This window comes from Streptomyces sp. NPDC086147, assembly GCF_040702165.1.
GTDB lineage: Bacteria > Actinomycetota > Actinomycetes > Streptomycetales > Streptomycetaceae > Streptomyces.
The window spans coordinates 399,941-503,481 of sequence record NZ_JBFBJO010000005.1; the positions used below are offsets into that span (position 1 = coordinate 399,941).

The 103,541-nt window shown below is 73.3% G+C and carries 83 protein-coding genes, 1 tRNA gene and 1 other RNA gene (1 of these 85 cut by a window edge); 33 read left to right on the plus strand and 52 right to left on the minus strand.

Annotated elements, in window-relative coordinates:
• Positions 1-181, minus strand: the 5' portion of a protein-coding gene (locus tag AB0398_RS14925) for a DUF2017 domain-containing protein (RefSeq protein ID WP_366375077.1). Its footprint begins 407 nt before the window's first position; only the first 181 of its 588 coding nucleotides appear in the window; the start codon lies at positions 179-181; the stop codon falls past the left edge of the window.
• Positions 181-486 (minus strand): ATP-dependent Clp protease adapter ClpS, encoded by a 306-nt coding sequence (gene clpS, locus AB0398_RS14930; RefSeq protein WP_079131186.1) that lies wholly within the window; start codon positions 484-486, stop codon positions 181-183. Before clpS ends, AB0398_RS14925 begins: the two co-directional genes overlap by 1 nt.
• 112 nt (positions 487-598) lie before the next feature.
• Here clpS and AB0398_RS14935 point away from each other — a divergent pair, with 112 nt between their 5' ends.
• The gene (locus AB0398_RS14935; RefSeq protein ID WP_366375079.1) at positions 599-1,927 is read left to right on the plus strand and encodes a nicotinate phosphoribosyltransferase; all 1,329 of its coding nucleotides are present in this window, start codon (positions 599-601) and stop codon (positions 1,925-1,927) included.
• 168 nt (positions 1,928-2,095) lie between these two features.
• Positions 2,096-2,692 carry an isochorismatase family protein gene (locus AB0398_RS14940; RefSeq protein WP_366375080.1) on the plus strand — a complete coding sequence of 199 codons (597 nt, stop codon included), beginning with the start codon at positions 2,096-2,098 and terminating at the stop codon, positions 2,690-2,692.
• A gap of 26 nt (positions 2,693-2,718) precedes the next feature.
• On the opposite strand, the gene AB0398_RS14945 is transcribed toward AB0398_RS14940, so the two are convergent.
• Entirely contained in the window at positions 2,719-3,072 is a 354-nt protein-coding gene (locus tag AB0398_RS14945) for a hypothetical protein (protein ID WP_366375082.1), read from the minus strand.
• Between the two features lie 120 nt (positions 3,073-3,192).
• A complete protein-coding gene (locus AB0398_RS14950) occupies positions 3,193-5,640 on the minus strand; it encodes an immune inhibitor A domain-containing protein (protein WP_366375083.1) in 2,448 nt (815 codons plus the stop codon).
• 325 nt (positions 5,641-5,965) lie between these two features.
• Here AB0398_RS14950 and AB0398_RS14955 point away from each other — a divergent pair, with 325 nt between their 5' ends.
• Entirely contained in the window at positions 5,966-6,244 is a 279-nt protein-coding gene (locus AB0398_RS14955) for a hypothetical protein (RefSeq protein WP_366375084.1), read from the plus strand.
• A gap of 18 nt (positions 6,245-6,262) precedes the next feature.
• On the opposite strand, the gene AB0398_RS14960 is transcribed toward AB0398_RS14955, so the two are convergent.
• Complete coding sequence (locus AB0398_RS14960) at positions 6,263-7,024, minus strand: RDD family protein (protein ID WP_366375086.1); 762 nt, start codon at positions 7,022-7,024, stop codon at positions 6,263-6,265.
• Positions 7,025-7,106: 82 nt separating this feature from the next.
• Positions 7,107-8,528 carry an RDD family protein gene (locus tag AB0398_RS14965; RefSeq protein WP_366375088.1) on the minus strand — a complete coding sequence of 474 codons (1,422 nt, stop codon included), beginning with the start codon at positions 8,526-8,528 and terminating at the stop codon, positions 7,107-7,109.
• Positions 8,529-8,884: 356 nt separating this feature from the next.
• Here AB0398_RS14965 and AB0398_RS14970 point away from each other — a divergent pair, with 356 nt between their 5' ends.
• Positions 8,885-9,376, plus strand: coding sequence for an SsgA family sporulation/cell division regulator (locus AB0398_RS14970; protein ID WP_366375090.1), 492 nt, complete (start codon positions 8,885-8,887; stop codon positions 9,374-9,376).
• A gap of 28 nt (positions 9,377-9,404) precedes the next feature.
• On the opposite strand, the gene AB0398_RS14975 is transcribed toward AB0398_RS14970, so the two are convergent.
• Positions 9,405-10,808: an FAD-linked oxidase C-terminal domain-containing protein gene (locus AB0398_RS14975; RefSeq protein WP_366375091.1), complete on the minus strand. Its 1,404-nt coding sequence runs from the start codon at positions 10,806-10,808 to the stop codon at positions 9,405-9,407.
• Between the two features lie 98 nt (positions 10,809-10,906).
• On the opposite strand from AB0398_RS14975, the gene AB0398_RS14980 reads away from it, so the two are divergent.
• Positions 10,907-12,352: a hypothetical protein gene (locus AB0398_RS14980; RefSeq protein ID WP_366375092.1), complete on the plus strand. Its 1,446-nt coding sequence runs from the start codon at positions 10,907-10,909 to the stop codon at positions 12,350-12,352.
• 299 nt (positions 12,353-12,651) lie between these two features.
• Here the strand turns inward: AB0398_RS14980 and hppD are convergent, their stop codons facing one another.
• Positions 12,652-13,797 carry a 4-hydroxyphenylpyruvate dioxygenase gene (hppD, locus tag AB0398_RS14985; RefSeq protein ID WP_366375094.1) on the minus strand — a complete coding sequence of 382 codons (1,146 nt, stop codon included), beginning with the start codon at positions 13,795-13,797 and terminating at the stop codon, positions 12,652-12,654.
• 121 nt (positions 13,798-13,918) lie between these two features.
• Between hppD and AB0398_RS14990 the strand changes: the two genes are divergently transcribed.
• From AB0398_RS14990 to AB0398_RS15005, 4 genes are all read left to right on the plus strand, one after another.
• Positions 13,919-14,398 (plus strand): Lrp/AsnC family transcriptional regulator, encoded by a 480-nt coding sequence (locus tag AB0398_RS14990; protein ID WP_366375096.1) that lies wholly within the window; start codon positions 13,919-13,921, stop codon positions 14,396-14,398.
• An 88-nt stretch (positions 14,399-14,486) separates the two neighbouring features.
• Entirely contained in the window at positions 14,487-15,092 is a 606-nt protein-coding gene (locus AB0398_RS14995; protein ID WP_366375098.1) for a winged helix-turn-helix domain-containing protein, read from the plus strand.
• A 48-nt stretch (positions 15,093-15,140) separates the two neighbouring features.
• Positions 15,141-15,323, plus strand: coding sequence for a hypothetical protein (locus AB0398_RS15000; protein ID WP_366375099.1), 183 nt, complete (start codon positions 15,141-15,143; stop codon positions 15,321-15,323).
• Positions 15,320-16,642: an MFS transporter gene (locus AB0398_RS15005; protein WP_366375100.1), complete on the plus strand. Its 1,323-nt coding sequence runs from the start codon at positions 15,320-15,322 to the stop codon at positions 16,640-16,642. Before AB0398_RS15000 ends, AB0398_RS15005 begins: the two co-directional genes overlap by 4 nt.
• On the opposite strand, the gene AB0398_RS15010 is transcribed toward AB0398_RS15005, so the two are convergent.
• The 6 genes from AB0398_RS15010 to AB0398_RS15035 all read right to left on the minus strand — a co-directional run bounded on the left by AB0398_RS15010 (position 16,596) and on the right by AB0398_RS15035 (position 22,539).
• Positions 16,596-17,390: a S16 family serine protease gene (locus tag AB0398_RS15010; RefSeq protein WP_366375102.1), complete on the minus strand. Its 795-nt coding sequence runs from the start codon at positions 17,388-17,390 to the stop codon at positions 16,596-16,598. The two genes, AB0398_RS15005 and AB0398_RS15010, sit on opposite strands and share 47 nt — an antisense overlap.
• A gap of 87 nt (positions 17,391-17,477) precedes the next feature.
• Complete coding sequence (locus AB0398_RS15015; RefSeq protein ID WP_053648453.1) at positions 17,478-18,119, minus strand: helix-turn-helix domain-containing protein; 642 nt, start codon at positions 18,117-18,119, stop codon at positions 17,478-17,480.
• Between the two features lie 382 nt (positions 18,120-18,501).
• On the minus strand, positions 18,502-20,298 hold the full coding sequence (locus AB0398_RS15020; RefSeq protein ID WP_366375256.1) for a DEAD/DEAH box helicase: 1,797 nt from the start codon (positions 20,296-20,298) through the stop codon (positions 18,502-18,504).
• A gap of 119 nt (positions 20,299-20,417) precedes the next feature.
• Positions 20,418-20,789, minus strand: coding sequence for a Fic family protein (locus AB0398_RS15025; protein WP_366375104.1), 372 nt, complete (start codon positions 20,787-20,789; stop codon positions 20,418-20,420).
• Positions 20,786-20,983 (minus strand): Arc family DNA-binding protein, encoded by a 198-nt coding sequence (locus tag AB0398_RS15030; RefSeq protein ID WP_030210013.1) that lies wholly within the window; start codon positions 20,981-20,983, stop codon positions 20,786-20,788. Before AB0398_RS15030 ends, AB0398_RS15025 begins: the two co-directional genes overlap by 4 nt.
• A gap of 32 nt (positions 20,984-21,015) precedes the next feature.
• Positions 21,016-22,539, minus strand: coding sequence for an MFS transporter (locus AB0398_RS15035; protein WP_366375106.1), 1,524 nt, complete (start codon positions 22,537-22,539; stop codon positions 21,016-21,018).
• Between the two features lie 179 nt (positions 22,540-22,718).
• Here AB0398_RS15035 and AB0398_RS15040 point away from each other — a divergent pair.
• Positions 22,719-22,793 (plus strand) — tRNA-Cys (locus AB0398_RS15040).
• Between the two features lie 162 nt (positions 22,794-22,955).
• Positions 22,956-23,261, plus strand: coding sequence for a hypothetical protein (locus AB0398_RS15045; protein WP_366375108.1), 306 nt, complete (start codon positions 22,956-22,958; stop codon positions 23,259-23,261).
• Between the two features lie 131 nt (positions 23,262-23,392).
• On the opposite strand, the gene AB0398_RS15050 is transcribed toward AB0398_RS15045, so the two are convergent.
• A complete protein-coding gene (locus AB0398_RS15050) occupies positions 23,393-24,127 on the minus strand; it encodes a hypothetical protein (RefSeq protein WP_366375110.1) in 735 nt (244 codons plus the stop codon).
• Between the two features lie 332 nt (positions 24,128-24,459).
• Between AB0398_RS15050 and AB0398_RS15055 the strand changes: the two genes are divergently transcribed.
• The 3 genes from AB0398_RS15055 to AB0398_RS15065 all read left to right on the plus strand — a co-directional run bounded on the left by AB0398_RS15055 (position 24,460) and on the right by AB0398_RS15065 (position 29,785).
• Positions 24,460-25,383, plus strand: coding sequence for a serine/threonine protein kinase (locus AB0398_RS15055; protein WP_366375112.1), 924 nt, complete (start codon positions 24,460-24,462; stop codon positions 25,381-25,383).
• A gap of 65 nt (positions 25,384-25,448) precedes the next feature.
• A complete protein-coding gene (locus tag AB0398_RS15060) occupies positions 25,449-27,641 on the plus strand; it encodes a protein kinase (RefSeq protein ID WP_366375114.1) in 2,193 nt (730 codons plus the stop codon).
• Positions 27,642-27,688: 47 nt separating this feature from the next.
• Complete coding sequence (locus AB0398_RS15065) at positions 27,689-29,785, plus strand: serine/threonine-protein kinase (RefSeq protein WP_366375116.1); 2,097 nt, start codon at positions 27,689-27,691, stop codon at positions 29,783-29,785.
• A gap of 67 nt (positions 29,786-29,852) precedes the next feature.
• Here the strand turns inward: AB0398_RS15065 and AB0398_RS15070 are convergent, their stop codons facing one another.
• The 9 genes from AB0398_RS15070 to AB0398_RS15110 all read right to left on the minus strand — a co-directional run bounded on the left by AB0398_RS15070 (position 29,853) and on the right by AB0398_RS15110 (position 40,797).
• Positions 29,853-32,174: a molybdopterin cofactor-binding domain-containing protein gene (locus tag AB0398_RS15070; protein ID WP_366375118.1), complete on the minus strand. Its 2,322-nt coding sequence runs from the start codon at positions 32,172-32,174 to the stop codon at positions 29,853-29,855.
• Complete coding sequence (locus AB0398_RS15075) at positions 32,171-33,700, minus strand: 2Fe-2S iron-sulfur cluster-binding protein (RefSeq protein ID WP_366375119.1); 1,530 nt, start codon at positions 33,698-33,700, stop codon at positions 32,171-32,173. The genes AB0398_RS15070 and AB0398_RS15075 overlap by 4 nt, the downstream gene beginning before the upstream one ends.
• A complete protein-coding gene (locus AB0398_RS15080) occupies positions 33,697-34,572 on the minus strand; it encodes an FAD binding domain-containing protein (protein WP_366375121.1) in 876 nt (291 codons plus the stop codon). The genes AB0398_RS15075 and AB0398_RS15080 overlap by 4 nt, the downstream gene beginning before the upstream one ends.
• A gap of 246 nt (positions 34,573-34,818) precedes the next feature.
• Positions 34,819-36,453, minus strand: coding sequence for a beta-N-acetylhexosaminidase (locus AB0398_RS15085; protein ID WP_366375123.1), 1,635 nt, complete (start codon positions 36,451-36,453; stop codon positions 34,819-34,821).
• A gap of 4 nt (positions 36,454-36,457) precedes the next feature.
• Positions 36,458-37,306: a carbohydrate ABC transporter permease gene (locus tag AB0398_RS15090; RefSeq protein ID WP_366375125.1), complete on the minus strand. Its 849-nt coding sequence runs from the start codon at positions 37,304-37,306 to the stop codon at positions 36,458-36,460.
• On the minus strand, positions 37,303-38,259 hold the full coding sequence (locus AB0398_RS15095) for a sugar ABC transporter permease (protein WP_366375127.1): 957 nt from the start codon (positions 38,257-38,259) through the stop codon (positions 37,303-37,305). Before AB0398_RS15095 ends, AB0398_RS15090 begins: the two co-directional genes overlap by 4 nt.
• A 5-nt stretch (positions 38,260-38,264) precedes the next feature.
• Positions 38,265-39,569 (minus strand): extracellular solute-binding protein, encoded by a 1,305-nt coding sequence (locus AB0398_RS15100; RefSeq protein ID WP_366375128.1) that lies wholly within the window; start codon positions 39,567-39,569, stop codon positions 38,265-38,267.
• Between the two features lie 325 nt (positions 39,570-39,894).
• The gene (locus AB0398_RS15105; protein ID WP_071267549.1) at positions 39,895-40,185 is read right to left on the minus strand and encodes a DUF3039 domain-containing protein; all 291 of its coding nucleotides are present in this window, start codon (positions 40,183-40,185) and stop codon (positions 39,895-39,897) included.
• A gap of 51 nt (positions 40,186-40,236) precedes the next feature.
• Entirely contained in the window at positions 40,237-40,797 is a 561-nt protein-coding gene (locus AB0398_RS15110) for a YqgE/AlgH family protein (RefSeq protein WP_366375130.1), read from the minus strand.
• Between the two features lie 278 nt (positions 40,798-41,075).
• Here AB0398_RS15110 and murA point away from each other — a divergent pair, with 278 nt between their 5' ends.
• Positions 41,076-42,422, plus strand: coding sequence for a UDP-N-acetylglucosamine 1-carboxyvinyltransferase (gene murA, locus AB0398_RS15115; RefSeq protein WP_121830820.1), 1,347 nt, complete (start codon positions 41,076-41,078; stop codon positions 42,420-42,422).
• Positions 42,423-42,587: 165 nt separating this feature from the next.
• On the opposite strand, the gene AB0398_RS15120 is transcribed toward murA, so the two are convergent.
• The 7 genes from AB0398_RS15120 to AB0398_RS15150 form a co-directional block, all read right to left on the minus strand.
• On the minus strand, positions 42,588-42,869 hold the full coding sequence (locus tag AB0398_RS15120; protein ID WP_017237029.1) for an HU family DNA-binding protein: 282 nt from the start codon (positions 42,867-42,869) through the stop codon (positions 42,588-42,590).
• Positions 42,870-43,275: 406 nt separating this feature from the next.
• On the minus strand, positions 43,276-44,706 hold the full coding sequence (locus tag AB0398_RS15125) for an NAD-dependent malic enzyme (protein WP_366375132.1): 1,431 nt from the start codon (positions 44,704-44,706) through the stop codon (positions 43,276-43,278).
• 444 nt (positions 44,707-45,150) lie between these two features.
• Positions 45,151-47,490: a UvrD-helicase domain-containing protein gene (locus tag AB0398_RS15130; RefSeq protein ID WP_366375134.1), complete on the minus strand. Its 2,340-nt coding sequence runs from the start codon at positions 47,488-47,490 to the stop codon at positions 45,151-45,153.
• A gap of 63 nt (positions 47,491-47,553) precedes the next feature.
• Complete coding sequence (locus tag AB0398_RS15135; protein WP_366375135.1) at positions 47,554-48,084, minus strand: GNAT family protein; 531 nt, start codon at positions 48,082-48,084, stop codon at positions 47,554-47,556.
• 32 nt (positions 48,085-48,116) lie between these two features.
• Positions 48,117-49,253, minus strand: coding sequence for a uroporphyrinogen-III synthase (locus AB0398_RS15140; RefSeq protein ID WP_366375137.1), 1,137 nt, complete (start codon positions 49,251-49,253; stop codon positions 48,117-48,119).
• 84 nt (positions 49,254-49,337) lie between these two features.
• Entirely contained in the window at positions 49,338-50,693 is a 1,356-nt protein-coding gene (locus tag AB0398_RS15145) for a nitrate/nitrite transporter (protein WP_366375139.1), read from the minus strand.
• A 119-nt stretch (positions 50,694-50,812) separates the two neighbouring features.
• Entirely contained in the window at positions 50,813-51,829 is a 1,017-nt protein-coding gene (locus AB0398_RS15150; RefSeq protein WP_366375141.1) for a LysR family transcriptional regulator, read from the minus strand.
• Positions 51,830-51,912: 83 nt separating this feature from the next.
• On the opposite strand from AB0398_RS15150, the gene AB0398_RS15155 reads away from it, so the two are divergent.
• Complete coding sequence (locus AB0398_RS15155; protein WP_366375143.1) at positions 51,913-53,250, plus strand: MFS transporter; 1,338 nt, start codon at positions 51,913-51,915, stop codon at positions 53,248-53,250.
• 26 nt (positions 53,251-53,276) lie between these two features.
• Here AB0398_RS15155 and ssrA read toward each other — a convergent pair.
• The 5 genes from ssrA to ftsE form a co-directional block, all read right to left on the minus strand.
• Positions 53,277-53,670: a transfer-messenger RNA gene (gene ssrA, locus AB0398_RS15160) on the minus strand.
• A 125-nt stretch (positions 53,671-53,795) separates the two neighbouring features.
• On the minus strand, positions 53,796-54,335 hold the full coding sequence (smpB, locus tag AB0398_RS15165; RefSeq protein ID WP_366375144.1) for an SsrA-binding protein SmpB: 540 nt from the start codon (positions 54,333-54,335) through the stop codon (positions 53,796-53,798).
• Positions 54,336-54,353: 18 nt separating this feature from the next.
• On the minus strand, positions 54,354-55,541 hold the full coding sequence (locus tag AB0398_RS15170; RefSeq protein ID WP_366375146.1) for a S41 family peptidase: 1,188 nt from the start codon (positions 55,539-55,541) through the stop codon (positions 54,354-54,356).
• A 78-nt stretch (positions 55,542-55,619) separates the two neighbouring features.
• Entirely contained in the window at positions 55,620-56,537 is a 918-nt protein-coding gene (ftsX, locus tag AB0398_RS15175; RefSeq protein ID WP_366375147.1) for a permease-like cell division protein FtsX, read from the minus strand.
• A gap of 29 nt (positions 56,538-56,566) precedes the next feature.
• A complete protein-coding gene (gene ftsE, locus AB0398_RS15180; RefSeq protein WP_053648390.1) occupies positions 56,567-57,256 on the minus strand; it encodes a cell division ATP-binding protein FtsE in 690 nt (229 codons plus the stop codon).
• A 233-nt stretch (positions 57,257-57,489) separates the two neighbouring features.
• Here ftsE and AB0398_RS15185 point away from each other — a divergent pair, with 233 nt between their 5' ends.
• On the plus strand, positions 57,490-57,672 hold the full coding sequence (locus AB0398_RS15185; protein ID WP_053648388.1) for a hypothetical protein: 183 nt from the start codon (positions 57,490-57,492) through the stop codon (positions 57,670-57,672).
• Between the two features lie 117 nt (positions 57,673-57,789).
• Here the strand turns inward: AB0398_RS15185 and AB0398_RS15190 are convergent, their stop codons facing one another.
• The 4 genes from AB0398_RS15190 to AB0398_RS15205 form a co-directional block, all read right to left on the minus strand.
• A complete protein-coding gene (locus AB0398_RS15190; RefSeq protein WP_366375149.1) occupies positions 57,790-58,785 on the minus strand; it encodes a hypothetical protein in 996 nt (331 codons plus the stop codon).
• A 383-nt stretch (positions 58,786-59,168) separates the two neighbouring features.
• The gene (prfB, locus tag AB0398_RS15195; protein WP_366375150.1) at positions 59,169-60,272 is read right to left on the minus strand and encodes a peptide chain release factor 2; all 1,104 of its coding nucleotides are present in this window, start codon (positions 60,270-60,272) and stop codon (positions 59,169-59,171) included.
• Between the two features lie 140 nt (positions 60,273-60,412).
• Positions 60,413-61,651 carry a serine/threonine-protein kinase gene (locus tag AB0398_RS15200; protein WP_366375152.1) on the minus strand — a complete coding sequence of 413 codons (1,239 nt, stop codon included), beginning with the start codon at positions 61,649-61,651 and terminating at the stop codon, positions 60,413-60,415.
• A gap of 107 nt (positions 61,652-61,758) precedes the next feature.
• Positions 61,759-63,552, minus strand: a complete 1,794-nt coding sequence (locus AB0398_RS15205) for a serine/threonine-protein kinase (RefSeq protein ID WP_366375154.1) — start codon at positions 63,550-63,552, stop codon at positions 61,759-61,761.
• A gap of 499 nt (positions 63,553-64,051) precedes the next feature.
• Here AB0398_RS15205 and AB0398_RS15210 point away from each other — a divergent pair, with 499 nt between their 5' ends.
• From AB0398_RS15210 to AB0398_RS15225, 4 genes are all read left to right on the plus strand, one after another.
• Entirely contained in the window at positions 64,052-67,993 is a 3,942-nt protein-coding gene (locus AB0398_RS15210) for an FHA domain-containing protein (RefSeq protein ID WP_366375156.1), read from the plus strand.
• 146 nt (positions 67,994-68,139) lie between these two features.
• Entirely contained in the window at positions 68,140-69,540 is a 1,401-nt protein-coding gene (locus AB0398_RS15215) for an ABC transporter substrate-binding protein (RefSeq protein ID WP_366375158.1), read from the plus strand.
• Positions 69,541-69,550: 10 nt separating this feature from the next.
• Complete coding sequence (locus AB0398_RS15220) at positions 69,551-70,903, plus strand: sugar ABC transporter permease (protein WP_366375160.1); 1,353 nt, start codon at positions 69,551-69,553, stop codon at positions 70,901-70,903.
• On the plus strand, positions 70,900-71,811 hold the full coding sequence (locus AB0398_RS15225) for a carbohydrate ABC transporter permease (RefSeq protein WP_366375162.1): 912 nt from the start codon (positions 70,900-70,902) through the stop codon (positions 71,809-71,811). Before AB0398_RS15220 ends, AB0398_RS15225 begins: the two co-directional genes overlap by 4 nt.
• Positions 71,812-71,856: 45 nt before the next feature.
• Here AB0398_RS15225 and AB0398_RS15230 read toward each other — a convergent pair whose 3' ends face one another.
• Complete coding sequence (locus AB0398_RS15230; protein WP_366375164.1) at positions 71,857-72,456, minus strand: TetR/AcrR family transcriptional regulator; 600 nt, start codon at positions 72,454-72,456, stop codon at positions 71,857-71,859.
• Between the two features lie 228 nt (positions 72,457-72,684).
• Here AB0398_RS15230 and AB0398_RS15235 point away from each other — a divergent pair, with 228 nt between their 5' ends.
• The 3 genes from AB0398_RS15235 to AB0398_RS15245 all read left to right on the plus strand — a co-directional run bounded on the left by AB0398_RS15235 (position 72,685) and on the right by AB0398_RS15245 (position 75,804).
• Complete coding sequence (locus tag AB0398_RS15235) at positions 72,685-73,608, plus strand: ABC transporter permease (protein WP_366375166.1); 924 nt, start codon at positions 72,685-72,687, stop codon at positions 73,606-73,608.
• On the plus strand, positions 73,601-74,413 hold the full coding sequence (locus AB0398_RS15240; protein ID WP_366375168.1) for an ABC transporter ATP-binding protein: 813 nt from the start codon (positions 73,601-73,603) through the stop codon (positions 74,411-74,413). Before AB0398_RS15235 ends, AB0398_RS15240 begins: the two co-directional genes overlap by 8 nt.
• A 257-nt stretch (positions 74,414-74,670) precedes the next feature.
• Positions 74,671-75,804, plus strand: a complete 1,134-nt coding sequence (locus AB0398_RS15245) for a glycosyltransferase 87 family protein (protein ID WP_366375258.1) — start codon at positions 74,671-74,673, stop codon at positions 75,802-75,804.
• Positions 75,805-75,866: 62 nt separating this feature from the next.
• Here the strand turns inward: AB0398_RS15245 and AB0398_RS15250 are convergent, their stop codons facing one another.
• On the minus strand, positions 75,867-80,831 hold the full coding sequence (locus AB0398_RS15250) for an NAD-glutamate dehydrogenase (protein WP_366375170.1): 4,965 nt from the start codon (positions 80,829-80,831) through the stop codon (positions 75,867-75,869).
• A gap of 385 nt (positions 80,832-81,216) precedes the next feature.
• Between AB0398_RS15250 and AB0398_RS15255 the strand changes: the two genes are divergently transcribed.
• Entirely contained in the window at positions 81,217-81,771 is a 555-nt protein-coding gene (locus tag AB0398_RS15255) for a DJ-1/PfpI family protein (protein WP_366375172.1), read from the plus strand.
• A gap of 99 nt (positions 81,772-81,870) precedes the next feature.
• Here the strand turns inward: AB0398_RS15255 and AB0398_RS15260 are convergent, their stop codons facing one another.
• Positions 81,871-82,530 carry an HAD family hydrolase gene (locus AB0398_RS15260; RefSeq protein WP_366375174.1) on the minus strand — a complete coding sequence of 220 codons (660 nt, stop codon included), beginning with the start codon at positions 82,528-82,530 and terminating at the stop codon, positions 81,871-81,873.
• Positions 82,531-82,606: 76 nt separating this feature from the next.
• Positions 82,607-83,113 (minus strand): hypothetical protein, encoded by a 507-nt coding sequence (locus AB0398_RS15265; protein WP_366375176.1) that lies wholly within the window; start codon positions 83,111-83,113, stop codon positions 82,607-82,609.
• Between the two features lie 275 nt (positions 83,114-83,388).
• Here AB0398_RS15265 and AB0398_RS15270 point away from each other — a divergent pair, with 275 nt between their 5' ends.
• Positions 83,389-84,018 (plus strand): Rv3235 family protein, encoded by a 630-nt coding sequence (locus AB0398_RS15270; RefSeq protein WP_366375178.1) that lies wholly within the window; start codon positions 83,389-83,391, stop codon positions 84,016-84,018.
• Between the two features lie 65 nt (positions 84,019-84,083).
• On the opposite strand, the gene secA is transcribed toward AB0398_RS15270, so the two are convergent.
• Entirely contained in the window at positions 84,084-86,897 is a 2,814-nt protein-coding gene (gene secA / locus AB0398_RS15275; RefSeq protein ID WP_366375180.1) for a preprotein translocase subunit SecA, read from the minus strand.
• A 239-nt stretch (positions 86,898-87,136) separates the two neighbouring features.
• Between secA and AB0398_RS15280 the strand changes: the two genes are divergently transcribed.
• Together AB0398_RS15280 and AB0398_RS15285 are read left to right on the plus strand one after the other, a co-directional pair.
• Entirely contained in the window at positions 87,137-87,733 is a 597-nt protein-coding gene (locus AB0398_RS15280; protein WP_366375182.1) for a GNAT family N-acetyltransferase, read from the plus strand.
• Between the two features lie 46 nt (positions 87,734-87,779).
• Positions 87,780-88,949 (plus strand): crosslink repair DNA glycosylase YcaQ family protein, encoded by a 1,170-nt coding sequence (locus tag AB0398_RS15285; protein WP_366375184.1) that lies wholly within the window; start codon positions 87,780-87,782, stop codon positions 88,947-88,949.
• A 112-nt stretch (positions 88,950-89,061) separates the two neighbouring features.
• Here the strand turns inward: AB0398_RS15285 and AB0398_RS15290 are convergent, their stop codons facing one another.
• The 7 genes from AB0398_RS15290 to AB0398_RS15320 form a co-directional block, all read right to left on the minus strand.
• A complete protein-coding gene (locus AB0398_RS15290) occupies positions 89,062-89,814 on the minus strand; it encodes a response regulator transcription factor (protein ID WP_366375186.1) in 753 nt (250 codons plus the stop codon).
• Positions 89,815-90,011: 197 nt separating this feature from the next.
• Entirely contained in the window at positions 90,012-90,707 is a 696-nt protein-coding gene (gene raiA, locus AB0398_RS15295; protein ID WP_366375188.1) for a ribosome-associated translation inhibitor RaiA, read from the minus strand.
• 295 nt (positions 90,708-91,002) lie between these two features.
• Complete coding sequence (locus AB0398_RS15300) at positions 91,003-91,842, minus strand: ComF family protein (RefSeq protein ID WP_366375190.1); 840 nt, start codon at positions 91,840-91,842, stop codon at positions 91,003-91,005.
• 205 nt (positions 91,843-92,047) lie between these two features.
• Positions 92,048-93,910, minus strand: a complete 1,863-nt coding sequence (locus AB0398_RS15305) for an LpqB family beta-propeller domain-containing protein (protein ID WP_366375192.1) — start codon at positions 93,908-93,910, stop codon at positions 92,048-92,050.
• Positions 93,900-95,933, minus strand: coding sequence for an MtrAB system histidine kinase MtrB (gene mtrB / locus AB0398_RS15310; protein WP_366375194.1), 2,034 nt, complete (start codon positions 95,931-95,933; stop codon positions 93,900-93,902). The genes AB0398_RS15305 and mtrB overlap by 11 nt, the downstream gene beginning before the upstream one ends.
• Position 95,934: 1 nt before the next feature.
• Complete coding sequence (gene mtrA / locus AB0398_RS15315) at positions 95,935-96,612, minus strand: two-component system response regulator MtrA (protein WP_010356958.1); 678 nt, start codon at positions 96,610-96,612, stop codon at positions 95,935-95,937.
• A 230-nt stretch (positions 96,613-96,842) separates the two neighbouring features.
• Positions 96,843-97,538 carry an HAD family hydrolase gene (locus AB0398_RS15320; RefSeq protein WP_366375196.1) on the minus strand — a complete coding sequence of 232 codons (696 nt, stop codon included), beginning with the start codon at positions 97,536-97,538 and terminating at the stop codon, positions 96,843-96,845.
• A gap of 395 nt (positions 97,539-97,933) precedes the next feature.
• Between AB0398_RS15320 and AB0398_RS15325 the strand changes: the two genes are divergently transcribed.
• From AB0398_RS15325 to AB0398_RS15345, 5 genes are read left to right on the plus strand one after another with little or no spacing between them, the layout of a single operon-like run.
• A complete protein-coding gene (locus tag AB0398_RS15325; RefSeq protein ID WP_366375198.1) occupies positions 97,934-99,148 on the plus strand; it encodes a hypothetical protein in 1,215 nt (404 codons plus the stop codon).
• Positions 99,149-99,152: 4 nt separating this feature from the next.
• Entirely contained in the window at positions 99,153-99,845 is a 693-nt protein-coding gene (locus tag AB0398_RS15330) for a DUF4129 domain-containing protein (protein ID WP_366375200.1), read from the plus strand.
• The gene (locus AB0398_RS15335; protein WP_366375202.1) at positions 99,842-101,098 is read left to right on the plus strand and encodes a DUF4350 domain-containing protein; all 1,257 of its coding nucleotides are present in this window, start codon (positions 99,842-99,844) and stop codon (positions 101,096-101,098) included. The genes AB0398_RS15330 and AB0398_RS15335 overlap by 4 nt, the downstream gene beginning before the upstream one ends.
• Positions 101,095-102,078: a MoxR family ATPase gene (locus AB0398_RS15340; protein ID WP_366375204.1), complete on the plus strand. Its 984-nt coding sequence runs from the start codon at positions 101,095-101,097 to the stop codon at positions 102,076-102,078. The genes AB0398_RS15335 and AB0398_RS15340 overlap by 4 nt, the downstream gene beginning before the upstream one ends.
• A gap of 12 nt (positions 102,079-102,090) precedes the next feature.
• Positions 102,091-103,401, plus strand: coding sequence for a DUF58 domain-containing protein (locus tag AB0398_RS15345; RefSeq protein ID WP_366375206.1), 1,311 nt, complete (start codon positions 102,091-102,093; stop codon positions 103,399-103,401).
• The last annotated feature ends 140 nt before the right edge of the window (positions 103,402-103,541 follow it).

Here is a 103,541-nt window from a genome sequence, read left to right on the forward strand (position 1 = left end):
GGGGCTCGCTGGGGCCCTCGGCGAAGAGCGCGGCCAGCGGGTCCGCGTCGGCGGCGGGCTCGTCGCCCGGCCCGATCAGCTCCATGAGCTGCACGGAGAGGGAGCGCAGGATGGAGATCTCGACGTCGTCGAGGGCGACGGCCGCGCCGCCGCCGGCCAGGGCCTCGAAGCGGCCGGCCATCAGCCGCGGTCCTGGGTGAGGGTCGCCCAGAGGCCGTAGCCGTGCATCGCCTGCACGTCCCGTTCCATCTCCTCGCGGGTGCCGCTGGAGACCACCGCGCGGCCCTTGTGGTGCACGTCGAGCATCAGCTTGTGCGCCTTGTCCTTGGAGTAACCGAAGTACGACTGGAAGACGTAGGTCACATAGCTCATCAGGTTCACCGGGTCGTTGTGCACGAGGGTCACCCAGGGCACATCCGGTTCGACGACCGCGGAGACCTCCTCGGCCGGTTCCGTACGTTCGATCTCGATAGGCGCGACGCTCACTCACCCCATGCTGCCACCCCCGGGGGCCCATCGCACAAACGGGCCACGCCTCCGGGGCGGGCCCGGAAGCAGAAATCGTCACTCTGACGATTTCTGCGCTAGCATCGCCGGCATGAACGCTGCGGACCTTGGGCTGCCGGTGGACGTGCCGTCGACCGCGCTCTTCACCGACCAGTACGAACTGACCATGCTCCGGGCGGCCCTCGCGGCCGGCACCGCCGACCGGCGCTCCGTCTTCGAGGTCTTTACCCGGAGGCTGCCCGAGGGACGGCGCTACGGCGTCCTCGCGGGCGTCGGGCGGGTCCTGGACGCCGTCGAGAACTTCCGCTTCGACCCGGCCGTCCTGGAGTTCCTGCGCGAGCGCTCCATCGTGGACGGGCCGACCCTGGAGTGGCTGTCCCGCTACCGCTTCTCCGGCGACGTCTGGGGCTACCCCGAGGGCGAGGTGTACTTCCCCGGCTCCCCCGTCCTGCGGGTCGAGGGCTCCTTCGCGGAGTGCGTGCTCCTGGAGACCGTGATCCTCTCGATCCTCAACCACGACTCGGCCATCGCTGCCGCCGCCTCCCGCATGTCGGCGGTGGCCGGCGGACGGGGCCTGATCGAGATGGGCGCCCGGCGCACCCACGAACTGGCGGCCGTCGCCGCCTCCCGCGCCGCCTACGTCGGCGGCTTCGACTCCACCTCGGACCTGGCGGCCGGCTTCCGCTACAACATCCCCACCGTCGGCACCTCCGCCCACGCCTTCACCCTGCTCCACGACAGCGAGAAGGACGCCTTCCGGGCCCAGGTCGAGACCCTGGGACGCGGCACGACCCTGCTGGTCGACACCTACGACGTGGCCGAGGCCGTCCGGACCGCCGTCGAGGTGGCCGGGCCGGAGCTCGGGGCCGTCCGGATCGACTCCGGCGACCTGCTGCTCGTCGCCCACCGGGTGCGGGCGCAGCTCGACGAGCTGGGCGCCCGGGACACCAGGATCGTGGTCACCTCGGACCTGGACGAGTACGCCATCGCCTCCCTCGCGGCGGCCCCGGTCGACGCGTACGGGGTGGGCACGCAGCTGGTCACCGGCAGCGGCCACCCGACCTGCTCCATGGTCTACAAGCTGGTCGCGCGGGCCGCCTCGGCCGACCCGAAGGCGCCGCTCGTGCCGGTGGCCAAGAAGTCCCTGGGCGGCAAGGCCTCGGTCGGCGGGCGCAAGTGGGCGGCCCGCAGGACCGACGCGGCCGGCGTCGCCGAGGCGGAGGTCGTGGGCACCGGGCCCGTCCCGGCGGACCTCGCCGACCGGCAGCTCCTGGTTCGACTGGTCGAGAACGGGCAGGTGGTGGGTCGCGAGCCGCTGGAGGCCGCCAGGGACCGGCACATCGCGGCCCGCGCCGGGCTGCCGATGTCGGCGGTCCAGCTCTCGCGCGGCGAGCCGGTGCTGCCGACCGAGTACGTCTGAGGCGTGCGCCGGCCGGTCGGTACGGCCGACCCGCGGTACGCCCGCGCGGACGGCACGCCTGCGCAGGACGGCGTAGCCGCCGTAGTGGCCCGGGGCGCCCCCTCCCGAAGGGGAGGGGAAGTCTCTAGGCTCGAACCCACCCCCTCCGACGCCCGAAGGACACCCGCCATGCACCGCGCATTGATCGTTGTGGACGTTCAGAACGACTTCTGCGAGGGCGGCAGCCTCGCGGTGAGGGGCGGGGCGGACGTCGCCGCCGCCATCACCGACCTGGTCGGCCAGACGGCGGGCACCTCCTACCGGCACGTCGTCGCCACCCGCGACCACCACGTGGACCCGGGGGCGCACTTCGCCGCGCCCGGCGAGGAGCCGGACTACGTCACCTCCTGGCCCGTGCACTGCGTGGCGGGCACGGAGGGCGTCGGCTTCCACCCCAACTTCGCGCCCGCCGTCGCCAGCGGGGCGATCGACGCCGTCTTCGACAAGGGGGCGTACGACGCCGCGTACAGCGGGTTCGAGGGGCGGGACGAGAACGGTCTGACGCTCGCGCAGTGGCTGCGCGAGCGGGACGTCGCCGAGGTCGACGTGGTGGGCATCGCCACCGACCACTGCGTCCGGGCGACCGCCCTGGACGCGGCCCGGGAGGGCTTCCGGACCCACGTGCTGCTCGACCTGACGGCGGGCGTGGCGGAGGCGACGACGGGCCGGGCCCTGGAGGAGCTGCGGGCGGCGGGCGTGGAGCTGACCGGCAAGCCGGTGGTCTGAGGCCGCCGGGCCCCGGGAGGGGCCTTCTACGCCGCGCGGCCCCGGGGCACGACCGCCGCGGGCGCCTCCCGCACGGCCGGCTCCCTGGGCAGGGAGCGCGCCGGGTGCCAGAGCTCCTGGGCGGCGCCCGGGGTGGACTTCCACAGCAGGCCGTCGGGGTGGTGCAGGACGGCGGTGACCTCGTCCGGCGTGGGCGGCTCGGTGTTCCCCCGGAGGTAGACCGCGCGCAGCCCCAGGTTCCGCAGCCGGGTCAGGGCGCGGGCCCGGTTCGCCGCGTGGACCAGGAAGCGGACCGTGGCGCCGTCGCCGGCCGGACTGGGCAGCCCTATGGCCACGACCACGCTGCCTCCCGGCAGCTTGCAGAACCCTCCGTTGGGCATGCGGAACCACTCCCCCGTGGTCGGTGTCAATAAGAAAAGCGTCAGACGCACCTAAACACGATCGGCCGCCGCCCGCTAGAGGGCGACGGCCGATCATGCTTTGACCTGCGGTTTTACCGATTACTTCGTGGACGGACCCACACGGACCGTGATCGTCTCGCCGGTCTTCGGCTCCTTGACGACCTCGATCTTGGTGTTGGTGTCAGTTACCTGGACACCGGCGCGCTGGGTCTCCTTGTACCAGTAGGTGCCCTTCCGGTCGTCGAAGACCGGGTTGCCCTTGAGCGACGGCACGAAGGTCGCGACGTCCGCCTTGTGGAGCTGGAGGGCGTCGGTCCGGAAGGTCCCGAAGGTGGAGTCGTACGCCTGGACGCGGTTGCGCATCAGGGTGCCGTCCTTCCACTTCAGCGGGGACGGGTGGGCGTCGACCGGAAGGATCAGACCCTGGCCCGGGTGGACCGCGGTGTTGTTGTCCTTCTGGGAGAGGTCCCACTTCCAGATGAGCAGACCGTTCTGGTACGGGTAGTGCTCGACCCAGGTCGACTTCTCGCCGGTGAACCCGAAGTTGTACGGGCCGACCTTCAGGGTCTCGTCGTACGAGACGTACTGGCGGTTCTCGGCGATGTAGTACTGCTCGTACGCCTTGGTGAAGCCCTTTCCGACGCGGGAGAAGCCCTTGGCGGCCCAGCCGTTGTCACCGTTCTCGACGTTGTCGGAGAGGACGGCGGCACCGTCGGCGGTCACGGTGATGGCGTCGGCGGTGAAGCCCTTGCCGCCCGCGCCGCCGTCCGTCTGGTAGCGGAAGCGGAGGTCGAACTTCTTGCCCGCGTGGGCGGACAGGTCGTAGACCAGCTTCTTGTGGGTGCCGGAGACGTCGGTCAGCGCCGGGGCGCCGCTGGCGTCGCGCGGGATCTGCTTGCCGTCGGCGGTGCCGTCCAGGGCGGTCCAGTTGGAGCCGCCGTCGGTCGAGACCTCGGCGTACAGGTAGTCGTAGTCGAGCTCGATGTCGTACCAGCCCTGGAGCTCCAGGGAGGCGGACGTCTTGCCGGTGAGGTCGACCGAGCGGGTCAGGGTGTTCTTGAGGTCGTCACCCATGCCGCTCCACCACTGCGTGTTGCCCTCGGCGGGCGCGACGATCTCGGTGGTGACCTGCTTCTTCGGCAGCTCGACGACGAGCGCCTGCGGGTTCTTGGTGTTGTACTCGGCGACGCCCAGCTTGTGGGTGGAGTTCCACTTGCGGGCCTCGTTGGCGACCTTGGTGTAGTTCAGCCAGCCGAGCTGGAGCTTGTCCCAGGCGTTCATGTCGCCGGGCAGGTCGCCGATGGCGTCCTTGCCGCGGCCGAGCCAGGAGCCGGAGGACATGAGCGACCAGAAGCCGGTCGAGTTCTCGGCGCCGGGCAGGCCGGAGGTGTCGTACAGGTCCGGCAGGCCGAGGTCGTGGCCGTACTCGTGCGCGAAGACGCCGAGGCCGCCGTTCTCCGGCTGCATCGTGTAGTCGCCGACCCAGATGCCGGAGTCGCCGATCTGCGTGCCGCCGGCCTTGTTGTTCGCCGGGCCGGTCTTGCCCGCGTTGGTGCCGTAGGCGTACCAGCGGTGGGCCCACAGGGCGTCGCCGCCCTGGGCGCCGCCGCCCGCCGACTCGTCCTCGCCCGCGTGGACGATCTGGAAGTGGTCGATGTAGCCGTCGGCCTCGTTGAAGTTGCCGTCGCCGTCGAAGTCGTACCGGTCCCACTGGTCGTACTGCGCCAGGTCGGCCTTGATCTGGGCGTCGGTGCGGCCCTTGGCCTTCTGGTCGGCGGTCCACGCGGTGACACCGTCGCGGACGGCGTCCCAGACGTTGGCGCAGTTGCTGTTGCCGCAGTAGTTCGAGCCGTAACGGGCCTCGTTGTACTCGACCTTGACCCAGTCGGAGACGCCGCCCTCGACCGAGTAACGGCCGGACGAGGTCTTCTCGTAGTAGGTCTTCAGCGACTGCTTGGGCTGTCCCTTGGCGTCCTTGCCGGTACCGAAGTACAGGTCCTGGAAGTGCGCCTGGTTGTAGTCCTTCTGCCAGGCCGTGGAGTTGTCGTTCTTCCGGTTCGGCTTGGCTATCTGGTTGTGCAGCGGGCCGGGCGTGCCGCCGAACTTCGGCTTCGGCTCGGTCGTGTCGTCGTCGGCGCGGTCGACGAGGGTGGTGTTGTCCACCTTGTCGCCGAACTCGACGAGGATCGTGAAGATCTTGTCGGTCTTCTCGCGGCCCAGCTCGACGTACTTCTTGCTGTCGAGCTTGACGACCTGGGAACCACCGCGGCGCTCGACCTTCTTCTTGCCGCTCAGCACCTGCTCCAGGGCGGCCTTGCGCTGCTGCTCCTGCTGCTCGCTGAAGGGGCCTTCGAGGTCGTGGTCGACCGCCGTCTTGTCGATGCCGACACCCGGCGCGCCGGGCGCCGGGTCGTGGCGGACGTCGGCCGGCGTCACGTTGCCGCCGTTTCCGGCCCATGCGGTGCTGAACGTCGAGGCGGTGGCGGCGGTGGCCGCGAGCGCCACGACGACTGCGGACGTTCTGATCGCCCGTCGTCTGTTGGTCACTTGATGTAGTCCTCCCCGGCGCCCGCGCTCACGGACCGAAGGTGGGGTGTCCGCCCGGCGGGTCGCGCGTCACAAGTGACGACATTCGACCGGAGTGAGGCAAGAAAAGACAGATCTTGACTTGCACATACCAACTGCACTATGCAGGAGCCGATTTCCGATAATCGAACACCCGGCGGGCGCACCGTGAAGGATTCTTGACGATCCCATGACCCTGTGCGCCCCCCGTGCACCGAGATCGGGCGGGGTCGCGCTTACCCCTCGTTCCCCCCGGGCATCCACCGTCGTAGAGTCGCACCGATGTCTTGAGGGGCGGGTACTCGTCATGCAGCGTCCGAACGCCGCACAGCTCACCTGTGGTTCGGCCACCGTCGTCCTCGCGACCGTCGCCCTGCTGCTGCTCTCCGGCACGACGGCGGTGCCCGGCATCGCCGCGGCCTGTGCCGCCGGACTGCTGCTCGGCGTCCTCGTGGCGGTGACGATGCCGGGACGGACGGGGTCCGTCAAGACCTCCGCACCGGTTCGGTCCGCTCCCGGGAACGAAGAGATCCGGGTGCCGGCCGCGCGCGTGGGCGGAAGGACCGGGACCCGGATCGGTTCGTGACGTCGGTGGTGTGAGTTCCTACCGCGGGACGGAGACCACCACCGTCTTCGCCGCCTTGTCGTGCAGACCCTGCTTGTACGGCTTGTCCACCAGGATCAGGATCAGCAGGAGCAGCGGCCACAGGCAGGCGCAGCAGATCAGCGCGGGCAGCCACAGCACGACGGCGCGCAGCAGCGACTGGCTCATCGGGGGCGTCGAGCCGTCGTTGAGCATCGCGACCCGCAGCTTCATCAGCTTCTTGCCGAGCGTCTGGCCTTTCCTGGCCGTCAGGACCGTGTCGTAGGCGACGTACGCGACGATCGTGATGAGCTGGAAGACGAGCTGGCCCCCGCCGTCGAAGCTGGTGACCGCGTCGCCGAAGTCGTCGTCGGACGACACCCGGTCGTAGACCTTGAACGGGATGCCGATGATCGCGAGCGGCACCGCGACGATGATCCAGTCGATGATCCGGGCGAGGATGCGCCGTCCGGAGTCGGCGAGCGGCGGCATGCCGGCGAGCGGATCGGTCCCGCCGTAACCACCGCCGTAACCGCTTCCGTACGGGGGCGGGGGCGGGGGCGCGTTGTCGTACGGGGAGCCGCCTCCGCCGCCGTACGGGGAGCCGTACGGGTTCCCCGGCTGCGGGCCGCCCGGAGGCGGACCACCGGGAGGCGGGCCCTCCGGGGGCGGGCCGCCGGGAGGCGGTGGCTGGCCGCCGGCGGACGGCGGGGGCTCCTGGGGCCTCTTGCGGAACGGGTCCTCGTCGGGCGGCGGACCGGGCGGCGGCTGGTCGGTGCTCATGGGGGCAGTGCATCCCGGGCGGGACGCCCCCGCAAGGAATCGCCGCCCGTTCGGGGGACCCGGCGCCGCCCGGCCCGCCGGGTCAGCGCGCCACGAAGGTGCGGGCGGCCTTGTCGTGCCAGCACTGGCGCCAGGGGCGGTCGAAGACGCACCACAGGACGTTGAGGACGCCGACGGCCAGGAGGCCCAGGACGCCGTACACGAGCCAGCGCTTCAGGGCCCCGCCGAACGTCGGCGGCTCGTGCGCCTCGATGTCCCGCACCTGGATCCCGCAGAGCTTCTTGCCCAGGGTGCGGCCCCACTTGGCGGTCGGCAGCACCTCGTACAGGAGCCCCACGACGACGAGCGCGGCGAGGGCGACGCCGAACTGGACGGAGGTCGTCGAGTCCACCAGCCAGACCTGGACGGTGGTCCCGGACTGCCGGGCCGCCTCGATCTTGCCCTCGATGTGGTCGAGCGCGGCGGCCAGGAAGGGGAAGGCGGCCGCGCCCACGAGGGCGCCCATGACGAGGGAGTCGACCAGCCGGGCGACCAGGCGCCGGCCGAGCCCGGCGGGGCGCGCGGAGGCCTGCGCGCGGGCCGCCTGGAGGAACGGGTCCTCGACCGGCGGCTTCCAGGGGAGGACCGGCTGCTGTTCCTGGGGCTGGGGGGTCTGGGGCTGTGATGTCTGGGGCTGGGGTTGTGCTTGCGGTTGTGCCTGCGGCTGCGGTTGGGGTTGTGCCTGCGGCTGGGCCCAGGAGGGGGCGGGCTCCGGGGCCGGCCCGGGCGCGGGGGCCGGGGTGGGGATCGGGGTGACCGGCATGCCGCCGAGGCGCGCGGCTCCTCCGGTCGGGCGGGGATCGGCCGGCCGCGCGGGGGCGGGGGCCGGGGCTTGGGCTTGTACCTGCGGTTGTGCCTGGGCCTGGGCCTGCGCCTCGGCCTGTTCGCCCGCGACCGGCCACTCCGCCGGGGTGCGCGGGTCGGCGGCCCGGGGCGCGCCCCAGGAGACCCTCTGGTCGCGGTCGCCGCCGAAACCGGTCTGCCGGGAGGTGTCCGCCTGCCAGGCCGAGGCGGGCTCCGCCGGGGCCGGCTCCTCGTCGAGGAAGACGGGCCCGGTCTCCTCCACGGTCGGTACGGGGGCGGGCTTCCCGGCCGCGGGTGCGGGCGCCGGGGACGCGGCCCGGGGCTGCGCGGCCACGGGCTCCTGGACGGGTGCCTGGGCCTGGGCGGGCACCTGGGCCCGGGGCTGCTCCTGGACCCGGGGCTGTGCCTGGGCCGGTACGGACGCGGCGGGGCGCTCGGGAGCGACGGGCGGAGTGGGGGCGGGGGCGGAGGCCGGGACCGGGTCGGCCGGGTCCGTCACGGCGGGCGAGTGGGGCGGGGCGGCGTCGTCCGAGGGGGCGGGCCGGCTCGTGCCGGGAACCCACGCGCCCCCGTTCCAGTACCGGATGTACCCGGGAATGGACGGGTCCGGGTAGTACCCCGCCTGCGGTACCTCTCCGCCGCCTCCAGGAGGAGTAGCCACTGCCCCGACTCCGTTCAGTCACAACGCCCTTGATCCGCACGGCAGCGCGCCGGGCGTGCCGCGCCCAGGGATGACAGTAACGAAGAACCTCGCCGAGGGAAGAAAGAGCCGACGAGAAAGGCCGCCTTCGGGCGACACGCCCCGGAATCGATCACTCCCCGTGATGTTCGGGCCGATGCATTCGGTTCTCTCGTCCCCAGGAGCATGCCCGGGACTCCCGCGGGCACACGGGCCGGAAAAAACTTCCCGGAAAAACTTCCCGGAAAAACTTCCCGAAGTCGCGTAATGAGTCGCGGGCACCCCGCTCTCTCCTGGTGAAGGCCCGCCCGGGGCCCTCCGCGAGAAGGAGTACGACCATGCAGAACACGGACGACACCACCGTCGAGCGCGAGCTGGAACTGAAGCTGGTGCTCTCCCCCGAGCGTGCCGTGCCGGTGCCCGCGCGGCTCGCCTACCGGACCGACGACCCGTACGCCGTCCACATCACCTTCCACGTCGGCACGGACCACCCGGTCAACTGGACCTTCGCGCGCGAACTGCTCGTCGAGGGCGTCTTCCGGGCCTGCGGCCACGGGGACGTCCGCATCTGGCCCACCAAGGTCGACGGCCGCGGCGTCGTCCTGATGGCGCTCTCCTCCCCGGACGGCGACGCCCTGCTCGAAGCCCCGTCCGCGCAGGTGTCCGCCTGGCTGGAGCGGACCCTGCGCGCCGTGCCGCCGGGCACCGAGTCGGAGCGGCTCGGCATCGACGACGGGCTCGCCGAGCTGCTCGCGGCCACCGTGGCCGCCGACGACCTGTGGCTGCGCGACCCGTGGCCGTCGGACGAGTCGCAGGACGGCGAGCGCTGATCCCGTGGACGGTCCTTTCCGGGGAGGTTCAGAAGAGCTTTCCGGGGTTGAGGAGTCCGAGGGGGTCGAAGGTCGCCTTGATCCCGCGCTGGAGCTCCAGGCCGACCGGTCCCAACTCGCGCGCCAGCCACTCCTTCTTGAGGACGCCGACGCCGTGCTCGCCGGTGATCGTGCCGCCGAGGGCGAGCCCGAGCGCCATGATCTCGTCGAAGGACTCGCGCGCCCGCCGCGACTCGTCCTCGTCGGTGTGGTCGAAGCAGACGACGGGGTGGGTGTTGCCGTCGCCCGCGTGCGCGCAGACGCCGATGGTCAGGCCGTACTTCTCCGCGACGGCCGCCGTGCCGTCGAGCATCTCGGCGAGCCGGGTGCGGGGCACGCACACGTCGTCGATCATCGTGGCCGACTTGATGGTCTCCAGGGCGGTGAGGGAGAGCCGGCGGGCCTGGAGGAGGAGTTCGGACTCGGCGGCGTCGGCGGCCGGGACGACCTCGGTGGCGCCCGCCGACGCGCACAGCTCGCCGACGGCGGCCAGGTCGGCGGCCGGGTCGGGGGTGTCGAAGGCGCACAGGAGGAGCGCCTCGGTGGTGTCGGGCAGCCCCATGCGCGCCATCCTGTTGACGGCCCGGACCGTCGTGCCGTCCATCAGTTCGAGGAGCGAGGGGGTGTGGCCGCGCTCCATGATCGCGCAGACGGCGGCGCAGGCAGCGGCGGCGGAGGGGAACTCGGCGGCGAGCGCGAGCTGCGCCGGGGGCTGCGGCTTGAGGGCCAGGACGGCCTTCACGACGACGCCGAGGCTGCCCTCGGAGCCGACGAAGAGGCGGGTCAGGTCGTATCCGGCGACGCCCTTGGCGGTGCGGCGGCCGGTGGTCAGGAGCCGTCCGTCGGCGAGGACGACATCGAGGCCGAGGACGTACTCGGCGGTGACCCCGTACTTGACGCAGCACAGGCCGCCGGAGGCGGTGCCGATGTTCCCGCCGATGGTGCACGTCTCCCAGCTGGAGGGGTCCGGCGGGTAGTAGAGGCCGCGTTCGGCGACGGCCCGGGACAGGACGGCGTTGACCACGCCCGGTTCGACGACGGCGATCCGGTCGACCGCGTCGATCTCCAGGATGCGGTCCATCTTGACCAGGGAGAGCACGATGCAGTCGTCGGAGGCGTTGGCGCCGCCGGACAGGCCGGTGCGGGCGCCCTGCGGGACGACGGGGACGCGGAGCTCGGTCGCGGTGCGCATGACGTGCCGCACCTGTTCCACGGTGCGCGGGAGCACGACGGCCGCGGGGGTGCCGGCCGTGCAGAAGCTCGCCATGTCGTGGGCGTAGGAGGCCGTCACGTCGGGGTCGGTGAGCAGGGCCTCGGCGGGCAGTCCGGCGAGCAGGCGCTCGTGGAGCCGTGACCGGAGGTCGTCCTTCTGCGGCGTCTGGAGATCGTCCATGCGTCCAGCGTGGCACCCGGGGCCATCGGTGTGAACCCGCCGGGGCCGGCGCTTCGTGTGCTCTTCGTACGGGTGGGGCCGGGCGCACAGTGAGTGCCGTGAAGAGCCAGAACGTGTCGAGGACGGTCCTCGCCGCCGGTGTGGGCGCGGTGCTCGCGGCGACGGCGCTGCTGTACGCCCCGGAGTTCCTGGGCCGGGGGGCGCCGCCCCCGCCGGGACCGGCGGAGCGGGCGGTGATCGCGGCCCACGCGGGCGCGCAGGCGGCGCTCCCGGACCTGGCCGCGCTGATCGCGGACCGGGAGAAGTGGCTGTGGGCGCACCCGGGCGACGGGGCGGCCTGGGCGGAGCTCGGCGCGGCGTACACGGAGCGCGGGACGCGGCTCGGGGACGTACGGGACTATCCGCGGGCCGAGGAGGCGCTGCGGCGCTCCCTGGCCGAACGGCCCGCCGCGCGCGGCAACATGGCCGCGCAGCTGGGCCTGGGGGCCCTCGCGGGGGCGCGGGGCGACTGGCGGGCCGCCCGGGAGTGGGGCGAGCGGGTGCGGAAGGCGGAGCCGGGGCGCTGGCCGGTGTACCCGGTCCTGATCGACGCGTACAACGGCCTCGGGGACTACGGGGCGGCGCGGAAGGCGATGGAGAGGCTGGAGGAGCTGCACGCGGGCGCGGTGGTGCGCGCGCGGGCCTCCCAGACGTACCGCGACCGGGGCTGGCGCGAGGACGCGGACGCGGCGGCCCTGGACGCGGCGTCGCTCGCGGAGGCGGACGCGGAGAAGGCGGCGGCCCTCGGGAGGCTCGGGGACCTGGCGTGGGAGCGGGGCGAGCCGGAGGAGGCCCTGGAGCGGCACGGGGCGGCGCTGCGTCTCGTCCGGGACCACGGGCCCTCGCTCGCGGGCCGGGCGCGGGCGCTCGCGGCCCTGGGGCGCACGGAGGAGGCCGTACGGGACTGGCGGGCGGCCCTGGCCCGGCTGCCGCTGCCGGAGTACGTCCTGGAGGCGGGCGAGCTGTACGAGTCGCTGGGCCGGGACGCGGACGCGCGGGCGCAGTACGAGCGGCTGCGGACGGGCACGTGGGCGCGGGCGGAGGTGCCCCTGGGGCTGCTCGGCGCGGACCACGGCGATCCGGCGGCGGCGGTGGTCCGGCTGCGGGCGGAGTGGGCGCGCGGGCACCGCTCGGTGGGGGTGGCGGACGCGCTGGGCTGGGCGCTGTTCCGGTCGGGGCGGGCGGCGGAGGCGCTGGAGTACGCGAAGCGGGCCACGGAGGAGGGGCTGCGGAGCGCGCTCTTCACGTACCACCGGGGCGAGATCGAGCGGGCGCTGGAGCTGCGGGGCCCGGCCCGGCGCCATCTGGCGGAGGCCCTGCGGATCAACCCGGCCTTCTCGCCCCTGCACGCCCCGAGGGCGGCGGCGGCGCTCGCGGCGGTCGGGGAGCCGCCGGACGAACTGCCGGAGGGGGTGCGGCCGGAGGGGCCGGAGGACACGGCGAAGCCCGCGCGGGCGGAGAAGCCGGTGGAGAAGACGGCCGCGGACACCGGTACGGGCGCGTAGAGCGGCGCGGGAAGGGCGTTCGGCCGGGCACGCGCGCGTGGGGCAGGAGCAGGACCGATGAGCGACATCACCCTCACGTTCAGCCGGGCACGCGCGCGTGGGGTCAGGTGCGCGCGCGTGCCCGGCCGTCCTGAAGGGTGGCGTCCCGGGCGAGCCCCGTGTCCCGCCGGAACGCCGGGGCCGTGCGCCGGGTCCGGTGGGTGGCCGGGCCCGGGCCGGCCCGGTCGGTGGCGCGGCGAGGGGGTCCGGGGTGCTGCCCCGGACCCCCTCGCGCGCGTGGGCGGCTCCCAGGAGTCCTCCTAGAGGTTGCCGCGCTTCTCCTGCTCGCGCTCGATCGCCTCGAAGAGGGCCTTGAAGTTGCCCTTGCCGAAGCCCATCGAGCCGTGGCGCTCGATCATCTCGAAGAAGACGGTCGGGCGGTCCTGGACCGGCTTGGTGAAGATCTGGAGCAGGTAGCCGTCCTCGTCGCGGTCGACCAGGATCTTCAGCTCGCGCAGGGTCTCGACCGGCACCCGGGTCTCGCCGGCCCACTCGCCGAGGGTGTCGTAGTACGAGTCGGGGGTGTCGAGGAAGGCGACGCCCGCGGCCCGCATCGCGCGCACGGTGGCGACGATGTCGTTGGTGGCGAGCGCGATGTGCTGGACGCCGGCGCCGCCGTAGAACTCCAGGTACTCGTCGATCTGCGACTTCTTCTTCGCGATCGCGGGCTCGTTGATCGGGAACTTCACCTTGAGGGTGCCGTCCGCGACGACCTTCGACATGAGCGCCGAGTACTCGGTCGCGATGTCGTCGCCCACGAACTCCTTCATGTTCGTGAAGCCCATGACCTTGTTGTAGAAGCCGACCCAGTCGTTCATCTTCCCGAGTTCGACGTTGCCGACGCAGTGGTCGATGGCCTGGAAGGTGCGCTTGGCCGGGGGCTCGACGATCGGGTTGGCGGAGACGAAGCCCGGCAGGTACGGGCCGCTGTAGCCGGAGCGCTCGACCAGGGTGTGGCGGGTCTTGCCGTAGGTGGCGATGGCGGCGAGGACGACGGTGCCGTGCTCGTCCTTCACCTCGTGCGGCTCGGTGACGCCGGTGGCGCCGTGCTCGACGGCGTACGCGTAGGCGGCGCGGGCGTCCGGGACCTCGATCGCCAGGTCGACGACGCCGTCGCCGTGCTCGGCGACGTGCTCGGCGAGGAAGCGGCCCCGGTCGGTGGAGGCCTTGATGACGGAGGTGAACACGAAGCGCGCGGCGCCGTTGGTGAGGACGTAGCTCGCCGTCTCGCGGCTGCCGTTCTCCGGTCCGGAGTAGGCGACCAGCTTCATGCCGAAGGCGGTGGAGTAGTAGTGGGCGGCCTGCTTGGCGTTGCCGACGGCGAAGACGACCGCGTCCATTCCCTTCACGGGGAAGGGATCGGCCTGCCGCGCCGTGGAGGGGGTGTGGTGGATGGTCTCAGTCATGGCAGCAATGTCCCGCCGTTCTGCAAGGTGCGCAAGAGTTCGCTGAACCGCTGGTCAATCTGTACAGCGGAGCGTCAGGATGGTCGGGCGACTTGTACATCCTGACCACGGAGGGGCCGCTGTGGCGATCGATCATTTGGACGGGCGGCTGATCGCGCTGCTCGCGCGCGAACCGCGCATAGGGGTCCTGGAGGCGTCCCGGCGCCTGGGGGTGGCGCGGGGGACGGTGCAGGCGCGGCTCGACCGGCTCCAGGCGTCCGGGGTGATCAGGGGGTTCGGGCCGGAGGTGGACCCGGCGGCGCTCGGCTATCCGGTGACGGCCTTCGCGACCCTGGAGATCAAGCAGGGGCAGGGCGCGGACGTGCGGGGGCACCTGACGACGGTGCCGGAGGTCCTGGAGCTGCACACGACCACGGGCCACGGGGACATGCTCTGCCGGCTCGTGGCCCGCTCGAACGCGGACCTCCAGCGGGTGATCGACAAGGTGGTGGGGTTCGAGGGGATCGTGCGGGCGTCGACGGCGATCGTGATGGAGAACCCGGTGCCGCTGCGGATCATCCCGCTGGTGGAGCAGGCGGCGAGCGGGGAGCCGCCGGCGTAACGGGCCACCGCACCCCAGGAGCTCCATACAAAGAAGTACTTGCAAAGAAAGCCTTGCAAGTACTTCTTTGCATGTTTACGCTCAGGGCATGCCCGAGCCCGAGAAGCGCCCCGGAGAGACCTCCGGGGAACACGTCGTCCGTCCCCTCGACCCCCGCTCCCTGCGCGGCCTCGCGCACCCCCTCCGCATCCAGCTCCTGCGCGCCCTGCGCCGCCAGGGCTCCGCCACCGCCTCCCAGCTGGCCGAGCGGCTCGGGGAGTCCAGCGGGGCGACCAGCTACCACCTGCGCCAGCTCGCCGCCCACGGCTTCGTCGAGGACGACCCGGAGCGCGGCAAGGGCCGGGAGCGGTGGTGGAAGGCGGTCCCGGGCGGCACGGTCTTCGACGAGTCGCTCTACCAGAACCAGGACCCGGAGGTCCGGGGCGCCGTCGACGTCTACATGCACGAGATCGCGAACATCCACACCCAGGAGCTGAACACCTACCTCGGCACCCGGGCGGACTGGGACCAGAAGTGGCTTGGCTCCGCCGACATGAGCGACTTCACGCTGCGACTGCCGCCCGCGAAGCTGCGCGAGCTCAGCGAGAAGGTGCACGCCCTGATGGAGGAGTACCGGACCGCCCCCGAGCAGGACGCGCCGGACGCCGAGCGCGTACGGGTCCACCTCCACGCGTTCCCGCAGCGCGAGGACTGAGCGCACCACCCGCCGAAGCCCCCGTACGCACACGGAAGGACCACGCACATGCATGCCGACATCCATCTCCAGCTGCACGCCCTGACCGCCGCCGAGGCCCACCGCGCCGCCCGACGCCCGCACGCCGAAAGGGAGTCCCCCACCCTCCGCGTCCAGATCGGCTGGCGCCTGGTCGAGCTGGGCCTGCGGCTCGCGACGCCCGCCGACCGCCCGGTCACCCTGGCCGCATGACCGCGCCGGGGGGAGGCGGGGAGAAGAGGGACGTACGGCCGCTGGCCACCGTCCTGACCGCCAACGCCGTTTCGATCAGCGGCAGTTCACTCACCCTCATCGGCGTCCCGTGGTTCGCCCTGGAGACCACGGGAAGCCCCGGCAAGGCCGGGTTCGTCGCCTTCTGCGCGGCCCTGCCCGTCCTCGTCTCGGCCCTCGCGGGCGGCCCGGTCATCGACCGGCTCGGCCGCCGCCGGGTCAGCGTCGCCTCCGACCTGGTCTGCGGCCTGGCGCTCGCCGCGATCCCGCTCCTGCACCACGCCGGGGCCCTGCGGTTCTGGACGCTGTGCGCCCTGATGGCGGTCAACGGCCTGTGCCACGCGCCCGGCGAGATGGCGCGGCACGTCCTGGTCCCCGAGCTGGCCGGGCGGGCCGGGACCTCGCTCACCCGGGCCGCCAGCCTGTACGACGCCGTGTCGCGCGGGGCCCGGATGGCGGGCGCCGGCGTCGCCGGGCTGCTCGTCGCGTTCATGGGCGCCGACACGGTCCTGCTCCTCGACTCGGCGACCTTCGCCCTCTCCGCGCTGCTCGTCCTGGCCGGACTGCGCGGGGTGCCCGCGGCGGAGCCGGTGCGCGGCGGCCCGCCGCTCTCCCCCGCCCGCTACCGGGCCGATCTGCGCGAGGGGTACGCCTTCCTGTTCCGCGCCAAGCTGCTGCTCGGCATCACCGCCATGGTGATGGTGACCAACGGCCTGAGCCAGAGCTGGAGTTCGGTGCTGCTGCCGGTGCACGCCCGGGAGAACCTGGACGGGCCCGCCACCCAGGGCCTGCTCGTCGCGGTCTTCGGCGGCTGCGCCCTCGCGGGGGCGCTGCTCTACGGGGCGGTCGGGGAGCGCTTCCCGCGCCGGGCCGTGTTCACGGCCGGGTTCCTGGTCGGCGGCGCCCCGCCGTACGTCGTGGCCGCACTCACCGACACCACCGCCCCGCTCCTGGTGACGCTCGCGGCGGCCGGGTTCGGCGTCGGGGTGCTCAACCCGATCCTGTCCACGGTGACGTACGAGCGGGTCCCCGAGGAGCTGCGCAGCCGGGTCATGGGCGCGAGCACGGCCGGGGTGTTGCTCACGACCCCGCTGGGCGGCCTCGCGGCCGGCCTCCTGGTCGAGCGGATCGGTCTGACGGCGACGCTGCTCGGGATCGGGGCGGCCTACTTCCTGGCGACGCTCTCGCCGCTGGTGTTCCCGGCCTGGCGGGAGATGGACGCGAAGCCCGCGCCCGCCGGCCCCTCCGGGGAGGTCAGCAGGACGGAACCTTCGCGTCCTGCCCCTGCTCCAGGGCCCTGAGGGACTCCACCGCGTCGCCGAGGGCGGTGACGGGCACGAGCCGCATCCCCTTCGGCAGCTCGGCCTCCGCGTCCGAGCACTCCGCCTTCGGCACCAGGAAGACGGTGGCGCCGTCCCGGGCGGCGGCCTGCGTCTTGAGGGAGACCCCGCCGACGGCGCCGACCTTCCCGTCGGGCGCGATCGTGCCCGTACCGGCGACGGTCCGGCCGCCGGTGAGGTCGCCGCCGTCCCCGTCCCCGTCGAGCTTGTCGACGATGCCGAGGGAGAAGAGGAGCCCGGCGCTGGGCCCGCCGATGTCGGCGAGGTGCAGGGTCACCTTCACCTTCTCGGGGTCCTTCTTCAGATAGCCGAGGGCGGCGAGGGCGGCCGCGTCCTGCGACTGCCGCATCTGGCCCAGGTTGTGCTTCTCGACCTCCGCGTCCGACTTCCCCGAGGGGTAGACGGAGCCCTTCGGCAGGACGGCCCGGTCGGTGCGGAACCAGGCGTCGGCCACGTCCCCGAAGCGGATGTCCGCCGACGGCCCGGTCGCGAGGATCGTCGTCATCCGCAGCTGCCCCTCGGTCTTCCGGACCGGGGCGCCGGTGACCGTGATGACCTGCTTCCCCTTGTCCTCGCCCAGCACGTCGGCGGTCGTGCCGGGCTGCGCGATCGCGTACGGCAGCGGCGCGAGCCCGACGACGGCGAAGAGCGCGGCGACGGGCAGCGCGCAGAGCGCGAGGGCACGGGGACGGGAGAGGCTGGAGAGCACGCGTCCAATCTACTGGGGCGCGCGGGGGTACGGGGCGGGGGGCACGGGTCGCCGCACGACCCCGTACCGTCCCGGCCGCCGCGCGCCCTAGCGCAGCGCGTCCGCGACCTCGCGGGCCGCGTCCACCACCCTCGGGCCGACCCGTTCGGGGACGGCGTCGGCGAGCATGACGACGCCGACGCTGCCCTCGACCCCCGTCACGCCGACCAGGGGGGCGGCGGCGCCGCTCGCGCCGGCCTCCAGTTCGCCGTGGGTGAGGGTGTAGCCCGGTTCGGTCAGTCCGCCCTGGCGGGCGGCGAGTATCGCGCGGCCGGCCGCGCCCCGGTCCAGCGGGTGGCGGAAACCGGCCCGGTAGGCGACGTGGTAGTCGGTCCAGGTCGGTTCGACGACCGCGACCGCGAGCGCCTCCGCCCCGTCGACCAGGGTGAGGTGGGCCGTGGCCCCGATGTCCTCGGCGAGCGAGCGCAGCGCGGGCAGCGCCGCCTCGCGCACCAGGGGGTGGACCTGGCGCCCGAGCCGCAGCACGCCGAGGCCGACGCGGGCGCGTCCGCCGAGGTCGCGGCGGACCAGGGCGTGCTGTTCGAGCGTGGCCAGGAGGCGGTAGACCACGGTCCGGTTGACGCCGAGTTTGTTGGACAACTCGGTGACGGTCAGGCCGTGGTCGGTGTCGGCGAGCAGTTTGAGGACTCTGAGTCCCCGGTCGAGCGTCTGGGAGGTCTCCGCGGTCACGACGCCCTCTCCTTCGGAGTGGGATGGAGGCGGGACTCTCACGGGGTTGCCTCGCCGGTCCCGCGGCGACGCACGTCAGAGGCCGCCGGCAGGAAGGGGTACACCGGCTGCGCTCCGCGGCGGCGCTGCCACGGGGCGAATGCTTTTGAGCCGGGACAGTAGCGACCCGCTCCGCTCAGCGGAAGACCTCGTCCAGAATCCGGGCGCCGGCGACCGTATGGAGACGGTTCGGGTCGTTCGTCGGCCGGAGGAAGGACTTCGGCGGACAAGATCGGCTATGTCGTGCGGGGCGTCGGTCCCGCGTCGTGACGGGGCGGCGGGACGGCGGAGGCCCGTACGCGCACCGGCGTACGGGCCTCGGCCGGCTCCCCGCGCGGGAGCCTCAGCGCATGCGGGTGGCCCACTCCTGGACCTTCTTGATCCGCTCCCGGATCTGCCCGGCGGTGGCCTCCGCGCTCGGCGGGCCGCCGCAGACCCGGCGCAGCTCGGTGTGGACGACGCCGTGCGGCTTGCCGCTCTGGTGGACGTACGCGCCGACCATCGTGTTGAGCTGCTTGCGCAGTTCGAGCATCTCCTTGTGGGAGACGACGGGCCGCCGCTCGGCGGGCAGCTCCAGGAGGTCCGCCTCGGTGTCCGGCTTCTTGCGGCTGTGCGCGATCTGCCGGGCCTGGCGCTTCTGGAGGAGGAGCTGCACCTGGTCGGGTTCGAGGAGGCCGGGGATGCCGAGGTAGTCCTGCTCCTCCTCGCTGCCGGGGTGGGCCTGCATGCCGAACTCGGCGCTGTTGTAGAGGACGCGGTCGAAGACGGCGTCGGACTCCAGGGCCTCGAAGGGCAGCATGTCCTGCTCGCCGGTGTCCTCGTCCTGCTGCTTCTCGGCCTCCGCCATCTCCTTCTCGGACTCGGCGTACGGGTCCTCGTCCTCGCCCGCCTTCTTCGGCCGGTCGAGCATGTGGTCGCGCTCGACCTCCATCTCGTTGGCGAAGCCGAGGAGACTGGGGATCGTGGGCAGGAACACGGACGCGGTCTCGCCGCGCCTGCGGGAGCGCACGAAGCGGCCGACGGCCTGGGCGAAGAAGAGGGGGGTCGAGATCGTCGTCGCGTACACGCCGACCGCGAGGCGGGGCACGTCGACGCCCTCGGACACCATGCGGACGGCGACCATCCAGCGGTCGTCGCTCTCGCTGAACTCGTCGATGCGGTTCGAGGCGCCCGTGTCGTCGGAGAGGACGAGGGTGGGCCGGGTGCCGGTGATCTCGCGGATCAGCTTGGCGTACGCGCGGGCCGAGTCCTGGTCGGAGGCGATGACGAGGCCGCCCGCGTCCGGGATGGACTTGCGGACCTCGGTGAGCCGCTGGTCGGCGGCGCGCAGCACGTTCGGCATCCAGTCGCCGCGCGGGTCGAGGGCGGTGCGCCAGGCCTGCGAGATCGCGTCCTTGGTCATCGGCTCGCCGAGGCGGGCGGCGATCTCGTCGCCGGCCTTGGTGCGCCAGCGCATGTTGCCGCTGTAGGAGAGGAAGATGACCGGCCGGACGACCCCGTCGCCGAGGGCGTTGCCGTAGCCGTACGTGTAGTCCGCGGAGGAGCGGCGGATGCCGTCGTTGCCCTCCTCGTACGTGACGAAGGGGATCGGGTTGGTGTCGGAGCGGAACGGGGTGCCGGTGAGCGCGAGGCGGCGGGTGGCGGGCTCGAAGGCCTCCAGGCAGGCCTCGCCCCAGGACTTGGAGTCTCCGGCGTGGTGGATCTCGTCCAGGATGACGAGGGTCTTGCGCTGCTCGCAGCGGTTGCGGTGGAGCATGGGCCGGACGCCGACGCCCGCGTAGGTGAGGGCGACGCCGTCGTACTCCTTGCTGAGCGGCCCGGCGCTGTACTCCGGGTCCAGCTTGATGCCTATGCGCGCGGCGGCCGCGGCCCACTGCTTCTTCAGGTGCTCGGTGGGCGCGATCACGGTGATCTGCTGCACGACGTGGTGGTGCAGCAGCCACGAGGCGAGGGTCAGCGCGAAGGTGGTCTTGCCGGCTCCGGGGGTGGCGACCGCGAGGAAGTCGCGGGGCTGCTCCTGGATGTACTTCTCCATCGCGCCCTGCTGCCAGGCGCGCAGCTTGCCGGCGGTGCCCCAGGGGGCGCGGCCGGGGAAGGCGGGAGAGAGGTGGTGTGAGGAGGGGGCGGTGGTAGTCACGATCTCCGGTTCGACGCTCGTCCAGATATGACAACCGGGCCACCTTACCGGCGGCCCGGCCCGGACCTCGTACCCGACGGGGGGTCGACCTCACCCGGTGCGGCGAGCGTCACATTTCCGGTTCAGCGCGCGAACCGGGGCAGTTGTGCGGCGATCTTGGGGACGTCGAGGGCGCCCTGGCAGACGTCCAGGACGAACGCCTCCGCTTCGTCGACGTCGAAGGCCGAGTCCAGCGGATGCCCGTTCATGTGGAGGAAGACCCAGGTCGCGTACCAGGCGATGCGCTTGTTCCCGTCCACGAGCGCGTGGTTGCGGGCGAGCGATTCCATGAGCGCCGCGGCCTTCTGCCAGACGTCCGGGTAGGCGTCCTGGCCGAACACGCTCGACTGCGGACGTGCCAGGGCGGAGTCGAGGAGGCCGTAGTCCCGCACCTCGTCCGCGCCGAGCCGCTGCGCGAGGTTCAGGACCTCGGGGAGCGTGAGGTAGTACGTCACGCGAGCCTCCGGTTCAGCTCCTCACTGACCTTCAGCACGTGCTCGGCCGCCTCGTTGAAGAGGCGGGAGTGCTCGTTTATCGCCCGGATCACGGCGTCGTGCGCGAAGGACTGCATGCTGCGCCCTTCCGCCTCGGCCCGCTCGCGCAGGGCGTCCAGCTCTTCTTCGGTGAACCTGACGTTGAGACCAGCCATGACGCCATGGTACCGCGCGGTACCACATGGTGTCAGGAGGCTTTCGGGCCCCCGGGCCGTCCCGGCTCCCCGTGCAGCCGCGTGGCGACCCACGCCCCCGCCGCCGCCACCCCCGCCATCGGCAGGAAGACCGCCGCGAAGGCGGCCGGGTGGGAGCCGGTGGCGGCCGTGTGGGAGGTGACCGCGTGGCCCACCGCGCCGCCGCCGAGGGCCGCGAAGGCGGCGCCGCCGGAGGCGAGGAGGAGGACGTTGGAGAGGCCGTCGGAGATCTGGAGGGCGGCGGAGTTCGTGCCCGCCTCCTCGGGTGCGGAGAGCTTCAGGAGGAGCACGCTCGTGGAGGAGATCACCGCGCCCATGCCGAGGCAGCCGAAGGCCCAGGCCACCGCGACGGTCCACACGGGGACGGCGGTGATCAGGACGCTCGGCGCCGTCGCGATCGCGAGCGCGACCAGGACCATCCCGAGGACGACGAGCCGCTCGCGGTACGGCTCCGTCCACGGCCGGGACTGGATCCAGGAGCCGAGCGCCCAGGTGAGGCCGCCGACGGCCAGGGAGAGTCCGGCGAGGGTGGGGCTCAGGCCCCGCTGGGTGACCAGCATCAGGGGCACGAAGGACTCGGCGGCGATGAAGGACCCGGCGGCGATCCCGCGCAGCAGGACCACGGAGGGCAGGCCGCGGGCGGCCCGGTAGGTGCCGCGCGGCAGCAGCCCCCGCACGGCGGGCACGAGCAGCGCGGCGCCCGCGGCGGCGGGCAGCAGGGAGAGCCAGCGCAGTTCCTGCCCGGCGTACTGGAGGAGCCCGGCGCCGGCGGAGATGCCGAGCGCCAGCCGGATCCGGCGCCGGTCCCAGGGGGCGACGGGCGCCTCCGGGTCGGCGGGGCCGGAGGCGGTGCGGCGGATCGCGGGGAGGGCGAGGGCGAGCGGCAGGACGACGAGGGCCGGGATGCCGACGAAGACCCAGCGCCAGCCCAGGTGCTCGGTGATCGTGCCGGAGGCGAGCGGTCCGACGACGGAGGGGACGACCCAGCTGGCGGCGAAGGCGGCCATGATCGCGGGCCTGAGGTGCTCGTCGTAGGCGCGGCTGACGACCACGTACAGGGCGACGATGACGAGGCCGCCGCCGAGGCCCTGCACGGCCCGGCCGAGGACGAACATCCACATGGCGCCGGCGGTCCCGGAGAGGAGCAGCCCGGCGGCGAAGGCGGATATGCCACTGGCGAGCGGCGCGAGCGGCCCGCTCCGGTCGGACCACTGGCCGGCCAGGACCATGCCGAAGAGGCTGGTGGTGAAGTACGCGGAGAAGGCGAAGGCGTAGACGGAGACGCCGTTCAGCTCGCGGGCGGCGACGGGCATGGCCGTGCCGACGGCGGTCGCCTCGAAGGCGATGAGCAGGACGACGGAGACGATGCCGATGCTGAGCGCCCGGTGCGCCGGGTCGAGGACGGACCCCGGGGCGGCGGGCTTCCGGTCTCCGGGGCGGTCGGCGCGGGAGCCGGTTCCGGTGTTCGGGTCGACGGCGGCGGCGGTGCCGGCGTCTCGGGGTTCGAGGGCGCTCATCCCCCCAGAGTAAGAGGTGTAGACCTGAATGACCCCTGTCGGAAGTCCGGTGATCACTCGGTCCTCGGTCCTACGACCGCGAACGCGGTGTTGCGGGAGTGTGGCAGTCGCGTGGCACGGCCCCGCGAACCCTTGAGCGCCCTCGGACCGGCCCCTACGGTCGTACCAGTGCACAACACGACCGTGTGCCCGAGTGGTTCAGGGACTCGCCTGCAAAGCGAGTTACGTCGGTTCGATTCCGATCACGGTCTCCACGTCCCTTCGACGGCCCCGGTCCTCTCGGTCCGGGGCCGTCGTCGTGCCCGGCCCGTGGGGAACCGGGCCGGAGCGAAGCCCGTTGTGCAAGCGGACCCTCCGGACGATGATCGCGGTTTCGCACGAGGGGGTAGGGCGGGTCAGCGATGAGGAGAGAGCCGATGGCGTGGTACGGCGCCAGGACCTTCTACCGGTGGGCGACCTGGGAGAACCGGCCCTACGAGGAGCGCGTCGTGCTGTTCCGGGCCCGGTCCCTGGACGAAGCCGTCGAGCTGGCCGAACGGGAGTCGGCCGAGTACGCCGGGGAGGGCGGCTTCGAGGTCCTCGGCATGGTGCAGGTCTACCGGATCTCCGACGGCGACGAGGAGGTGGGCGCGGGCACGGAGGTGTTCTCCAGGCTGCACGCGCTCGACGTCCCGCCGGACGAGTTCCTCGACCGCTACGACTCGGGGCCGGCGCACACCTGAACCGACGGGTGACGCCGTTCGGGTTGCGGGGCAAGCGGCATGAGCCGGCGGCGTCCTGCGGCCGGCACGGGTCCGAGGTCCCCCGGATCGGGAACGCGGTCTCCGAGGGCCCACCCGTCGTGGTGGTGGCGTCACCAGAAGTTGGGGGCGTTCACCTGCCCGGCGGTGCGGACCAGGCCCGTCGCGGGGTCGAGCGTCAGGACGTACATCGTCCGGTGGGTGAGCTCGGTGCTGTTGGCGGTCGTGAAGCCGTTCACCCGGCCGGCGCCGTCCACCCTCATGGAGCGGGAGGACTTCCCGTACGAGCGGTCGGACGGGTAGAAGCCCCAGACCTCCATGAGGTTGCCCGGAGTGAACCCCGAACCCCAGACGCGCAGTTGGTTCTCCCAGCGGGCGCCCGTGCCGTTCGCGGGGAGGCCCGTCGGGTCCTCGTAGCCGTAGACCGCGTTCCGGTTCTCGGTCGAGGTGTAGCCGCGCGTGGGGGGCGGGACGCAGACGTGGTCCGAGGGGCGCGCCTCGCGCCACACGTACCCCTGCTTGCAGGTGTCCGACCCGTAGGCGCCCCCGCCCGGCTGGACGCGCGACGTGGCGGCGGCGTTGTCCTGCTGCGCCCTCGTCCGCACGGCCGGCGGCACGCACACCAGGTCGCCCGGCACGGCCTCGCGCCAGACGAGGCTCGCCTTGCACGTGTAAGGGCCGTACGGCAGGGCCTGGCCCGTCCGTGACTCCTCGGCCTGCGCGGGCGGGGACGCCGCGAACAGCGCCCCCGTCGCGAGGACCAGGGAGGCGAGTACGCCGTTGACGCGCCGGCCGAGCGGACCGCGCGTCGGCGGGGTCTTCCGGGGGTGGTTCTCTCCGGGCCTCATGCGCTGCTCCCGTTCCGACGCGCTCACCCCGTGAGGACCGTTCGGGCGGCCCGGACAGGGGAGTCATCAGGTGCGGTGGGGAGGGGGACCGGTGCGTCCGCGGATGCGGCGGCCGATGCTTTCGGCGGTCGGCTCGATCGCGGAGTTCGTCCGACGGTTCGGAGTCGTGTCCCATCTCCCAGGACAGCACAGGCCCGAGGCCCCCGCAACCGAAGCCTCCGGGGAGGCGGGCACCTGTCCTTCGCCCCTCCCGTGGCCGAAGTCGGCCGCCTCGGTAGGCTCGTTCCCGCTCCGGTGGCCCCGGGGCGTCGGAACGACGGGGGGACGAGCCGGTGGAGCAGGCGCGCACGCAGCGGGAGTCCGCGCGCGGGATCGGACCGTACCGGCTGATCACCCGCCTCGATCCGCCCGGCTCCGCCGTCCCCTGCCGCCGGTTCGTGGCCCGGGGCGAGGACGGGCGCACGGTCCTGCTGAGCGCCCCGCTGCCGGGCGCCGACCCGGCCCGCTTCGCGGTGGAGGCGGAGGCGGGGCGCCACCTGGCGGGGCCGTGGCTCGCACCGGTGACGGAGGTGTCGGCGCCCGTCGGCCACTCCGGCCCCGCCCTCGCACACCACGCCTGGTACGCCACCCCCTACCTCCCCGTCCTCCCCCTCCCCGTCGCCCTCGCCGTCCACGGCGGGCCGCTGCCGGAGGCGGTCGTGCGGGGGGTCGGGGTCGCGCTCGCCGAGACGCTCGCCGCCGTGCACGCGGCGGGCCTCGCGCACGCCGGGGTCTCCCCCGCCGCCGTGCTGATCGCCGCCGGCGGGCCGCTGCTGAGCTGTTTCGGGTCGGTACGGGCCGCGGGGCCCGACGGCGAGCCGCGCGCCGGACTCCCCGGGGTCGATCCCGGGGCCCTCGCCCCCGAGCAGGCGGCCGGGGGACGGCCGCGCCCGCCGGGGGACGTGTTCGCGCTCGGTGCCGTCCTCGCGTACGCCGCCACCGGGCACACCGTGCCCGAGCGGGACGAACTCCCGGCCGGGCTGCGGCCGGTGGTCGCCGCCTGCCTGGCCCGCGACCCCGCCGACCGGCCCACCGCCGCCGCCCTGGCGGCCTCGCTCGCCCCGCCCCCGCCCGCCCCCCCCTCCCTCCCGGTCCCCGGGTGGCTGCCCGGCCGGGTGGTCGCCGCACTCGCCCGCCAGTCCGCCGAACTCCTCGCCGCCGAGCCGCCGCCGCTCCCCGGACGGGCCGCCCCCGGCGCCGTACCCGTACCCACCTGAACGCGCCCCGCCCCCGTACCCACCCGCACACGCCCCCCGTCCCCGGACCGCACGGACCTGACCTCATGCTGTCGCCCCTGACCCACGACGACCCGGCCTCCGTCGCCGCGTACCGGCTCCTCGCCCGCCTCGGCTCCGGCGGCATGGGCACGGTCTACCTGGCCCGCACCCCGGGCGGCCGGACGGTCGCGCTCAAGACCGTGCACGCCCGGCTCGCGGCCGATCCCGCCTTCCGCGGCCGGTTCCGGCTGGAGACGGACGCGGCGCGGATCATCGGCGCCCGCCACGGCGCGGCCGTCGTGGACGCCGACCCGCTGGCCGAGACCCCGTGGCTGGCCACCGAGTACGTCCTCGGGCCGCCCCTCGACGACGCCGTCGCGCTCGGCGGCCCGTTCCCCGAGCCGACCGTCCGCGCGCTCGGCGCCGCGCTCGCCGGGGCCCTCGCCCAGCTCCACTCCTCGGACGTGGTCCACCGCGACCTCAAGCCCTCGAACGTCCTGGTCACCGCCTACGGCCCGAAGGTCATCGACTTCGGCATCGCCCGCGCGGCCGGCGACGACCACCTCACGCGCACGGGGGCGGCGGCCGGCACCCCGGCGTTCATGTCGCCGGAGCAGGCGAGCGGGCGGGAACACGCCCCGGCGGGCGACGTGTTCGCGCTCGCCGGCGTCCTCGTCTTCGCGGCCACCGGCCACGGCCCCTTCGGCACGGGCTCCCCCGCCGACCTCCTGTACCGCGTGCGGTACGCCGAACCCGACCTCACCGGCGTGCCGGAGGCGCTGCTGCCGCTCCTGACGGCGTGCCTGGCCAAGGACCCGGCGGACCGGCCCACCACCACCGTCCTCGTGGAGCACCTGCACGACGGGCACGGGGAGTTCGCGGACCACCTGCCGCCGCTGGTGCTCGCCGACATCGGGCGCCGGGCGACCGACGTGTGGCTGCACGCCCCGCACCGGCTCCCGGCCCCGGAGGGGGCCGCGGCGACGGAGACCGCGCCCGCCGCCGCCCCGCTCTCCCGCCGCCGGCTGTTCTCGGTGGGCGGCGCCGCCCTGCTCGGGGCGGCGGGTGCGGGCGGCGGCCTGTGGGCGTGGCGGAGCGGGCGGGAGGACGGCCCCCCGACCGGCGGAGGATCCGCCGGGCCCACCGCCGTCCCCGCCCCGACGGCCGCGGACGGGGCGCCCGCGCCGCTGTGGCAGGAGAAGGCGTTCGACCGCGAGCAGCGAATCACCCCGCTGGTCGCGGACGGTGTCGTCGGCTTCGCCGAGACCACGGAGTTCCGGGCGCTCGACATGCGCGACGGCTCCGAACTCTGGACCGAGAGCGCGGTGATGGAACCCCGGCAGATCACCACCGACGGCACGGTCTTCCACCTGTCGAGCGGCGAGTTCGAGGGCCCCGGCGTCCTCCACCTCCGTACGCGCGGGGCCCTCGGCGGCGCGGGGACGTCCCGGACGATCGACCTGAAGGGCTTCGAGGGCTCCCACAAGGGCACGGAACTCCTCACCGCCTCCGACGGCGTGCTCTTCGCCTCCTCCCGGCGGGGCGACTGGGACGTCACCGGGGACCGGGACGACACCGGCTGGCACCTGATCGCCGTCGACGTGCGCGCGGGCCGGGAGCTGTGGCGGCAGCCGTACACGTGGGACGGCGTCCGGCCCTGGCTCTCCAAGGTCGTCGGCGACCGGCTGGTCCTCGGCAAGAACAGCGGCGACCTGGACTCCTTCCTGGTCCAGGCGCGCGACCTGCGCACCGGCCGGCAACTGTGGCGGCGGCGGCTGCCCCTGAAGGACTCCGCCTCGTACATCCCCGGTCAACTGGTGACCGACGAGCGGCACGTCTACCTGGGCGGGGACCGGCTGCGGGCCCTGCGCCTCACGGACGGCGCCGTCGCCTGGGAGTACGGCTCCGGTTCCGCCTCCACCTCCTACGGGGTGCCGGCCGTCGCGAACGGCCTGGTCCACGCGCAGGAGCGGAGGGAGACCCCCGGTCTGGTGTCCGTCGGGGCCGACGACGGCCGCAGACACCGGACGGAGGCCCCGTCCGGACGTCCTCTGTCCCCGTACCTCTTCGCCACCCCCGTGGTCGGCGAGAAGTACGTGTACACGCCCGTGCGGGGCGGTCTCAACGCGGTCGCCCTGGACGGTTACCGATCGGACTGGGTGTTCCGGACGGAGGCGAGCCGCTTCGTGACCGACAAGGAGAGGACCCGGCTCTTCGGGGCGGGCCAGACGTCCGTGGTGTCCCTCCCGCTCGCCTGACGAACCCGCCCGCCTCCCCCAGGAACCCCCTACTCGGAAGCGTCTCCATGACTCCTCAGCCCCTCGCCGCCGGCGACCCGCTCCGGCTCGGCCCGTACCGGCTCCTCGGCGTCCTCGGCGAGGGCGGCATGGGCAAGGTGTACGTCGGCCGGGACGGCGCCGGGACGCCCGCCGCCGTCAAGGTCCTCCGCCCCGAGCTCGCCCACGACCCGCACCTGGCCCAGCGGTTCGTCCGCGAGGCCGACATGGCACGGGCGGTCACGAGCACGGGCGTGGCGCGGATCCTCGGAGCGCGGACGGAGGGCGGACGGCCGTGGATCGCGGCCGAGTTCCTCGCCGGGCCGACGCTCGACGACGCCGTCCGTACGTACGGACCGATGGACGTGCCGTCGGTCCGCGTCCTCGCCGCCCGGCTCGCCCGGGCGCTGGCCGACATCCACGCCACCGGCCTGGTCCACCGGGACCTGAAGCCCCCGAACATCGTGCTGACCTCGACCGGGCCCCGGATCATCGACTTCGGCATCGCGCGCCCCGAGCACGGCCTCACCCTCACCACCACGGGCCAGATACCGGTCACCCCGGGGTACGGGGCGCCCGAGCAGGTCCTCGGGCAGCGGGTCGGCCCCGCGGCGGACGTCTTCTCGCTCGGCGCGGTCCTGGTCCACGCGGCGAGCGGGCGGCGCGCCTTCGACGGCGCGCACGTGGCGGCGCTCCAGTACGAGGTGGTGCACGGCGCCCCGGACCTCGGCGGGGTGCCGCCGGAGCTGCGGGAGCTGATCGGCCCGTGCCTGGCGAAGGGTCCGGCGCTCCGCCCGGACCCCGCGCGGATCGCCGCGGCCTTCGCACCGCCGAAGGGCGCCGAGCGGGTGTGGCGCAAGGGGCCGCTCGCCGAGGACATCAAGCGGCGCGAGGCCGCGGTGAAGCGTCTGGCGGCGCCCGCCGACACCACCGTGCCCGGGTCCGGCCGGCCGTCCCGGCGCCGCTTCCTGACCGGCGCGGCCGTGGGCGTGGCGGTGCTCGGCGCGGGCGGCGGGGCGGGCGCCTGGTGGCTGGGCCGGGGCGGGAAGTCGCCGACCGCCGACGTGCCGCCGGCCGTGGCCACCCCCGAGGCGGCCTTCGTCTCGGTCGTCGACACCGCGCCGGGCGAGACCCCGGACGCGCTGTGGGGCCCGGTCGACGGGACGGCGCCGGGGGACGAACTGCCCCTGCCGGTAAGGGACGTGGTGGTCGTACGGGCGGAGACGGGCGGCCTGCTCGCCCTGTCCGTGACGGACGGGAAGGAGCGGTGGCGGGCGAAGGAGGTCGACGCGGACGCCGGTTTCGTGTCCGTCGCGGACCGGATGGTGGTCGGCGTCGACGGGGACGGCGTCCTGTGCGCGTTCGTCGCCTCCACCGGCCGGTCCGTCTGGCGGAGCGGGTCCGGGGTGAAGGACGTCCTCGCGGCCGACCACGCGCGGGTCTACCTGGTGACGGAGGAGAACGAGCTGCGGGCCGTCGACGCCTGGACCCTCGCCACCGTCTGGACGCGCCCGATGACCTCGCCCCGCTCCCCGAACGGCGCCGCGCGGGCCCTCGTGGGCGACCGGCGGCTCGTGATCCACGGCAGGGACGGCCGGGTCGCCGCCCTCGACGCCGAAACGGGCAGGACCGTCTGGGAGTTCACCGGCCAGGGCACCGGCGGCCAGGCCCCGTCACTCAGCGGCAACATCGTCTACTCCGGCGGCCCGAAGCTGACCGCCCGCCGCCTCGACAGGGGCGACCTCCTGTGGGAGGAGGAGGCCAACAGGAAGGAAGTCGGCTGGGGCACCCCCGCCGCGAGCGGCCTCGTCGTCTTCGCGGCCAACTCCTACAACACCTACCGCTACAAGACCCTCGCGGGCGTCCGCTTCCCGTCCTCGGACTGGTACGAGGTCCTGGACGGGACGGGTCCCGGCGCGCTCGCTCCCCCGGCCGTGGAGGGCGCGACGGTCTGGCTCCACGCCCCCGACGGCAGCGGCCTCCAGATCGTGCACAAGGAGACCGGGGACCGCCTCTTCTCCCTCGGCATGAAGGGCCAGGGCGGCTACCGGATGGCGAGCGGGGGCAACCGCGTCTTCCTCGTGCGGGGCGGCCGGATCGCGGCGATGCCGGTGTACGAGGAGTGAGGGTCCCTCCGCGCCGACGATGCCCCCTCCCGCGCCAACGATGGCGCGGAGGGGGCCGGACGGGTCCCTAGGGCGCCGCCACCGCCGCCTGCGGTCGGATCGGGAGGCGGTTGACCGGGCGGCCGGTGGCCGCGCGGACCGCCGCGGCCACGGCGGCGGGCGAGGTGACGACGGGGACGGCGCTCGCGGGCTTGGCGCCGAAGGGGGCCACCACATCGCGCTCCTCGACCAGCTTCACGATCCGGATGTCCGGGGCGTCCAGGGAGGTCGGGAGGGCGTAGCCGGTGAAGTCGGGGTGGCGGACCAGGCCGCGGGCGGTGCGGAGGTTCTCCGTGAGGGCCGCGCCGACGCCCTGGGTGACGCCCGCCTCGATGCGGGTGGCGAGCTGGGCCGGGTTGAGGATCCGGCCGACATCCTGGGCGACGGCCATCTCCACGACGCGCACGGCGCCGAGTTCCACGTCCACGTCCACGACCGCGCGGATCGCGCAGAAGGCGAGGCCCACGAAGGCGTCGCCCTGGCCCGCGTCGTCCAGGGGCTCGGTGGGGTGGGGGCGGCACTGGGCGGTGGCCCAGAGCTCCTTGCCCTCCATCGCCTCGGTGACCGTCGTCGACAGGACGCCGTCGTACGAGGTGATCTTGCCGTCGGTGATCTGGAGCAGTTCGGTCGACATGCCGAACTTGTGGGCGAGCGGCTGGAGGAGCTGGGTGCGGACCATCTTCGCGGCCCGCTCCACGGCCCCGCCCGACACCCAGGTGTGCCGGCCGTGGGCGGCCGGTCCGGCGGGCGGCTGGTCGGTGTCGACGGGCGCGACGTGCACCTCGTCGATCCCCAGGGTCTCCTGCACGATCTGGCGGGCGAGCGTCGAGAAGCCCGAACCGGTGTCCACGGCCGAGCAGATGACCGTGGCCGTCCCGTCCGCGACCCGCACGGTCGCCGTCGAGACCTCGTCGGCGCCCTCCGCGCCGAGCATGTGGACCATGCCGAGCGCGTAGCCCACGCCCCGCCGCACCGCGCCGGGTTCGCCCGCGCCCTCGGGGCCGCCGGGCAGCAGCCACTCGCCCTCGGGGGTGTCCTTGGGCAGCGGCGGCAGCGGGAAGTCCCGTACGGCGGAGAGGAGTTCCGCGACCGGGGCCGGGCAGGTGACCGTCTGTCCGGTGGGCAGGATGTCGCCGGTCGCCATGACGTTCCGCATGCGCAGCTCGGCCGGGTCCACGCCCAGCTTGGCCGCGAGCTTGTCCATCTGCGCCTCGTACGCCGCGCACACCTGCATCGCGCCCTCGCCCCGCACGTGGCCGGAGGGCGGGTTGTTCGTGCGGACGGCCCAGCCCTCGACGAAGGCGTGCGGGACGACGTACGGGCCGCAGGCGAAGGCCACGGCCGCCGCCAGGGACTCGGACGAGGAGTCGGCGTACGCGCCGCCGTCGAGCAGGATCTGCGCCTCCACCTTCACCAGCCGCCCCTCCGCGTCCGCGTGGTGGCGGTAGCGCAGCAGGGTGGGGTGGCGGTGGGCGTGGCCGAGGAACGACTCCTCGCGCGTGGCGGTGAGTTTGACCGGGCAGCCGGTGCGCAGCGCGAGCAGCCCCAGCGGGATCTGGAAGCCCGGGTCCTCGCGGTCGCCGGTGGCGCCCGGGACGCCGGTGACGACCAGCTTGACCTGCTCGGGCAGGAGGCCGAAGCAGGCGGCGGCCAGGTCGCGGTCGGTGTGCGGGTCGGTCGAGGCCGTGTACAGCTCGACGCCGCCGTCGGGGCGCGGGACGGCGAGGCCCGCCTCGGCGCCGATCGGCGCCGGGTCCTGCCGCCCGATCCGGTACAGGCCCTCGACGACGACCTCGCCGGCCGCCTCCGGGTCGCCGAAGCGGAGCGGGATGTGCCGGATCAGGTTTCCGTCGGGGTGCAGCGGCTCGGCCGCGAACGCCTTCTCCGGGTCGGTGACCGGTTCGAGGACCTCGTACTCGACGGCGATCGCGGCGGCGGCGAGCCGGGCCGTGTCGGGGTGGTCGGCGGCGACGGCCGCGAGGGCCTCGCCGTGGTGCCGGACCAGGTCGGAGGCGAAGACGGGCCGGTCGGCGACCCGGCGCCCGTAGGTGGCCGCGCCCGGCACGTCGGCGGCCGTCACCACGGCCCGTACGCCCGGCATGGCGACGGCGGCGGAGGTGTCGACCGAGACGATCCGGGCGTGCGGGTGCGGGGAGCGCAGGATCGCGGCCCAGAGCAGGCCCTCGGCCCACAGGTCGGAGGCGTACGGGAAGGTGCCCTCGGCCTTCGCCCGCGAGTCGGCCTGCGGGAGCGAGGTGCCGAGGCCGTGGGCGGCCGGCTCCTGTCCGAGGGGTCCGGGGACGTCCGTGACCGTGGCCGTGGGAACGGCGGTGGTCGCGTCGCTGCTCACGCCTTGCCTCCGTCGTGCGGGTGCGGGATCTGGTGCGGGATGCGGGCCTCGTCGGCGCTCTCGGGCGCGTGGGCGGCGGCGCCGGCCTCGCGCTCGGCGACGACGTCCCGTACGGCTTCGAGGACGCCCCGGTAGCCGGAGCAGCGGCACAGGTTGCCGGCGAGCGCCTGACGGGTCTCCAGTTCGGTGGGGGCGTGGTTGCCCTCCAGGAGGTCGTGCACGGTCATGCACATGCCGGGGATGCAGAAGCCGCACTGGACGGTGCCGCACCTGGCCATGGCCCGCTGCACATCGGAGGGCTCCCCGTCGGCCGCGAGGCCCTCGACCGTCCGCACCTCGCTCCCGGCGGCGGTCGCCGCGGGGACCAGGCAGGAGGCGACCAGCCGCCCGTCGACCTGCACGTTGCACGCGCCGCACTCGCCCTGCGAGCAGCCGTCCTTGGCCCCGGCGAGCCCGAGGCGCTCGCGCAGGACGTAGAGCAGCGACTCCCCGATCCAGGAACCGGTGACGGGCCGGTCCACGCCGTTGACCCGGAGGGCGTACGAGGTGTGGGGGTGCTCGTCGCTGTCGGTGGAGGCGTGGACCTCCGCCGCGACGGCGGGCACGGGGTCGGGAACGTCCGTGTCGAGGACGGTCTCCGCGCGGAGACCGGCGTCCGTATCGGGCGCGGGATCCGCTTCGGGGGCGTCCGGCGCGGAAGCGTCCTGTACGGCCTCGGGGGCGTCCTGCGCGGCCTCCGGAGCCGGGTCCGTCCCGGGGGCGTCGGGAGCGTCCTGTACGGCCTCCGGGGCCGCGTCCTCGGCGGCCTCCGGCTCGGGCCCGGCCTCGGGCTCCGGCTCCTCCCGGAGCGCCCAGGGCGCGGGCGCGCCGCCCGGAAGGGTCGCCGGGGCCTCGGCGGGGATCTGCCACTGGCCCGTGTCGCCGGGGCCGGGGGCGGCCTCGGCGGCGGGGGCGTGCTCCGCCGGCTCCGTGAAGCTCCACTCGGCCGTCGCGTGCGGGTCCGGCCCGCCGTACCCGGACCGGTCGAAGGGCTCGCCCTGCTGCTCGAAGTACTCGAAACCGCCCTGGTCGCCCTCGAAGCCCTGGGGCTGTTCGTAGTCCTGGGGCTGTTCGTAGTCCCGCGGCTGCTCGTAGCCCTGCGGCTGCTCGGGCTCGTGGCCCCGGCCCGGCTCGTACCCCTGGACCCGGTCCGGCTCGTAGCCCTGACCCTGCTCGTAGCCCCGGTCCGACTCGAAGGCCTGGTCCCGGGCGTGGTCGAAGTACGGGCGTACCGGCTCCGCCTCGACCGGCGGGTGGTCCGGCCAGTTCCCGGTGGCCGCCGGGTCGGTCGCCGGGGGCGGGACGAGCGGCTGGAGCGGGGTGATCATCGGCGGCACGTAGTCGTGGCCGGGCGCCTCCAGGGGCACGCCGTCCAGCATGAAGTCCGGCGGGAGCTGCACGAAGGCGGTCGCGTCGCCGTCGTACCCCTCGCTCTTCGGGATCGGCTCCCAGCCGCCCTGGTTGCCCTGCTGTTCGTCGCTGCTCACGCGAGTGCCCTCCCCAGTGCCCGTCGGGCGAGTGCGGCGACGGTGCGCCGCAGGTGCAGTACGGCCGGGGGCAGTTGCTCGCCCCCTTGCGGGTCCGGGATGCAGGCGGCGGCGACGTACTCGCCGAACGCCGTCAGCGCCTCCGGCGCGAGCCCCCGGTCGTTGTCCCAGTCCACCAGCGAGGCGATCCAGCGCTCGGCCTCCAGGGGGCGCAGCGGCATCGGCGCGACGGCGCCGACGGCGCAGCGCACCCCGCGCCGGGCCGGGTCGAGGACCACGGCGACGGAGGCGGTGGCGCGGGCCGGGCCGGTGCGGCCGGTGGCCTTGAGGAAGACCTGCGGGGCGTGGAGCAGCGGCACCCGGACGAAGCCCACGAGTTCGCCGGGGGCGAGCAGGTCGCGGCCGGCGAGCAGGTGGGAGACGGGGATCTCGCGGCTGCCGAGCGGCCCGAGGACGATGAGGTCGGCCTCCAGGGCGGCGAGGACGGGCAGCGAGTCGCCGGTGGGCGCGGCGGTGACGACGTTGCCGCCGAGGGTGCCGGCGTTGCGGATCTGCGGGGGCCCGGCCGCGCGGGCGGCGGCGGCGAGGGCCGGGATGAGGGCGGCGAAGTCGGGGCGGCCCATCCGGGCGTGGGTGAGGCCCGCGCCGAGGAGGGCGTGGCCGTCCTGGTACTGCCAGCCGCGGATTTCGTTGATGCGGCCGAGGCCGACGAGTCCGGCGGGCCTGAGCTGGCCCTTGTTGACGGCGGCCATGAGGTCGGTGCCGCCGGCGACGGGGACGGCCGCCGGCATGGCCGTGAGCGCCGCGACGGCCTCGTCGAGCGAGGCGGGCAGCGTCACGGCCTGCGCCGTCTGTGGTGCGTGCGTGGTCAACCCGCTGCCCCTTCCCGGTGTCCCGGCGGTCCCCGACTGTGCCCGGCCGTCGCGCCTGCGTGTGGGCGTACCGTACGTGCTCACAGGCCGGACGTGGCAACTCTGGCACATCTTCCGAGCGGTCCGGCGCGAGGGTCCGCGAAGGACTGTTCCGTCCGGGACGTCCCGGGAGCGGCGGGGAGTTCCGTTTCGCCGCTCTTGGGCAGCGGGGTTCACCGCTCCCGGGTGACGGGGGCCGGGAGGGCCTCACACGTTCGGGGGCGTTCCCTCCAGGGGCCTGCCGAGGACCCCGGGGCGCCGCTGCCGGGGCAGGGGTCCGGAGGGGGGCCGGTAGTCGACGCCGAGGGCGTCCAGGCGCCGGTAGTGGGTGTCCATGCGGCGCTCGAAACCGGTGTAGTCGCGGGCCTCCGGGGCGGGCAGCGCGGACCAGGCGACCTCGGCGAAGGCGGCGAGGCGGGGGAAGACCTGGTAGTCGACGCGGGAGCGGTTCTCCATCACCTCGGTCCAGACGTTGGCCTGGGTTCCCAGGATGTGGGCGGCGGCCTCCTCGGAGAGGCCGGGCGGGACGGGCTCGAAGCGGTAGACGTCCTCCAGGGTGCGGACGTATCCGATGGGCATCGGCTCGTCCTCGCCGGGCGCCTGGCGGTGGTCCAGGTAGACGTGCTGCTCGGGGCACATGACGACGTCGTGGCCGGCCTCGGCGGCGGCGATCCCGCCCCCGTAGCCGCGCCAGGAGGAGACGGCCGCGCCCTCGGCGAGTCCGCCCTCCAGGATCTCGTCCCAGCCGATCAGGCGGCGTCCGCGGGCGGCGAGCCAGCGGTCGAAGTGGCGGATGAACCAGGACTGGAGCTCGTCCTCGTCGGCGAGGCCCAGCTCCCGGATGCGGGCCTGGGCGGCCGGGGAGGCCTTCCACTGGTCCTTGGGGCACTCGTCGCCGCCGACGTGCACGAAGGGGGACGGGAAGAGCTCCAGGACCTCTTCGAACACGCCCTCGTAGAAGCGGAGGACCTCCTCGGTGGGGGCGAGGACGTTCGGGTTGACGCCCCAGGTGTCCCAGACGGTGAGGGCGGCGGTGTCGACGACGTCCGTGTTGCCGAGTTCGGGGTACGCGGCGACGGCGGCCTGCGAGTGGCCGGGGAGGTCGATCTCGGGGACGACGGTGATGTGCCGCTCGGCGGCGTACGCGACGATCTCGCGGATGTCGTCGCGGGTGTAGAAGCCGCCGTGCGGGGTGTCGGTCCAGAGCGGCGAGGCCCGGTGGCCCCACTTGCTGCGGGCCCGCCAGGAGCCGGCCTCGGTGAGCCTCGGGTGGCGCTCGATCTCGATGCGCCAGCCCTGGTCGTCGGTGAGGTGGAAGTGGAAGACGTTCAGCTTGTGGGCGGCGAGGAGGTCGAGCAGGCGCAGGACGTCGTCCTTGGCCGTGAAGTGCCGGGAGACGTCGAGCATGAGGCCGCGCCAGCCGAAGCGCGGGGCGTCCTCGATCGTCTGCGCCGCCAGGGCCGCGACCGGCTTCTTCTTCACGGGCGCCGCGCGGAAGGCGTCGGGGCCGAGGAGCTGGCGCAGGGTCTGGGCGCCCCAGAAGACGCCGGCCGGGCCGCCGCCCACGATCTCGACGACCTCGTTGATCACGACGTGGAGCCGGTACGCCTCGGGGGCGAGGGTGTCGTCGATCCGCAGCCGGACGCTGCGGGTGGCGTTCTCGTCGTCGGTGCTCCGCAGCGGGAGCGCGAAGGCGGCGCCGAGCGTGGTCCGCAGCCAGCGCTCGGTGTCCTCGGTGCCGGGGGCGGCGTACAGGGTCGTCCGGCGGTCGAGGAGGAAGCCGCAGCGGTACGGCCCCTCGACCGACAGGGGCGCGGGGATCAGGTCCGTGGAATCGGTCATCGCGTCAGTCCTTCACCGCCCCGCCGAGTCCCGAGACCAGGCGGCGCTGTACGAGTACGAAGAAGACGAGCACCGGGACGGTCATCACGGTCGAGCCGGCCATGATGCCTCCCCAGTCGTTCTCGTCGGGCTTGAAGAAGACCAGCAGGGCCATGGGCAGGGTCGACTGCGAGGTGTCGCTGATGATGAACGACTTCGCGAAGAGGAAGTCGTTCCAGGTGGAGATGAACGAGAAGACGCTGGTGGCGACCAGGCCGGGGAAGACCAGCGGGAAGAGGATCTGCCACAGGAACCGGGTGCGGCTCGCGCCGTCGATCTGGGCCTGCTCCTCCAGGGCCTCGGGGACCGCCCGGACGAAGCCGCGCAGCATCCAGATCGCGAACGGCAGGGAGAACGCGATGTGCGGCAGGATCAGCGAGCCGAGGGTGTTGAGCTGCCCGAAGTCCCGCATGAGGAAGAACATCGGGATGGTCAGCGCCTCGACGGGCACCATCTGGGCGACCAGGAACATGATCAGGAGCGTCGTCCGGAACCTGAACCGGAACCGGGTGACGGCGGTCGCCGCGAGGAAGGCGATGACCGCGGAGGCGAGGACGACCGTGACGGCGACGACCAGCGAGTTGAGGAAGTAGCGGCCGAAGTCCTGCTGCTCGAAGACGCGCCGGAAGGAGTCGAGGGACGGCGAGAGCGTCCACGGGCGCGGGTTCGCGGACTGGATCTCGCCGGCCGGCTTGAAGGCCGAGAGGACCATCCAGTACAGCGGGAAGGCGACGGCGGCGGCGACGAGGAGGGTGACGGCCTCGGCGGCGAGGCGTCCGGGGCGCCGGACGCCCGGGATCCGGAGGGCGCTCACAGTTCTTCTCCCTGGCGTCGCAGCAGGCGGAGGTAGACGAGCGTCACGGCCAGCAGGATCAGCAGCATGACGACGCCGATCGCCGAGCCCAGGCTGTACTGGGACGAGGCGAAGGCCTTCTGGTAGGCGTACACGTTGAGGACGAGGTTCTGGCCGGCGATGCCGCCGCCGTTCGTCATCACGTAGATCTGGGTGAAGAGCTTGAAGTCCCAGATGATCGACTGGATCGTGACGACGACCAGGATGGGCCGGAGGATCGGCGCCGTGACCGAGCGCCAGATCCGCCACTGCGAGGCGCCGTCGAGGGCGGCGGCCTCCAGGACCTCGGTCGGGACGGCCCGGATGCCGGCGTAGACGGTGACCATCACGAACGGGAAGGAGCACCAGACGACTTCGAGGAGGACGAGGGCGAAGGCGCTGTAGCGCCCGTACGTCCAGGAGAAGTCGCCGAGTCCGAGGAGCCGGTTGACGGGGCCGAGGTCGGGGTCGAAGAGGAAGACCCAGACGGTGGAGCCGGTGACGGCGGGGGTGGCCCAGGCGCCGAGCGCGGCCATCATCAGGACGAGCCGGGGCAGGGCGCGCACGCGCGTGAGGAGGACCGCGAGGGCGCAGCCGACGGCGAGCGTGGTGACGACGCAGGCGGCGGCGAAGAGGACGGTGGCGAGGAGGACCTGCCAGAACTGGGGGTCGGAGAAGAGCGCCGTGTAGTTGCCGAACCCCTGGAACGAGGTGGGTTCGCCGCCGCTGACCTGGGCCTGGGTGTACTCCAGGAAGGAGATCAGGCCCAGCTGGTAGACGGGGTAGACGAGGAGCGCGCCGAGGACGACGAGGGCGGGCAGCAGGTAGAGCCAGGGGGTCCAGGCGCCGGGGCGCCGGGGGCCGCGGGTCCCGGGTGCGGGGGCCGCGGCCGGTTCGGGCCGCTTCTCGACGGGCGGGGTGAGCTGGGTCGTCATGCGGATCAGCCCGCCGGCGCGAAGGCCGCGTCCATCTTCTTCGCGGCGTCGTCGGCCGCCGCCTTGGCGTCCTTACGGCCGCTGACGATCTCCTGGAACATCGTGGGCAGCACGAGGGAGGCGTCGATCTGGCCCCAGCCGGGGGACGCCGGGACGAACTTCGCGCCGGCGGCGAGGGTGTCGGTGAAGGGCTTCACGAAGGGCTGCCGTTGGGCGGCGGCGGCGCGGGTGTCGGTGTACGTGGGCAGGAAGCCCATCGCGTCGAAGAGCCGGCCCTGGGTCTCCTTGCCGGTGAGGGACTTGAGGAGGTCGACGGCGAGGGTGCGTCGGGGGCTGCTCTTGAGGACGCCGATGTTGTTGCCGCCGGCGAAGGCGGGGGCGATCGAGCCGGGGGTGGTGCCGGGCAGCGGGACGACGGCGTACTTGCCCTTCACCGTGCCGGCCTCGACGGCCGCGTGGCTGAAGTCGCCGCCGATGGCCATGCCGGCCTTGCCGGAGGCGAAGGCGGTGACGGTGGCGTTGCCGCCCATCTGGGCGCACTTGGCGGCGGGACAGTTGTCGTCGCCGAAGAGCGAGGTGTACGTGGTGATGCCCTTGAGGGCTTCGGGGCTGTTGATGGCGGCCCGGTAGGAGTCGCCCCGCGCGGTGGCGAGTTCGCCGCCGGCGGCCCAGACGAAGGGCATGGCGCCGTAGGTGTAGGCGCCGCCGACGGCGACGCCGTACAGCTCGGGCCTGGCCTTGCGGATCTTCTTGGCGGTCTCGACGAGTTCGGCCTGGGTCCTGGGGGCCGTCAGGCCAAGCTCCCGGAAGACGTCGGTGCGGTAGTAGAGGGCGCGGATGCCGACGAAGAAGGGGGCGCCGTAGACCTTGCCGCCGACGGTGACGGACTGGCGGGCGGTGGGGTCGGTGTCCTTGGCCTCGTCCCAGGCGGCGAACTCGGCGCTGATGTCGGCGAGTCCGCCGTCCTTGACGTATCCGGCGGTGTCGGTGTTGCCGTACTCGACGAGGTCGGGGGCCGACTCGGGGTCGTTGAAGGCGGCCTTGACGCGCTGGGCGCGGGTCTCGACGGGGATGTACTCGACCTCGACCTTCGCACCCTTGTTGCGCTGCTCGAAGGCGGTGACGGCCTGCTCGACGGCCTGCTCCTTGGGCTTGTTGCTCACCTCCTGGAAGAGCCAGACGCGCAGGGTGCCGCTCTTCTCGTCCGTCGTGGCCTTCCCGTCCGTGGTCTGGGGCGCGCAGGCGGTGGCGGTGAGGCCGGCCAGCAGGAGCGCGGCGGCCGTGGCGGTGACGCGATTGGGAAGCTTCATGGCGGATCCCCTCCAGGTGCGTGTGTTGCAGCATGTGCAATGAGCGTTTCGCTCTGCACAACACGCGTGAGGCTAGGCGGACTCCGGGCGGGCCGACAAGAGGTCTCGACCACCTCAACCACTCCGTGACCGGCGAAAGCACCCTGCGCAACGGGGCACTCCCGGAGGAGCCGGGAAAACGGAACGCCCTCCGCCGCGTCCGGCCCGAAGGCCCCCCGTCGCGTCCGGCCCGGAGGAGTCCGGAAAACGGAACGGCCCCCGTCGTGCGCGCCGAAGCACGCACGACGGGGGCCGTCACCGGCTCGCCCCGACGGCGGGACCTGACTTACTTGCCCTTGCCGCCCTTGTCCTTGTCCTTGTCGCCGCCGGCGCCCATGGAGTCGTAGATCTCCTTGCACATCGGACAGACCGGGTACTTCTTGGGGTCGCGCCCCGGCACCCAGACCTTTCCGCACAGCGCCACGACGGGCGTGCCGTCCAGGGCGCTCGCCATGATCTTGTCCTTCTGGACGTAATGGGCGTAGCGCTCGTGGTCGCCGTCACCGTGGGACACCTGCGGCGTCGGCTCGACGAGGGTCCCCGTACCTGCCCCGCGCTCGGGCTCGAGAGTGCTCATAACCGCCAAGGGTACTGAAAGCCGGGCCTCCGGTCGGTGGACGGGTCGCCCTCAGTTGAGGGACGGGTCGTCCGGGTACGTCGCGACCATCGCGAGGTCGCCGCGCTGCCGCCGCAGCACCTGCCGCCAGAGCGCCTCGGGCCGCGGCGAGGAGACGTCGCCGGGCTCCGACTCGACCACGTACCAGGCCCCGTCGCCGAGCTCCGCCTCCAGCTGGCCGGGGCCCCAGCCCGCGTACCCGGCGAAGATCCGCAGCGAGCCGAGCGCCGGTCCGAGCAGCTCGGGCGGGGTCTCCAGGTCGACCACGCCGATCGCCCCGTGCACCCGCCGCCAGCCGAGCGGGCCCTCGTCGCCGGGGATCACGGCGACGCCGAGGGCCGCGTCGAGGGAGACGGGTCCGCCCTGGAAGACCACGTCGGGCTCGCCGGCGAGCCCTGCCCAGGAGGCGAGGACGTCACCGACGGTGACCGGCGTCGGCCGGTTGAGGACCACGCCGAGGGAGCCCTCCTCGTCGTGGTCGAGCAGCAGCACCACCGCGCGGTCGAAATTCGGGTCCGCGAGGGCGGGGGTGGCCACGAGCAGCCGTCCTGTGAGCGAGGACACCTCGGTCATGCGAGACATGATCCCGCATCTTCGGCGTTCGCGTGGCCCGTCGGGCGGGAACGCGGGAAGTCCGGGGACTGCCGCAGTTCAGAGGGGACGGGGCCGGAGAGCGCGGAGGGCTCGCCGGAACAACCGGACGGTGACGCTCCGCAAGATCACGCGAACAGAGGGTGTTGTGCCGAATTCATTACGTCTGACGGGTCGCCCCGGGCATCCGAAGGAGGTTCCATGGCCCCTTACCCTTTTCACTGGCCACCCGTCGGACCCACTTTCGGAACGCGAGATTCATGACCGGCACAGACAGCCACGATGTACTGCTCGTCCATGGCGGCACCCCGCTGGAGGGCGAGATCCGCGTCCGCGGCGCGAAGAACCTCGTGCCCAAGGCGATGGTCGCCGCCCTCCTCGGCAGCGGCCCCAGCCGCCTGCGCAACGTGCCGGACATCCGTGACGTCCGCGTGGTCCGCGGACTGCTCCAGTTGCACGGAGTGACGGTCCGCCCGGGTGACGAGCCCGGCGAGCTCGTCCTCGACCCGACGCACGTCGAGTCCGCGAACGTCGCCGACATCGACGCCCACGCCGGTTCCTCCCGCATCCCGATCCTCTTCTGCGGCCCGCTGCTGCACCGCCTCGGCCACGCCTTCATCCCGGGCCTGGGCGGCTGCGACATCGGCGGCCGGCCCATCGACTTCCACTTCGACGTGCTGCGCCAGTTCGGCGCGACCATCGAGAAGCGGGCGGACGGGCAGTACCTGGAGGCCCCGCAGCGCCTGCGCGGCTGCAAGATCCGGCTGCCGTACCCCTCGGTCGGCTCGACCGAGCAGGTGCTGCTCACGGCGGTGCTCGCGGAGGGCGTCACCGAGCTGTCGAACGCGGCCGTGGAGCCCGAGATCGAGGACCTGATCTGCGTCCTGCAGAAGATGGGCGCGATCATCTCCATGGACACCGACCGGACCATCCGGATCACCGGTGTCGACAAGCTCGACGGCTACACCCACCGGGCGCTCCCGGACCGCCTGGAGGCGGCCTCCTGGGCGTCGGCGGCGCTGGCCACCGGCGGCAACATCTACGTGCGCGGCGCCCAGCAGCGCTCGATGATGACCTTCCTCAACACGTACCGGAAGGTCGGCGGCGCCTTCGAGATCGACGACGACGGCATCCGCTTCTGGCACCCGGGCGGCTCGCTCAACGCGATCGCCCTGGAGACGGACGTGCACCCCGGCTTCCAGACCGACTGGCAGCAGCCGCTGGTCGTGGCCCTGACGCAGGCCTCCGGCCTCTCCATCGTCCACGAGACGGTGTACGAGTCGCGGCTCGGCTTCACCTCCGCGCTGAACCAGATGGGCGCGCACATCCAGCTGTACCGCGAGTGCCTGGGCGGCTCGGACTGCCGCTTCGGCCAGCGGAACTTCCTGCACTCGGCGGTCGTGTCGGGCCCGACCCGGCTCCAGGGCGCCGACCTGGTCATCCCCGACCTGCGCGGCGGCTTCTCGTACCTGATCGCGGCGCTGGCGGCCCAGGGCACCTCGCGGGTCCACGGCATCGAGCTGATCAACCGCGGCTACGAGAACTTCATGGAGAAGCTGATCGAGCTCGGCGCCAAGGTCGAGCTGCCGGGCAGCGCGCTGGTCTAACGGCGCGCGAACGGTCCCGGAACGGCCCCACGCGTGCGCGTGGGGCCGTTCCGGCCTTCCGGGGTCGTTCCGGCCCTCCGGGGCCGTACGGGGCGTTCTGGCGGGCGAACGAAAGGGCGGCCACCCCGAACCGGGGTGGCCGCCCTTTCTGCGCCTACAGGCCGCTTACTTGCCCTTGGCGGCTTCCTTGAGCTTCGAGCCCGCGGAGACCTTCACGCTGTAGCCGGCCGGGATGTTGATCGGGTCGCCGGTCTGCGGGTTACGAGCGGTGCGAGCGGCACGGTGGGTGCGCTCGAAGGTCAGGAAGCCGGGGATGGTGACCTTCTCGTCGCCCTTGGCGACGACCTCGCCGACGGTCTCGGCGAGAGCGGCCAGCACGGCGTCGGCGTCCTTGCGGGTCACCTCGGCGCGGTCGGCCAGGGCGGCCACCAGCTCACTGCGGTTCATGTCGTTACTCCCGTGTTCTTCTTGCCTGTAAGGCGTGCCACGCGGCGGAAGCCGCGCGATTGGGTACAGCGAAGCCGATGCTGCCAGGGCCCTCGGACAGTCCCCGGACCCGGGTCACATGGACAGACCCTCGCGCCCAAACACGCATCCTGCCCCCACCAGCGGCGGGAACGCCAATCCGGCACCCCCTCGGGTCACAGAAAAGCGCCGGAACCCCGTGGTGGTGACGTTCTGTCGACTCCCCGCGAACCGCACGGAGTCGAAAAGCCACCCTAAAGGCGGGTTTACGCCACCGCGAATCGCGACGCGCCGTCAGCGCAGCGCCCGGCGGCCGTGTCCGGCGCCCACGTCCGGTGCCCGTGCCCGGCGCCGCGTCCGGCGCCGTGTCCGCCCGGGGGAGGCGCCGTCAGAGCGCGGCCGGGGCCGCGCCGCCGCCCGCGGCCTTCGCAGCGGTGCGGACCGCTCCGGCGACCGCGCCCGCCACCTTGTCGTTGAAGACCGACGGGATGATGTAGTTCGGGTTCAGCTCGTCCTCGGTGACCACGTCGGCGAGGGCCGCGGCGGCCGCCAGCATCATGTCCGTGTTGACCGTGCGGGACTGGGCGTCCAGCAGGCCGCGGAAGACGCCGGGGAAGACCAGGACGTTGTTGATCTGGTTGGGGAAGTCGGAGCGGCCCGTGGCGACGACGGCGGCCGTCTGGCGGGCGACGGCCGGGTCGACCTCGGGGTCGGGGTTCGCGAGCGCGAACACGATGGCGCCGTCCGCCATGGCGGCGACGTCCTCGCCGTCGAGCAGGTTCGGGGCCGAGACGCCGATGAAGACGTCCGCGCCGGAGACGGCCTCCTTGAGGGTGCCGGTGACGCCCTCCGGGTTGGTGTTGTCCGCGATCCAGCGCAGCGGCGAGTCGGCCGGGGCCTCGACCAGGTCCTCGCGGTCCGCGTGGACGACGCCCTTGATGTCGGCGACGACGGCGTGCTTGACGCCCGCCGCGATCAGCAGCTTCAGGATGGCCGTACCGGCCGCGCCGGCGCCGGACATGACGACCCGTACGTCGCCGATGCCCTTGCCGACCACGCGCAGGGCGTTGGTGAGGGCGGCGAGGACGACGATGGCGGTGCCGTGCTGGTCGTCGTGGAAGACCGGGATGTCCAGGGCCTCGCGCAGCCGGGCCTCGATCTCGAAGCAGCGCGGCGCGGAGATGTCCTCCAGGTTGATGCCCGCGAAGCCGGGGGCGATGGCCTTGACGATCGCGACGATCTCGTCGGTGTCCTGGGTGTCCAGGCAGAGCGGCCAGGCGTCGATGCCGGCGAAGCGCTTGAAGAGGGCGGCCTTGCCCTCCATGACGGGCAGGGCGGCCTTGGGGCCGATGTTGCCGAGGCCGAGGACGGCGGAGCCGTCGGTGACGACCGCGACGGAGTTGCGCTTGATGGTGAGGCGGCGGGCGTCCTCGGGGTTCTCGGCGATCGCCATGCAGACCCGGGCGACGCCGGGGGTGTAGATCATGGAGAGGTCGTCGCGGTTGCGGATGGGGTGCTTGGACGCCATCTCGATCTTGCCGCCGAGGTGCATCAGGAAGGTGCGGTCGGAGACCTTGCCGAGGACGACGCCCTCGATGCCGCGCAGCTGCTCCACGATCAGGTCGGCGTGGGCCGTGGAGGTCGCGGCGATGGTGACGTCGATGCGGAGCTTCTCGTGGCCGGAGGCGGTCACGTCGAGGCCGGTGACGGATCCGCCGGACGACTCCACCGCCGTGGTGAGCTGGGAGACCGCGGTCCCGCTCGCGGGAACCTCCAGCCGGACCGTCATCGAGTACGAGACGCTGGGCGCCGTTGCCATGGCCGAGTTCCTCTGCTTTCCCTGAGCTTCATTGCTACGCCCGCCCCGGCTGGTTGCCCGGCGGCGCCCTCCGATGGTCGCACCTACCGGCGAGTAGCAGGTAATGCGGTCATTTTGTTTTCGGAAAGTAGTTTCCACCATACGAGAGGAGTGTGGGAAACAGAAGAGGTCCCCGCCACCAGGGGTGACGAGGACCTCGACTTCGTAGCTACGTACTAGATGGCACCGACCCGCCATGCTCGCCTCGCGGCAAGTGGTCCCTCTGAGGGACGAAGGTTGGGCCCGGGGGCTTGGATCGGGCCGGTGCCACACCCAGGCTAACAAACCGCTCCCGATAGTGATTCCAGCGCCACAGGTTGACCTGAAACCGGCCATGGTTCCGGGCCCGCGACGGCCCCGCGACGGGCCACGACGGGCCCGGGAGGGCCCGCCGCGGACCGGGGCTCAGTCCCGCAGCAGGTCCGGCACCCCCGCCGCGTCCGGCAGGTCGCCGGCCCCCGCGACCACCGTGAGCTGCTGCGTCGCCCGGGTCAGGGCCACGTAGAGGACCCGCAGGCCGGCCGGGGACTCATCCGCGATCTCGGCGGGCGAGACGACCACCGTGGCGTCGTACTCCAGGCCCTTCGCCTCCAGGGAGCCGAGCGCCACCACCCGGTCGCCCAGCTCCGCGAGCCAGCGGGCGGCCTCCGCGCGCCGCCGCATGGCGACGACGACGCCGACCGTTCCCTCGACCTGTTCGAGGAGCCGCCGCGCTTCGAAACGTACGGTTTCGGCCAGATCCGCTTCCCCGGAACCCTCCGGGACCGCGACGAACCGGGGCTCGACGCCGGTCGAGCGGACCGCGCGGGGCGATTCCTTGCCCGGCATGGCGAGGGCGAGGACCTTGGCGGCCAGCTCGGCGATCTCGGCCGGGTTGCGGTAGTTCACGGTCAGCTCGAAGCGGCGGCGCGGCCGGGAGCCGAGCGCCTCGTCCCGGGCCGCGGCGGCCTCGTCCGGGTCGGACCAGGAGGACTGCGCCGGGTCGCCGACCACCGTCCAGGTGGCGTGCCGGCCGCGCCGCCCGACCATCCGCCACTGCATGGGCGTGAGGTCCTGGGCCTCGTCGACGATCACGTGCGCGTACTCGGTGCGCTCCGCCGCGAGCCGCTCGGCCCGCTCGCGCTGGGTCTCCTCCCGTACCGGCATCAGCTCCTCCAGGCCCGTGAGCTGGTCCAGCGGGTCGTACTCCCGCTTCCTGCGGGGCCGGGCCGGGGCGCCGAGCAGGGTGTTCAGCTCGTCGAGGAGGGCCACGTCGTGGACGGAGAGCTCCGGGCGGCGCAGCGAGCGGGCCAGCCTGCGCACCTCGCCCGGGTTGAGGATCCGGCGGGCCCAGCGGCCCAGGCGCCGCTCGTCGGCCATCGCGTCGAGGACCCCGCGGGGGGTCAGCTCGGGCCACCAGGCGTCCAGGAAGCCGAGGAAGGAGTCCTCGGTGGAGACGTCCTCGTCGAAGGAGGAGCGCAGCTCGGCGGCGAGCTCGGGGTCGCTGTGCCGGCCGGACGCGCCGGACCTGGCGTACAGCGCGTCGAGCAGCAGCCGGCGGGCGCGCGGGCGCAGCAGGTTGACGGGGGCGGTGCCGCCGAGGACGTTGTGGCGGATGCGCCGCAGCTCGTCGGCCTCCAGCTCCAGGCGGCGCCCGAAGGCGACGACCCGCAGGCGGGTGGGGGTGCCGGCGGGCGCCCGGTCGGCGTCCTCCCCCAGCTCGGGCTGCGCCCTGGGCGCGGGGGTCTCCAGGGCTCCCCTGGCGGCCTTGCGGAGCACCGCGAGCATCCGGGAGGAGCCCTTGATCCGGGCGACGGCCGGGTCGTCGTACGCGGTGGCCTCGGCGCCGTCGACCAGCGAGCCGACCGCGCGGATGGCGACCTGGCCCTCCTCGCCGAGGGAGGGCAGGACGCCCTCGGTGTACGAGACGAGGAGCGGGGTCGGGGAGACGATCAGGATGCCGCCCGCGTACCGGCGCCGGTCCTGGTAGAGCAGGTACGCGGCCCGGTGCAGGGCCACGGCGGTCTTGCCGGTGCCGGGGCCGCCCTCCACGTACGTCACGGAGGCGGCGGGCGCCCGGATGACGAGGTCCTGCTCGGCCTGGATGGAGGAGACGATGTCCCGCATGGTGTGGCTGCGGGCCTGGCCGAGGGCGGCCATCAGGGCGCCGTCGCCGATGACGGGCAGCTCGCGTCCGTTGAGGGTGGCCCGCAGCTCGGGGCGCATCAGGTCGTCCTCGACGCCGAGGACCTGCCGGCCCTTGGAGCGGATGACCCGGCGGCGCACGACCCGGCCGGGGTCGACGGGGGTGGAGCGGTAGAAGGGCGCGGCGGCGGGCGCGCGCCAGTCGATGACGAGCGGCGCGTAGTCGGAGTCGAGGACCCCGATGCGGCCGATGTGGAGGGTCTCGCCGATGTCCGCGGTGTTGTCCGGGCGTACGGCGTCCTCGGCGGGCTCGACGGAGGTGTAGGCGCCGTCGGGGCCCTTCTTCCCGTCCTTGCCGTACAGCAGGTCGATCCTGCCGAAGAGGAAGTCCTCGAACTCGTTGTTGAGCCGGTTGAGGTGGATGCCGGCCCGGAAGACCTGGGCGTCGCGCTCGGCGAGGGCGCCGGGCGTGCCGACCTGCCCGCGCTGGGCGGCGTCGTTCATCAGGAACTCCGCCTCGTGGATCTTCTCCTCCAGCCGGCGGTAGACCTGGTCAAGATGTTCCTGCTCGACACCGATCTCACGGTCCCTGACCGTGTCCACGGCTTCCTGCGCGGCCACCTAAGGCCCCCTTCTCACGTGCACTGGGCAGCCGTCGAGCGTACGCCACCGGGAGCCGCCGTGTCAGGCGGGCGGGGGGTCGTCGTGCAGGAGCCGCTGGAAGAGGTGGTGGTCGCGCCACTCCCCGTCGATGTGGAGGAAGCCGGGCGCGGTGCCGATGCGGGTGAACCCGCCCTTGGCGAGGACCCGTTGGGAGGCGTGGTTGTCGAGGAGGGTCCCGGCCTCGATCCGGTGCAGCCCGAGTTCTTCGCGGGCGGCCCGGCAGGCCTCGGCGACGAGCGCGGTGGCCAGGCCGCGCCCGGCGCGGTGCGGGTCGATCCAGTACCCGAGGGAGGCGCTGCGGAGGGGACCGAGGACGATTCCGGAGAGCGTGGCGACGCCCACGATCTCGTACCCGTCGCCGTCCTCCTCGACGGCGAACCACCGCACCCCGCCGTCCGCGAGCCGCTCGGCCTGCCCCTCGACGGTGTAGTACCGCTCGGCCCGGTACGGCTCCCACGGCTTCATGTACGCCCGGTTCCGCGTCACCGCCCGGGCGAGGGCGGGCGCGTCGTCGGGAGCGGCGGGGCGGACGCGGGGGCCTTCGGCGGTCATGCGCGTACGGTAGCGGGCCGCCGCGCCCGTTCCTACCCGCCGTACTTGTCGTCCGCCGACGGGTCCAGGGCGAGCCGGTAGCCCCGCTTCACCACCGTCTGGATCAGCTTCGGGGTGCCGAGGGCCGTGCGGAGGCGGGCCATCGCCGTCTCCACCGCGTGCTCGTCGCGGCCCGCGCCCGGCAGGGCGCGCAGGAGGTCGGCGCGGGAGACCACCCAGCCGGGGCGGCGGACCAGGAGGGCCAGGAGGGCCATGCCGGCGGGCGGGACGGGGCGCAGGGCGCCGTCGACGAGGACGGCGTGGCCGCGCACCTCCACCCGGTGCCCGGCCACCGGCAGGACCCGGGCGCGGGCGGGCAGTTCGGTGCAGAGCACCTGGACGAGCGGCCCGAGCCGGAAGCGCTCGGGCTGGTACGTGTCGATGCCCTCCGCCTGGAGCCGCAGCGCGGTCACGGGGCCCACGCACACCGCGAGCACGTCGTGCCGCAGCGCCGCGACGAGGTCCGCCCGCACCCCCTTCTCCGCCGCTCGGGAGAGCAGCGAGACGGCGGCCGGGGCGCTGGTGAAGGTCACCGCGTCCACGGCCCGGGCGAGGACCGCGTCGAGGAGCCGGTCGAGCGGGCCGGTGTCCTCCGGCTGGAGCCAGCGGTAGACGGGGACGCCGACGACCTCGGCCCCGCCCTCCCGCAGCGCCTCCACGAAGCCGGGCAGCGGCTCCCCGTGCAGCTGGAGCGCGATCCGGCGGCCGGCCACCCCCTCGTCGAGGAGCCGGTCGAGGACCTCGGCCATGGACTCCGAGGAGGGCGACCAGGACTCGGTGAGTCCGGCGGCCCGTACGGCCCCCTTGACCTTCGGCCCCCGGGCGAGGAGTTCGACGTCCCGCAGGACGGCGAGGAGCTCCTCGCCGTACCCCCAGCCGTCGGCGGCCTCGACCCAGCCCCGGAAGCCGATCGCCGTGGTGGCGACGACGACGTCCGGGGCGTGGGCGATGAGGTCCTTGGTGGAGGCGAGGAGTTCGGTGTCGTCGGCGAGCGGCACGATCCGCAGGGCGGGTCCGTGGACGACGGCGGCTCCGCGCCGGCGCAGCAGGGCGATGAGTTCGTCCGCGCGCCGTGCCGCGGTGACGCCGATGGTGAAACCGGCGAGGGGGCCGTGTTCTTGCTCGTCCATGGACGCAGAGCCTGACGGGGACGCGTGACGGACGCGGTTCGTCCGTATTTCCTGGTCGTTACGGTCCGTGCCGTGCACCGGGGATCACACCTTCGCGTAACCGGGCCGGGCCTCCGGCTCCGTGACGGCCTCGGCGGTCTCGGGCACGGCAGCCGGCCGTCGAAGGTATACCGCCCTGGTGACGGCCATGCAGGCGGCGTAGAAGACGAGGAAGGCGACGAAGGCGGCGGTGCCGGTGCCGGAGGTCTGGAAGGACTGGCGGAAGGCGAGGTTGATGCCGAGCCCGCCGAGTCCGCCGACCGCTCCGATGATGCCCATGGCGGCTCCGGAGAGGCGCCGCCCGTACGCCTCGGCGGCCTCGCCCGCCAGCCCCTTGCGGTGCCCCTGGGCGAGGAAGATCGCCGGGATCATCTTGAACGTGGAGCCGTTGCCGAGGCCGCTGAGGACGAAGAGGCAGATGAAGCCGGCGAGGAAGACGGCGAGCGACTCGATCACGGAGGCGTAGATCACCACGGAGGTCGCGGCGGCCATCGCGGCGAAGGTCCACAGGGTGATGCGGGCGCCGCCGTGCCGGTCGGCGAGGGAGCCGCCGACGGGCCGGACGAGCGAGCCGAGCAGGGGGCCGATGAAGGTGAGCGAGGCGGCCTGGAGCGGGGTGCGGCCGAACTGGGTCTGGAGCACCAGGCCGAAGGCGAAGCTGTAGCCGATGAAGGAGCCGAAGGTGCCGACGTAGAGGAAGGCCATGATCCAGGTGTGCCGGGCCCGCACGGCCTCCTTCGCGGCCCCGGTGTCGTTCCTGACGGGGGCGAGGTTGTCCATGAAGAGCGCGGAGCACACGGCGGCGACCACGATCAGGGGCAGGTAGACGCCGAGCACGATCCGGGGGTGCATCGCGCCCGCGGTCCCGATGACGAGGAGGCCGACGAGCTGCACGACGGGGACGCCGATGTTGCCGCCGCCCGCGTTGAGCCCGAGCGCCCAGCCCTTCTTCCGCAGCGGGAAGAAGGCGTTGATGTTGGTCATGGAGGAGGCGAAGTTGCCGCCGCCGACGCCGGTGAGGGCCGCCACCAGGACGAAGGTGGTGTACGACGTCCCGGGCTCCATGACCGCGAAGGCGAGGCCGGTCGGCAGCAGGAGCAGCAGGGCGCTGAAGACCGTCCAGTTCCGGCCGCCGAAGCGGGCGACGACGAAGGTGTACGGGATCCGGATCAGCGCGCCGACGAAGGTGGCGGTGCCGATCAGGAAGAACTTGCCGGCGGGGTCGACGCCGTACTGCGGTCCCATGAAGAGGACCATGACCGACCACAGGCTCCAGATCGAGAAGCCGATGTGCTCGGAGAGGACGGAGAAGATCAGGTTCCGCCGTGCGATCCGCTCCCCCTTCTCACGCCAGAAGGTCTCGTCCTCCGGTTCCCACCGTTCGATCCACCGGCCGCCCATGTCGTACCTCCGCGGTGTCGGGTCCTGGGGCGTCCACAGCCCCGGTCCTCCTGGCGACGACGCTAGGGAGGCCGCGTTTCAGGCCGGTGCCGCGAGGTGACGGCGGCGGAACCTTGCTCTCACCCGGGGGGCGCGGCTGCTGTGAGCGGGGCACGCGCGCGTGGCACGTCCGGGGCCTCGGGCAGGCCGGGCTCGTCCTCCGGGAGCCAGGAGTCCGGCGGGCGGACGAGCCAGCCCTCGCGGGCGCCGATCTCGGCGGCGGCGGTCCGCAGGGCGTCCAGGCCGGGGTGGCGGAGCCCCTTGCGCCACACCAGGCTCACGGGCGACAGGGGGACGGGGTCGACGAGCGGCCGCAGGACGCAGCCGGGCATGGGCGGGAACTCGACGACGGCGAGGACCGGGTGCCGGTGCTTGGCCATGATCCGGCGGAACTCCTCCTTGCCGACGGCGAGCGGGGCGGGCGGGGCGAGCTCGATGCCGCGCCCGGCGAAGAGCCGGACGGCGAGGTCGGTCCACTCGGGGGTGCGCTCGTTCCCGGCCCCGGCGTAGATCCGCTCCCCGGCGAGCGCGGCGAGCGGGACCTCGGCGAGGTCGGCGAGCGGGTGGTCGTCGGGCAGGATCACGGCCATCGGCTCGTACCGCACGAACTGCGCGTCGAGCCCGGCCCTGAGGTCGGGCGCGAGGCCACCGTACCGGCCGAAGGAGGTGTCGAGGCGGCCGGTGACGACGGCCCGCGCGGCGCCGGTGAGGCCGCTCTCGTAGCGGGCCATCAGTTCGAGTTCGGGGGCGAGTTCGCGGGCCCGGCGCAGGACGCGCTCATGGGCGAGGTCGGGGCTGTTGAGGTCGACGAGGAGGGGCCGGGGCGCGCCCCGGAAGGCCTCGCGCAGCTCGTCGTGGGCGGCGAGCACCCGGCGCGCGTACGGCAGCAGGCGCTCGCCGTCGGGGGCGAGGGAGACCTGCCGGGTGGTCCGGACGAACAGCTCGGCGCCCAGCTCGCGCTCAAGCCGCCGCACGTCCCGGCTGAGGGCCTGCTGGGCGACGTAGAGGCGGGCGGCGGCGCGGGTGAAGTGCAGCTCCTCGGCGACGGCGGTGAAGGCGCGCAGCAGCCGTGGGTCGGTGTCGTACGGGGAGGCCATCGCCGCATTCAACAACACGGGTGCGTGAATGGCCACCGATCAGGTGTTGGACCGGACGGGACCGCGCGCCCGAACCTTGGTCCATGCCGCAACCGGACCTCACCCTGACCCCGGCGGGCCCGGCCCTCGCGCCGCGCTACGACGCCCTCGCCGACCGCACCGGCCGCACCGACCGGCCGTACGACCTCGGCCGGTCGCACGAGCCGGGCCGCAGCCCCCGCGACCGTACCCCCGTCCCCCCGCGCCCCTCCTCCCGCAACCCCTACCGCCGCCTCTTCGCCCGCCCCGGCACCCTCGCCTTCACCGCCGGGGGGCTGATCGGCCGGCTACCCGCGGGCATGTTCGGCGTCAGCGCCGTGATCATGATCGCTTCGGCGTACGGCTCCTACGCCCTGGCCGGCGCGGTCACCGCCACCGGGCTCGCCGTCGGCTCCGTCGTCGCCCCCCTGACCGCCCGGCTCGTCGACCGCCACGGGCAGGCCAGGGTCGCGGTCCCGGCCGCCGCGTATGCCTTCCTGGGGCAGCTGGTCCTGGCGCTGTGCGTCCACGAACGGGCCCCGGCCTGGACGCTCTTCGCGACGGTCGCCCTCACCGCCACGTTCCCGAACAACGGCGGCATGGCCCGGGCCCGCTGGGCGCACCTGCTGCGCGACGACCCGGGCGCGCTGCACACCGCGAACTCCTTCGAGCAGGCCGTCGACGAGCTCTGCTTCATGCTGGGCCCGGTGCTCGCCGCCCTCCTCTGCTCGGCGCTCTTCCCGGAGGCGGGCACGCTCGGGGCCTGCGTCCTCCTCCTCGGCGGGACCCTCCTCTTCACCGCCCAGCGCTCCACCGAGCCGCCGGTCGCCCCGCGCGTCCCGGCGGGCTCCCCGCTGCGCGCGCCCGGCATGGCCCCGCTGCTCGCGGTCTTCCTCGCCACCGGGGCGGTCTTCGGCTCCATGGAGGTGGTGACCCTGGCGTACGTGGACGGGCCCCTCGCCGGACCGGTCCTCGCCCTCCAGGCCGCGGGCTCCTGCGCCGCCGGCCTGCTCTACGGCCGGGCCCGCCGCACGGCGCGGCTGCGCACCTGTCTGGCCGCGATGACGGTCCTGATGGCGCTGCCGCTGCTCGCCGCCTCGGCCGGCTCCCTGCCCGCCCTGGCCGCCGGCCTGCTCGTGGCGGGCATGGCGACGGCCCCGACGATGGTGACGGGCATGGGCCTGGTCCAGCGCCTCACGCCCCCGGACCGGCTCAACGAGGGCATGACCCTGGCCGTGACCGCGCTGCTCGCGGGCATCGCGACCGGCTCGGCGTCCGGCGGCTGGGCCGCCGACCACGCCCCGTTCCCCGCGTTCGGCTTCCTGGTCCCGGTCGCGGCGGCGGCCATCGCGCTCGCCCTGTGCACGGCCGCGGACATGACGAAGGCCCGGCGGTCGTGGTGACCACCGGGCCTGCGCCCACATGGGATGAGTGGAGATGGCGGGAATCGAACCCGCGTCCAACGGTACGGAAACAGAGCTTCTCCGTGTGCAGTCCGCTACGAGTTTCTCAGCCCCGGAGATCACGCGGACAAGTCTCCGACGGGCTCAGTCACTGTTTGATTTCCCTCCAACCCCCGTGACCGGGGCTAGAGGTTTAGATCCCTGAATGACGCCAGGATCCGGGTCGGGACCGTCCCCGGGCTGACGCTCCTCACAGAGGCTTCTGTTCGTTACCTAAAAATTAGGCAGCGAGGGCGAAGCGGGAGTTATCGCTCTTGGAGTTGGCGATTATTGGTTGCGACATATGGTTTACGAGATCATTGCCGCTTCCTCGACACGCTTCCTCTGCATCGGTATCCGCTGTCGAAACCGATCATCCCCATGTTGATTTTTCAAGGTGCGCACCCCTTCCGGGGTGTGCAGGGCCCATCGTACGTGACCAACGGCGGCCGTCGCCAGCGTATTCCCGGCGGCCGGTCCCCCGGCCATGATCCGCCGGACAGGCCCTAGAGGGACTGGCCCGCGCGCTGGCGCCGCTTGGCCGCCGCGACGGCGCGGTTCGTCTCGCGCGTGTCCTGCTTCTCGCGCAGGGTCTGGCGCTTGTCGTACTCCTTCTTGCCCTTGGCGAGGGCGATCTCGACCTTGACCCGGCCGTTGAGGAAGTACAGGGCGAGGGGCACGATCGTGTGACCCGTCTCCTGGGACTTCGCCTCCAGCTTGTCGATCTCCTCCCGGTGCAGGAGCAGCTTGCGCTTCCGCTTGGCCGAGTGGTTGGTCCAGCTGCCCTGCATGTACTCCGGGACGTGGATGTTGTGCAGCCACGCCTCGTGGTCGTCGATCTGGACGAAGCCGTCGACCAGCGAGGCCCGTCCCATCCGCAGCGACTTGACCTCGGTGCCCATGAGCACCACACCGCACTCGTAGGTGTCGATGATCAGGTAGTCGTGCCGCGCCTTCTTGTTCTGCGCGATCAGCTTGCGCTCCGGCGCCTTGTCCTGGTTCTTCTTGGCAGGCTTGCCCTGCACGTTCACGAGTCCCTTTGCCATAGTGCGCTCATTTTCGCACTACGAGCCCCCTCCGAGGCCACTCAATACCGTTCTCGCCCGCTCCTCGGCCCGCTCCCCCGCCGTCAGGTCCGGGGTGATGCCGCGCCCGTCGACGGCGTGCCCGGCGGGCGTGCGGTAGTGGCCGACGGTCAGCTCGGCGACCGAGCCGTCGGGCAGGGTGCTCGGCATCTGCACCGAGCCCTTGCCGAAGGTCCGGGAGCCGACCGTGACGGCCCGGCCCCGGTCCTGGAGGGCGCCGGTGAGCAGCTCGGCCGCGCTCATCGTGCCCCCGTCGACCAGCGCCACCAGGGGCCGCTCGGTGTCGCCGCCGCCCTCCGCGTACACGGCCCGCTCCTCGCCCTCCACGTCGTACGTGGCGACGAGACCGCCGTCCAGGAAGGCGGAGGCGGCGGTGGCGGCCTCCGCGACCAGGCCGCCCGCGTTGCCCCGCAGGTCCAGGAGGACCCCGGCGCCGGCCGGGGCCTTCCGCACCGCGTCGCGCACGCGCGTGCCGACACCCTTGGTGAAGGCCTCGACCCGGATCAGTACGGCCCCGTCGTCGAGGCGGCGGACGGACACCGGGTCCGTCGCGAGCCGGGCCCGGCGCAGGGTCTGCGTCCAGGCGGTGCGCCCGCGCTCGACCCGCAGGGCGACGGACGAGCCCGGCACCCCGTCGCCGCGCAGCAGGGCGACGACCTCGGAGACGGAGAGCCCGTCGACCGGGCGCCCGTCGACGGAGACGAGCCGGTCGCCGGTACGGAGCCCGGCCCGGGCGGCGGGGCCGCCGGTCTGGATCCGGGTGATCCGGACGCGGTCCCCGGCGGCCCGGCCGGCGGAGAGCCCGACGCCGGTGTAGGCGCCGTCGAGGGACTGCTCGAACTCCTCGTACTCCCGCTTGTCGTACACCGCGCCCCAGCGGTCGCCGCTGCGGCTGACGAACTCCTCGGCGGCCTTCTTGCCCGACTTCCCGTCGGCCATGGCCGCGGCGGCGGCGCGGCGGAGGGCGGCGCTGTCGACGGGGGCGCGGTCCTCGGGCCGCTGTCCCGCGCGCGGGGGCGCCCCGGGCCGCTCGGCGGCCGGCTCCTGCCGGGGCAGCGAGCCCGTGGCGGCGGCGGTGGCGAGGACGCCGGTGAAGACCAACGTCAGAACGGCCCCACGGAGCACTCCGCGGGGCCGGCTACAGAGAAGGTCGGTGCCGTCCGGCATGTCGCCCACTCTAGGACAAGACGATGGCGCCGCACGGACTTTGGCCGTACGACGCCATCCACGGTGGGGGGTGTCTTCTCACACCTTCAGGTACTTGCGCAGCGCGATGAGAGCCGCCACGGCGGGCATCAGGAGCCCGATGGCGATCACCAGCGGCAGCTTGGCGAAGACGGCGTCCCAGCCGATGAACTGGATGAGCTGGACCTTGTCGGCGAGCGCGATGCCGTGGTCGATCAGGAAGTACCGGCCGACGAGCAGCAGCAGGCACGCGACGCCGCCGCCGAGGAGTCCGGCGAAGGCGGCCTCCATGATGAACGGCATCTGGATGTAGAAGCTGGACGCGCCGACGAGCCGCATGATCCCCGTCTCGCGACGGCGGCTGAAGGCCGATACGCGCACGGTGTTGACGATCAGCATCAGCGCGATGACCAGCATCAGGCCCATGACGCAGAGCGCGGCGATGTTCATGCCGTTCATCAGGTCGAAGAGGTTCTGCAGGATGTTCCGCTGGTCCTGGACCGACTCGACGCCGTCCCGGCCGGCGAAGGCCGTGGCGACCACCTTGTACTTCTCCGGGTCCTTGAGCTTGACCCGGAACGACGAGGGCATCTGGTCCGGCGTCACCACGGAGGCCAGGGCGGTGTCGCCGTACTGCTCCTTGTAGTGCTTGTAGGCCTCGTCGGATGTCTCGTAGTGGACGGTCTCGACGATGTCCATCTCGTTCAGGTCGGCCTCGATCTGCTCCTTCTGCTGACCGGTGACCGCGCCCTTGGGGCACTTCCCGGCCGTGGCCGCGTCGGCCTTGTTGCAGAGGTAGATGGAGACGTTGACCTTGTCGTACCAGTAGTCCTTCATCGTGCTGACCTGCTCGCGCATGAGCAGCGCGCCGCCGAACAGGGCGAGCGAGAGGGCCACGGAGACGATGACGGCGAAGGTCATCGTGAGATTGCGCCGGAGGCCGACGCCGATCTCGGAGAGCACGAACTGAGCGCGCATGGGTCTGCTTTCTCCTACTCGCTACAGGCTCAGTGCTGGTATCCGTAGACGCCGCGCGCCTGGTCGCGGACGAGGCGACCCTTTTCCAGCTCGATGACGCGCTTGCGCATCTGGTCGACGATGTTCTGGTCGTGGGTCGCCATGACGACGGTGGTTCCCGTCCTGTTGATGCGGTCGAGCAGCTTCATGATGCCGACGGAGGTCTGCGGGTCGAGGTTGCCGGTGGGCTCGTCGGCGATCAGCAGCATGGGCCGGTTGACGAAGGCGCGGGCGATGGCGACGCGCTGCTGCTCACCGCCGGAGAGCTCGCCCGGCATCCGGTCCTCCTTGCCGCCGAGGCCGACCAGGTCGAGCACCTGCGGGACGGCCTTGCGGATCTCGCCGCGCGGCTTGCCGATGACCTCCTGGGCGAAGGCCACGTTCTGGGCCACGGTCTTGTTGGGCAGCAGGCGGAAGTCCTGGAAGACGGTCCCGAGCTGGCGCCGCATGTGCGGCACCTTCCAGTTGGACAGCCGGGCCAGGTCCTTGCCGAGGACGTGCACCTGGCCTTGGCTGGCGCGCTCCTCACGCAGGAGCAGCCGCAGGAAAGTCGACTTTCCGGAGCCGGAGGAACCGACGAGGAAGACGAACTCCCCCTTCTCGATCTCCAGGGATACATCCCGGAGCGCGGGGCGGTTCTGCTTCGGATAGGACTTGGAGACGTTGTCGAATCGGATCACGGATGCACCACGGTCGGCCGGGAGTAGGTGTGCGTGACCTTACGCGACCGGGGACAGCCCTCGCAGTCGCGGTCCTGGCTTGCGCGGTATATCCTTTTCGCCCTTCCGGGCGGACCGCGGCGGACCGGCGGGGCGCGCCGAAACGGCGCGGAGCTGGCACAGTGGTAGGGGAACGTCCGGGTCCCTCCGGTCGTTGCCCTGGTGGGTACCCCAGTGCGGGAGGAGGAGAGCGCATGACCTACGACCGACTGGTGTGCGCCAACTGCGCGGCCCCGGTCGCCGAGGGCCGCTGCCCCGTCTGCCGCGCGAACCGGGAGCGACTGACCCCCCAGGGTCTTTCCCCCGCCATGCTGCTGACGGTGGCGATCGCCCTGCTCGCGGCGATCGCGCTGCTCGCGGCGGTCCGTACGGCCTAGAGCCGCCCGAACGGGCCACAGGGCCGCCCGGACGGCCCATACGAGCCGGAGAACGACCGAAGGGCCGGGGAGAGATCTCCCCGGCCCTTCGTCATGCCCTGCTCACGCGCGGAGGCGTCAGACGGCGGTACGGCCGCCGGCGACGAGACGCGGCAGCATGCGGAAGCCGATGCCGCCCGCGATCATGGTCGCGGCGCCGATGATCAGGAACGAGGTCTCGGCCGCACCGGTCTCGGCGAGCTCCTCCTTGGCCTGACCCTGCTGCACGGGCTGCGAGCCGGCGTTGTTGGTGTCGGGCTTGTTGGTGTCGACGCACTCGGCGCCGTCGAGGTCGACGGTGCAGGTGCCGGCGCCGCCGTCGGTGGAGGAACCGCCACCGGTGGTGGAACCGCCGCCGGACGCGATGGAGCCGCCGTTGGTGGTGGTGGATCCGCCGTTGGTGGTGGTCGCCCCGCCGTTGCCGGAACCGCCGTTGTTGGACACGCCACCATCGGCAGCGGCACCGCCGTTGGCAGCGGCACCGCCGTCAGCAGCCGCACCACCGTCAGCGGCAGCGCCACCATCGGCAGCGGCACCACCGTCAGCCGCACCACCGTCAGCGGCAGCGCCACCATCGGCAGCGGCACCACCGTCAGCCGCGGCACCGCCATCGGCAGCGGCGCCACCGTCAGCGGCGGCACCGCCATCGGCAGCGGCGCCACCATCGGCCGCGGCACCACCGTCAGCAGCCGCACCACCGTCGGCGGCAGCGCCACCATCGGCAGCAGCGCCACCATCCGCAGCGGCACCACCGTCGGCCGCAGCGCCACCGTCAGCGGCGGCACCGCCATCGGCAGCCGCACCACCGTCGGCGGCAGCGCCACCATCGGCAGCCGCACCACCGTCAGCCGCGGCGCCGCCGTCGGCCGCCCCGCCCACGGTCTGGCCGAGGATCGTGGTGCCGTCGGTGTCGCCCTCGTTCCCGTCCTGGATGCTGATCTCCCCGGAGCGGTCCGCGTCCGAACCGAAACCGTCGACGGCCTGCGCGGCACCGGCCGCCGTCAGGGACGCACCGGCGATGATCACGGCACTGGCCGCGACCCGCACCAGGCGGACTCGCGTCTTGTTGGTCATCTGGCTGCTACCCCCAGTAGCTCATCTCGTCATGGGGCAGCGCTCGGGGCCTGCGCGGCAGGGGCGGCGTCACGACTGGACCGGCCCCCGTTCACACGCGCCCCAGAAATGCGCATGCCAGTACGCCACCCTTCCGAGTTTCCGAAGAGGCGTCAAGGTCGTTGCGCGTGCGATGCCCGAAAGATCACCGGCTGACCGACATGCGACGATGCAACTGTGACGTAAACCCTGAACTACGGGACCCGCCGCGTCAGTTCCCTTGTCGACAAAGCGTCCTGACGGCCCGTATTCCGCTTGCGGCAGCGAACAAGTGGTGAATGCGGCGGAACGGAACGGGCCCCGCACCGTGTCGGTGCGGGGCCCGGCCGAGGAGGAGCCGCGGACTACTTGTCCTGCTGCTTGCGCCAGCGGATGCCCGCCTCCAGGAAGCCGTCGATCTCGCCGTCCAGGACGGACTGCGGGTTGCCGACCTCGAACTCCGTGCGCAGGTCCTTGACCATCTGGTACGGGTGGAGGACGTACGAGCGCATCTGGTTGCCCCAGGAGCTGCCGCTGTCCTTGAGCGCGTCCATCTTGGCGCGCTCCTCCTGGCGCTGGCGCTCCAGGAGCTTGGCCTGGAGGACGTTCATGGCGCTCGCCTTGTTCTGGATCTGGGAGCGCTCGTTCTGGCAGGAGACCACGATGCCGGTCGGGAGGTGCGTGATGCGCACGGCCGAGTCGGTCGTGTTGACGCCCTGGCCGCCGGGGCCCGACGCGCGGTAGACGTCGACGCGCAGCTCGGACTCGTCGATCTCGACGTGGTCGGAGGACTCGACGACCGGCAGGATCTCGACGCCCGCGAAGGAGGTCTGGCGGCGCCCCTGGTTGTCGAAGGGCGAGATGCGGACGAGGCGGTGGGTGCCCTGCTCGACGGAGAGGGTGCCGTAGGCGTACGGGGCCTTCACCACGAAGGTGGTCGACTTGATGCCGGCCTCCTCCGCGTACGAGGTCTCGTAGATCTCGGTCGAGTAGCCGTGGCGCTCCGCCCAGCGCAGGTACATGCGCTGGAGCCGCTCGGCGAAGTCGGAGGCGTCGACACCGCCGGCCTCGGCCCGGATGTTGACCAGGGCCTCGCGCTCGTCGTACTCGCCGGAGAGGAGGGTGCGGACCTCCATCTCGTCGAGGGCCTTGCGGACGGAGCCCAGCTCCGCCTCGGCCTCGGCGAAGGTGTCCGGGTCGTCCATCTCCTCGGCGAGCTCGAAGAGCACCCCGAGGTCGTCGATCCGCCCGCGCAGGGTCTCGGCCTTGCGGACCTCGGCCTGGAGGTGCGAAAGCTTGCTCGTGATCTTCTGCGCCGCCTCCGGGTCGTCCCACAGGGACGGGGCCGCGGCCTGCTCTTCGAGCACGGCGATGTCGGCCCTCAGCTTCTCGAGGTCCAGGACGGCCTCGATCGACCCCATGGTCGAGGAGAGGGACTTCAGCTCTTCGGATACGTCGACGACTGCCACGCGTCCAGCGTAACGGCTCCGGGCGGGGAGCCGAACCCGTGACCGCCGGGGGGTGTCCGGCCGGTCCCCCGGGGCCCCGGGGGGCGCGTCGGAAGCGGCCCCGTCCGCCCGGAGGGCGGGCCGGGCTTCCGGCACGCGCCCTACGGGAGGGGCGAGGACTGCTCGGAATCCTGCGGCGGGGCCTCGCCGTCGCCGGAGGCCGCGAGGTAGCCGCCGGCGCCCAGCGCTCCGGCGAGGACGACCGCCGCGACGGCGAGGGTGATCCGGCGCTTGCGGACCGCGCCCGCCTTGTGGCGGGCCGAGCCGGGGCGGCGGGCGCCCGCCGGGCGGGGGGCGCGGGCGGTGCCGAGGGGGCCGCCGGAGAGCTCGTCGGGGGCCGGGACCCGCATGGAGGTGTGGGTGTCGCGGTGGGAGTCGGGGGAGGCGCCGGGGACGAGCGGGACGGCGGCCCGGCGGGGGCCGGGCTCGGCGGCGCCCGGGGCGGCGTAGCCGTCGTCCTCGTGCGCCTCCGGGGCCGGCTCCGCGTCGGGCTCGTCCACGTCCAGCGGCGGGATGCCCTTGAGCAGCGGCAGGACGTCCTTGAGGCGGGCGGCGAGCTCGGAGGCGCGCAGCCGGGAGGCCGGGGCCTTGGCGAGGCACTGCACGAGGAGCTGCCACAGCTCCTCGGGGATGCCGGGGAGCGGGACGACGGTCTCGGTGACGTGGCGGCGCAGGACCGCGCCGGGGTGGCCGCCGCCGAACGGGGTGAAGCCGGCGAGCAGCTCGTACAGGACGGTCGCGAGGGCGTAGATGTCGACGGCGGCGCGCGGCGGGAGGCCCTCGACGATCTCGGGGGCGAGGTAGTCGGGGGTGCCGATGATCCGGGTGGCCTTGGTGCGGCCGGGGGTGTCGATGAGCTTGGCGACGCCGAAGTCGGTGAGGAGGGCGGGGTGGGCGCCGCCGGGGCCGAGCGGGCCCTCCATGTCGAGCAGGATGTTCTCGGGCTTGACGTCCCGGTGGACGACCCCGGCGGCGTGCGCGGCGGCCAGGGCGTCGGCGACGTCGGCGACGATCGCGACGGCGGCCTCGGGGGCGAGCCGGCGCTCGCGGTCGAGGCGGGTGCGCAGGTCGGTGCCGCGCACCAGGTCCATGACGAGGGCGAGGTCGTTGCCGTCGACGACGAGGTCGCGGACCTTGACCACGCGCGGGTGGTCGAGGCCGAGCAGGGCGGTCCGCTCCTGCACGAAGCGGCCGACGAGTTCCTGGTCGGAGGCCAGGTCCTCGCGCAGCAGTTTGACGGCGACGGGCCCCTCGGGGCCCTCGCCGAGCCACACCGTTCCGGCGCTGCCCCGCCCGAGGATCTGGTGGGCGGTGTAGCGGCTGCCGATGTTCCGTGCCAAGACTGCTCCCTCAGCGGCTGCGGTTCACGCCAAACGTACGCGTCCGCGGGCGCCGGTCGTCACTTCCGAGGGGAAAACACCCCTCGGAAGTCGACAAATCAACAGTATTACTGTCCCGTACCGCCGGTAGCACCCGTGTTTCCGGTGCCGGTACCGGTGCTCGCGCTGTCGAACAGGTCGGAGACCCAGGTGGTGAACGACGAGACGCCGTCGCCGATCGCCTCCCAGTAGCCCTTGCCCTCGGCGACCCAGCTCTGGAGCGGGGTCAGCTCCCAGACGAGCCAGCCGGCGACCACGAACAGGACGATCATGACCAGGCAGCCCTTGAGGCAGCCGAGGCCGGGGATCCGGACCGGGTTGGCGCTGCGCCGGCGCGGTTCGCGCGGCGGGCGCGGCTCGCGGGGCGCGGGGGCCTGGGGCGGCGGCTGCGGGGGCGTGTACTGCTGCCGGGGCGGGGCGTACTGCTGCTGCGGGGCGGGCGGCGGCGGAGGCGCGTACTGCTGGGGCTGGTGCTGCGGCTGGTACTGCTGGGGCTGCTGCCGCTGCGGGGCGGGCCGCTGCTGCTGGTACGGCGGGGGCTGCTGCTGGCGCTGCTGCTGGTTGCCCGGGGGGTGCGGGGGCTGCTGCGGCCGGCGCTGCGGGCGCCGGCGCAGGGGGTCCTCGCTCGGATCCAGGTACTGCACCTGCGTCTGCTCGTTGCGGTCGCGGGCGGCGCGCAGCTGGTTCTGCCAGGGGTGCGGCTCCTCGCCCTGCCCGCCCTGGCCGGCCTGCGGCGGGCCCGGCGGGACGGGGGGCATGACGGTCGTCGGGTCGGCGCCGCCGCCCGGCCCGCTCGTCGGCATGACGCCGGTCGTGCCGGCCGGGTCGTACCGCGGCGGCGCGCCCGCTCCGGCGGGCAGCACCTGGGTGGGGTCGGCGGAGCCGGGGGCGCCGTGGGACATCACCTGGGTCGGGTCGGCGGCCCCGGGGGTCTCCGGGACCGGCGCGGGCGCCGGGTCGGGGGCGAGGAGCGCCCCGACGCCGTCCGCCGCCTCGATCTGGGCGGGCGTGGCGTGCACGCCGATGCCGGCGGCGACCGCGCGCAGGCCCCGGGCGAGGTTCACGGCGCTCGGGCGCCGGTCCGGGTCCTTGCTGAGGCAGCGCTCTATCACCGTCCACAGCGGGCCGGGCACGGTCGAGGGGCGGCGCGGCTCCTCGCTGAGGTGGCGGTGGAGGACCTCCAGGGCGGTGCCGCCCGCGAACGGCGGCCGGCCGGTGACCAGCTCGTAGAGGAGGATGCCCGCGCCGTAGATGTCGACGGCGGAGGTCTGCGGGCGGCCCTCGGCGGACTCGGGCGCCACGTACGCGGGCGTGCCGACGAACTCGTGGGTGCGGGTCAGGCCCGGGGAGTCGGCGAGGCGCGCGATGCCGAAGTCGGTCAGCATCGGGTGCATCCGGCCGTTCTGCTCGGCGAGCAGGACGTTGGCGGGCTTCAGGTCGCGGTGGACGACGCCGTCGGCGTGGCTGGCGGCGAGCGCGTCGGCGATCTGGGCGGTGAGGAGCGCGGCGGCGACCGGGGTGAGCGGTCCGTTCTCCCGGATGTACCGGTGCAGGTCGGGGCCCTCGACGAGGTCCATGACGAGGGCGAGGACGTCGCCCTCCACGACCAGGTCGCGGGTGCGCACGATGTTCGGGTGGGTGAGCCGGAGCAGCACGGACCGCTCGCGCAGGAAGCGCATCACGATGTCCGCGTCGTTGGCCAGCTCCTCCTTGAGGACCTTGATCGCGACGGTCTCGCCGGGCTGGCCGGCCACGGCCGCCTCGGCGCCGGCCGTCTCCCGCTGGCGGGCTCGCCAGACGGTGCCCGTGGCGCCGCGGCCGAGCGGCTCCTCGAGCAGGTACTTGCTGCCGATAGGCCGCACGTCACGCGCTCCCTGCTGATCGTGGTCCCGGTGTGGTTCCCGTGATGTCCCCGCGGTCCCTGTGCTCTGTGGTGACACGTCCGGGTGTCCGACCCACTTTAGGGCCTGCCCGGCGGATCAAGGCCGGTCCGGACGGGTCGCGGGCCGGTCGTCCGCCGGGCGTCCCCGGGGGCGGGCCCTGACCGAAGATGTCCGGAACGTACCCCGGCCCTGTCCGGAAGAAGACGCTCCTTCGCCCGGGACGGTTGCCGCGCATGTTCCGAAGGCATGCTCAACCAGGCACTTTTGCGCCCACAGCCGACCATTCAAGATCACTTACGGCCGACCGGCGGGCGCGGTGTCGGTGGCAGGTGCGAGGATGCCCCCAGCACGACGCACCGATGGGGTCGGGAGCCCCGCGCCGTGCCGACCTGTACCGGACGACGCGTCCGTGCCGGGTGGGGGAGACACGGGGCGGCCCCCTGCCGGACACGTCGCGCAGAAGGGACCGCTGACGGCGATGCAGATCCGGCTGACCGTCCTCGCGCCGCACGCCGGCCACGGCGCCGCACGCGCCTGCGACGTGCTCGTCACCGCCCCTGCCGGGACGGCGCTCTCCGCCGTGGCCTCGCAGCTGGCCGCCGCCGTCACGGGCCCCGAGGCCTCCGCCTCGGGCACGATCGTGCTCCACGCGGGCGCGGAGCGGCTGGACGGCCGGCGCTGCGTGCTCGGGGAGCCCCCGCTGGTCGACGGCGCCGTCCTCTCGCTCCAGGTCCCGGGACCGGACGACCGGGTCGGCGAGGCCGCGGCCGCCCGGCTGCACGTGGTGGCGGGACCGGACGCGGGCGGGGTGCACCTGCTGCACGGCGGAGCGATCAGAATCGGCCGTTCCGTCGACGCCGACGTCCCGCTCGACGACCCGGACGTCTCCCGCGCCCACTGCACGGTGACGATCGGCGGGGACGGCCGGGTCACGGTCTCCGACCGCGGCTCGACGAACGGCACGACCCTCGACGGCGCCCCCGTCGGCGAGCGCCCGGTCCGGCTCCGCCCCGGCGCCCTGCTGCGCCTCGGCGAGTCCGCCCTGCGCCTGACGGGCCCCGGCGACGACCTCCCCGGCGGTACGGACGCGGTGGTGACGGCCCCGGACGGCGAGGGCCACCTGCGGCTCGCGCGCGGGGCCGCCGGAGCGGACCGGACGGGACCCGCCGGCCGGACGGCACCGGCGGGCGGTCCCGGGGCGGCCCCGGGCGGCCCGGCGGACGCCGACACGACCCACGGCGGCGGGCACGCGCTCGCGTGGGGCGGCGACGACCCGTACGACGGGTACGACGGGGGCCAAGGCCCCGACGGCGGCCCCCACGACCCGTACGGCTCCGCCGGAAGCGGCGGCGGGCCCCCGGCGGCTCCGGCCGCGACCGCGTCCCGGGCCGGCGGCAGGCGCGGGCTCGGGGCGTGGGCCCGGCGTCTCGCCGGAGGCCGCGAGGAGCTCCCGGCGCCCGCCGCCGGGGCGCACCCTGCCCCCGTCCCCGACACGCACGCGGGCGCCCGCCCGGGCACGGGCACCCGCGGCCCCGGGCCGGGCGCCGACACCTGGCCCGACCCGGCCACCGTCCTGCTCACCGCCCTCGGCCCCGGCGGCCGCCTCTGGGAGCGGGACCCGGACCACCCCGAGTCCCTCGTGGTCCGGCTCGGCACCACGGACCGCGCCGAGCTCTCCGGGGTGCCGGTCACCGTCGGCCTTCGCGAGGCCGGTTCCCTCGGCCTGGCGGGCCCCGGCGACCGGCTCGCCGGGTTCGCCCGCTCGGTGGTGGCCCAGCTCGCCGCCCTGCACTCCCCCTCCGACCTGGAGATCGTCCTCGTCAGCGCCGACCGGAACCGCCCCCTGGAGGAGCGGCGCCGCGCCTGGGGCTGGCTCGGCTGGCTCCCGCACGTCCGGCCGGCCCACGGCCAGGACTGCCGGCTGCTCCTCGCGTACGACCGCGAGCAGGCGCACGCGCGCACGTCCGAACTGACCCGGCGGCTCGACGACGGCCCGCTCGGGCCCGGCTGGCCCAGCGCCGACCGCGCGTCCGTCGCGGAGGCCGCCGCCCGCCACGAGGGACCCCGGACGATCGTCGTCGTGGACGGCGACCCGGGCACGGCGGCGCTGCGCGAGACCGTGGCGCGGCTCGCGGGGGCCGGGGCGGCCGCCGGCATCCACCTCCTCTGCCTCGCCGAGGCGCCCTCCGCCTCCCCGGTCTCGCCGGTGGCGGCGACCTACGAGGCCGCGTGCGCCGCGTCCCTCGCGTTCCGCGAGTGCGGGGCCGCCGCGCTCCTGAGCGGGGACGTGGCGACGGCGCTGCGGCTGCTGCGCACGGCGGGCGGGCGCGTGGCGGGCCACGGGACCGTCGGCGTGGTCGACGCGGTCTCCGTCGCCTGGGCCGAGCGGTTCGGCCGGGCCCTCGCGCCACTGCGGCCCGAGACCTCGGCGGCGCCGCACGGGCGGGCCGCCGCGCTGCCCCCGTCCTCCCGGCTGCTCGACGAGCTGGGTCTCGCCCGGGCCACCCCCGCCTCCCTGATGGCCCGCTGGGCCTCCGCCGGGGACGGGACGGCCGTCCTGGGCGCGGGCCCGCACGGCCCGCTGGCCGTGGACCTCACCCAGGAGGGGCCGCACCTGCTGATCGAGGGCCCGGCGGGCAGCGGGCGCACGGAGCTGCTCCGCTCGATCGCCGCCTCGCTCGCGGCGGGCGGCCGCCCCGACCGGCTCGGCCTGCTCCTGGTGGACGGGGCGGGCGGCGAGCGCGGCGAGGGCCTCGCGGCCTGTACGGAGCTGCCGCACGTCACCGAGCACCTGGTCGCCTCGGACCCGGTCCGGATGCGGGAGTTCGCGCAGGCGCTCGGCGCCGAGCTGAAGCGGCGGGCCGAGCTCCTGGGCGACACGCCCTTCGCCGACCGCCGGGGCGCCCGCGCCCCGCAGGTGGCCGAGCGGCTGATCGGCCAGCGCGCCCCGAGCGCGGCGGAGTCCGTCCCCCGGGGCGCCCGGGCGACCGTCCGCCTCCCGGACGCCGTCGACCACCCGAGCGGTCGCACCCTCCGCACGGGCGACGGCACGATCGGCGCCCTCCCGAGCAGCCGGAGCACCCGCGCCCCGGGCCGACCGGACGACCAGCCGACCCGGGGCGCGTACCAGGGCGGCGCCGACCTCGACGGGCGCGCGTCCCGCACCGGGGCCGACGACCTGGGCGGGCGGGCGAGCGGCCGGAGCCCGTACCCGGGCGCGGACGACGTGACCGGCCGGACGCCCCACCCCGGCTCGGGCGACCTCCACGGGCGCGCGAGCGGACGCGTGTCCCGTACCGGAGCCGACGACCTCGACGGACGCCCGAGCGGCCGGAGCCCGTACCCCGGCGCCGACGACCTCGACGGGCGCGCCAGTGGCCGTACCCTCCGCAGCGACGACGGCGACCTCGCCGACCGGACCGGCGGGCGCGTGCCGCGGACCGGAAGCGGCGCGGCCCGGGGCGGCGCGGACGCGTTCCTGACCGACACGCCCAGCGGTCGGCTGCCGCGCCGGGACGGCGGGGGCGGCCCGGAGGAACGCTCCAGCAGTCGTACGCTCCGGACCGACGAGGGCGACCTCGACGGGCGCGCGAGCGGACGCGTGCCCCGCACGGGGGCCGACGACCTGGGCGGGCGCCCGAGCGGCCGGAGCCCGTACCCGGGCGCGGACGACGTGACCGGCCGGTCGAGCGGCCGGAGCCCGTACCCCGGCGGCGACCTGGACGGACGCCCCAGCGGCCGCACCCTCCGCCTCGGCGGCGGCGACCCCGGTGACCGTACCGGCGGACGCGCACCCCGCACCGAAGACACCGGCGTGCGGATTCCGCGGCCCGCCTCGGGCCAAGGCGCGGGCGAGGCGGCGGGCGGTCGGGGCGCCGGGGCCGGGGCGCTGCCCCGGCTGGTCGTCCTGGTCGACGACTTCGACGCCCTGGTCGCGCCCGCGCTCGGCGCCCCCGGCCGGCCGGCCGCCGGGTCCGTCGTGCGGGCCCTGGAGGCCGTCGCCCGGCACGGCGAGCGGCTCGGCGTGCACCTCGTCGTGGCCTCGGCCCGCCCGGACCGCACCGCCGACACCGAGCCGGCCCACAGCGCCCGGCTGCGGATCGTGCTCGACGCGCCCCCGGTGACGGCGGGCCCGGACGTCCCGGCGGCAGGACGGGGCCGTCTCGGGCACCCGGACGGCCGGGTGACCCCCTTCCAGGCGGGCCGCGTCACCGGCCGGATCCCCCGGACGGCGACGCTGCGGCCGACGGTCGTCCCGCTGGAGTGGGAGCGGATGGGCGACCCGCCCGCCCGCCGCCCGGTCCGCGAGCTGGGCAACGGACCGACGGACCTGGCGCTCCTGGCGAGCGCGCTCGACCGGGCGGCCCGTTCGGTGGAGGCGACTCCCGTGCCGCCCCTCTCCCCCGTCGCCCACACCTGAAACACTCCGGAAAGTGCTCCTGACGGCACGTCACGAGCCAATCACGATCGTCCACTTGGCACGGAAGGCGGTATTGCGGCCCCGCATCACCGGGCGTAGACCTGTCGGCACGGGACAGCTCAGCGCACGAAAGAGACGGGGCAGCGATGCGGACAACTCTTCGTCCACGCAAGGCCGCGGTGACCTTCACCGCACTCACGGCGCTCGCCGCGCTCGCCCTCGCGGGCTGCGGCGACGACGGCGTCAAGAAGCCCGGACGCTCCGGGGGTTCCGGAGGCACCGGGAGTTCGGGGGGCTCCGGGGGCTCCGGCGACAGCCCTTCTCTAAAGGGGGAGAAGATCGAGGTCGCCGCCGTCTGGACGGGCCCGGAGCAGGAGAACTTCGCCAAGGTCCTGAAGGAGTTCGAGAAGCGGACCGGCGCGACCGTCACGTTCGTGCCCGCCCAGGACCCGATCGTGAACTTCCTCGGCACGAAGATCGCCGGCGGCTCCCCGCCCGACGTCGCGATGCTCCCGCAGGTGGGCGCGATCCAGCAGGCCGCCGCCCAGAAGTGGCTCAAGCCGGCCGGCCCGGAGGCGAAGGCCCAGCTGGCCGCGAACTACTCGCGCGGCTGGCAGGAGCTCGGCGCGGTCGACGGCACCCAGTACGGCGTGTACTTCAAGGCCGCCAACAAGTCCCTGGTCTGGTACAACGCCGTCGTCTTCGAGAACGCGGGCGCCACCGAGCCGAAGACCTGGAAGGAGTTCCTGGCCACCGCCGAGACCATCTCGGCGTCCGGCGTCACCCCGGTCTCGGTCGGCGGCGCGGACGGCTGGACCCTCACCGACTGGTTCGAGAACGTCTACCTCTCCCAGGCGGGCCCGGAGAAGTACGACCGGCTGGCGAAGCACGAGATCAAGTGGACGGACCCGTCCGTCGCCGCCGCCCTGACCACGCTCGCCGAGCTGTTCGGCAAGCCGTCGCTGCTCGCGGGCGGGACGAGCGGCGCGCTGCAGACGGAGTACCCGGCCTCGGTGACGCAGACCTTCACGGGCGGCGCAGAGCCGAAGGGCGCGATGGTCTTCGAGGGCGACTTCGCCGCCGTCAACATCGGCCAGACCGAGGCGAAGATCGGCACGGACGCGAAGGTCTTCCCGTTCCCGAAGGTCGGGGACGCCGGGACCGTGCCCGTGGTGACGGGCGGCGACGCGGCCGTGGCCCTCAAGGACACCAAGGGCGCGCAGGCGCTCCTCGCCTTCCTCGCCTCCCCGGACGCGGCGAGGATCTGGGCGGGCGCGGGCGGCTTCCTCTCGCCCAACAAGAACCTGGACCCGGCGGTGTACCCGAACGACGTCCAACGCGAGATCGCCGAGGCCCTGGTCGGGGCCGGTGACGACTTCCGCTTCGACATGTCGGACCAGATGCCGCAGTCGTTCGGCGGGACGCCGGGCAAGGGCGAGTGGAAGGCGCTCCAGGACTTCCTGAAGAACCCGAAGGACGTCGCCGGGGCCCAGGCGCGTCTGGAGGCGGACGCGGCGAAGGCGTACCGGGCCGCAGCGAAGGGCTGAGGTACCGGCGATGTCCTCCACCACCGCCTCCACGCGCGCGGGGAGCACGACCGGAACGAACAGGGCCGGAAGGGAGGGGCGGCGGAGCCGGGCCGTGGCCGCGGGCTTCCTCCTGCCCGCCCTCCTCCTGCTCGGCGCGCTCGTCGTCTACCCGATCGGGTACTCCGTCCAGCGCTCGTTCTTCGACCGCTCCGGCTCCTCCTTCGTCGGCCTCGACAACTACCTGGCCCTGTTCACCGACGCCTCGCTCCGCACCGCCGTCAAGAACAACCTGATCTGGCTGGTGGCGGCTCCGGCGGTCGCCACCGCCCTCGGTCTGGTCTTCGCGGTCCTGACCGAACGCGTCCGCTGGGGAACGGCGTTCAAGCTGCTCGTCTTCATGCCGATGGCGATCTCGATGCTGGCCGCCGGGATCATCTTCCGGCTGGTGTACGAGCAGGACCCGGACCGGGGCGTCGCGAACGCGGTCTGGGTCGGCGTCCACGACACCTTCGCCGAGTCCTCGGTCTTCCCGAAGGCCAGACCGCTGCCCGTGCACCCGCTGAAGGCGGCCGGGGACGGCGCGTTCGTGACGAAGGAACCGGTGCGGGCCGGGCAGCCCGTACGGCTCCCGCTGGTCGGGGTGGCGCCGGCGCAGATGCCGGAGGGCGCGCGCCCGGCCGCGCCACCGGCCGGCACGGACCCGGGCACGATCACCGGCACGGCCTGGCTGGACTTCACCCGGGGCGGCGGCGGGCGGCCGAACGAGGTCGACCCGGCCGAACGCGGCCTCGCGGGGCTGCGGATCGAGGCCGTGCGGGACGGGAAGGTGGTCGCCACGGCGACGGCAGCGGCCGACGGCACGTTCGCGCTGCCCGCCGACCGCGCGGACGGGGCCGTGCTGCGGCTGCCCGCGGGCAACTTCCGGGAGCAGTACAACGGCGTCGAGTGGCTGGGCCCGTCGCTCGTCACGCCCGCGATCATCGGGGCGTACGTGTGGATGTGGGCCGGGTTCGCGATGGTGCTGATCGGGGCCGGGCTCGCGGCCGTGCCGCGCGAGCTGCTCGAAGCGGCGCGGGTGGACGGGGCGAACGAGTGGCAGGTGTTCCGCCGGATCACGGTGCCGCTCCTGGCCCCGGTCCTCGCGGTCGTCCTCGTCACCCTGATGATCAACGTGCTGAAGATCTTCGACCTGGTCTTCGTGATCGCGCCGGGCTCGGCGCAGGACGACGCGAACGTGCTCGCGCTCCAGCTGTACCGCTCGTCCTTCGGCACGGACGCGGACCTCGGGGTCGGCTCGGCCATCGCCGTCCTGCTGCTCCTGCTGGTGGTCCCGGTGATGGTCCTGAACATCCGCCGCATGCGCAGGGAGGCCCGCCGATGACCACGACCGACGTCCGGCCGACCCGTTCCGCCGCCTCCGCCCGGCCCTCCCGCCCGGTCCGTTCCCCGGCGGCGCGGCTCGCGTCCGCGGCCGCGTCCGGCGCGGTCCGCGTCTTCCTCGTCCTGGCGGGCCTGTTCTGGCTGCTGCCGACGGTCGGACTGCTGCTCTCCTCGCTCCGCTCGCCGCCCGACATCGCGGCGAGCGGCTGGTGGGAGGTGTTCACGGCCCCGGCCCGGCTGACCACGGAGAACTACGCCCATCTGCTCGCGAACGACACGATCACCGGCTCGCTGCTCAACACGGTCCTGATCACCGTCCCGGCCACGCTGCTCGTCCTGGTGATCGGCTCGTTCGCCGGGTACGCGTTCGCGTGGCTGGAGTTCCCGGGCCGGGACTGGTGGTTCCTGGGCGTGGTCGCCCTGCTCGTGGTGCCGGTGCAGGTCGCCCTGGTCCCGGTGTCGAAGCTGTTCGGGGTGGTCGGGCTCTTCGAGACGACCGCCGGGGTGGTCCTCTTCCACACGGCCTTCGGCCTGCCGTTCGCGATCTTCCTGCTGCGGAACTTCTTCGCGGAGATCCCGCGCGAGCTCCTGGAGGCGGCGCGGCTGGACGGGGCGGGCGAGATCCGGCTGTTCACCCGGGTGGTGCTGCCGCTGGGCGGCCCGGCGATCGCCTCGCTCGGCATCTTCCAGTTCCTCTGGGTCTGGAACGACATGCTGATCGCCCTGATCTTCGCGGACTCGCAGTCGCCGCCGATCACGGTGGCGCTCCAGCAGCAGGTCCGGCAGTTCGGCAACAACGTGGACGTGCTCGCGCCGGGCGCGTTCCTGTCGATGGTGGTGCCGCTGGTGGTGTTCTTCGCGTTCCAGCGCCAGTTCGCGTCGGGGGTGATGGCGGGTGCGGTGAAGTAGCCCGTACGGCCCCGGGGTTCGAGGCCGCTCGGCCCCTGCGCGGGGTCAGGCCCTGAGCGCCGCCACCGCCGAGCGCGCGAGGTCGTCGACGTACCCCGGGGGCGGCGGGGTGCGGACGACGCCGAGGCGCCAGTACAGCGGCCCGACGACCAGGTCGAGGGCCCGGTCCGGGTCGGCGTCCTCGGGGAGTTCGCCGCGCTCGACGGCCGCGCGGACGATCCGGGCGACGACGCCCTGCTGCCCGTCGAGCAGCGCGGCCCTGACGGCGTCGGCGATCTCGGGGTGCCGGGCCGCCTCGACCAGGAGGTCGGGGACCACCCGTGAGGCGACCGGGTGGCTCAGGGCGTGCGAGGCCACTTCGAGGAGGGCGCGCACGTCCCCGTACAGGGAGCCGGTGGCGGGCGCCGGCAGGCCCTGGACGGCGAAGGCGCCGACGAGGTCGAGGACGAGGGAGAGCTTGGACTTCCAGCGCCGGTAGACGGCGGTCTTGCCGACGCCCGCGCGGCGCGCGATCCCCTCGATGGACATCCGGGCGAAGCCGACGGCCGCGAGCTCCTCGAAGACGGCGGCGCGGATGGCCTCGGTCACGTCCTCGCGGAGCACGGCGGCCCCGGCGGGGGCGCGGCGGGGGGTCGGTTCGCTCATGGACGGCATCCTAACCAACGCCCACGTGACGACGATACGGTTGCGTTCCGTCGTAGAGCGCCCTACTGTCCCCGTAGCGACGATACGGTCCCGTTCCGTCGCACTCGTCATCCGTGCCCGCATCCCGTCATCCGTGCCCCCGCACCCGTCGGCCGCCGCGCCCCGGGCCCGGAAGCCGACCGCACCCGCACCCGCACCGAAAGCCCGCCCATGACCACACCCGCACCCATGGCCACGCCCACGGCCGTGACCGCACCGCCCCCGCCGTGGACCGCCCCTCCCCCCGAGGACCTCCGCGCGCTCGCCCTCCGTCACGGCCTGACCGTCGCCGGGGCCCGCCCGCCACTGCCCGAGTACGTACGGCAGCTCTGGTCCCGCCGCGACTTCGTCGTCGCCTTCGCGACCGCCCGCCTGACCGCCCAGTACAGCCAGGCGCGCCTCGGCCAGCTCTGGCAGGTGGCGACCCCGCTGCTCAACGCGGCCGTCTACTACCTGATCTTCGGCGTCCTCATGAACGCCCGGCAGAGCGTGCCCGACTACGTGCCCTTCCTGCTCACCGGCGTCTTCGTGTGGACCTTCACCTCCGGCACCCTCCTGGCCGGCACCCGGGCGATCAGCGGCAACCTCGGCCTGGTCCGCGCCCTGCACTTCCCGCGCGCGACCCTGCCGCTCTCGCTCGCCCTCCAGCAGCTCCAGCAGTTCCTGCTCTCGCTGGTCGCGCTCCTCGCGATCCTGCTCTGCTGCGGCCAGCTCCCCACCTGGCGGTGGCTGCTGGTCGTCCCGGCGCTCGCCCTCCAGACCCTGTTCAACACGGGCGCGGCGCTCGTCCTGGCCCGGATCGCGGCCCGCACCCCGGACGTCAGCCAGCTGATGCCGTTCGCGCTCCGCACCTGGATGTACGCCTCGGGCGTCATGTGGTCGATCCGGCACCCGACGGGCACCGGGCGCCTCCCCGGGGGCGCGACGCTCGCCCTCCAGTGCAATCCGGTGGCGGTCTACATCGACCTGATGCGCTCCGCCCTGATCGGGAGCCACACCCCGGACCGCCTGCCGCCGTACGTCTGGGCGCTCGCCGTCGGCTGGGCCCTGCTGTCCTTCGGGGGGGGCTTCCTCTGGTTCTGGCAGGCGGAGGAGAGGTACGGCCGTGGCTGAGGCGCACGAGCAGGAGAGGATCCCGACCGTCGTGGCCGACGGCGTCCACGTCACGTACACCGTGCACGGACACGGGAAAGGGAACGGGAACAAGCACGGGAAAGCGGGCGGCGGGCGGCGGGGACGCCCCTCGGCCACCCGCCGGGTCCACGCCGTCAAGGGGATCGACTTCGTCGCGTACCGGGGCGAGGCGATCGGCCTGATCGGTTCGAACGGATCGGGGAAGTCCACCCTCCTGAAGGCCGTCGCGGGACTCCTGCCCGTCGACCGCGGCCGGATCTACACCCACGGCCGCCCCGCCCTCCTCGGCGTCGACGCGGTCCTGATGAACGACCTGACGGGCGAGCGGAACGTCATCCTCGGCGGCCTCGCGATGGGCATGAGCCGCGCGGAGGTCCGCGAGCGCTACGACGGGATCGTCGAGTTCTCGGGCATCAACGAGAAGGACGACGCGATCTCCCGCCCGATGCGGACGTACTCCTCCGGGATGGGGGCCCGGCTGCGCTTCTCCCTCGCCGCCGCGAGGAGCCACGACGTGCTGCTCGTCGACGAGGCCCTGGCCACCGGCGACGCGCGCTTCCGCCGCCGCAGCCGGCGGCGGATCGACGAACTGCGGGCGGCGGCCGGGACGGTCTTCCTGGTCAGCCACTCGAACTCCACGATCGCGGAGACCTGCGGGCGCGCCCTGTGGCTGGAGGCGGGGAGGCTGCGGATGGACGGCCCGGCGCGGGAGGTGGTGGCCGCGTACGAGGAGTTCACCGCGTCAGAGGCGAAGACCACCGGCAAAAGAGACATTACGGGCTAAAGTGCGGTCGGGTGACGAACGATCAGCCGCAGACCTCCCACCCGGCCGGCACCGAACCCCCCGGCACCGCACCGCCCGGCTCCCCCACGTCCGGCCCCACCGCCGACGCCCCCCGCCCCACCAGTACGAGCACCGAGCCCCCCGCCCTCACCCGCTCCCCCTTCGCGTCGGACACCTTCACCTCCGCCACCTTCGTCACGGTCGGCAGCGGCCCCCGGCTCGCGCTCGCCGCCGTCTGGCTCCTCACCCGGGCCGGCATGCTCCTGCTGCTGCTCCGCGACGACCTCGGCATCGGCGGCGTGGCCCGCGAGGTGGCGCTCTACGAGCACTGGTACGGGAAGTTCGCCGCGGGCACCTTCCCGCCCGGCGACACCACCTGGCAGTACCCGCCGGGAGCCGGGCTCGTGATCATGTCCCCGGGCGTCCTCCCCTGGCTCACCTACTTCCAGGCCTTCGTCACCCTCACCCTCCTGGCCGACGCGGTCGTCACCCTCGCGCTCGCCCGCGCCGACGGCGCCCGCCTCACCCACGGCGCCTGGGTCTGGGTCTGCGGCCTGCCGCTCCTCCTCCACCTGCCCCTCGCCCGGTACGACGTCCAGACCACCGCCCTGGCCGTCCTCGCCCTGCTCGCCCTCACCGCCCGCCGGACCGCCGCCCACCAGCTCGGCGGGGCGCTCGCCGGGATCGGGGCCATGGTCAAGGTGTGGCCGGCGCTCGCCCTCCTGGGCACGCCCCGGGGCCGTACCACCCGGCAGGCGTGGACCGCCGCCGTCGTCACCGCCGCCGCGCTCCTCGCCACCCTCGCGCTCTTCTTCTCCGAGTCCTTCGGCTTCCTGCGCCAGCAGGGCGACCGGGGCATCCAGATCGAGTCGCTGGGCGGCACGGCCCTCGCGCTCGCCCGGTCCGCCGGCGCCTGGCCGGGGAGCGTCGAGTTCCGCTACGGCGCCCTGGAGTACGTCGGCCCGTACGTCTCCACCCTCGGCCACCTCTCCCTGCTGCTCACCGCCACCGCCCTGTGCTGGCTGGTCCTCTGGCGCATCCGGGCCCACCGCTGGACCCCCGCCACCCCGTACGACACGGCCTTCGCCGCCGTCCTGCTCTTCACCGTCACCAGCCGGGTGATCAGCCCCCAGTACATGATCTGGCTGCTCGGGCTCGCCGCCGTCTGCCTGACCTCGCGGGACACCGTGATGCGCCCGGTGGCGCTGCTGCTGCTCCCGGCGGCGGCGCTGAGCGCGCTCGCGTACCCCGTCCTCTACTTCGACGTCATCGACGGCACCCCCACGGGCCTCGCCGTCATGGTGGTCCGCAACGGCCTGCTGCTCACCGCGGCCCTGCTCGCCGCCCGCCGCCTGTGGACCTCGACGGTCGCCGCCGCGCCGGAGGAGTGAGCCCGGCGGGAAAGCGCGAGGGGCCCCGCCGGAGAACCGGCGGGGCCCTCGCGCACGTACTCCTAGCTGTGCGAGCGCAGCAGCGTGCGCATCGTCCGCATCGCCACCGACAGGTTCGCCAGGTCGAAGGTGTCCGAGCCCTGGATCTCCTCCAGGGTCGTCCGCGCGCGGCCCAGGATCGCCGCGTTCTTCTCCTCCCAGGCCTTGAACCGCTCCTCCGGGCTGGCGTTGTCGCCGCCGGCCGTCAGGACGTCCTGCGTGAGCGCCGCGTGCGCCGCGAACAGGTCCTCGCGGATCGAGGCGCGGGCCATCGACTGCCAGCGGTCGTCGCGCGGCAGCTCGATGATCCGGTCCATCAGGTCGGTGATCCGCAGCCGGTCGGCCAGGTCGTAGTAGACCTCGGCCACCGCGAGCGGGTCCGTGTCCGTCCGGTCCGCGATCGCGACGATGTCGAGCGCCGGGAAGGCGGAGGAGAAGCCGGCGACCCGCCGCGCGAGCTCCTCCGGCACGCCGAACCCGGTCAGCTCGTCCAGGATCGACCGGTACCAGTCCAGGTCCGCGCCGCGCAGCAGCTCCGGCAGCCGCGACCAGACCTCCTCGACGCGCTCGGCGAAGAACTCGATGGTCTCGGTGAGCTGGAGCGGCTGCGGCCGGTTGTTGAGCAGCCAGCGCGTGCCGCGCTCGACGAGCCGGCGCGAGTGCAGCCGCATCCGGGTCTGGATCTCGGCCGGGACCTCGTTGTCGAGGGCCTCGACGGCGTCCCAGACCTGGCCGAGGCGGAAGACGATACGGGCGGCGGTCTGCGCCCGGACGATCTCCTCGACCGACGCGCCGGTCTCCTCGCGGAGGCGGTGCAGGAAGGTCGAACCGCCCGCGTTCACCGTGTCGTTGACCAGGACGGTGGTGACGATCTCGCGGCGCAGCGGGTGGTGGTCGACCGCGTCGGTGAACTCCCGGCGCAGCAGCGTCGGGAAGTACGCGTGGAGCAGCCCGGTCAGGTACGGGTCGTCCGGCAGCTCCGTGCCGATCAGCTCGTCGGCCAGCGTGATCTTGGTGTACGCGAGGAGGACGGCGAGCTCGGGCTGGCTCAGGCCCTTGCCGTTGTTGAGGAGTTCGCGGATCTGCCGGTCGTTGGGCAGGAACTCCAGGGAGCGGTCGAGGGCCCCGTCGCGGCCCAGGCGGCGCATGAACCGCTGGTGGGCGTGGAGCAGGGACGGCGACTGGGCGACGGCGTTGGCCAGGGCCGTGTTCTGCGCGTAGTTGTTGCGCAGGACGAGCGTGCCGACCTCGTCGGTCATCTCCGCGAGGATCTTGTTGCGCTGCTTGACGGTCATGTCGCCCTCGGCGACGAGCCCGTTGAGCAGGATCTTGATGTTGACCTCGTGGTCGGAGGTGTCGACGCCGGCGCTGTTGTCGATGGCGTCGGTGTTGACCTTGCCGCCCTGGCCCTCGGGGCCGCCGGAGCGGGCGAACTCGATGCGGCCGAGCTGGGTCGCGCCGAGGTTGCCGCCCTCGCCGACCACCTTCGCGCGCACGTCCTGGCCGTCGACGCGGATGGCGTCGTTGGCCTTGTCGCCGACGTCGGCGTTCGACTCGGCCGAGGACTTGACGTACGTGCCGATGCCGCCGTTCCACAGCAGGTCGACGGGCGACTGGAGGATCGCCTTCATCAGCTCGGCCGGGGTCATCTTGGTGATCCCGTCCTCGATGCCGAGGGCGGCCCTGACGTGCGCGTTGACCGGGATCGACTTGGCACTGCGGGGGTGGACGCCGCCGCCCGGGGAGAGCAGCGAGGTGTCGTAGTCGGCCCAGGACGAGCGGGGCAGCTCGAAGAGGCGGCGGCGCTCGGCGTACGAGACGGCCGCGTCGGGGTTCGGGTCGAGGAAGATGTGCCGGTGGTCGAAGGCGGCGACCAGGCGGATGTGCTCGGAGAGCAGCATGCCGTTGCCGAAGACGTCGCCGGACATGTCGCCGACGCCGACGACCGTGAAGTCCTCGGTCTGGGTGTCGTGGCCGAGCTCGCGGAAGTGCCGCTTGACGGACTCCCAGGCGCCGCGGGCGGTGATGCCCATGCCCTTGTGGTCGTAGCCGGCCGAGCCGCCGGAGGCGAACGCGTCGCCGAGCCAGAAGCCGTACGCCTCCGCGACCCCGTTGGCGATGTCGGAGAAGGTCGCGGTGCCCTTGTCGGCGGCGACGACCAGGTAGGTGTCGTCCTCGTCGTGGCGGACCACGTCGACCGGCGGCACGACCTCGCCCGCGACCAGGTTGTCGGTGATGTCGAGCAGGGCCGAGATGAACGTCTTGTACGAGGCGATGCCCTCGGCCATCCAGGCGTCCCGGTCCACGGACGGGTCCGGGAGCTGCTTGGCGACGAAGCCGCCCTTGGCGCCGACCGGCACGATGACGGTGTTCTTCACCATCTGCGCCTTGACCAGGCCGAGGATCTCGGTGCGGAAGTCCTCGCGCCGGTCGGACCAGCGCAGACCGCCGCGGGCGACCTTGCCGAAGCGCAGGTGGACGCCTTCGACGCGCGGCGAGTACACCCAGATCTCGAAGGCGGGGCGCGGGGCCGGCAGGTCGGGGATGGCCTGCGGGTCGAACTTCATCGACACGTAGGAGTGCGGCCGGAGGTTCGAGTCCTGCTGGAAGAAGTTGGTCCGCAGGGTGGCCTTGATGACGGTCAGGAAGGAGCGCAGGATGCGGTCCTCGTCCAGGCTCGCGACCTGGTCCAGGGCGGCGTCCAGCTCTTCGAGGAGCGCGTCGATCAGCTCGGTGCCGGCGCGCTGGCGCTCCGGCGCCATCCGGGCCTCGAAGAGGTTGACGAGCAGCCGGGTGGTGTGGACGTTGTTGCGGAGGGTGTCCTCCATGTAGTCCTGGCTGAAGGTCGCGCCGGCCTGCCGCAGGTACTTGGCGTAGGCGCGCAGCACCATCGCCTCGCGCCAGTTCAGACCGGCGGAGAGGACGAGGGAGTTGAAGCCGTCGTTCTCGGCCTCGCCGGTCCAGGTGGCGGCGAAGGCCTCCTGGAAGCGCTCGCGGGCGTCGTCGCCCAGGGTCACGCCGCTGCCGTTGGTGGCCGGGAGCCGCAGGCCGAAGTCGTAGATCCAGGCGTGGGTGCGGTCGGCGCAGCGCAGCTCGTAGGGGCGCTCGTCGGTGACCTCGACGCCGAGCCGGTTGAGGACCGGCAGGACGGCGGAGAGGGAGATCTGGTCGCCCGTCTTGTAGATCTTGAAGCGGCGCTCGCCGGGGCCCGCGAGGACCGGCTCGTAGAGGGAGAGCGAGAAGTCCTCGTCGCTGCCGGCGAGGGCCTCCAGGTGGACCAGGTCGGAGACGGCCGCGCGCGGCGAGTGGTCGGCCTTGTAGCCCTCGGGGAAGGCGTTGCCGTAGCGGCGCAGCAGCTCGGCGGCGCGCTCCTCGCCCAGCTCGGCGTTGAGCGCCTCGCCGAAGCCGTCGGACCAGGAGCGGGCGGCCTCGACGAGCCGGCCCTCGATGCGCTCGACGTCGGCGTCGGTGAGCTTGGCCAGCTCGGTGCCGGGCTCGACGCGGACGACGAAGTGCAGCCGGGAGAGGATCGACTCGGTGTTCCAGGCGGTGAAGTCGACGCTGGTGCCGCCGAGCTCCTCCTTCAGGATGTCGATGATCCGCAGCCGGACGCGGGTGGTGTAGCGGTCGCGCGGCAGGTAGACGAGGGCCGAGTAGTAGCGGCCGTACTCGTCCTGGCGCAGGTAGAGCCGCAGCCGGCGCCGCTCCTGGAGGTAGAGGACGCTGGTGACGACGGACCGGAGCTGGTCGACCGGGGTCTGGAACAGCTCGTCGCGCGGGTAGGTCTCCAGGATCTGGAGCAGGTCGCGGCCGTCGTGGCTGTTCGGGGAGAAGCCGGCGCCCGCCAGGACCTCCTGGACCTTGCGCTTGACGACCGGGACGCGGCGGACGGACTCGGTGTAGGCGGCCGAGGAGAACAGGCCGAGGAAGCGACGCTCGCCGACGACGTTGCCGTCGGCGTCGAACTTCTTCACGCCGACGTAGTCGAGGTACGAGGGGCGGTGCACGGTCGCCCGGCTGTTGGCCTTCGTCAGGATCAGCAGCTTGTGCTCGCGGGCCTTGGCCCGGGCGTCGGCGGGCAGCCGGCTGAAGGAGGGCGACACGGGGTGGGCGTGGTGGCCCTCGTCGTCGCCGGAGTGGGGCGGGTCGGAGCGCAGGATGCCGAGGCCGGTGCCGGGCACGGCGGACAGGGCGTCGCCGTCGACGAGCTCGTACTCGCGGTAGCCGAGGAAGGTGAAGTGGTCGTCGGCCAGCCAGCGCAGCAGCTCGCGGGCCTCTTCCACCTCGGTCGGGCGCAGGTCGGAGGCGGTGGGCTCGTCGGGGAGGCCGTCCGCGATGCGCAGCGCGGCGTCGCGCATCTTCTCCCAGTCCTCGACCGTCTCGCGGACGTCGGACAGGACGCGGCGCAGGTCGGCGGTGATCTGCTTGAGGTCGGCGCGGTCGGTCTCGCGGTCGATCTCGACGTGGATCCAGGACTCGGTGAGCGCGTCGTGCGGCAGCTCGCCGTGGATCTGGGCCGACAGGACCTCGATGAGGCGGCCGGTGACGTCGCGGCGGACGAGGACCTGCGGGTGGATCACGACGTGGATTCCGCGACCCTGGCGGGACAGCTCGTTGGTGACCGAGTCGACGAGGAAGGGCATGTCGTCGGTGACGACCTCGACGACGGAGTGGCTGCTGGTCCAGCCGTTCTCCTCGACCGTCGGGGTGTGGACGCGCACGTTCGCCGTGCCCTGTGGCCGGTTCTCCGCCAGGCGGTAGTGGGAGAGGGCGGCGCCGAAGACGTCGACCGGGTCCCGGTCGGACAGGTCCTCGGGCGCGGTGTGCAGGTAGTAGCGCTGGAGGTACTCGAGCACGGTGTCGCCGTCCGGGCGCTCGCCCGAACCCTCCGGCCCCGTCGGGAGTCGCCCCCCGACCGGGCTGTGCTCAGCTACCCGGGCGGCCCTTTCGAGCAGCTCGGCCTTGGCTTCGTCCAGCTTGGTCTGCATGTCCTCTGACTCCTGGCCGCGCGCCGTTGCGCGACATCGGTGGAAGGAAGGGCCCAACGCCCCTGCGTCGTGTCTCCGCAGAAGACGGCGTCATGCCCGGATGAGAGATGCCCGGGTCGTTTTCGGCCACTGATCGTGGCACGCCCGGGCGGAGGGGATCGGCGCACGCACGGTCGGCCCGGCCGCCGGAGCGGGTCGGGCGGCAGCCGGGGGCTTCACTGCCCCCTCGGCGTATCGCGCTGATCACGACGAAAGCCTATCGCTCCGGACCCCCGCCCCGTCATGAGCTGTATGTGTACAAAAGAGGGGATGGAAGTTTGACGTTATGGACAGTGACACATGTCCTCAGGGCACGGCATCCGACCATCTGCGAGCTGGGAGAGCCATGGCGAGGATCCTGATCGTGACCGGGGACGCGGCGGAGTCGCTGGAGGTGCTGTACCCCTACCAGCGCCTCCTGGAGGAGGGGTACGAGGTCGACATCGCCGCTCCGGCCCGCAAGACGCTGAGGTTCGTGGTCCACGACTTCGAGCCCGGCTTCGACACGTACACCGAGAAGCCCGGCTACACCTGGCCCGCCGACCTGGCCTTCTCGGAGGTCGACCCGGGGGCGTACCTGGCGGTGGTGATCCCGGGCGGGCGGGCGCCGGAGTACCTGCGCAACGACCCGGAGCTCCGCAAGATCCTCAAGGCCTTCTTCGACGCGGACAAGCCGGTCGCGCAGATCTGCCACGGCCCGCTCCTGACGGCGGCGACCGGCAGCCTGGAGGGCCGCCGGGTCACGGCCTACCCGGCCCTGGAGCTGGACATGCAGGCGGCGGGGGCGTCCTTCCAGGACACGGCGGCCGTGGTCGACGGCCTGCTCGTCTCCTCCCGGGCGTGGCCGGACCACCCGGTCTGGATGCGGGAGTTCCTGAAGGTCCTCAGGTCGAAGGGCTGAGGACTTCGGCGGTACGGGGCGGAGGGGCCCGGCGGTACGTACGGAGGGGCCGGGGCGTGTCCGGCGGACCGGGGCCGGGGCCGCGACGCCCGGTACGCCCTAGACCAGCTCCTCCGCCACGGCCACCGCCTCCGCGAGCGAGTCGACCACCGGCACCCCGACCCGCTCCAGGGAGGCGCGGCTGTGCGAGCCGCCGGTGTAGAGCACGGCCTTCGCCCCGACGTGCGCGGCGGCGATCGCGTCGTCCGCCGCGTCGCCGATGACGACCACCCGCTCGACCCGGACGCCCTCCAGGGCGGCCAGGTGCCGCACCATGTGCCCGGACTTCCCGTCCGTGGAGGCGTCGGGCCGCCCGTCCATGCGCAGGAACCGCTCCGCGATCCCGTGCCGCCGCACGAGGGGCACGAGGTCGACGTGCGGCGCGAGCGAGAGCAGCGACTGCGTGAAGCCGGAGGCCTGCCGGGCCGCGAGCAGCTCGGCGGCGCCGAGGGTCAGGCCGCAGTTCTCGGCCCGCTCCCGGTAGTGCCGGTGGAAGACGCCGTCCATGAGGGTCCACTCGGCGTCGGTGGGCAGCCGCCCCATGAGTCGTTCGTAGAACTTCGGCACCGGCACCATGTACAGCTCGCGGTACCGCTCCAGCGTGAGCGGTTCGAGTCCGAGTTCGGCGAAGGCGGCGTTCGTCGCCCCGATGACCGCGTCGATGTCGTCGAGCAGCGTGCCGTTCCAGTCCCAGACCAGGTGTTTTCCGTGCTTCCCCATGGAAGGACGGTACCCGCCGCCTCCGACGGCGAAGAGGGCGGAGCCGTTCCGAGACCCTCCCGGAACCCCCGGCGCCTCAGCCCAGCAACCCGGGAACCTCCTGCACCCCGAACCACAGCAGTTCGTGGTCCTCGGCCCCGTCCACGACGAACCGCGCGTCGTCGTCGCCCCGGTCCGCCGCGCCCAGCGCGTCCGCCGCCGCCCTGACGTCCGCCTCGGCGTCGTCCGCGTCGGCGTGCACGGCCGCGGCCTTGGCCAGCGGTACGGCCCCGGCGATCCGGACCTCGCCGATCGAGTCGGCGTCGAGCCCCCGGTCGGGGTCCGCGACCGCGTCCTCGTCGGCCACGTCGACGGCGACGACGATCCGGCGCCGGGGCGCCCCGGGGTCGGCGGCGAGCAGCCGCAGGGAGGCGGCGGCGGCCCGGCCGAGCGCCGCGTACTCCAGCTCCTCGATGTCGTCGGAGACGTACCACTCGCGCAGCGCGGGGGTGACGGCGTAGGCGGTCAGCGGGCCGGGGCCCAGCTCGCCCGCCTTGTGCGCCTGTGCGAGACCGGGGAGGGTCAGGGGGACGTAGACGCGCATCGGCTGGCCGCTTTCGTAGAGGGAGAGATCCTCAGGATACGTGCGGAGTCCCCCTTCGGGGCGGCGGGCCGGAGTCGCCGTCCGTCCACTCCGGGAGCCCGTGCGCCGGACCTCCGGAGAGCCGATTTCCGGCCGTGTCACCCGGATAGGTGATCCCGTTCCCGACCGCCCCGGGCCGCCCGGCTCCTTGCGGCGCCCCGCGCCCCCGCCGTACAAGATCCCCAACGGAAGTTACTGACTGGTACCAATCGGTTACGCAACGACAGGGGCTCGCCATGACCACCACGCTCACACCGACCGCCACGACGACGCCGGCCACGGTCCGGGCCACCCCCGGGACCACCTCCGCGGCGCCGGCCGCCGCGCTCGCCCCCACCACGCTCCCGGCTCCCGTCCCCACCGCCGCGCCCCCGGCCGCCCTCCCCCTCCCGCCCCTCGGCGGCGCCACCCGCCGGCCCCGGGCCCCGCGCCCCCGCACCGCTCCCGGCGGACCCGCCGGGACCCGGCCGCGCGGTGCCGCCGGAAGCCGTCCGCGGACGCCCGAGCGCGGCGCGCCCCGCGCGCTCCCGCCGCACACCGTCTTCGCGGAGCGCCTGCTCGCCGTCCTGAGCGGGGAGCGGCCGGTCCACTGGATGCTCGGCCACACCCTCGGCGAGGCGTACGAGCAGCTCGTCCGGCTCGCCCCGGAGACGCCCCTGCGCTCGCTCGGCCCGCGCCCGGTCCTGCGCCGCTGCGCGGTCCAGGCGCACCCCGCCCAGGGCGCCGTCGAGGCCTTCGCGACCATCGCCACCGGCGCCCGCGTGCGGGCGATGGCGTTCCGCCTGGAGCGCGGCGCCGACCGGCGCTGGCGCTGCGCGGCCGTGGAGCTCGACGGCCTGGGCACGACCGCCGCCCACCGCACATGACGGCGAAGGGGCCGCCCACCCCACCGGGTGAACGGCCCCTCCCGCGCCAAAAACCCGGCGCGTCCCTACTTCTTGCGGCGACGCCCGCCGCCCGCGTTCTTCTGCGCCTTGCGGCGCTCCGCGCGGGTCAGCCCGTCACCGGCCGGCTCGCCGTCGCCGGAGGCGAAGTCGCCCTCGACCACACCGCCGTCGCCGTCCACGGTCGGCGCGGAGAAGTGCAGCCGGTCCGGCCGCTGCGGGGCGTCGAGCCCCTTGGCGCGGATCTCCGGACGCCCGGCACCGGCCGGCACCGCGTCGCCCTTGTCGAGCGAGGGCGCGGCCGCCTGCACCGGAACCTCCTCGACCTGCTGCTCGACCTGGACCTCCAGGTTGAACAGGTAGCCGACGGACTCCTCCTTGATGCCCTCCATCATGGCGGTGAACATGTCGAAGCCCTCGCGCTGGTACTCGACCAGCGGGTCCTTCTGCGCCATGGCGCGCAGGCCGATGCCCTCCTGGAGGTAGTCCATCTCGTAGAGGTGCTCGCGCCACTTGCGGTCCAGGACGGACAGGACCACGCGCCGCTCCAGCTCGCGCATGATCTCCGAGCCGAGCTGCTTCTCGCGCGTCTCGTACTGCTCGTGGATGTCGTCCTTGATGGACTCGGCGATGAACTCGGCGGTGATGCCCGCCCGGTCCCCGGCCGCGTCCTCCAGGTCCTCCACGGTGACCTTCACCGGGTAGAGCTGCTTGAAGGCGTTCCAGAGGCGGTCGAGGTCCCACTCCTCCGCGAAGCCCTCGGCGGTCTCCTGTCGGATGTAGTCGTCGATCGTGTCGTCCATGAAGTGCTGGATCTGCTCGTGCAGGTCCTCGCCCTCCAGGACGCGCCGGCGCTCGCCGTAGATGACCTGGCGCTGCCGGTTGAGCACGTCGTCGTACTTCAGGACGTTCTTGCGGGTCTCGAAGTTCTGGGTCTCGACCTGCGACTGGGCGGAGGCGATCGCCCGGGTGACCATCTTGTTCTCGATCGGCACGTCGTCCGGCACGTTGGCCATGGCCATCACGCGCTCGACCATCTGCGCCTTGAACAGGCGCATCAGGTCGTCGCCGAGCGAGAGGTAGAAGCGGGACTCGCCCGGGTCGCCCTGACGGCCGGAACGGCCGCGGAGCTGGTTGTCGATGCGGCGGGACTCGTGGCGCTCGGTGCCGAGCACGTAGAGGCCGCCGAGCTCCTTGACCTCCTCGAACTCCGCCTTCACGGCCTTCGCGGCACGCTCCAGGGCGGCGGGGAGGGCCGCGGCCCACTCCTCGACGTGGTCGACCGGGTCCAGGCCCGCCTGGCGCAGCTCGGCCTCGGCGAGGTCGTCCGGGTTGCCGCCGAGCTTGATGTCCGTACCGCGGCCGGCCATGTTCGTGGCGACGGTGACGGCGCCGCGGCGGCCGGCCTGCGCGACGATGCTCGCCTCGCGGTCGTGGTGCTTGGCGTTGAGGACCTCGTGCTGGACGCCGCGCTTGGAGAGCTGCTGCGAGAGGTACTCGGACTTCTCGACGGAGGTCGTGCCGACCAGGATCGGCTGGCCCTTCTCGTGCTTCTCCGCGATGTCGTCGACGACGGCGGCGAACTTCGCGACCTCGGTCCGGTAGATCAGGTCGGACTGGTCCTTGCGGATCATCGGCCTGTTCGTCGGGATCGGGACGACGCCGAGCTTGTAGATCTGGTGGAACTCGGCGGCCTCGGTCATGGCCGTACCGGTCATGCCGGACAGCTTGTCGTACAGGAGGAAGAAGTTCTGGAGGGTGATCGTGGCGAGCGTCTGGTTCTCGTCCTTGATCTGCACCCCCTCCTTCGCCTCGATCGCCTGGTGCATGCCCTCGTTGTAGCGGCGGCCGGCCAGGATGCGGCCGGTGTGCTCGTCGACGATCATGACCTCGCCGTCGATGACGACGTAGTCCTTGTCCTTCTTGAACAGTTCCTTCGCCTTGATGGCGTTGTTCAGGTAACCGACGAGCGGGGTGTTCACCGACTCGTAGAGGTTGTCGATGCCCAGCCAGTCCTCGACCTTGGCGACGCCCGCCTCGTGGATGGCGACGGTGCGCTTCTTCTCGTCGACCTCGTAGTCGCCGGTCTCCTCGATGCCCTTGAGCTGGTTGCCGGGCTCGCCCTTGGAAAGCCGGGTGACCAGCTTGGCGAAGTCGCCGTACCACTTGGTCGCCTGGTCGGCGGGGCCGGAGATGATCAGCGGCGTACGGGCCTCGTCGACGAGGATGGAGTCGACCTCGTCGACACAGGCGAAGTTGTGGCCGCGCTGGACGAGCTCGTCCTTGGACCACGCCATGTTGTCGCGGAGGTAGTCGAAGCCGAACTCGTTGTTCGTGCCGTAGGTGATGTCGCAGTTGTACTGCTCGCGGCGCTGGGCCGGGGTCATGTTGGCGAGGATGCAGCCGATGGACAGACCCAGGAAGCGGTGGACCCGGCCCATGAGCTCGGAGTCGCGCTCGGCCAGGTAGTCGTTGACCGTGATCAGGTGCACGCCCTTGCCGGAGAGCGCGTTGAGGTACGCCGGGAGGGTGCCGACGAGGGTCTTGCCCTCACCGGTCTTCATCTCCGCGACGTAGCCGAGGTGGAGGGCGGCGCCGCCCATCAGCTGGACGTCGTAGTGACGCTGGCCGAGGACGCGCTTGGCGGCCTCGCGCACCGTCGCGAAGGCCTCGGGCATCAGGTCGTCGAGGCTCTCACCGTCGGCGTACCGCTGCTTGTACTCGTCGGTGAGCGCCCGCAACTCGGCGTCGGAGAGGTTGACGAAGTCCTCTTCGATGGAGTTGACCTGGTCCGCGATGCGGTGCAGTTTGCGCAGGATCTTGCCTTCGCCTGCACGCATGAGCTTGTTGAAGACGGACACTGGGGCTGCTCTCCTTGCCGGTCGGGCCTGGCACTGGGTCTTGTCATGGACACGAGCGCGGGCACGGCAGGTGGTCCCCACCGCAACGGCCATCGTAAGCGAGACCGCCCTCGCACAGGGAGGCCCGCAGTGCCGGAGCCGTACGCCCGCCCGGAATGAGAACGCACGAGGTGGGCGGAAGGTGCCGCCCCATCCGAAAAGTGTTCGCTTCGGCCCCGGCAGGTCACCACAATCCCCGCATGGAGCCGATCACCCTCACCACCGACCGACTGCGGCTGCGCAACCCCGTCCCGGGCGACGCCGACGCCGTGTACGCGATCTGCCAGGACCCCGCCATCCGGCGCTGGACCACCGTCCCCGACCCCTACACCCGGCAGGACGCGGACTTCTTCCTGAACCGCCTGGTCCCCGACGGCTGGCGCGAGGACACCGAGTACGGATTCGTCGCCGAGCCGCTGGCCGGGGGCCCGCTGCTCGCCGCGGCCTCACTGAAGGACTGCGGCCTCGGCACCTGGGAGGTCGGCTACTGGCTGGCCCCGGACCACCGCGGCCACGGCTACATGACCGAGATCGTCCGCGCCCTGGCCCACTGGGCCTTCACCGGCCTCGGCTGCACCCGCCTGGTCTGGCGCGCGGAGGTGGGCAACACCGGCTCGCGCGCGGTGGCCGAACGCGTCGGCTTCGTCGTGGAGGGCGTCCAGCGCGCCGGCCTCCCCAACAAGGGCACGCTCCGGGACGGCTGGGTCGGCGCCCTGCTCCCCTCCGACTTCGGCCTGCCGAGCCCCCTGCCGTACCTTCCCGCGCCCGACCTCCCGGCCTCCGGCCTCCCGGCGTGACGCGATCCCGTTCCCGCTGTCAGTGCCGGGGCCTAGGGTGCGGTCCATGACGACTGCGCCGCGCCCCGCCGCCGAACTGTCCGCCGACGAAGCCCGCAGGATCGCACTGCGCGCCCAGGGGTTCCTGGGCGCTCCCGACCGCCGCGCCGGGGTGCGCGGGGTGCTGCGGAGCCTCGGGCAGGTCCAGCTCGACACCATCTCGGTCCTGGCCCGCTCGCACGAGCTCATCCCGTACGCGCGCCTGGGCGCCGTGGGCCGCACCGCGGTGGAGGACGCGTACTGGACGGGGGCGCACGCCTTCGAGTACTGGTCGCACGCCGCCTGTGTGCTGCCCGTCGAGGAGTGGCCGCTCTTCGCCTTCCGCCGGCGCGCCTACCGCGACCGCCCGCACTGGGGCCACGAGCTGTCGCCCGGGGCGTACGACAAGGTGATCGCCCAGCTCCGGGACGAGGGCCCGCGCACGGCGACCGAGCTGGGCGGCGCGAAGAACAAGGGCGAGTGGTGGGACTGGTCCGACTCCAAGATCGCCGTGGAGCGGGCGCTGATGTACGGCGAGGTCGTGGTCGTCGAGCGGCGCGGTTGGAAGCGGGTCTACGACCTGGCCGAGCGGGCGGTCCCCGAGACGCTGCGCCACGACGACCTGGACGACGCCGAGTGCGTGCGGCGCCTGGTGCGGCAGGCGGGCGAGGCACTCGGCGTGGGCACGCGCGCGGACATCGCCGACTACCACCGGCTCAAGGCCGAGCAGTTCGACGCGGCGGTCGAGGCGTCGGGGCTGGTGCCGGTGACGGTAGCGGGCTGGGGGAAGCCCGCCTGGGCGGACCCGGCGGCCCTGGCGTCCGAGCCGCGCGGCCGGCACCGCACGACGCTGCTCTCGCCGTTCGACTCGCTGATCTGGGAGCGGGCCCGCACGGAGCGGATCTTCGGCTTCACGCACCGCCTGGAGGCGTACGTGCCGAAGCAGAAGCGGATCCACGGCTACTTCGCGATGCCGGTGCTGGCGGGGGGCCGGCTGGTCGGCCGGGTGGACCCGGCCCGCGAGGGCCGGACGCTCGTGGCCCGCCAGGTCACCCTGGACGGCCCCAAGGCGGTCCCGGCGGTGGCCCGTGCCCTGCGCGAGGCGGCCGAATGGGTCGGCTGCGACACGGTGACGATCCTCCCGGACCGGGTGAACCTCCCGGCCCTGGCCCCGGAACTGGTGCGGGAACTGGGCTGAGGCGCGAGGGGCCGGGGGTCAGCGGATCTCCGGGATCTTCTCCCGCATCGCACCGCATCCCCCGGGGGGACGATCCCCGGACCCCCAGCGGGTGCGTCCCCGGGCCGGAGCCTCAGCGGATCTCCAGGATCTTCTCCCGCATCGCGTACACCACCGCCTCCATCCTGGAGTGCAGCTGAAGCTTCTCCAGGATGTTCCGGACGTGGTTCTTCACCGTGTTCTCCGAGATGAACAGCTCCTTCGCGATGTCCCGGTTGTTCATCCCGGTCGCGACGAGCTTGAGGACCTCCAGCTCACGGTCGGTCAGCCGGGGCGCGGGCACGAGCCTGCGCTCGTCGGTCCGCTGGATCATCGACTTGAACTCGGTGAGGAGCTTGGAGGCCATGGAGGGGCTGATCTGCGACTGCCCGTCCGCGACCGCGCGGATCGCCGTGGCGACCTCGTCGGTGGAGATCTCCTTGAGGAGGTACCCGGTGGCCCCCGCCTTGATCGCCTCGTAGAGGTCGGCCTCCTCGTCGCTGATCGTCAGCATGATGATCTTCGCGCTGGGGGCCACCTCCTTGATGGTGGTGCACGCCTCGATGCCGCCGCGCCGGGGCATCCGCACGTCCATCAGGACGATGTCCGGCAGCAGATCGGCCGCCTTTTCGACGGCCTCGGCCCCGTCACCGGCCTCTCCGACGACCTGGATGTCCTCCTCGTGGAAGAGGACGATCTCCAGACCGCGCCGGAAAAGGGCATGGTCGTCCACGACGAGGACCCGGATCGGCTCCTTGCGGAGCGCGCCGCTGTCCGAATCCGATCCCTCCGGGACCGACCCCTCGTGCTCGCGCCCGCTGAGCACCGGCCCGAAGCTGTCCGCCATCGTTCCTCCCCCTGAAGGCCGTGGCCTGAATTCGTTTCCGGTCCTCCAACCCGTGCCCAGGAAGCACCGGTTGGCGTGCGCTCCATGCTTTCATGCCCCGGCGCCTCCGGGTCGATCCACGGACGCACGGGGGTGCCCCTGGGGGCGCACCGCGCGCTCCAGGGGCACCGTGGGATGTGGTCGGTGCGGACCGGCGGTCAGCCGCCGAGCGCACCGCCGGCGCCGCCGTCGGCGAGCGGGTCGCTCTCGGCGAGCGGGTCGCTCTCCAGTTGGATGACGCCGTAGTCGTACGCGTGTCGCCGGTAGACGACGCTCGGCTGCTTGGTGTCGGAGTCGACGAAGAGGTAGAAGTCGTGCCCGACCAGCTCCATCTCGTAGAGCGCCTGGTCGAGCGTCATCGGTGCGGCCTTGTGGGTCTTCTCGCGGACCACCAGCGGGCCGTCGCCCTGGACTTCGATCGAGCCCACCATCCTGGTGGGCACCTCGTCGGTCTCGCCCGCGACGAGCTTGCCGTCCCCGTCAAACTGGGCGACGCCGGGCACGACGTCCCCGACCTCGGCCGCCGACAGCCGGCCGTTGCCACGGCGGGTGTACCGCTTGTCGTGCTGCTTGCGCAGTCGCGCCTCGAGCTTGTCGCTGGCCAGGTCGAGCGCCGCGTACGGATCGGCCGCCGCGGCCTCCGCCCGGATCACCGGGCCGCGGGAGTGGAGGGTGATCTCCACGCGGTCGGACCGGTCGGCCTGCCGCGGGTTGGGCTCCTTGGACACCTCGACGTCGAGGCTGATCACCTTGCCGTCGAGCTTCTGGATCTTCTCCAGCTTCAGCTTCTCGGCCACGTGCTTGCGGAACCGCTCGGGCACCTCGGTCTTGCGGCCCTTGACGACGATGTCCACGCAGAACTCCGTTCCCGGATCGCCCGGATCGGCTCCTCGGCCGCCGGGCATCTCCCTTTGCACCAGACTCCGGATGGTTTACCGGAGCTCGGACTCGGCGACTTTCACCTCCTCCTCCCCGGTCGGGAAGATCCCCACCCCTTCGGCAGGAGGTTAATTCGCCCTGAACTCCTGTCCAGAGGCGCAACCATGTATTCGGCCAGGCGATGGCTTTCACCATTCCTCACAACCGAACATAGCCCCTTCGGACGGGTGTCGGCACCCGCTGCCGCGACATACCTCCGTTCGAGCGTTTTCACCTCTCACCACCTGCAACGATCCAAGATCTTGAGGAGTTCCGGTTTATTTCGAACGAGGCGGGAGAGGATGCGATCACGGCCGCCGCCCGCTGTTCGAATCCGTGCTGCGCGGAAGCGGCCGGTAAACCGTGCGGTATTTCAGAAATGAACGAAAGGCGTACGGCTCCGAGGGCGCGGGCCGCCTCCGCCAGCGAGGCGCCGGTGGTCATCAGGTCGTCCACGAGCACCACCGTTCCCGCCGCCGGCCCCGCCGTGTTTCCCGTCGTGCTTCCCGCCGCCAGGAGCCGCGCGCCGCCCGGCACGACCTCCAGGGCCCCGGAGAGGTTCGCGAGGCGCCCGCGCGCCCCGAGCCCGGCCTGGTCCGCCACGTACCGCCGCTGCCGCAGTACGGGCGCCACCCGCGCGTCCCGTCCCGTCCGCCGCAGCCGGGCGGCCGCGGCCAGGGCGATCCGCCGCGTCGGATCGTGGCCACGCGCCCGTACGGAGCGCCGCGAGGACGGCACCGGCACGAGGAGCAGCGGCCCGCACCCGGATCCCGCCACGGCCCCGGCGGCGGCCTCCACGGCACCGGCCAGGGCGCCACCCAGGGGACCGGCGAGCGCGAGCGCCCCGCGTTCCTTGTGGGCGAGCAGGACCTCCCGCACGGCACCGGCGTAGGGCGCGGCCGCGTGGACCGCGGGCAGCCCGGCGGGCTCGGGCTCCGGCCGCACCCGGCACGGCCCCGTCCCGGTCAACTCCTCCGCGCACTCCGGGCACAGCTCGGTCCGCGGTCTGCCGCAGCCTCCGCAGGCGACCGGCAGCACCAGCCCGGCGATCTCGCGCCACCACCCCCGCATGGCTCTACTGTGCGCCTTCCCGCGGCCCCCTGCCACCCCTGTGGAAAACCCCTCGCCGCCCCCCGCTCCCGAGGCGCGCCGAAGAACTCCGCGAGCCCCCGGAATACGTCAGGTGCGCCCCGCGCGGACGGGGACTCCGGTGGTGCGAGCGACCGCGGGAGGGGTCCCGCGCGGACGCGCGGGGGCCGCCGCACCAGGCCCGGTTCTAGCCGGGATAGACCGGCGAGTCGCCGTTCTTCACCACCGGCTGCCAGTTCGTCCCCGGCGGCAGCCGGACGATGCCGTCCTCGGAGTCGGCCACCATGGGCGTGTCCGACGACTCCGTGTGCGGCGCGGACACCGACGTCACCCCGTTCAGACCGGGGAGCACCGAGGTCGGGGAGGTCGAGCCGTCCGTCTGGAGGTAGCGGATCTGCTGCACGCCCCCCGCCTCCTTGCCGACCACGACGAGCCGGCTCGGCCCGGCCCAGGAGACGGCCGTGACCGACTCGAGCCGGGGTGCGGCGGGCTGGAGGTCCACCACCGAGACGGTGGCCTCCCCGTCCGTCGTCCGCCGTTCGATCCGGCCGATCTGGAGCGTGGTGCGCTCGCCCCGCTCGACCACCAGGGCGATCCGGACGCCGTCGGCGGAGACCCGCAGCGACTCGATCCGGTCCTCCCCCAGCCACGGCGTGCGGACCTCGACGGGCTCCCCGGTGCCGTCCGGCACCATCCACAGCTTGTTCTCGGCGGGGTCGCGGTCGGCGACCCACAGGTCGCCCCGGCCGCCCCAACTGGGCGCGGAGAGACGGTCCTCCGACCGGAGGCCCTTGCTGCTCAGGACCGGCGGCCGGGAGCCCTGATCCGTGGTGATCGAGGAGACGAACAGCCGGTGGCCGTCCTTGTCGACCCCGGCCGCCCGGGTCTCGCCCCGGTCGACGGCGATCGAACCGAGCGCCACCGAGCCCTTGCCGAGCGGTCCCGGCACGTCGACCGGCGAGGCCGTCTCCTTGCCGGCGACCACCAGCTTCTTCAGCTTGCCCTGCTCGTCGACGAAGTACGGCTTCTCGTCGAGGTCGGTCTCCCGGACCGCCGCGAACTCGGCCGCCTGTCCCCTGCCGAGCCGGCACAGCGAATCCGACCCGTTCAGGAGCTCCACCTGCTCGACCCGTACGGACGGCAGGTCGCGCAGCGTGAAGAGCAGCTGCGCCGCCATCCGCCGGCACGCCACCCCGTCGACCCGGTTGCCCTGGAACTCCAGCGGCACCTTCAGCGTGGACTGGTCGTCCGTCGTCAGGGTGGTGACGTCCTTCTTCAGCGTCGTACGGGAGGGGAAGCTGGAGTCGACGGCCTGCTTCAGCCAGTTCGTCGGGCCGTCGAGCAGCGCCTTGACCGTCTGGGTGACCGGGTCCATCCGGGTGACGGGGTCCTGCCGCTGCCGGATGTAGACGGGGTCGGCGACGACCCAGTCCTCCCCGGAGGCGAAGTAGTACTTGTTGACCGACCGGTAGTTGCGGAGGAAGTCGGCCTCGCCGATGACCAGGCCGGGCGGGAGGCTGTCGATGCGCCACTCCTTGCCCTTGCCGTTCCCCGTCGGCTGCTGCACCACGTGGATCGACCACAGGTAGTCGGCGGGGCTGATCGGCTGGTAGGCGTGGCGGGCGTCCACCGTCGCGATCTTGCGGCCGGCGAGCGGGTAGACCCGGCCCTCCTTGTCGGGGTCGGCGTTGCGGTCGGCCTGCTTGCGGTTGGGCGCGGTGGCGAGCACGGTGATGCTCTGCTCCGGCCTCCAGGTGCCCGCGGCCTTCTTCGTCAGGTACTTGCGGGCCGTGGCGAAGCCGGGGTCGTCACTGGTCATGGCCTCCAGGAAGCCGTCGACGATCTCGTCCGGGCGCGCGTTCTCGCGGGGGGCGACGGCGTAGACCCGCACCTGCGAGTCGCCGGTGTTGGAGCCCTTCACCGGCTGCACGTCCCCGCTGTCGGGCATCGTCGCGCAGCCGCCCGCCAGGAGCGCGCCGCACGCGGCCAGCAGCGTCGAGCGTCCGATCCGTCCCCGCCCCGCCTGCTCCGCTCGGGAGTCAGCGCCCACGTGTCCCGCCCTCCTGCTCCGCGTTCCCGGCCCCGTTCCCCCGGCCGTTCCCGTTCTCGTTGCCGTTGCGGCCGGCCGTCGCCGTGCCCGGCGCGCGGCCGTCGGTGTCCGCCGCCGCCCGCGCCACCACCCGGGCGCCGCTGCCGGGCAGCGCCGTCGGGTCGACGGTCGCCCGGGGCGCCCCGGGAAGCCTCGGCGGTACGGGGAGCGGCGTCCGGTCCCCGCCGGACTGCGCCGGCACCGCCGTACGGAGGGCGGCCGCCTGCTCGCGGTTGCGGCGCGAGTCCTCGGGCTCCAGGGGTATCGGGGAGCCCCGCAGCGGCTCGTCCGCCGTGCGCGGCAGGGTGAGCCGGAACTGCGAACCGCCACCGGGCTCGCCCCACGCCTGGAGCCAGCCGCCGTGCAGCCGCGCGTCCTCGACGGCGATCGACAGGCCGAGGCCGGTGCCGCCGGTGGTGCGGGCGCGGGCCGGGTCGGCGCGCCAGAAGCGGTTGAACACCCGGGTCGCCTCGCCCGGCTTCAGCCCGACGCCGTAGTCGCGGACAGCGACGGCGACGGCCCCGCCCGCGGCGGCCAGCTTCACCACCACGTCCCGGCCCTCGCCGTGCTCGACGGCGTTGACGACGAGGTTGCGCAGCACCCGCTCGACGCGGCGGGCGTCCGCCTCGGCCACCACGGGCTGCTGGTCGCCGACGACCACGATCCGGGTGTTCTTGCGCTCGGCGAGGGGCTCGGCGCCGCCTATGACCCGGCGCACGACCTGCCGCAGGTCTATCGGCTCGGCCTCCAGGGCGGCCGCGCCCGCGTCGAAGCGGCTGATCTCCAGGAGGTCGGAGAGCAGCGACTCGAAGCGGTCGAGCTGGTCGCCGAGGAGTTCGGCGGAGCGGGCCGTGACGGGGTCGAAGTCGACACGGGCCTCGTGGATGACGTCGGCCGCCATCCGGACCGTGGTCAGCGGGGTGCGCAGCTCGTGCGAGACGTCCGAGACGAACCGCCGCTGCATCCGCGACAGCTCCTCCAGCTGCTGGATCTTGAGCTGGAGGTTCTGCGCCATCTTGTTGAAGGCCTCGCCGAGCCGCGCGATGTCGTCCTCGCCGGTGACCTTCATCCGCTCCTGGAGGCGCCCGGCCGAGAGCCGTTCGGCGATCCCGGCGGCCATCCGCACGGGCGTGACGACCTGGCGCACCATGAGCCAGGCGATGGCGCCGAGCAGCACGACGACGAAGAGCCCGGCGGTCGCCAGGGTGCCCTTGACCAGGGTGAGGGAGTCCTCCTCCTGGGTCAGCGGGAAGAGGTAGTACAGCTCGTACTGGGTGCCCTCGGCGTCGTTCAGCCGCTTGCCGATCACCAGACCGGGCTCGGACGCCTTGCTGCTGGTGTAGTGGATCCGCGTGAACTTCTGGAGGGTCTCCGTGCCCTGCGCCACCGAGTGCCGCAGGTCGCGGGGGATGCTCGTGGCCGGGTCGACCTCGCCGGAGGCGCGGACGCCCCGGCTCGCGGTGTCACCGGTGTCGAGGGAGAGCGCGACCACGTTGAAGGCGCTCTGCCCGCCGCTGGCGAGCTGCTCGACCAGAGTGGAGCGCCAGTTCACGGACGCGCCGTCCCGCCCGCCGTCCGGCTGCCCGGGCGTCGAAGGGGTGGTCGCCGCCCGGTCCTGGGCTGCGGAGAACCCGCCGGCGGCCTGGCCCTGGGCGGCCCTCTCCTTGGCGTCCAGCAGACCGTTGCGAACCTGTCCGATGACGACGATGCCGAGCAGCAGCACGACCCCGAGCGACATCAGCAGGGTGCCCGCGACGATCCGCAGCTGGATGTTCCGCCGCCACAGGCGCGCGGCCGGCAGCAGGGGCCGACGGATCCAGCGCGCGAGGAGCCGGAAGACCGGCCCTCCCCGCGAACCGTCCTGGAGGAGCCGTGCACCGCGCGGCGGACGGCCGGAACGCGAGCCCCCCCGCCCCGGTCCGGCAGCCCGCCCCGTACGGCTTCCCGGGTCCCCGGGCTTCGGAGCAGTACTGCCCGTACTCATGTCAGCTCGGTCCCGCCTTGTAACCGACGCCACGGACGGTCACCACGATCTCCGGGCGCTCGGGGTCCTTCTCGACCTTCGAGCGCAGCCGCTGGACGTGCACGTTCACCAGCCGGGTGTCGGCCGCGTGCCGGTAGCCCCACACCTGCTCCAGGAGGACCTCACGGGTGAACACCTGCCACGGCTTGCGCGCGAGCGCCACGAGGAGGTCGAACTCCAGCGGGGTCAGGGCGATGGACTGCCCGTCCCGCTTCACGGAGTGCCCGGCCACGTCGATGACCAGGTCGCCGATGGTCAGCTGCTCCGGAGCCGGCTCCTCGGACCTCCGCAGCCGCGCCCGGATGCGGGCGACGAGCTCCTTCGGCTTGAACGGCTTCACGATGTAGTCGTCGGCGCCGGACTCCAGGCCCACGACCACGTCGACCGTGTCGCTCTTGGCCGTGAGCATGACGATCGGCACTCCCGACTCCGCCCGGATGAGCCGGCACACCTCGATGCCGTCCCTGCCGGGCAGCATCAGGTCGAGCAGCACCAGGTCGGGCTTCGCCTCCCTGAAAGCGGCAAGCGCCTTGTCACCGTCCGCGACGAACGACGGCTCGAACCCTTCACCCCGCAGCACGATGCCGAGCATCTCGGCCAGTGCGGTGTCGTCGTCGACGACAAGAACGCGTCCCTTCATATCGACATCATCCCATTTCCGTATCAGTCCTGAGGTGGCTGGTGAGATACCTCACTGACCTGCGGCGACGTCCTTGATCAACCGCCGGTGACCGTCCGTGTCCGTGGGTGTCGATGTGAGTCATGGATGTCACCCCCGTGCCCCCCGTGGTCGCGCAGAACCGTACCCCGCGCATCCCGCCGCTGCCCATGGGACGAGGTCGGAGGTGGAGAAACCCGTAACGGCTCCTCTTACTGCTCCGCTGTGAGGGCGTCGGCGATGTCCCGCATGTGCTCGATGACGACATCGGCTTGCGCCTCGCCGAACAGGTCCGCCTTGTGGGGCTTGTCGGCGTAGCCGATGACCGTCGCTCCGGCGGCGTGGGCGGCCCGGATGTCGGTGAGGGAGTTCCCGATCAGGGTGCAGTTGGTGACGTCGATGTGCATCTGCTCGGCTGCCGTGATGAGCGGGAACGGGTTCGGCTTCATCAGGTGGAGCTGCTCGGAGGGTCGGCCCACGACGTGCGTGACGTACTGCTGCAAGCCGTGGAGCTCCAGGAAGGCCCGTACGCACTCGGCGGAGTTGTCGCTCACCACCGCGACCCCTCGATCGGCCGCGCGTGCTGCCCGCAGGGCCTCCGCCGCTCCCGGGGTCGGCCGCCCGGCCACCGCGACGGCTCGCACCTCGGCGGCGGTCAGGGCCCGCTCGATCTCCTGGCCGAGTTCGGTGTCGGCCTCGTGCGCGATGCGCAGGACCTCGATCGGATGGTCGGTCCGGGCGGCCTTCGCGCCCGCGGCTTCGTCCCGGGCGGAGAGGAGCGCGGTCAGCTCTCGTGCGACGTCGGGTGCCGGCAGTCCCGCGAACAGGTCGCACACGGGCCCGTCGAAGTCGAAGAGGACGACGCGGGCGTTCGCCAGGGTCTCGGTGAGCAGATCGTCGTGCGTCAAGATCGAAGTCCCTTCCGATGGTCTCCCGGACGCGGTCGAACCACATCCGGACTTGCTGAACCCGCTGGGCTCATCCCCCTGGCCAATCGTCACCTGCCGTGACCTGCCCCACAGCGTCTCCCCCCTGTCACGGTCGTAATCCTGTGGAGAACGACCCGCTCGACCCGCCGCCGCACGGTTCGCACGGCCGGATCGGGCATCCGCACAGCGTGCCGCCCGCCGTCCGCACGGCGAAGGTCCGGACGAAGCTACGAAGGACGAGGCCGCTCCCGCCCACGGGTGGGCCCCGCGTGGCACGATGGCACCCGGCCCGCCGCCGTGTTCAGGTGTCGGCCGCCGTGACCGAGCCGGTTCGCCGATCCGGCACCGCGACCATTCCCACGAGGTGGACGACCGTGAACGACACTCCGGGCTGGACCTCGCCCGGATCCGCCCCTTCCGGCGACCAGAACGGCCCCGGCGTTCCCCGGCCCGCCGGCCCGGCCGACGTGAACGGCTCCACCTCCCAGTGGTCCAAGGACCAGCCCCCCGCCGGCCGGTGGTCCCCGCCCACCGGCCAGACACCGCCCCCCGGCCCCGGCCGGAACCGGGGAGCCCCGCCCGCCGGAACGCAGTGGGGCAAGCCGCCGGCGGCGAAGCCGGGTGTGATCCCGCTGCGCCCGCTGAGCGTGGGCGAGATCCTCGACAGCGCGGTGAAGACCCTCCGCGCCCACTGGCGCGCGGTCCTGCCCGTCATGGCCGTGCTCGCGTTGTTCGCCCAGGTCACCCACACCCTGGTCCAGCGCTACCTCGTCCCGCCGGCCCCGGAGGTCGACCCGGACGCCACGCCCTCCGAGGCCCTGAAGCAGCTCGGCGAATCGACCCGCGCCTCCCTGATCGGCCTGGGCCCGGACACCCTCGTGTCGCTGGTGGCGCTGTTGATCAGCAGCGCCCTGCTGGCCGTCGTGGTCAGCCGCGCGGTCCTCGGCCGCCCGGTCTCGCTGGGCGCCGCCTGGCAGGAGGCCCGCCCGCGCCTGCTCCAGCTGCTCGGCCTGACCCTGCTGATCGCGGCCATGGGCGCCGGCATCATGCTCGTCGGCCTGCTTCCCGGACTCCTGGTCGGCGGCCCCCCGGGCGTGCTCCTGATCGTCCTCGGCGGCCTCGCCGCCCTGGTCCTGAACGTCTGGCTGATCATCCGCTTCAGCCTCGCCTCTCCCGCCCTGATGCTGGAGCGCGGGGGCGTGGTCCAGTCCCTGAAGCGCTCGGCGAAGCTGGTGCGGGGCTCGTGGTGGCGGATCTTCGGCATCACCCTGCTCACTCAGCTGCTGATCATCCTGTTCACGCTGATCATCTCGATCCCGTTCGTCGTCATCGGCTTCGTAGTCGACGGCGAGGCCCTCTCCAGCCTGTCCTCCGGCTCCGCCGGAACCTTCGGCTGGCCGTTCCTGATCGCCACGGGCATCGGCGGCGTGATCACCAGCGCGGTCACCTACCCGATCTCCGCCGGTGTGACGGTCCTCCTCTACGTGGACCAGCGCATCCGCCGGGAAGCCCTGGACCTTGAACTGATCCGGGCCTCGGGCCACCCCGAGACCGGCCCCGAGCCCGGCGACCGGGCCGTCGGGAGCTGACGGCGTGACGGTCGCGGGGGGAACGGCCACAACGCTGGCGCGCCTGCGCGCCGACGGCGACGTACCGGTGGACATCTCCCGTGTCCCCGCCCGCGAGGCGGCGGAGCGGGAGCTGTCCGACCCGATGTACCACGAGAACGATCCGAACCTCCTCCAACGTGGCCTGAACCGCCTCTGGGAGTGGCTGGACAACCTCTTCGGCTCCGCGTCCGACGTCGCCCCGGGCGGGCCGCTCGGCCTCGTGGTCGTCCTCCTGGTGGTGGTCGCGCTCGTCGCCGCCCTCTGGTGGCGCCTCGGCACCCCCCACCGGACGCCCGCCACCGCGGGCGACTCCCTCTTCGGGGACGGCCCCCGCTCCGCCCGCGACCACCGGGCGGCCGCCGCCCGCCACGCCTCCGCCGGCCGCTGGAACGAAGCCGTCCAGGAACGGATGCGGGCCGTCGTCCGCTCCCTCGAAGAACGCGCCCTGCTCGACCCCCGCCCCGGCCGCACCGCCGACGAGGCGGCCGCGGAGGCGGGCCGCTCCCTCCCCTCCCACGCGGACGCCCTGCGCCGCGCGGCCCGCGCCTTCGACGACGTCACATACGGCGGCCGCACCGCCGACGAGCCGACGTACCGCCACGTCGAGGAGCTGGACACCGCCCTGGAACGGACCCGCCTCACCCTCGACACCGCCTCCACGGGGACGCCCGCATGAGCAGCGCGACCACCGACACCCCGGCACCCGGCGGCGAACCGGCCACCGACGCCCCGGCGCCCACCCCTCCGACCGGCAGCACGTCGACCGCCCTCTCCGCCCGCCGGATCTGGACCCGTGTCCGCGGCGCGGCCCTCGTCGTCGCCGTGGTCCTGATCGGCGGTCTCGTCCTCGCCACGGTCCGCTCCACCAACGCCCACGGCGCCCTCGACCCCCGCTCCACCGACCCCCACGGCAGCCGGGCCGTCGCCGAACTCCTCAAGGAGCGGGGCGTCACGCTCACCCTCGCCACCACCCTCGACGAGGCCACGGCGGCCACGACCCCCGGCACCACCCTCCTGGTCACCGCCCCCGACCTGCTGACGGACGCCCAGCTGTCCACGCTCCGGACCGCCGCACAGACCTCCGCCGGCCGCACGGTCCTCCTCGGCGCCGGCTCCCCCTCCCTCGACGTCCTGGCCCCGGGAATCACCAGCGCCCGCGACACCGCCGTCACGAACCTCTCCCCCGCCTGCACCCTGCCCGCCGCCACCCGCGCCGGCAGCGTCGACCTGGGCGGCGAACGCTACGAGGTCGCCCCCGGCACCACGGCCGACTCCTGCTACCCCTCCGACGGCCTGCCGACCCTGGTCCGCCTCCCCGGCACCGGCACCGCCGACACGGTCCTCCTCGGCTCGCCCGACATCCTCCACAACACCCGTCTCGACCAGCAGGGCAACGCCTCGCTCGCCCTGCAGCTCCTCGGCTCCCGGTCCCATCTCGTCTGGTACCTCCCCTCCCTGTACGACGCCTCCGCCGACGCGCCCGAAGACGACACCACCGGCAACTTCCTCGCGCTCATCCCCTCCGGCTGGCTGTGGGGCACGTTCCAGCTCGCGCTCGCGGCCCTGCTCGCCGCCGTCTGGCGCGGCCGCCGCCTCGGCCCCCTGGTGACCGAGCGGCTCCCCGTCGCCCTCCGCGCCTCCGAGGCCACCGAGGGCCGCGCCCGCCTCTACCGCAAGGCGAACGCCCGCGACCGCGCCGCCTCCGTCCTGCGCACCGCGACCCGCACCCGGCTCGCCCCGCTCCTCGGCGTCCCCTCCCGGGACGCCCACTCCCCCGACCTCCTCCTCCCCGCGCTCTCCGCGCGTCTCCCCGGAACCACCGCGGACCCCAGGGACCTCCTTTTCGGCCCGGCTCCCGCCGACGACTCCGCCCTCGTCCGCCTGGCGGACCAACTCGACGCCCTCGAAAGAGAGGTACGCACCTCATGAGCGCCCCGACCCCCGAGACCGCTACGAACTCGGACGGCGCCCGCGCCTCCCTGGAGGCCCTGCGCACCGAGATCGCGAAGGCCGTGGTCGGCCAGGACCCAGCCGTCACCGGTCTCGTCGTGGCCCTGCTCTGCCGGGGGCACGTCCTCCTCGAAGGTGTCCCGGGCGTCGCCAAGACCCTGCTGGTCCGCTCGCTCGCCGCCGCACTCGAACTCGACACCAAGCGCGTCCAGTTCACCCCCGACCTGATGCCGAGCGACGTCACCGGCTCCCTGGTCTACGACGCCCGCACCGCCGTGTTCTCCTTCCAGCCGGGCCCGGTCTTCACCAATCTGCTGCTCGCCGACGAGATCAACCGGACGCCCCCGAAAACCCAGTCCTCCCTTCTGGAGGCCATGGAGGAGCGACAGGTGACGGTCGACGGCACCCCGCGCCCGCTGCCCGAGCCGTTCCTGGTCGCGGCGACCCAGAACCCCGTCGAGTACGAGGGCACCTATCCCCTCCCCGAGGCCCAACTGGACCGGTTCCTGCTGAAGCTGACGGTCCCCCTGCCTTCACGCGCGGACGAGATCCAGGTCCTCACCCGTCACGCCGAGGGCTTCGACCCCCGCGACCTGAAGGCCGCCGGCGTCCGTCCCGTCGCGGGTCCCGCCGAGCTCGAAGCCGCCCGGGCCGCCGTCGCCAAGGTCTCGGTCTCCGCCGAGATCGCCGGCTATGTCGTCGATATCTGCCGTGCCACGCGTGAATCCCCCTCACTCACGCTCGGGGTCTCTCCCCGAGGCGCCACCGCCCTGCTCTCCACCGCCCGCGCCTGGGCCTGGCTCACCGGCCGGGACTACGTCACCCCGGACGATGTGAAGGCCCTCGCTCTCCCCACCCTGCGTCATCGCATCCACCTGCGGCCCGAGGCCGAGATGGAGGGAGTCACCCCGGACTCCGTCATCCACTCGATCCTCGCCCACGTCCCCGTCCCCCGCTGAGAACGGCGCCCCATGGCCCTCACCGGACGAACCGCACTGCTCGCGGCCCTCGGATCGCTCCCCGTCGGCATCCTCGCCCCCAGCTGGACGGGGATGCTCGCGGTGAACGCGCCCCTCTCACTCGCAATACTGTGCGACTACGCCCTGGCCGCGCCAGTACGAACGCTCCAATTCACCCGAAGCGGTGACACATCCGTTCGACTCGGTGACGCGGCCGAGGTGCGGCTCACGGTGGCCAACCCGTCCCGCCGCCGCCTCCGCGCTCAGCTCAGGGACGCCTGGCCGCCCAGCAGTTGGCTCCCCAGCACCGAACAGTCCGCCTCGCGCCAACGGCTCACCGTCCCCGCCGGCGAGCGCCGGCGCCTGACGACGTCCCTGCGCCCGACCCGCCGGGGCGACCGCCGCGCCGAACGGATCACGGTCCGCTCGTACGGCCCCCTCGGCCTCGCGGCCCGCCAGGGCAACCACGAGGTCCCCTGGACCGTCCGCGTCCTGCCCCCGTTCACCAGCCGCAAGCACCTGCCGTCCCACCTGGCCCGGCTCCGCGAGCTCGACGGCCGTACCAGCGTGCTGACCCGAGGCGAGGGCACCGAGTTCGACAGCCTCCGCGAATACGTGCCCGGTGACGACACCCGCTCGATCGACTGGCGCGCCACGGCCCGGCAGACCGCCGTCGCCGTCCGCACCTGGCGTCCCGAGCGCGACCGCCACGTCCTGCTCGTCCTGGACACCGGCCGCACCTCAGCCGGCCGCGTTGGCGACGTCCCGCGCCTGGACGCCTCCATGGACGCGGCCCTCCTCCTGACGGCGCTCGCCTCCCGCGCCGGCGACCGGGTGGACCTCCTGGCCTACGACCGCCGTCTCCGTGCCCAGGTCCAGGGCCGCTCCGCGAGCGACGTCCTGCCCGCCGTAGTCGACGCCCTCGCCCCGCTCGAACCGGAGCTGGTGGAGACCGACGCCCGCGGCCTGGCCGCGACCGTGCTCTCCCGCGCTCCCCGCCGTTCCCTGATCGTCCTGCTGACGGGCCTCGACGCCGCCCCCATCGAGGAAGGCCTCCTCCCCGTCCTGCCTCAGCTCACCCAGCGCCACACGCTCGTGGTGGCCTCCGTGGCCGACCCGCACATCGCCGGCATGGCCGCGAAGCGCGGCACGGCCGAGAACGTGTACGAGGCCGCTGCGGCCGTGCAGACGCAGTCCCAGCGCGCCCGCACCGCGGACCACCTCCGACGCCACGGCGTCACGGTCGTCGACACCACTCCCGAAACCCTGGCCCCGGCCCTGGCGGACGCGTACCTCGCCTTGAAGGCGGCCGGCCGACTCTGAGGCCCACTGATCCCGGGTTCGGAACTGTGCTCGGAAAAGGACGGCGAACGCAGAAAAGCCCCGCACCAGAAGGTGCGGGGCTTTCCCACAATGATTGTTCGGCGGTGTCCTACTCTCCCACAGGGTCCCCCCTGCAGTAC

Bases quoted from the DNA above. Each gene is read 5' to 3' on its own strand.
- AB0398_RS14935 (WP_366375079.1), top strand. From the start codon at position 599: ATGAACGCTGCGGACCTTGGGCTGCCGGTGGACGTGCCGTCGACCGCG.
- AB0398_RS14940 (WP_366375080.1), top strand. From the start codon at position 2,096: ATGCACCGCGCATTGATCGTTGTGGACGTTCAGAACGACTTCTGCGAG.
- AB0398_RS14945 (WP_366375082.1), bottom strand. From the start codon at position 3,072: ATGCCCAACGGAGGGTTCTGCAAGCTGCCGGGAGGCAGCGTGGTCGTG.
- AB0398_RS14955 (WP_366375084.1), top strand. From the start codon at position 5,966: ATGCAGCGTCCGAACGCCGCACAGCTCACCTGTGGTTCGGCCACCGTC.
- AB0398_RS14960 (WP_366375086.1), bottom strand. From the start codon at position 7,024: ATGAGCACCGACCAGCCGCCGCCCGGTCCGCCGCCCGACGAGGACCCG.
- AB0398_RS14970 (WP_366375090.1), top strand. From the start codon at position 8,885: ATGCAGAACACGGACGACACCACCGTCGAGCGCGAGCTGGAACTGAAG.
- AB0398_RS14975 (WP_366375091.1), bottom strand. From the start codon at position 10,808: ATGGACGATCTCCAGACGCCGCAGAAGGACGACCTCCGGTCACGGCTC.
- hppD (WP_366375094.1), bottom strand. From the start codon at position 13,797: ATGACTGAGACCATCCACCACACCCCCTCCACGGCGCGGCAGGCCGAT.
- AB0398_RS14995 (WP_366375098.1), top strand. From the start codon at position 14,487: ATGCCCGAGCCCGAGAAGCGCCCCGGAGAGACCTCCGGGGAACACGTC.
- AB0398_RS15000 (WP_366375099.1), top strand. From the start codon at position 15,141: ATGCATGCCGACATCCATCTCCAGCTGCACGCCCTGACCGCCGCCGAG.
- AB0398_RS15005 (WP_366375100.1), top strand. From the start codon at position 15,320: ATGACCGCGCCGGGGGGAGGCGGGGAGAAGAGGGACGTACGGCCGCTG.
- AB0398_RS15030 (WP_030210013.1), bottom strand. From the start codon at position 20,983: ATGGCTGGTCTCAACGTCAGGTTCACCGAAGAAGAGCTGGACGCCCTG.
- AB0398_RS15035 (WP_366375106.1), bottom strand. From the start codon at position 22,539: ATGAGCGCCCTCGAACCCCGAGACGCCGGCACCGCCGCCGCCGTCGAC.
- AB0398_RS15045 (WP_366375108.1), top strand. From the start codon at position 22,956: ATGGCGTGGTACGGCGCCAGGACCTTCTACCGGTGGGCGACCTGGGAG.
- AB0398_RS15050 (WP_366375110.1), bottom strand. From the start codon at position 24,127: ATGAGGCCCGGAGAGAACCACCCCCGGAAGACCCCGCCGACGCGCGGT.
- AB0398_RS15060 (WP_366375114.1), top strand. From the start codon at position 25,449: ATGCTGTCGCCCCTGACCCACGACGACCCGGCCTCCGTCGCCGCGTAC.
- AB0398_RS15065 (WP_366375116.1), top strand. From the start codon at position 27,689: ATGACTCCTCAGCCCCTCGCCGCCGGCGACCCGCTCCGGCTCGGCCCG.
- AB0398_RS15085 (WP_366375123.1), bottom strand. From the start codon at position 36,453: ATGACCGATTCCACGGACCTGATCCCCGCGCCCCTGTCGGTCGAGGGG.
- AB0398_RS15095 (WP_366375127.1), bottom strand. From the start codon at position 38,259: ATGACGACCCAGCTCACCCCGCCCGTCGAGAAGCGGCCCGAACCGGCC.
- AB0398_RS15100 (WP_366375128.1), bottom strand. From the start codon at position 39,569: ATGAAGCTTCCCAATCGCGTCACCGCCACGGCCGCCGCGCTCCTGCTG.
- AB0398_RS15105 (WP_071267549.1), bottom strand. From the start codon at position 40,185: ATGAGCACTCTCGAGCCCGAGCGCGGGGCAGGTACGGGGACCCTCGTC.
- AB0398_RS15110 (WP_366375130.1), bottom strand. From the start codon at position 40,797: ATGACCGAGGTGTCCTCGCTCACAGGACGGCTGCTCGTGGCCACCCCC.
- murA (WP_121830820.1), top strand. From the start codon at position 41,076: ATGACCGGCACAGACAGCCACGATGTACTGCTCGTCCATGGCGGCACC.
- AB0398_RS15120 (WP_017237029.1), bottom strand. From the start codon at position 42,869: ATGAACCGCAGTGAGCTGGTGGCCGCCCTGGCCGACCGCGCCGAGGTG.
- AB0398_RS15125 (WP_366375132.1), bottom strand. From the start codon at position 44,706: ATGGCAACGGCGCCCAGCGTCTCGTACTCGATGACGGTCCGGCTGGAG.
- AB0398_RS15135 (WP_366375135.1), bottom strand. From the start codon at position 48,084: ATGACCGCCGAAGGCCCCCGCGTCCGCCCCGCCGCTCCCGACGACGCG.
- AB0398_RS15140 (WP_366375137.1), bottom strand. From the start codon at position 49,253: ATGGACGAGCAAGAACACGGCCCCCTCGCCGGTTTCACCATCGGCGTC.
- AB0398_RS15145 (WP_366375139.1), bottom strand. From the start codon at position 50,693: ATGGGCGGCCGGTGGATCGAACGGTGGGAACCGGAGGACGAGACCTTC.
- AB0398_RS15150 (WP_366375141.1), bottom strand. From the start codon at position 51,829: ATGGCCTCCCCGTACGACACCGACCCACGGCTGCTGCGCGCCTTCACC.
- AB0398_RS15155 (WP_366375143.1), top strand. From the start codon at position 51,913: ATGCCGCAACCGGACCTCACCCTGACCCCGGCGGGCCCGGCCCTCGCG.
- smpB (WP_366375144.1), bottom strand. From the start codon at position 54,335: ATGGCAAAGGGACTCGTGAACGTGCAGGGCAAGCCTGCCAAGAAGAAC.
- AB0398_RS15170 (WP_366375146.1), bottom strand. From the start codon at position 55,541: ATGCCGGACGGCACCGACCTTCTCTGTAGCCGGCCCCGCGGAGTGCTC.
- ftsX (WP_366375147.1), bottom strand. From the start codon at position 56,537: ATGCGCGCTCAGTTCGTGCTCTCCGAGATCGGCGTCGGCCTCCGGCGC.
- AB0398_RS15185 (WP_053648388.1), top strand. From the start codon at position 57,490: ATGACCTACGACCGACTGGTGTGCGCCAACTGCGCGGCCCCGGTCGCC.
- AB0398_RS15190 (WP_366375149.1), bottom strand. From the start codon at position 58,785: ATGACCAACAAGACGCGAGTCCGCCTGGTGCGGGTCGCGGCCAGTGCC.
- AB0398_RS15210 (WP_366375156.1), top strand. From the start codon at position 64,052: ATGCAGATCCGGCTGACCGTCCTCGCGCCGCACGCCGGCCACGGCGCC.
- AB0398_RS15215 (WP_366375158.1), top strand. From the start codon at position 68,140: ATGCGGACAACTCTTCGTCCACGCAAGGCCGCGGTGACCTTCACCGCA.
- AB0398_RS15220 (WP_366375160.1), top strand. From the start codon at position 69,551: ATGTCCTCCACCACCGCCTCCACGCGCGCGGGGAGCACGACCGGAACG.
- AB0398_RS15225 (WP_366375162.1), top strand. From the start codon at position 70,900: ATGACCACGACCGACGTCCGGCCGACCCGTTCCGCCGCCTCCGCCCGG.
- AB0398_RS15230 (WP_366375164.1), bottom strand. From the start codon at position 72,456: ATGAGCGAACCGACCCCCCGCCGCGCCCCCGCCGGGGCCGCCGTGCTC.
- AB0398_RS15235 (WP_366375166.1), top strand. From the start codon at position 72,685: ATGGCCACGCCCACGGCCGTGACCGCACCGCCCCCGCCGTGGACCGCC.
- AB0398_RS15245 (WP_366375258.1), top strand. From the start codon at position 74,671: ATGCTCCTGCTGCTGCTCCGCGACGACCTCGGCATCGGCGGCGTGGCC.
- AB0398_RS15250 (WP_366375170.1), bottom strand. From the start codon at position 80,831: ATGCAGACCAAGCTGGACGAAGCCAAGGCCGAGCTGCTCGAAAGGGCC.
- AB0398_RS15255 (WP_366375172.1), top strand. From the start codon at position 81,217: ATGGCGAGGATCCTGATCGTGACCGGGGACGCGGCGGAGTCGCTGGAG.
- AB0398_RS15260 (WP_366375174.1), bottom strand. From the start codon at position 82,530: ATGGGGAAGCACGGAAAACACCTGGTCTGGGACTGGAACGGCACGCTG.
- AB0398_RS15265 (WP_366375176.1), bottom strand. From the start codon at position 83,113: ATGCGCGTCTACGTCCCCCTGACCCTCCCCGGTCTCGCACAGGCGCAC.
- AB0398_RS15270 (WP_366375178.1), top strand. From the start codon at position 83,389: ATGACCACCACGCTCACACCGACCGCCACGACGACGCCGGCCACGGTC.
- AB0398_RS15280 (WP_366375182.1), top strand. From the start codon at position 87,137: ATGGAGCCGATCACCCTCACCACCGACCGACTGCGGCTGCGCAACCCC.
- AB0398_RS15285 (WP_366375184.1), top strand. From the start codon at position 87,780: ATGACGACTGCGCCGCGCCCCGCCGCCGAACTGTCCGCCGACGAAGCC.
- AB0398_RS15290 (WP_366375186.1), bottom strand. From the start codon at position 89,814: ATGGCGGACAGCTTCGGGCCGGTGCTCAGCGGGCGCGAGCACGAGGGG.
- AB0398_RS15300 (WP_366375190.1), bottom strand. From the start codon at position 91,842: ATGCGGGGGTGGTGGCGCGAGATCGCCGGGCTGGTGCTGCCGGTCGCC.
- mtrB (WP_366375194.1), bottom strand. From the start codon at position 95,933: ATGAGTACGGGCAGTACTGCTCCGAAGCCCGGGGACCCGGGAAGCCGT.
- mtrA (WP_010356958.1), bottom strand. From the start codon at position 96,612: ATGAAGGGACGCGTTCTTGTCGTCGACGACGACACCGCACTGGCCGAG.
- AB0398_RS15335 (WP_366375202.1), top strand. From the start codon at position 99,842: ATGAGCAGCGCGACCACCGACACCCCGGCACCCGGCGGCGAACCGGCC.
- AB0398_RS15340 (WP_366375204.1), top strand. From the start codon at position 101,095: ATGAGCGCCCCGACCCCCGAGACCGCTACGAACTCGGACGGCGCCCGC.
- AB0398_RS15345 (WP_366375206.1), top strand. From the start codon at position 102,091: ATGGCCCTCACCGGACGAACCGCACTGCTCGCGGCCCTCGGATCGCTC.